The organism is Pseudomonas fluorescens (assembly GCF_001902145.1).
In the GTDB taxonomy this organism is placed as follows: domain Bacteria; phylum Pseudomonadota; class Gammaproteobacteria; order Pseudomonadales; family Pseudomonadaceae; genus Aquipseudomonas; species Aquipseudomonas fluorescens_BV.
Genome location: NZ_MRST01000025.1, coordinates 230,687 through 346,029 on the forward strand (window position 1 = coordinate 230,687; position 115,343 = coordinate 346,029).

The 115,343-nt window shown below is 61.4% G+C and carries 80 protein-coding genes (2 of these 80 running past the window's edge); 39 read left to right on the plus strand and 41 right to left on the minus strand.

The annotated features are described in order from the left end of the window. Positions 1–482 carry the 3' portion of a LysR family transcriptional regulator gene (locus BUE92_RS17615; protein WP_073525300.1) on the plus strand. It extends 7 nt beyond the left edge of the window, so 482 of the gene's 489 nt are visible here — the last part of the coding sequence; its start codon lies beyond the left edge, outside the window; its stop codon occupies positions 480–482. Between the two features lie 11 nt (positions 483–493). On the opposite strand, the gene BUE92_RS17620 is transcribed toward BUE92_RS17615, so the two are convergent. The 7 genes from BUE92_RS17620 to BUE92_RS17650 form a co-directional block, all read right to left on the minus strand. Beyond that, positions 494–1,075: an HAD-IA family hydrolase gene (locus BUE92_RS17620; RefSeq protein WP_073525302.1), complete on the minus strand. Its 582-nt coding sequence runs from the start codon at positions 1,073–1,075 to the stop codon at positions 494–496. Next, positions 1,075–1,497: an NUDIX hydrolase gene (locus BUE92_RS17625; protein WP_073525304.1), complete on the minus strand. Its 423-nt coding sequence runs from the start codon at positions 1,495–1,497 to the stop codon at positions 1,075–1,077. The genes BUE92_RS17620 and BUE92_RS17625 overlap by 1 nt, the downstream gene beginning before the upstream one ends. Before the next feature lie 16 nt (positions 1,498–1,513). Further along, positions 1,514–2,155 (minus strand): acyltransferase, encoded by a 642-nt coding sequence (locus tag BUE92_RS17630; RefSeq protein ID WP_073525306.1) that lies wholly within the window; start codon positions 2,153–2,155, stop codon positions 1,514–1,516. Then, positions 2,149–3,333 carry an acyl-CoA dehydrogenase family protein gene (locus tag BUE92_RS17635; protein WP_143169999.1) on the minus strand — a complete coding sequence of 395 codons (1,185 nt, stop codon included), beginning with the start codon at positions 3,331–3,333 and terminating at the stop codon, positions 2,149–2,151. Before BUE92_RS17635 ends, BUE92_RS17630 begins: the two co-directional genes overlap by 7 nt. A 125-nt stretch (positions 3,334–3,458) precedes the next feature. Then, positions 3,459–4,751: an NAD(P)/FAD-dependent oxidoreductase gene (locus BUE92_RS17640; protein WP_073525310.1), complete on the minus strand. Its 1,293-nt coding sequence runs from the start codon at positions 4,749–4,751 to the stop codon at positions 3,459–3,461. Beyond that, a complete protein-coding gene (locus BUE92_RS17645; RefSeq protein ID WP_073525312.1) occupies positions 4,748–5,836 on the minus strand; it encodes a polyamine ABC transporter substrate-binding protein in 1,089 nt (362 codons plus the stop codon). The genes BUE92_RS17640 and BUE92_RS17645 overlap by 4 nt, the downstream gene beginning before the upstream one ends. 25 nt (positions 5,837–5,861) lie before the next feature. Next, positions 5,862–7,220 carry a glutamine synthetase family protein gene (locus BUE92_RS17650; RefSeq protein ID WP_014718136.1) on the minus strand — a complete coding sequence of 453 codons (1,359 nt, stop codon included), beginning with the start codon at positions 7,218–7,220 and terminating at the stop codon, positions 5,862–5,864. A gap of 137 nt (positions 7,221–7,357) precedes the next feature. Here BUE92_RS17650 and BUE92_RS17655 point away from each other — a divergent pair, with 137 nt between their 5' ends. After that, entirely contained in the window at positions 7,358–8,254 is an 897-nt protein-coding gene (locus BUE92_RS17655) for a helix-turn-helix domain-containing protein (protein ID WP_073525315.1), read from the plus strand. Positions 8,255–8,313: 59 nt separating this feature from the next. On the opposite strand, the gene BUE92_RS17660 is transcribed toward BUE92_RS17655, so the two are convergent. Genes BUE92_RS17660 through BUE92_RS17670 form a run of 3 tightly spaced genes read right to left on the minus strand, consistent with a single transcriptional unit; the run spans position 8,314 to position 11,448 of the window. Continuing rightward, positions 8,314–9,417, minus strand: coding sequence for an acetoin dehydrogenase dihydrolipoyllysine-residue acetyltransferase subunit (locus BUE92_RS17660; RefSeq protein WP_073525317.1), 1,104 nt, complete (start codon positions 9,415–9,417; stop codon positions 8,314–8,316). Further along, on the minus strand, positions 9,414–10,433 hold the full coding sequence (locus BUE92_RS17665; RefSeq protein WP_073525319.1) for an alpha-ketoacid dehydrogenase subunit beta: 1,020 nt from the start codon (positions 10,431–10,433) through the stop codon (positions 9,414–9,416). The genes BUE92_RS17660 and BUE92_RS17665 overlap by 4 nt, the downstream gene beginning before the upstream one ends. 37 nt (positions 10,434–10,470) lie before the next feature. Continuing rightward, positions 10,471–11,448, minus strand: a complete 978-nt coding sequence (locus BUE92_RS17670) for a thiamine pyrophosphate-dependent dehydrogenase E1 component subunit alpha (RefSeq protein WP_073525321.1) — start codon at positions 11,446–11,448, stop codon at positions 10,471–10,473. A 307-nt stretch (positions 11,449–11,755) separates the two neighbouring features. Here BUE92_RS17670 and BUE92_RS17675 point away from each other — a divergent pair, with 307 nt between their 5' ends. After that, a complete protein-coding gene (locus BUE92_RS17675; RefSeq protein ID WP_073525323.1) occupies positions 11,756–13,618 on the plus strand; it encodes a sigma-54-dependent Fis family transcriptional regulator in 1,863 nt (620 codons plus the stop codon). Between the two features lie 42 nt (positions 13,619–13,660). Here the strand turns inward: BUE92_RS17675 and BUE92_RS17680 are convergent, their stop codons facing one another. Beyond that, positions 13,661–14,440 (minus strand): acetoin reductase, encoded by a 780-nt coding sequence (locus tag BUE92_RS17680; RefSeq protein ID WP_073525326.1) that lies wholly within the window; start codon positions 14,438–14,440, stop codon positions 13,661–13,663. 191 nt (positions 14,441–14,631) lie between these two features. Here BUE92_RS17680 and BUE92_RS17685 point away from each other — a divergent pair, with 191 nt between their 5' ends. Next, positions 14,632–16,794 (plus strand): TonB-dependent siderophore receptor, encoded by a 2,163-nt coding sequence (locus tag BUE92_RS17685; RefSeq protein WP_073525328.1) that lies wholly within the window; start codon positions 14,632–14,634, stop codon positions 16,792–16,794. Here the strand turns inward: BUE92_RS17685 and BUE92_RS17690 are convergent, their stop codons facing one another. From BUE92_RS17690 to BUE92_RS17705, 4 genes are all read right to left on the minus strand, one after another. Then, positions 16,795–17,232: a carboxymuconolactone decarboxylase family protein gene (locus BUE92_RS17690; protein ID WP_003190655.1), complete on the minus strand. Its 438-nt coding sequence runs from the start codon at positions 17,230–17,232 to the stop codon at positions 16,795–16,797. Positions 17,233–17,325: 93 nt separating this feature from the next. Beyond that, positions 17,326–18,771 (minus strand): mechanosensitive ion channel family protein, encoded by a 1,446-nt coding sequence (locus BUE92_RS17695; RefSeq protein ID WP_073525330.1) that lies wholly within the window; start codon positions 18,769–18,771, stop codon positions 17,326–17,328. A gap of 179 nt (positions 18,772–18,950) precedes the next feature. Next, entirely contained in the window at positions 18,951–19,817 is an 867-nt protein-coding gene (locus BUE92_RS17700) for a pirin family protein (RefSeq protein WP_073525333.1), read from the minus strand. Positions 19,818–19,893: 76 nt separating this feature from the next. Further along, positions 19,894–21,099: a multidrug effflux MFS transporter gene (locus BUE92_RS17705; RefSeq protein WP_073525335.1), complete on the minus strand. Its 1,206-nt coding sequence runs from the start codon at positions 21,097–21,099 to the stop codon at positions 19,894–19,896. 100 nt (positions 21,100–21,199) lie between these two features. Between BUE92_RS17705 and BUE92_RS17710 the strand changes: the two genes are divergently transcribed. From BUE92_RS17710 to BUE92_RS17725, 4 genes are all read left to right on the plus strand, one after another. Next, complete coding sequence (locus tag BUE92_RS17710) at positions 21,200–22,306, plus strand: efflux RND transporter periplasmic adaptor subunit (protein ID WP_073525338.1); 1,107 nt, start codon at positions 21,200–21,202, stop codon at positions 22,304–22,306. A gap of 2 nt (positions 22,307–22,308) precedes the next feature. Then, a complete protein-coding gene (locus BUE92_RS17715) occupies positions 22,309–25,383 on the plus strand; it encodes an efflux RND transporter permease subunit (RefSeq protein ID WP_073525340.1) in 3,075 nt (1,024 codons plus the stop codon). A 110-nt stretch (positions 25,384–25,493) separates the two neighbouring features. Continuing rightward, on the plus strand, positions 25,494–30,338 hold the full coding sequence (locus tag BUE92_RS17720; RefSeq protein ID WP_256673979.1) for an RHS repeat-associated core domain-containing protein: 4,845 nt from the start codon (positions 25,494–25,496) through the stop codon (positions 30,336–30,338). Between the two features lie 2 nt (positions 30,339–30,340). Next, on the plus strand, positions 30,341–30,760 hold the full coding sequence (locus BUE92_RS17725; RefSeq protein WP_073525341.1) for a hypothetical protein: 420 nt from the start codon (positions 30,341–30,343) through the stop codon (positions 30,758–30,760). Between the two features lie 203 nt (positions 30,761–30,963). Here the strand turns inward: BUE92_RS17725 and BUE92_RS17730 are convergent, their stop codons facing one another. The 5 genes from BUE92_RS17730 to BUE92_RS17750 form a co-directional block, all read right to left on the minus strand. Beyond that, entirely contained in the window at positions 30,964–32,193 is a 1,230-nt protein-coding gene (locus tag BUE92_RS17730) for a M20/M25/M40 family metallo-hydrolase (protein WP_073525342.1), read from the minus strand. Positions 32,194–32,241: 48 nt separating this feature from the next. Then, complete coding sequence (locus BUE92_RS17735; RefSeq protein WP_073525343.1) at positions 32,242–33,300, minus strand: diguanylate cyclase; 1,059 nt, start codon at positions 33,298–33,300, stop codon at positions 32,242–32,244. Between the two features lie 79 nt (positions 33,301–33,379). Further along, complete coding sequence (locus tag BUE92_RS17740) at positions 33,380–34,012, minus strand: LysE family translocator (RefSeq protein ID WP_073525344.1); 633 nt, start codon at positions 34,010–34,012, stop codon at positions 33,380–33,382. A gap of 69 nt (positions 34,013–34,081) precedes the next feature. Further along, a complete protein-coding gene (locus BUE92_RS17745) occupies positions 34,082–34,951 on the minus strand; it encodes a sugar phosphate isomerase/epimerase family protein (protein WP_073525345.1) in 870 nt (289 codons plus the stop codon). Positions 34,952–34,978: 27 nt separating this feature from the next. After that, a complete protein-coding gene (locus BUE92_RS17750) occupies positions 34,979–35,161 on the minus strand; it encodes a rubredoxin (protein WP_073525346.1) in 183 nt (60 codons plus the stop codon). Positions 35,162–35,319: 158 nt separating this feature from the next. On the opposite strand from BUE92_RS17750, the gene BUE92_RS17755 reads away from it, so the two are divergent. Both BUE92_RS17755 and BUE92_RS17765 read left to right on the plus strand, forming a co-directional pair. Next, positions 35,320–36,750, plus strand: a complete 1,431-nt coding sequence (locus BUE92_RS17755) for an aminotransferase-like domain-containing protein (protein WP_073525348.1) — start codon at positions 35,320–35,322, stop codon at positions 36,748–36,750. Between the two features lie 246 nt (positions 36,751–36,996). After that, positions 36,997–37,539 carry a thioesterase family protein gene (locus tag BUE92_RS17765; protein ID WP_073525351.1) on the plus strand — a complete coding sequence of 181 codons (543 nt, stop codon included), beginning with the start codon at positions 36,997–36,999 and terminating at the stop codon, positions 37,537–37,539. A 9-nt stretch (positions 37,540–37,548) separates the two neighbouring features. Here BUE92_RS17765 and pvdP read toward each other — a convergent pair whose 3' ends face one another. Beyond that, positions 37,549–39,177 carry a pyoverdine maturation tyrosinase PvdP gene (pvdP, locus tag BUE92_RS17770; RefSeq protein WP_073525352.1) on the minus strand — a complete coding sequence of 543 codons (1,629 nt, stop codon included), beginning with the start codon at positions 39,175–39,177 and terminating at the stop codon, positions 37,549–37,551. Positions 39,178–39,319: 142 nt separating this feature from the next. Between pvdP and pvdM the strand changes: the two genes are divergently transcribed. Genes pvdM through pvdO form a run of 3 tightly spaced genes read left to right on the plus strand, consistent with a single transcriptional unit; the run spans position 39,320 to position 42,858 of the window. Then, complete coding sequence (gene pvdM / locus BUE92_RS17775) at positions 39,320–40,669, plus strand: pyoverdine-tailoring dipeptidase-like protein PvdM (RefSeq protein WP_073525353.1); 1,350 nt, start codon at positions 39,320–39,322, stop codon at positions 40,667–40,669. Positions 40,670–40,687: 18 nt separating this feature from the next. Next, positions 40,688–41,956: a pyoverdine-tailoring periplasmic protein PvdN gene (gene pvdN, locus BUE92_RS17780; RefSeq protein ID WP_073525354.1), complete on the plus strand. Its 1,269-nt coding sequence runs from the start codon at positions 40,688–40,690 to the stop codon at positions 41,954–41,956. A 29-nt stretch (positions 41,957–41,985) separates the two neighbouring features. Beyond that, a complete protein-coding gene (gene pvdO, locus BUE92_RS17785) occupies positions 41,986–42,858 on the plus strand; it encodes a dihydropyoverdine dehydrogenase (protein ID WP_073525355.1) in 873 nt (290 codons plus the stop codon). A gap of 126 nt (positions 42,859–42,984) precedes the next feature. On the opposite strand, the gene BUE92_RS17790 is transcribed toward pvdO, so the two are convergent. After that, positions 42,985–43,812, minus strand: a complete 828-nt coding sequence (locus tag BUE92_RS17790; RefSeq protein WP_073525356.1) for a N(5)-hydroxyornithine transformylase PvdF — start codon at positions 43,810–43,812, stop codon at positions 42,985–42,987. A gap of 202 nt (positions 43,813–44,014) precedes the next feature. On the opposite strand from BUE92_RS17790, the gene BUE92_RS17795 reads away from it, so the two are divergent. Continuing rightward, positions 44,015–45,667, plus strand: coding sequence for a cyclic peptide export ABC transporter (locus tag BUE92_RS17795; protein WP_073525359.1), 1,653 nt, complete (start codon positions 44,015–44,017; stop codon positions 45,665–45,667). A gap of 117 nt (positions 45,668–45,784) precedes the next feature. Further along, positions 45,785–48,217, plus strand: coding sequence for a TonB-dependent siderophore receptor (locus BUE92_RS17800; protein WP_178380721.1), 2,433 nt, complete (start codon positions 45,785–45,787; stop codon positions 48,215–48,217). A gap of 129 nt (positions 48,218–48,346) precedes the next feature. On the opposite strand, the gene BUE92_RS17805 is transcribed toward BUE92_RS17800, so the two are convergent. Then, positions 48,347–58,834, minus strand: a complete 10,488-nt coding sequence (locus BUE92_RS17805; protein ID WP_073525361.1) for an amino acid adenylation domain-containing protein — start codon at positions 58,832–58,834, stop codon at positions 48,347–48,349. 3 nt (positions 58,835–58,837) lie between these two features. Continuing rightward, positions 58,838–72,868, minus strand: coding sequence for a non-ribosomal peptide synthase/polyketide synthase (locus BUE92_RS17810; protein WP_073525363.1), 14,031 nt, complete (start codon positions 72,866–72,868; stop codon positions 58,838–58,840). Positions 72,869–73,078: 210 nt separating this feature from the next. Between BUE92_RS17810 and BUE92_RS17815 the strand changes: the two genes are divergently transcribed. Both BUE92_RS17815 and BUE92_RS17820 read left to right on the plus strand, forming a co-directional pair. Then, positions 73,079–73,330, plus strand: a complete 252-nt coding sequence (locus BUE92_RS17815) for a type II toxin-antitoxin system HicA family toxin (protein WP_073525365.1) — start codon at positions 73,079–73,081, stop codon at positions 73,328–73,330. Then, the gene (locus tag BUE92_RS17820; protein ID WP_073525367.1) at positions 73,327–73,689 is read left to right on the plus strand and encodes a type II toxin-antitoxin system HicB family antitoxin; all 363 of its coding nucleotides are present in this window, start codon (positions 73,327–73,329) and stop codon (positions 73,687–73,689) included. Before BUE92_RS17815 ends, BUE92_RS17820 begins: the two co-directional genes overlap by 4 nt. 47 nt (positions 73,690–73,736) lie before the next feature. Here the strand turns inward: BUE92_RS17820 and BUE92_RS17825 are convergent, their stop codons facing one another. Further along, positions 73,737–74,909, minus strand: a complete 1,173-nt coding sequence (locus tag BUE92_RS17825; RefSeq protein WP_073525369.1) for an MFS transporter — start codon at positions 74,907–74,909, stop codon at positions 73,737–73,739. Between the two features lie 132 nt (positions 74,910–75,041). On the opposite strand from BUE92_RS17825, the gene BUE92_RS17830 reads away from it, so the two are divergent. Next, positions 75,042–75,629: a TetR/AcrR family transcriptional regulator gene (locus BUE92_RS17830; RefSeq protein WP_073525370.1), complete on the plus strand. Its 588-nt coding sequence runs from the start codon at positions 75,042–75,044 to the stop codon at positions 75,627–75,629. Here BUE92_RS17830 and BUE92_RS17835 read toward each other — a convergent pair. Together BUE92_RS17835 and BUE92_RS17840 are read right to left on the minus strand one after the other, a co-directional pair. After that, positions 75,613–76,968: an MATE family efflux transporter gene (locus tag BUE92_RS17835; protein ID WP_073525371.1), complete on the minus strand. Its 1,356-nt coding sequence runs from the start codon at positions 76,966–76,968 to the stop codon at positions 75,613–75,615. The two genes, BUE92_RS17830 and BUE92_RS17835, sit on opposite strands and share 17 nt — an antisense overlap. 80 nt (positions 76,969–77,048) lie before the next feature. Then, on the minus strand, positions 77,049–77,879 hold the full coding sequence (locus BUE92_RS17840; protein WP_073525372.1) for an IclR family transcriptional regulator: 831 nt from the start codon (positions 77,877–77,879) through the stop codon (positions 77,049–77,051). A gap of 243 nt (positions 77,880–78,122) precedes the next feature. On the opposite strand from BUE92_RS17840, the gene BUE92_RS17845 reads away from it, so the two are divergent. From BUE92_RS17845 to BUE92_RS17875, 7 genes are read left to right on the plus strand one after another with little or no spacing between them, the layout of a single operon-like run. After that, positions 78,123–79,151 carry an ABC transporter ATP-binding protein gene (locus tag BUE92_RS17845; protein WP_073525373.1) on the plus strand — a complete coding sequence of 343 codons (1,029 nt, stop codon included), beginning with the start codon at positions 78,123–78,125 and terminating at the stop codon, positions 79,149–79,151. Next, on the plus strand, positions 79,148–79,993 hold the full coding sequence (locus BUE92_RS17850; protein ID WP_073525374.1) for an ABC transporter permease: 846 nt from the start codon (positions 79,148–79,150) through the stop codon (positions 79,991–79,993). The genes BUE92_RS17845 and BUE92_RS17850 overlap by 4 nt, the downstream gene beginning before the upstream one ends. A 4-nt stretch (positions 79,994–79,997) precedes the next feature. Continuing rightward, on the plus strand, positions 79,998–80,792 hold the full coding sequence (locus BUE92_RS17855) for an ABC transporter permease (RefSeq protein ID WP_073525376.1): 795 nt from the start codon (positions 79,998–80,000) through the stop codon (positions 80,790–80,792). Next, positions 80,792–81,082, plus strand: a complete 291-nt coding sequence (locus tag BUE92_RS17860) for a (2Fe-2S)-binding protein (RefSeq protein WP_014718832.1) — start codon at positions 80,792–80,794, stop codon at positions 81,080–81,082. The genes BUE92_RS17855 and BUE92_RS17860 overlap by 1 nt, the downstream gene beginning before the upstream one ends. Next, positions 81,079–82,422 carry an NAD(P)/FAD-dependent oxidoreductase gene (locus BUE92_RS17865; RefSeq protein WP_073525378.1) on the plus strand — a complete coding sequence of 448 codons (1,344 nt, stop codon included), beginning with the start codon at positions 81,079–81,081 and terminating at the stop codon, positions 82,420–82,422. Before BUE92_RS17860 ends, BUE92_RS17865 begins: the two co-directional genes overlap by 4 nt. After that, positions 82,419–83,516 carry an NAD(P)/FAD-dependent oxidoreductase gene (locus tag BUE92_RS17870; RefSeq protein ID WP_073525379.1) on the plus strand — a complete coding sequence of 366 codons (1,098 nt, stop codon included), beginning with the start codon at positions 82,419–82,421 and terminating at the stop codon, positions 83,514–83,516. Before BUE92_RS17865 ends, BUE92_RS17870 begins: the two co-directional genes overlap by 4 nt. Before the next feature lie 14 nt (positions 83,517–83,530). Next, the gene (locus BUE92_RS17875) at positions 83,531–84,562 is read left to right on the plus strand and encodes an ABC transporter substrate-binding protein (protein ID WP_073525380.1); all 1,032 of its coding nucleotides are present in this window, start codon (positions 83,531–83,533) and stop codon (positions 84,560–84,562) included. 3 nt (positions 84,563–84,565) lie between these two features. On the opposite strand, the gene BUE92_RS17880 is transcribed toward BUE92_RS17875, so the two are convergent. Both BUE92_RS17880 and BUE92_RS17885 read right to left on the minus strand, forming a co-directional pair. Further along, positions 84,566–85,213, minus strand: coding sequence for a nicotinamidase (locus BUE92_RS17880; RefSeq protein WP_073525381.1), 648 nt, complete (start codon positions 85,211–85,213; stop codon positions 84,566–84,568). 222 nt (positions 85,214–85,435) lie between these two features. Beyond that, a complete protein-coding gene (locus BUE92_RS17885) occupies positions 85,436–86,209 on the minus strand; it encodes an L-iditol 2-dehydrogenase (RefSeq protein ID WP_073525382.1) in 774 nt (257 codons plus the stop codon). Positions 86,210–86,463: 254 nt separating this feature from the next. Between BUE92_RS17885 and BUE92_RS17890 the strand changes: the two genes are divergently transcribed. The 3 genes from BUE92_RS17890 to BUE92_RS17900 all read left to right on the plus strand — a co-directional run bounded on the left by BUE92_RS17890 (position 86,464) and on the right by BUE92_RS17900 (position 89,565). Next, complete coding sequence (locus BUE92_RS17890; RefSeq protein WP_073525383.1) at positions 86,464–87,390, plus strand: AraC family transcriptional regulator; 927 nt, start codon at positions 86,464–86,466, stop codon at positions 87,388–87,390. Positions 87,391–87,568: 178 nt separating this feature from the next. Next, positions 87,569–88,519: a nucleoside-specific channel-forming protein Tsx gene (locus tag BUE92_RS17895; protein WP_032872109.1), complete on the plus strand. Its 951-nt coding sequence runs from the start codon at positions 87,569–87,571 to the stop codon at positions 88,517–88,519. 14 nt (positions 88,520–88,533) lie between these two features. Next, on the plus strand, positions 88,534–89,565 hold the full coding sequence (locus tag BUE92_RS17900) for a purine-nucleoside phosphorylase (RefSeq protein WP_073525385.1): 1,032 nt from the start codon (positions 88,534–88,536) through the stop codon (positions 89,563–89,565). 106 nt (positions 89,566–89,671) lie between these two features. Here the strand turns inward: BUE92_RS17900 and BUE92_RS17905 are convergent, their stop codons facing one another. From BUE92_RS17905 to BUE92_RS17915, 3 genes are all read right to left on the minus strand, one after another. After that, positions 89,672–89,842: a metallothionein gene (locus tag BUE92_RS17905; protein WP_073525388.1), complete on the minus strand. Its 171-nt coding sequence runs from the start codon at positions 89,840–89,842 to the stop codon at positions 89,672–89,674. 88 nt (positions 89,843–89,930) lie between these two features. After that, positions 89,931–90,386, minus strand: coding sequence for a DMT family transporter (locus tag BUE92_RS17910; RefSeq protein ID WP_073525390.1), 456 nt, complete (start codon positions 90,384–90,386; stop codon positions 89,931–89,933). Positions 90,387–90,390: 4 nt separating this feature from the next. Continuing rightward, positions 90,391–90,879 carry a DMT family transporter gene (locus BUE92_RS17915; protein WP_073525393.1) on the minus strand — a complete coding sequence of 163 codons (489 nt, stop codon included), beginning with the start codon at positions 90,877–90,879 and terminating at the stop codon, positions 90,391–90,393. Between the two features lie 119 nt (positions 90,880–90,998). On the opposite strand from BUE92_RS17915, the gene BUE92_RS17920 reads away from it, so the two are divergent. The 3 genes from BUE92_RS17920 to BUE92_RS17930 all read left to right on the plus strand — a co-directional run bounded on the left by BUE92_RS17920 (position 90,999) and on the right by BUE92_RS17930 (position 92,664). Beyond that, positions 90,999–91,931 carry a LysR family transcriptional regulator gene (locus tag BUE92_RS17920; RefSeq protein WP_073525395.1) on the plus strand — a complete coding sequence of 311 codons (933 nt, stop codon included), beginning with the start codon at positions 90,999–91,001 and terminating at the stop codon, positions 91,929–91,931. Between the two features lie 140 nt (positions 91,932–92,071). Next, a complete protein-coding gene (locus tag BUE92_RS17925) occupies positions 92,072–92,428 on the plus strand; it encodes a type II toxin-antitoxin system Phd/YefM family antitoxin (RefSeq protein WP_256673980.1) in 357 nt (118 codons plus the stop codon). Beyond that, the gene (locus BUE92_RS17930; RefSeq protein WP_073525397.1) at positions 92,425–92,664 is read left to right on the plus strand and encodes a type II toxin-antitoxin system VapC family toxin; all 240 of its coding nucleotides are present in this window, start codon (positions 92,425–92,427) and stop codon (positions 92,662–92,664) included. The genes BUE92_RS17925 and BUE92_RS17930 overlap by 4 nt, the downstream gene beginning before the upstream one ends. 26 nt (positions 92,665–92,690) lie before the next feature. Here BUE92_RS17930 and BUE92_RS17935 read toward each other — a convergent pair whose 3' ends face one another. Next, positions 92,691–94,010, minus strand: coding sequence for an Nramp family divalent metal transporter (locus tag BUE92_RS17935; protein ID WP_054918680.1), 1,320 nt, complete (start codon positions 94,008–94,010; stop codon positions 92,691–92,693). 42 nt (positions 94,011–94,052) lie between these two features. Further along, positions 94,053–95,606, minus strand: a complete 1,554-nt coding sequence (locus BUE92_RS17940) for a DUF726 domain-containing protein (protein WP_073525398.1) — start codon at positions 95,604–95,606, stop codon at positions 94,053–94,055. Positions 95,607–95,984: 378 nt separating this feature from the next. Between BUE92_RS17940 and BUE92_RS17945 the strand changes: the two genes are divergently transcribed. Next, entirely contained in the window at positions 95,985–97,796 is a 1,812-nt protein-coding gene (locus BUE92_RS17945) for a monovalent cation:proton antiporter-2 (CPA2) family protein (protein WP_034127310.1), read from the plus strand. Between the two features lie 72 nt (positions 97,797–97,868). Beyond that, positions 97,869–98,423, plus strand: a complete 555-nt coding sequence (locus tag BUE92_RS17950; protein ID WP_073525399.1) for a hypothetical protein — start codon at positions 97,869–97,871, stop codon at positions 98,421–98,423. Between the two features lie 132 nt (positions 98,424–98,555). Here BUE92_RS17950 and BUE92_RS17955 read toward each other — a convergent pair whose 3' ends face one another. The 3 genes from BUE92_RS17955 to BUE92_RS17965 are packed head-to-tail and all read right to left on the minus strand — an operon-like array spanning position 98,556 to position 100,638. Further along, complete coding sequence (locus BUE92_RS17955) at positions 98,556–99,272, minus strand: alpha/beta hydrolase (RefSeq protein WP_073525400.1); 717 nt, start codon at positions 99,270–99,272, stop codon at positions 98,556–98,558. Between the two features lie 10 nt (positions 99,273–99,282). After that, positions 99,283–100,038, minus strand: coding sequence for a precorrin-6A synthase (deacetylating) (gene cobF, locus BUE92_RS17960; RefSeq protein ID WP_073525402.1), 756 nt, complete (start codon positions 100,036–100,038; stop codon positions 99,283–99,285). Positions 100,039–100,083: 45 nt separating this feature from the next. Beyond that, a complete protein-coding gene (locus BUE92_RS17965) occupies positions 100,084–100,638 on the minus strand; it encodes a histidine phosphatase family protein (protein WP_073525404.1) in 555 nt (184 codons plus the stop codon). Positions 100,639–100,854: 216 nt separating this feature from the next. Between BUE92_RS17965 and BUE92_RS17970 the strand changes: the two genes are divergently transcribed. Further along, positions 100,855–105,411 carry a DUF6543 domain-containing protein gene (locus BUE92_RS17970; RefSeq protein WP_143170000.1) on the plus strand — a complete coding sequence of 1,519 codons (4,557 nt, stop codon included), beginning with the start codon at positions 100,855–100,857 and terminating at the stop codon, positions 105,409–105,411. Positions 105,412–105,473: 62 nt separating this feature from the next. On the opposite strand, the gene BUE92_RS17975 is transcribed toward BUE92_RS17970, so the two are convergent. The 3 genes from BUE92_RS17975 to BUE92_RS17985 are packed head-to-tail and all read right to left on the minus strand — an operon-like array spanning position 105,474 to position 109,538. Next, on the minus strand, positions 105,474–106,793 hold the full coding sequence (locus BUE92_RS17975; protein ID WP_073525408.1) for an MFS transporter: 1,320 nt from the start codon (positions 106,791–106,793) through the stop codon (positions 105,474–105,476). Between the two features lie 33 nt (positions 106,794–106,826). Then, positions 106,827–108,356 carry a class I adenylate-forming enzyme family protein gene (locus tag BUE92_RS17980; protein ID WP_073525410.1) on the minus strand — a complete coding sequence of 510 codons (1,530 nt, stop codon included), beginning with the start codon at positions 108,354–108,356 and terminating at the stop codon, positions 106,827–106,829. A gap of 3 nt (positions 108,357–108,359) precedes the next feature. Next, positions 108,360–109,538 carry an acetyl-CoA acetyltransferase gene (locus BUE92_RS17985; RefSeq protein WP_073525413.1) on the minus strand — a complete coding sequence of 393 codons (1,179 nt, stop codon included), beginning with the start codon at positions 109,536–109,538 and terminating at the stop codon, positions 108,360–108,362. Positions 109,539–109,667: 129 nt separating this feature from the next. On the opposite strand from BUE92_RS17985, the gene BUE92_RS17990 reads away from it, so the two are divergent. The 4 genes from BUE92_RS17990 (at position 109,668) to BUE92_RS18010 (ending at position 113,842) form a co-directional block, all read left to right on the plus strand. Next, a complete protein-coding gene (locus tag BUE92_RS17990) occupies positions 109,668–110,240 on the plus strand; it encodes a LuxR C-terminal-related transcriptional regulator (RefSeq protein WP_073525414.1) in 573 nt (190 codons plus the stop codon). Positions 110,241–110,645: 405 nt separating this feature from the next. After that, a complete protein-coding gene (locus BUE92_RS18000; protein WP_073525415.1) occupies positions 110,646–111,542 on the plus strand; it encodes a VOC family protein in 897 nt (298 codons plus the stop codon). After that, positions 111,539–112,930 carry an alginate export family protein gene (locus BUE92_RS18005; RefSeq protein ID WP_073525418.1) on the plus strand — a complete coding sequence of 464 codons (1,392 nt, stop codon included), beginning with the start codon at positions 111,539–111,541 and terminating at the stop codon, positions 112,928–112,930. The genes BUE92_RS18000 and BUE92_RS18005 overlap by 4 nt, the downstream gene beginning before the upstream one ends. 93 nt (positions 112,931–113,023) lie before the next feature. Next, the gene (locus BUE92_RS18010; protein ID WP_014718098.1) at positions 113,024–113,842 is read left to right on the plus strand and encodes an alpha/beta fold hydrolase; all 819 of its coding nucleotides are present in this window, start codon (positions 113,024–113,026) and stop codon (positions 113,840–113,842) included. Between the two features lie 155 nt (positions 113,843–113,997). On the opposite strand, the gene BUE92_RS18015 is transcribed toward BUE92_RS18010, so the two are convergent. Further along, positions 113,998–114,384 (minus strand): DoxX family protein, encoded by a 387-nt coding sequence (locus BUE92_RS18015; protein WP_073525421.1) that lies wholly within the window; start codon positions 114,382–114,384, stop codon positions 113,998–114,000. Between the two features lie 183 nt (positions 114,385–114,567). On the opposite strand from BUE92_RS18015, the gene BUE92_RS18020 reads away from it, so the two are divergent. Then, on the plus strand, positions 114,568–115,343 hold the 5' portion of the coding sequence (locus tag BUE92_RS18020; RefSeq protein WP_073525422.1) for an NAD(P)H-quinone oxidoreductase. 223 nt of this gene lie beyond the right edge of the window; the window shows 776 of its 999 coding nt (coding positions 1–776); its start codon is at positions 114,568–114,570; its stop codon lies off the right edge, out of view.

The following is a 115,343-nucleotide window of genomic DNA, read 5'->3' on the forward strand; positions in this document are numbered from 1 at the left end:
TCAAGCATCTGCGTTACTTTCTTGCGGTCGCTGAAGAGCTTAATTTTTCTCGAGCCGCCAAGCGTGTACATGTCGAGCAATCGCCTTTGTCTCGCGCTATCAGGCGATTGGAGGCCGACCTGGGCGCCACGTTGTTCGATCGCAATTGTCGCCGTATGGAGCTCACCGCTGCTGGTCGTGTTTTTCAACAACAAAGCCAACTCGTACTGACGGCGTTGCAACAAGCAAGACGCGAAGTGACCCAGGCCACCCGGCCGTCGAATCAGCCATTGAGCACGCCGCAGACTGCGAAAGTAAGGCATGATCTCAGTGAAACCCTAAGTCGCTACTTGATAAAGGAGCACACACCCGAAAATCTGCATCAGGTTAATCTTGACCATGAAATATACAGTGCAGCACAAGCAGAAGCGGACCGCCTGTGTATAAGCATTCACGCATGGGTCAACTGCACATTAAAGGGCTATCTTTCAGCCAAGGGGTGATTAGCCAACGCTTACAGAACGCCGTGGCCTTGCAGAAACTTATAAATGTCATCTATCGCAGAGGGTGGGGCTACCTGGCGGGTGATCCAACCCAGACGATCAGCTGCCAGAGTGTTGACTTCAAGGTCGTCGAAAAAAATGATTTCTGCGCTGTTGAATCCAGTTAGCTCCTCCAAACGCCGATAAATTTCGATATCAGGCTTAGCGCATCGCTGCTCGAAAGAGAGAACGCTGATAAGACGCGGCTGGAATAATTCAAGGCTGCTCAAGTATGCCCAATGACTGGCATTCGTATTTGAAAGTAGAGAGACGGTTACTCCACTCTTGTGCAACTGAGCGAGCAATTTATCTGAACCGGGCTGGGGTCCTTCGATGCGATGATGAACAAACCATGATTCAATATCCGACAACTCACATCGCCACTCAAATAACGCCCTCAACGCATTCAAAAACTCCTGCCGTGCCAATCGGCCAACTCCGTACAACTGGGTGAGATGCGAATACTGCTCAACCTTCGTTTTGTCCACCGCATGGGTGAAGCTTTTCAACCTGACCAGTACGTTGCCTACGTCGAAACAAATAAGCTGAGCCATTACAGCTCCCCATGGTCGGATGAATTGAATGTCCGGGACACGCCTCGCGCCCCCGACGCCGCATCAAAAATACGTACCTGACTGTTCTTTCTCATAGGTGTTGGAAGCGCGTGGATAGCGAAGAATCCAATCTCAGCGATTTCACCATCAGCCAACCATGGGTCATTACCGACAATTGAGCATTCATAAGAGATCACCAGGTCTGACTTATGAGAGGCGTAGTAGATACCCACCAGGCGCTCAACAAGCACCTGATAGCCCGTCTCCTCATACACCTCGCGGGTTACCCCTTGCTCAGGCGTTTCATTATCCTCAAGCCGCCCCCCCGGAGTTGTCCAACCGTATGGAGGGTAATTGCGCCTGACACACAAGACCTCACCTGACTGATTAAAAACCGAAGCAAATACGCCAATGGTGGTCATGACCAATACCTCTTAATCAACCATTTGAACTGGCTCCGGCACGCCATTCGCCGGAGGGTGCCTCGCCTTGCACATAGGCCGGATTTCCATAGGCGAGATGATGGGCGGCAATGTCACGAGTCACCACCGAGCCCGCACCTATGAACGCTCCTTCCCCTATCGTCACGTGGCCTAACAGTGTGCACCCGCTGCCGATCTTCGATTTGCTGAGAATGCGCGGAGCACATAAGATTTCACCGTGTCTCCAGCGCATTTCATTGTCATTGATTGTCACCACGCGCGCGCCAATCTGTACTTCATTACCGATATGGCAACCGCCAGTGATATGGGTCAACGCTGAAATCCGGACGTGATCGCCAATCTGCGCATCTCGCTCAATGCATACCAAGTGCGAAATGACGCAGTCGTTGCCGATATTTACTCCAGCGCGAATCACGGATTGATGTCCGATAACCGTGTTCTGACCTATTTCAACACCCGAGCAAATAATAGCGCCGGCTCGAATATGGGCACCTTCACCTATCACCGTCATCCCGTAGCTTTGGCCATCGTCTTCGCAGGGAACGAACTGTGCCGACTCACAAATGCGAGCATCCTGCACGATACTAACCAACCCTATACGCTCAGCCTCATGCAAGGTCATTAATTTATTCACCATAGCTGGCGCTCCCTTGACCACTTTGGGGAGACTGCCTGGCGGCCTAGCGAAAGGCTATATAGTGTCTCCCCCAACAATCCACGCGCTACCTGACCGCGAAGCACATCAGGTGTCCCATCAGCGATTCTCAGCCCCAACAAATCGCGCAGGTTTTTTTCCAGGCCGGTACTCACGCAGCAACCCTCTGCCCCATGAATCAACATCGCCCACTGCGCGGCAGCGATCGCGATTTCTACGCTTTCAGCTTTCGCCATCGCCGCGTCGATGTAGCAATACGCTTGTTTATCCAATCGCAGTGCCGTGCTTTGCACCAGCAACCACGCCATATGTAAGCGCGCAGCGTGCTGGGCATACCCCTGTTGCAGGTGAGTGAAACGACCTATCGGGCCATCGAAAGCCTGACGGTGCTGCAACCGCTCTTTGCAGCGATCCAGAGTCGCCTGCGCAGCGCCTATTGCGGCCGCCGCCATTGCACAGCGCCAGTACGAAAAGTGCGTTGAAAAAAGGCTGAATCCCTGTCCCTCCCCGCCGACACGATGCTGCTTGGGAACAAATACTTGATTGAGTTCCAGTGCCCCCCACGAACGGCCTTGAAGACCCAGCGCGGGAATATCATGGACAACGATGCCGTCTGCGCTGGCCGGTACCAGAAAAACACTCAAGCTACGATCCAACCCTGCGACGTTGGCAAACACGACGTACAGATTGGCCTGCCGCAACCGAGCGACATAGTGCTTGCAGCCCGTTAGTGTGTATCCGCCCTCACATCTGACCGCAGTGGTTTGCAGTGAGTGAAGATCAGAACCACCGCTGGCCTCAGTAATGCAGATAGCCGCAAAACTTTCACCAGAGGCAACATCGCGTAGAAACGCTTCAAATGCTTGTCCTTTTGCCAAGCTCAAGAGGCGTCCATGACCGAGCCCGGGAACATCCCGAAGGTCCAAACTCAAGCCGCCAAAAAAACGAAAAAGATTAACCATTTGTGCTGCGCCATGAGCATCGATACCCCGACGAGTGCGAGCACAATCCAATCGGCACAACTCAGGAATTGTCGAGCGCCATACAATCGGCGAATGAAAGTCCGGCGTGCCATCAAGCGCGTTAAAACACTCAATAACTTTAGAAGCTGTTTTGTCGTCAAACAGGCGAACGAGCTCTGATTCGTTAAGCCGAGACATACCGCCCCCGGGCCTAAGCAGCGTGAACAAAGGAAGCTTTTTTCTACGCCTCTTGACGGTGACTGACAAACACCTCCTCGGTCTCGCGGCAGACCTTAATTGTCAGGTCATCCTATGAAGGTTGGCTAAACCATTTCCCGCAACCGATACCACAACATCCCCAACGCCAGCAGTGGCGAGCGCAGCGCCTTGCCACCGGGAAAGGTCATGTGCGGCACCTGGCTGAAGATATCCAGGCCCTGGCTTGCGCCCGCATGTATCCCTTCGGCCAGCAGCCGTGCGCACCAGTGCGTCACGTTCAAGCCGTGGCCGGAATAGCCTTGGGCATAGAACACATTCGGGTATTGCTTGAGCCGCCCGACCTGGGGAAAACGGTTGGCGGTGATGCCGATCTTGCCGCCCCACTGGAATTCGATAGCCGTGTTGGCCAACTGTGGGAACACCTTGAGCATTTTCGGGCGCATGTACGCGGCGATGTCCTGGGGATCGCGCCCCGAGTAGTGGCAGGCACCACCGAACAACAGGCGCCGGTCGGCGGTCAGCCGGTAGTAATCCAGGCCGACTTTCTGGTCGCACAGCGCCAGGTTCTGTGGGATCAACTGCTGGGCCACAGGCTCTGGCAGTGGCTCGGTGGCGATGATGTAGCTGCCTGCCGGCAGTACCTTGCCGCTCAAGCGTGGCTCCAGTTCCTCAAGATGGGCATTGCATGCCAGCACCAGGTTGGCTGCGCGCACGCTGCCGCCTGTGCAGCGCACCTGCACCGTCTCGCCATGGATCAGCTCCAGCACCGGGCTGTGCTCAAAGATACGCACCCCAAGGGCCTCGGCCGCCTGCGCTTCACCCAATACCAGGTTGAGCGGGTGCAGATGCCCGGAACCCATGTCGACCAGGCCGCCGGCATACACCGTCGAGCCCACCACCTGCGCCATATCTTGCGGGCCGACCAGCCGCGTTTCATGGGCATACCCCATGGCCGCCAGGTGCGCCTGTTCGCCCTTGAACGCGGCGAACTGCGCCGGAGTATTGGCGAGTTCGCAAAAGCCCCAGCGCAGGTCACAGTCGATGCCGTGCTCGGCAATGCGCTGGCCCACCAGGGCGACCGAGTCGATACCGGCCCGCTCCATATAGCGCACGCCCTCCTCGCCCACGTATTTGGCAAACCCGGAGACATCATGGCCGATGCCACGGATCAATTGCCCACCGTTGCGCCCGCTGGCGCCCCAACCGATGCGGCGCGCCTCCAGCAGGATCACCGAAAGCCCGCGCTGGGCCAGTTCAATGGCGGTGTTGACCCCGGTAAAGCCACCGCCGATCACACACACATCGGCGCTCAGGTCTGCCTCAAGTGCGGGCCGCTGCGCCATGGCATTCGCCGAAGCGCGGTAATAGGACGGGGCGTGTTCATTGGGCTGAATCATCGGTTGGACTTCACTTTGCTCCAGGCGCGGGTCATCACGCGCATGGTCGCCGGTGTTGGCGTGGTGGAAATATAGAGTTTGTCGAGTACGTCCTGGGGCGGGTACACCTCAGGATTGTTCACCAGCTGCGCAGGCATGAACGGCTTGGCGGCCGGATTGGCGTTGGCATAGCCCACCGAGGCGCTGACCTTGGCAATCACCTCAGGCTCAAGCAGGTAGTTGATGAACGCATGAGCTTGTTTGGGGTTGCTCGCGTCGGCCGGAATCGCCAGCAGGTCGAACCACAGGTTGGAGCCTTCCTTGGGGATCGAGTACGCAATGTTCACCCCGTTCTTGGCTTCCTTGGCGCGGTTGGCGGCCTGGAACACATCGCCGGAATAACCGAAGGCCACGCAGATATTGCCGTTGGCCAGGTCCGAGATGTACTTGGAGGAGTGGAAATAGGTGATGTACGGCCGCAGCGTCAGCAGCTTGGCTTCGGCCTGCTTGTAGTCCTCGGCATTCTCGCTGCGTGGGTCCTTGCCCATGTAGTTGAGAATCGCCGGGAACAGCTCATCCGCTGAATCGAGGAAGGCCACGCCGCATTCATGCAGCTTCTTGATATTTTCCGGTTCAAACAGCACCGCCCACGAATCAATGCGGTCGATACCCAGCACTTGCTTGACCTTGTCGACGTTGTAGCCAATGCCATTGGTACCCCACAGGTACGGCACCGAGTGCGCATTACCGGGGTCGTTCTGCTCCAGTAACTTGAGCAGCTTGGGGTCCAGGTTCTTGAAGTTGGGCAACTGCGCGCGGTCGAGCTTCAGGAAAGCGCCGGCCTTCACCTGGCGCGCCAGGAAATGGTTGGACGGCACCACCACGTCATACCCGGTGCGCCCGGCCAACAACTTGCCCTCCAGGGTTTCGTTGGAGTCGAACACATCATAGATCACCTTGATGCCGGTCTTGGCCTGGAAGTCCGCCAAGGTGGTCTCGCCAATGTAATCGGTCCAGTTGTAGACACTCACCGTCGGCGCCGCCTGGCCGGCACTGCTGAACGCCGCGACCAGGGCCAATGGAAGAAGCTTGTTCACAAGACGCATATCGTCACCCCTCTTATGCTTGTTTTCAGACGCTCAACAGCAGGAACTCACGTTCCCAGGAACTGATCACCCGCTTGAAATTTTCATGCTCGGCGCGCTTGACCGCGACATAGCCGCGCACGAATTTCTCGCCCAGGTACTGCTTGACCGTGTCGCAATCCTCCATGCGCGCCAGCGCATCTTCGAGGGTGAACGGCAGGCGCAGGTTGCGGCGTTCATAGGCGCGGCCTTCCACCGGGGCACTGGGTTCGATGTGCTCGATCATCCCCAGATAACCACACAACAGGCTCGCGGCAATGGCCAGGTACGGGTTGGCATCGGCCCCCGGCAGGCGGTTTTCCACGCGCATCGCCTCGGGGCTGGACGTGGGTACGCGCAGGCCGACGGTGCGGTTCTCTTCGCCCCATTCGACGTTGACCGGCGCCGAGGTGTCCGGCAGGAAGCGGCGGAACGAGTTCACGTTGGGGGCAAACATCGGCAGCAGCTTGGGGATGTACTTCTGCAGGCCGCCGATGTGATGCAGGAACAACGGGCTCATGTTGCCGTCGGCATCGACAAACACCGGTTTGCCGGTGGCAATCTCCACCACGCTCTGGTGCAAATGCATGGCGCTGCCCGGTTCATCGGCCACCGGCTTGGCCATGAAGGTGGCGGCGACGTTGTGCTTGAGGGCGGCCTCGCGCAAGGTGCGCTTGAACACCGTGATCTGGTCGGCCAGGTCCAGGGCGTCGCCGTGGCGGAAGTTGATTTCCATCTGCGCCGGGCCGTCTTCGTGGATCAGGGTGTCGAGGTCCAGGCCCTGGGCTTCGCACCAGTCATAGACATCTTCGAACAGCGGGTCGAATTCGTTGGCCGCATCGATAGAGAACGACTGACGGCCGGTTTCGGCACGGCCGGAACGGCCAATCGGGGTTTTCAATGGCAGGTCCGGGTCTTCGCAGCGCTGAGTCAGGTAGAACTCCATTTCCGGCGCGACAATCGGCTGCCAGCCTTGGTCGGTGTAGAGCTGCAGGACTTTCTTCAACACATTGCGCGGCGACAGTTCGATGGGGTTGCCCTGCTTGTCGAAGGTGTCGTGGATCACGATGGCGGTGGGTTCGATGGCCCACGGCACTACGTAAGTGGCGTTGGCGACCGGGCGGCAGATCATGTCGATATCGGCCGGGTCCAGCAGGTCGTAGTAGATGTCGTCGTCGACAAAGTCCCCGGTTACCGTTTGCAGCAACACACTTTCCGGCAGGCGCATGCCTCGCTCATGCAGGAACTTGTTGGTGGGCGCAATTTTGCCGCGTGCGATGCCAGTCAAGTCACTGATCACGCATTCGACTTCGGTAATCTTGTGTTCTTTCAGCCAAGTGGACAGCTGATCGAAGGGGGCGTTCATAAGGACCTCGTCTTGGGTGGGATGCGACGCCGGGTTGTACTCCCAGCGCATTGAGGTCTATCTTGGGCCAGCCTTGAAACGGCATCTATCCACTTTGCACGCAGCACAACGCACCAATAGAGTGCGCACGGATCACCATGACACAGGCAACCGCTTTGCGCGTACAGGCCTTCGCCACCGGCGATGTGGCCGCCCAATGCAGTGCGACACCCGGCTGGGTGCAGCAGTACCAGCAGATGTCCCCGGGGCATTTTGCCGGGCGGGTGCGCTACCTCGACCTGCAAGGCGTGCAGGTCTACGAAGAGTGCATGAACACCCGGGTGGAGCAGCATTTCAACGCACCTGCCGGCGCCCTGGCGTTTTGTTTCGACGCCAGTGACAACGCGCTGTACCTGCTCAATGGCGAAAGCCGCAACACCTGGATCACCCCGGTAAACTACCGCGAAGTAGCCGTAGTGTTCGGCCCGCAGTTTGTCCAGCGCCAGGGCCTGGATATGGCCAAGCTCGAAGGCCTGTTCATGGCACCGCTGACCTGTCGGCAAAATGCGCTGTTCACTCGCTGGCTGAGCGGCACCCTTACGCGCCTGTCGGCACTGACCGACCCCATCAGCCGCGATGCCCTCACCCAGCAACTGCTCGACGACTGCCTGTTTATCCTCGATAACGCCTGCGTGTGCCTGGACGGCAGTTCCTTGCAAAAGCGCAATGAAGAACGCCAATTGATGGCGCGCATCGGCGAATGGGCGGCGGATGCACCGGATGAAACCGCCAACCTGTTGGAACTGGCGCAGATTGCGGGTGTGCCGTTGCGCCAATTGCAGCAAGGGTTCAAGACCTACACAGGGATGAGCCCGGCGCAGTGGTTGCGGTTGCGCCGCTTGAACGGGGCGCGGCGGGAGTTGCTGAGCACGACCGACACCACGGTGGCCGAGGTCGCGATGAATTGGTCGTTCTGGCATTTGGGGCGATTTTCAAACAGCTACCGGGCGCTTTTTCAGGAGTTGCCCAGCGAAACCCTGAAACGCTCCAGCTGAAAAAACACGCTTGACCTTGTGGGAGGGACAGGCCAAACCGTCCCTCCCTTGAACCTCAATCAGGGCTGCGCTTTCAAAAAGGTGGAGATCAGTTGATTGACCTGCTCCGCCGCCTCAAGCTGCACCATATGCCCCTGCCCCGGCAGTACATGCACCTGAGCCTGCAGCCCTTGGGCGTGGCTTGCCGGGATGATCGCATCGTCACTGCCCCAGATCACCAGGCTCGGCTGGCGGCCCACCTCGCTGCGAAGATCCAGTATCTGCCGCCCGCCATCGAACAGCTTGTGATCGAGCTGGCGCAACGCTTGATCCACCCCTTCCAGGCGCTTGAACTTGAGCATGTCCTCCAGCATCTGCCGCGTCACCAGCGCAGGGTTACTGAACAGTTGAGTCAATGGCGGCTTGAGCGCGTTACGGTTGTTGGCCTCGACAAAACCTCGCAGGTAATCTCCGTTGATATCGGTACCCAGACCGGCGCTGGCGATCAGGATGATGGAGGCGATACGTGCAGGCGCCAGGCTGGCGACGGTGAGGGTCACCAGCCCACCCATGGAGTGGCCGGCCAAATGCACACGGTCGAGCGCCAGGTGGTCGAGCAATGCCAGTACGGCGTGACTGAGTTCGGCGGCGTCTCCCGTTTGCAGAGACTTGCCCGACTCCCCGTGCCCCGGCAGGTCCAGGGCAATCACCCGGCGTTCGGCGGCCAGGGCCGGTTGATTGAACAACCAGTTGTTCAGATCGCCCCCGAAGCCGTGCACCAATACCAGTGGCGTGCCGCCCTCACCGATGTCCAGATAACGCAGCAAGCGCCCGCCCACCTCGACTTTTTGTGCGCTGGGGCCGGCCTCTTCGGCTTCGGCGGCACTGGAAATGAACCCGGCGTTGAAGCGTTCGATCACGCTATCGATCTGAGCCTCCGTCGCCTCGCCCTCCACCACAATTCCCAGTAGAGCGCCCACCGGCAGGGTTTCATCACTGAGCGCCAGCACCCGACGCAGCACGCCGCTAAAAGGTGCCTCGACACTGCTGGAGATCTTGTCGGTCTCCACATCCAGCACTTCCTCGCCCTTCTCTACTCGGTCGCCGGGTTGTTTGAGCCAGACATCGATGCGGCCCTCGGTCATCGACAGTCCCCACTTGGGCATGGTCAGGGTATGAATCATGCGGCGGTCCTCTTGTCGGCGATCTTCATCACGGCTGCCTCGATCTTCGCGGCGTTGGGGATGTACAGGTCTTCCAGCGCATCGGAAAACGGCACCGGGGTGTGCGGCGCGGTGACCATCTCGATGGGGGCACGCAGGAACGCGAAGCCCTGCTGGGCCACCAGGGCACTGATGTCAGTGGCGACCGAGCAGCGCGGGTTGGATTCGTCGATCACCACCAGGCGCCCGGTTTTCTCGACGCTCTCAAGGATGCTGTCTTCATCCAGCGGGCTGGTGGTGCGCAGGTCCAGCACTTCACAATCAATGCCTTGACGCGCCAGGTTGGCCGCGGCCTCCAGGGCGATATGCAGCATGCGCCCGTAGGTCACCAGCGTCACATCCTTGCCCTCACGCACAAAGTTGGCTTCGCCAAACGGGACCGTGTACAGCTCTTGCGGCACGTCGCCTTGCATGCCGTAGAGCATTTTGTGCTCAAGGAAAATCACCGGGTCATTGTCGCGGATCGCCTGGATCAACATGCCCTTGGCGTCATAGGGCGTGGCCGGGCATACCACTTTGAGACCGGGGATATGCGTCCACATGGAGGTGAGCATTTGCGAATGCTGGGCGGCCGCCCGCAAACCGGCACCGTACATGGCACGGATCACCAGCGGTGTGGTGGTTTTGCCGCCGAACATATAGCGGAACTTGGCGGCCTGGTTGAGCAACTGGTCCAGGCAGCAGCCGATGAAGTCGACGAACATCAATTCGCACACTGGGCGCATGCCTCGGGTAGCCGCTCCCACCGCCATGCCTACGTAGCCGACCTCGGACAGAGGTGCGTCCAGCACGCGCCCGGGAAATTGCGGGTGCAAGCCCTTGGTCACGCCGAGCACGCCGCCCCATGCGTCCTGCTCCCCGGGGGAACCGGTGCCACCGGCCACATCCTGGCCGATGATGAATACGCTCTGGTCACGGCCCATCTCTTGGGCCAAGGCCTCATTGATCGCTTGCTGATAGCTGATTTTACGAGCCATTAGATTCTCTCCACGTCTTGTTTTTATAGGGTTGGTATCAGCGGTAAGCCACGTAAACGTCGCTTAGAAGGTCGGCGGCCTGGGGCTTGGGATCGGTTTTGGCAAGGCGTACGGCGTCTTCGATCAACTGCGCTACTTCACCATCGATGCGCTCGAACTGCGCTGCGTCCAGCCAGCCTTCGGCATTGCAGCGCTGACGGAACAAGGCCAGGCAATCGGCGTTTTCGCGCAGGTTTTTCACTTCGTCAGCGCCGCGATAGGTTTGCGCATCGCCCTCGAAGTGCCCGTAGAAACGGCTGAGCTTGACCTCGACCAGTGTCGGCCCGTCGCCTTGGCGCGCCCGCTCCACAGCAACGCCGAGCGCTTCATGCACAGCGAAAAAATCATTGCCGTCGACGATCACCCCCGGCATACCAAACCCGGCGGCGCGCTCGGCGATGTCTTTGCATGCCACCGACCAACCGGCGCCAGTGGCCTCGGCATAACCGTTGTTTTCGGCGACAAACAGACACGGCAGCTGCATGATCGACGCCAGGTTCATCGCTTCGAACACGGCTCCTTCGTTGGAGCCACCGTCGCCAAAAAACGCCACTGCCACGCCCTGGCTCCCCTTGAGCTTGGCAGCCAGCGCAGCCCCCGCGGCCAACGGTGCGCCGGCACCGACAATGCCGTTGGCGCCGAGCATGCCTTTCTCCTGGTCGGCGATGTGCATGGAGCCGCCCTTGCCGCCGCACACGCCGGTTTTCTTGCCATAGATTTCGGCCATCATGCCGAACACGTCGACGCCCTTGGCGATACAGTGTCCGTGGCCGCGGTGGTTGGACGCGATGCAATCATCGTCATTGAGATGCGCCATGACGCCAGCGGCGCAGGCTTCCTGACCGGCATACAGGTGAACGAAACCGGGGATCTCGCCGGTAGCGAACTCCACATGCAGGCGTTCTTCGAAATCGCGGATGGTGCGCATCACGGTGTAGGCATGCAGTAACTGATCGGTGCACAGGTGGGTGGACATCTTGTTGTTCTCCAGGTTGTCTCGACGCACAAAAGACTGGCTGCGGCCAGTGCCAAGCTGTTCAGCACAGCGTGTGCCAACCGTCGAGAAAACCTGGCAAAGCCTTGATCCAGAGCCGTGCCACGCAGCGATGCCCAGGCAACCGGCCGGCTGAATGTGAGACGCAACCACGCAGTTCGGCCCTTGAGTCTCAGCGGCATGAGACGCAGCGTCTCAAGACTGGCGTTGATCGGGGTGCTCTTGTCCGTTGGCGCACATGCGCGCTTAATGACGCGCATAACAACAAAGCTTGAGAACCGGAGGCTTTATGCTCGCCATGAACTCCAGGGAGCATGTCGACTGTGTCAGTCGTGTGGTCCGCAATGCCCTGCGCCTGCCACAGGCGCCCGTGCCGTCGCTGATCTTCGATTCGTGGCGGCGGTCCATGGAGCAACACCGCCTGGACCCCGGCTCCCTGCAAGGTCCACGCATCCTCAGCGAACCCTTGCTCAAGGAGTGCCGCGAGCGCGCCGAGCTGTTCATGCGCATCGCCGGCGAAGAAGTCGCGCAGTTGCACCACCGCGTGCGCCATGCCGACTACTGCGTGATGCTCACCGACGCCCAGGGCCAGACCATCGATCACCGTGTCGATGCGAGCATTCGCACCGACTGCCGCAAGGCCGGCCTTTACCTGGGCACCTGCTGGTCGGAAGCCGAGGAAGGTACCTGCGGCGTGGCCACGGTGCTGACCAGCAGAACGGCGGTGACGGTGCACAAGCGTGATCACTTTCGCGCAGCGTTTATCGGCCTGACGTGTTCCGCTGCGCCCATCTTCGACCCGCAGGGCCACCTGTTGGGCGTGCTGGATGTCTCGGCGCTCAAGTCGCCGGATGACCGCGGCAGCCAGCACCTGATACGGCAGATGGTGGCGCAGAGCGCCCAGGCCATCGAAAACGCTTTTTTCATGCACAGCGCCCGGCAGCACTGGGTGTTACAAGCCCATAGCACTCCAGGCTTTGTCGACAGCCAACCGGACCTGCTACTGGCCTGGGACCAGGACGGACGTCTGCACGCCTTGAACAGCAAGGCGCGTCAAGCCCTGCGCTTGCGCTTTGGCCAGCTGCCTGAGCATATCGGCGAAGTGTTCGATGTGGATGCATTGCGTGCAGCCACTGATCAGTCAACCCGGCAGTTGCACTGGCTGGGCAAGCCCGACGCGGTACACGTGAGGGTCAATGCACCCCGACGCCCCTCGGTTCGGGCGCTGCCAGAGACTCAAGTCGACCCGCGGATCCAGGAGCACCTGCGCTTGGCTGCGCGGGTCAAGGACCGCAACCTGCCCGTGCTGGTGCAAGGTGAAACCGGCGTCGGCAAAGAAGTCTTCGCCCGCCAGTTGCACGAGCACAGCGCGCGCCGGGACGGGCCGTTTGTGGCGGTGAACTGCGCGGCGATTCCGGAAAGCCTGATTGAAAGCGAGCTGTTCGGCTATTCGCCCGGCGCCTTCACCGGAGCGTCCAGCAAAGGCATGAGCGGGCTGCTACTGCAAGCCGACGGCGGTACGTTGTTCCTCGACGAAATCGGCGATATGCCGCTGGCGTTACAGACACGGTTGTTGCGCGTGCTGGCCGAGGGTGAAGTCGCGCCGTTGGGCGCAGCGAAAACCCGCGTGGTGAATATTCAGGTGATCTGCGCCAGCCACCGCGATCTGGCGGCGCTGGTCAGCGCGGGCCGATTCCGTGAAGACCTGTACTTTCGCCTGGGTTGTGCGCGCTTCTGCCTGCCACCGTTGCGCGAACGCACCGATAAGCTGGCCCTGATCAATCGGCTGTTGGAGCAAGAGGCGCGCAGCAGTGGCGTGTCGTTGGGCATCGGCCAGGCCGCGCTGCAATTGCTGCTGGGTTATGCGTGGCCGGGCAATGTGCGGCAACTGCGGCATGTGCTGGCGTACGCCTGTGCGGTGTGCGAAGGCACTACGCTGCAAGTGGCGGATTTGCCGATTGATATCCGGGGCGAGCAGCCTCAAGGGCTGGCCGAACAGAGCGCCAGCCCCGAGCGTCAAATGGTTCTGGATGCGTTGATTCGCCATCGTTGGAAACCCTCGCCTGCGGCACAGGCCCTGGGGATTTCAAGGGCAACCCTGTATCGACGGGTGAACCAGCTGGGTATTGACATGCCCGGCAAAACCCACTGATACAAGGAGTCGACTCCCACGCAGGCGAGTCGACCCACGCTGTCAGCGGTAGACCAGGCCACCGTCGATCAACGGCGCCTGTCCGGTCATATAGTCTGCGTCCGGGCCTGCCAGAAATGCGACAAACCCCGCCACATCCTCCGGCGTTTGCGCACGGCCCAAGGCAATCCCATCCACGTACTGCTTGTAGGTTGCGCCCAACTGCGCCCCGGTAATCTCGGCCATGCGCTTGTCGATCTCAACCCACATATCGGTGCCCACCACACCGGGGCAATAGGCGTTGACCGTGATCCCCGCGCTCGCCAGTTCCTTGGCCGCCGCCTGGGTCAAGGCGCGCACCGCGAACTTGCTCGCCGAGTAGACCCCTAACAGCGCAAAGCCTTCATGCCCTGCGATTGAACAAGCATTGATGATTTTGCCCTTCTGCTTGAGCGCCTTGAACATGTTGGCGGCCGCCTGGATCCCCCACAACACGCCCTTGACGTTGATATCCAGGGTGCGCTCGACCTGCTCTGGGCTGACGTCAAGCAACGAGTCGATCTGCGCCACTCCGGCGTTATTGATGATGATGTCGAAACCGCCCAGGCTCTGGTGGGCGTGCTCGACCGCCGCCGTCACCTGTTCACGCTTGGACACATCGGCGATGAACACAGAGGCTTTGCGGCCGGTGGCGACAATGTCGGCGGCCACTGCGTTGAGCTTGGCGCCGTCAATGTCCACCAACGCGATATCGGCGCCGTCCTGCGCCAGGCGCATGGCAATAGCCCGGCCTATGCCCTGCCCGGCGCCGGTGACCAGCGCGACTTTACCTGCGATACCCATGACAATCTCCTGAAACGATGAGGGGAGCCTTGTCTATCGCAAGCCGGCGCCTGGCTGTCGAGCCGCAACAGGATCGGCATCGGACCTGAGACGGGTTGTCTCGCCGCGCGAACCTTGCGCGAAAGCTTGTAAAAGCCCGCGCTTATGCCTAGCTTAGGCGCCCCCCGCCCAGCGCTTTAAGGCCTTGACCCATGGTTTTGCGTTTTCGCCCCGTCGTCACTTCACGTTTCGCCCTCGGCCTGTTGCTCAGTGGCGGCATCGGCAGCAGCCTGGCCGCCGAGATCGAGTTGCCGACGCTGAAGGTCCAGGGCCAGGATGAGTCGGGCTACCGCAATGAAACCGCGTCGGTGGGTGGCTTTGACGAAGCGCCACTGTTGGACACCCCCGCCTCGATCACCGTGATCAACGCCGCGCTGATCAAGGACCAGCAGGCACGCTTGCTCAGTGAAGTGCTGCGCAACGATGCCTCGGTAGGAGACAGTTACGCGCCCATCGGTTATTACGAGAATTTCGTGGTGCGTGGCTTTTCGCTGAACGCGGCCAGCAGCTACAAGATCAATGGGCGCACCATCACCGGCGAGCAGAACGTCGCCCTGGAAAACAAGCAGCAGGTGGAAGTGCTCAAGGGCCTGGCCGGGTTGCAGAGCGGCATTTCCGAGCCCAGCGGGGTGATCAACTACGTGACCAAGCGCCCGCAGGATGTGCGTTCGGTGACGGTGTCCACCGATGATCGTGGCAGTGGTTACATCGCCACCGATGTCGGCGGCTGGTTTGGCAGTGAGCAGCAGTTCGGCCTGCGCGCCAACGTGGCCCATGAAGACCTCAATTCCTATGTGGAACACGCCAACGGCCAGCGCGATTTTGTGTCCCTGGCCTTTGACTGGAACATCAGCCCCGACGCCGTGCTGCAACTGGATGCCGAATACCAGAACAAACAACAGCGCTCGGTGCCAGGTTATCAACTGCTGGGCGGCACCGAAGTGCCCCATGGCGCGTCGCCGAAGAAACTGCTGGGGCATCAGACGGGCGGCAAGCAGGTGGGGATTGATTCGCTGAACCTCAACGGCAAGTTCGAGTACCGTTTCAACGATCAGTGGAAAGGCAGTGTCAGCGCGGCGCGTAGCAAGGTGGTGATTGACGACTACAGCTCATTTGCCTGGGGTTGCTATGGTTCGAGCAGTTGCAGCGCTACAAGCGTGCCGAACTACTTCAGCCCCGAAGGCAACTACGACGTCTACGACTACCGCAGCCCGGACGACACTCGCCGCGACGACGAAATCCAGGCGGCCATGACCGGCCTCTTCGACACCGCCGGCATCGGCCATGAACTGACCTTTGGCAGCAGCGCGTTTCGCCGGGTGATCGACAAACGCAAGTCGGTCAACGAATTCATCGGCACCGCCAATATCGACGAAGAAGTGCCGAGCTTTACCCCTACCGACAAACCGCTGAACGATAGCCACCGCAACCTCGACAGCCGCCAGTACGGGCTGTTCGTCACCGACCGCATCCGCTTCAACGAGCAATGGCAAACCATCCTCGGCGGCCGTGAAGTGCGCCTGGACGAAAAAGCCTTCGACAGCGTCACTGGCAACCAGACACGCCACACCCAACAGTACGTGTTCCTGCCCCAGGCCTCGTTGATCTACAAGCCGGTGGACAACGTTTCGCTGTACACCAGCTACAGCAAGGGCCTGTCCCTGGGCGGCACCGCGCCGTGGTTCGCAAAAAACCCGGATGAAACACTCGCCCCCACCGTCTCGCGCCAGATCGAAGCCGGGGTGAAATACGACTGGCGCCGTATCAGCTTCGCCGCCGCCGTGTTCCAGACGCGCCAGGCTTACCAGTACGCCAAACCCGAAGGTGACACGTTCAACTACGTACAACAGGGCCAGCAAAAAAACACCGGGATTGAACTGTCCGCCAACGGCTGGGCCACCGACCGCCTACAGATCGCCACCAGCGTGGCCGCGATCCGAGCGCGGGTGAGCGGCAGCGGCACGCCGGCGTACGAAGGCCACCAGGCGATCAACGTGCCCAAGCTGCGCGCCAGTGTGTACGCCGACTACGCCCTGCCCTGGGTCAACGGCCTGGCGGTATTGGGCGGTGTGCAATACAGCGCCAAGAAGTCCGCCAATCGCACCGGTAATGTGGAAGTGGGCGACTACGCGGTGGTCAACGTCGGCAGCCGCTACACCACCAAGGTCGATGGCTACGAGACAGTGTTTCGCCTGAGCGTCGATAACCTGTTCGACAAGCGCTACTGGCGCGACGCGGGCGAATACATGGGTGATGACTACCTGTTCCAGGGCGCACCGTTGACGGCGCGCTTGAGTGCATCGGTGAATTTCTGATTATTTAGGCATCTTGCGAAAGCCCACCGCCAGGCGGTTCCAGCTGTTGATCGTGGCGATAGCGACGCTCAGGTCCACTTGTTCCTGGGGGCTGAATTGGGCAGCCAGTGCGTCGAAGTCTTCATCCGGGGCGTGGGTCTGGCTGAGCAGGGTCAGACTTTCGGCCCAGGCCAGGGCGGCGCGTTCACGCGGGGTGAAAAATGGCGTTTCGCGCCAGGCCGATACGGTGTAGAGGCGCCGTTCAGTTTCGCCGCCTTTGCGGGCATCGGCAGTGTGCATGTCCAGGCAGAACGCGCAGCCGTTGATCTGCGAGACGCGCAGGCGCACCAGTTCCAGCAGCGGCAGTTCGATGGAGAGTTTGCCCACCGCCGCTTCCAGGGCGAGCATAGCTTTCATGGCGTCTGGGGAAGCGGTGTAGAAATCGGTACGGGTTTGCATGGTGAAACTCCAGAACGTTGGGATAGGTGCGCAGAGTAGTCAGCGCAGCGTTCTGGAGAAATAGCCAATCCGGGCGAAGAACAGGTGACCAATCTACAGGCCGCGGTTCCTCAGCCACTGTATGAAGCCCTTCTTCACCGGCACCACGGGTGCGTCTTCGGTCAGGGCCTGGGCAGCATGGCGGCGGAAGTCCAGCAGCGCCTTCATGGCTTCGCCGATATCATGCCGGGCGTCCAGGCACGGCTTGAGGTATTCATTTTCGATTCGGTAAAGCGTGCAGTAGGTCTTGGCCGAGAAATCCGCCAGCGCCGCCTGGTCGGAGAGAATGCCGGACTCACCGATCACCTCCCCCGGGCCCATGCGCCCAGCTTCGAATTTGTGACCGTCCTTGATCAACAGCACCGAGACCACGCCGGACTCGATGATGAACAGGTGATCGCTGACGTCCCCCGCCGCCAGGATCATCTCACCGGCGCGGTAGGTGTGCAGGGTCATGTTCTGGCTGAAGGTGTCTTTTTCTTCCTGGCGCAAGGTGGAAAAGATCGTCGAGCGCTCAAGCAATGCCCGGGCGCCAGACACCGCAGGCGGCGTGCTGCCTTCGGTGGCGGACAACAGCCCCACGCCCGCCGCCTGCAAATGCCGGTAGGCCAGGTCGTAAAGCTGGTTGCGGGTTTCGCGCTTGAGGCCCATGGCCGGCACAAAGCCGCTGATCTCATATTCCACGCCACTGCCGGTGGACGCCTTGAACGCGACACTGGGCGCCGGCTGGGCCAGCAACGGCCGGCAGCCCTGCATCGCACGCTCCAGCGCTTCGATCACGGTTTGCGGGCGCGCATGGGGGCTGACTTGCAGGCTGACCGCCAGGCCGAACATGTCCGCCGGGCGCGAGAAGTTGATGATCTTGGCCTTGGCCGCCAGGGAGTTGGGGATCACCGCCAGGCTGCCCTGGGAGGTTTGCAGGCGCGTGGCGCGCCAGTCGATATCGGTGACACGGCCTTCGGTGCCGTCGATGGAGATCCAGTCATCGATCTGGTAAGGCTTGGTGGTATTGAGGACGATCCCGGAAAACACATCGCTCAGGGTGCTTTGCAAGGCCAGGCCGACGATGATCGCCACGGCGCCGGAGGTGGCCAGCACGCCCTTGACCGGCAGGTCGAGCACGTAGGCCATGGCGGCGATGATCGCAATGAGGAAAATCACTGCGCCCATCAGGTCCTGCAATAACCGTCCGGTATGGCCGACCCGCTGCATCATCACTGCGCCGAGCAATACCGTGAGGGTGCGCGCCGCAAACAGCCACCAGCCGATCTGCAACGCCGTGGCGGCGAGGTGCAAGGTGGTGTCATCGGCATAGGGCGCCGCTTGCATGGGGTTCATGCCGTCGTTGAACAACACGGCACTGAATACCGCAAAGATCACCAGCCGCGCCGCCAGTTTCCAGTTGGCCAGGTTGGCGGAAATAAGGCGCCACACGGCGATGTCGATCAGGATCAACGCCACGGCGCACAGCATCGGGTGATCAGCGATAAATGAGGGCATCCAGGCGACTCCAGGGCGAATGCCGAGAAGATCGCATGAAATCAGAACCCTGGAAACAAAATGTAGGAGCGAGCTTGCTCGCGAAAAACCACAACGATAACGCGTGCTGTCTGATTGAACGCGGTATGTTGAAGTTCTTCGCGAGCAAGCTCGCTCCTACAGGGAGCGGCGGTGAACCGTCAGGCGTGCATCTGCCCGAATTTGCCCGACTGGAAGTCGGCAAATGCCTGGTGAATCTCCTGCTCGGTGTTCATCACGAACGGACCTTGGCCGACGATGGGCTCGTCGATGGGTTCGCCGCTGAGCAGCAGCACCTTGGCGTCGTCGTTGGACTCCAGGGTCAGTTGCTTACCGTCGCGCTCGAACAGCGCCAATTGCCCCTGGCGTGCGACTTCGTCGCCATTGATCAACAACGTGCCGCTGAGCACCACCAAGGCGGTGTTACGCCCGGCGTGCAGGTCCAGCGTGACCGCTTTACCGGCGCTGAGGCGCAAGTCCCACACGTCAATCGGCGTGAAGGTGCGGGCCGGGCCTTGAGTACCGGCAAATTCCCCGGCGATCAGGCGCAGGTGGCCGGCGTCGTTCGCCAGTGGCAGCACCGGAATATCGCCATCGACGATGGTCTGGTAACCGGCATCCGCCATTTTGTCCTTGGCCGGCAGGTTGACCCACAGTTGCACCATTTCCAGCGCCCCGCCGCTACGGGCGAAGTCTTGGGAGTGAAACTCTTCGTGCAGGATACCCTTGGCTGCGGTCATCCATTGCACATCGCCCGGGCCGATTTTGCCGCCGGCACCGGTGGAATCGCGGTGCTCGACTTCGCCGTCGTAGACGATGGTCACGGTTTCAAAGCCGCGATGCGGATGCTGGCCGACGCCGCGACGTTGTTCAGTCGGGGTGAATTCGGCCGGGCCTGCGTGATCCAGCAACAGGAATGGGCTGATGTGCTTGCCCATGGTGTCGTAGGAAAACAGCGTGCGTACCGGGAAGCCGTCGCCGACCCAGTGGGCGCGGGGGCTGGTGTAGATACCAATCAGCTTTTTCATGGTGTACCTCCAAAGTGAGTACACCTTAAATCGCCTCACCCTTGAGCACTAGCTGGCAAAACCGGCCTTGATCGTTCTATATATAGGACAGTGTTTTGGCCTCGCGCTGGCGCAGCAGTTGAAAGGCAACCAACGCCGACAGCGCAAACCCGGCCTGGATAATGATCATCGGCGCGGCACTGCCATCGCCCAATTGGCTCAGCAGCAACCCGCTGCACGTGGCACCGAACATCTGCGCAAACCCCATCAACCCCGCGGCCAAACCCGCACGATGCGCATTGGGCATCACGGCCCCGGTAACGGAACCGGGCAGCACCAGGCCGCCGCCGAGCGTGGCCAGGGCAATGGGAATATCCAGTCCCACTGCCGACAGCCCGAACACTGCGTAGATCGCCAGGGCTGCAACCCCGCCCACCGCCACCATCGTCACACCCATCGCCACAATCCGCTGCGGCCCCAGGCGCTGAATGTTACGCCGGGTATAAGTGGAACCGACGATCAGCATCGACACAATCAGCCCGAAATTAAGACCGTACTCAAGGCTGCTGAACCCCAGCAGATCGATAAACACCGCCGATGAACCGGCGATCACCGCAAACATAGCGCCATAGGTGCAGGCCAGGGCCACGGCGTAAGCACGGTACTGGCGCCCCTTGAGCAGATCCAGATACTGCCCGCCTAGGGTGCGCCAGTGTGCGGCCCTGGGGTCAAGGTGATGGTTGCTCTCGCGAAAGAACAGCAGCGCCAGCAATAACACCAGGCTGCCGATCACCAACGCCAGGGCAATGGGCGCACGCCAACCCAGTAGTTTGATCAGCAAGCCCCCGGCTATGGGCGCAACGACAATGGCATACAACATGCCGATCATGGCCAGCGCCAGGGCCGGGCCTGCCTCGGCTTTCCACACATCGCGCACCACGGTGCGCGCCAATACCAACGCAGCGCACGCGCCAAGGCCTTGCAACACACGGGCGGCGATAAACTGCTGGATGTCGGTGACCAGCAGCATCGACAGCGTCGCCAGTACGTACAGCGCCAGGCCCGCGATCAAGACCGGCCGCCGGCCGATGCGGTCCGACAACGGCCCGAACAGTAATTGCCCCAGGCCAAACGCGGCCACGAACGCCGACAGCGCCATCAGTGCCGAGCCTTGCGGCGCCAGCAGCGCCTGCTCGATGGCACCCAGGCCGGGAATGATCAGTTGCGTCGAGACTTCACCCAATGCGGTGAGGGCAACCAGCAAGAACAACAAGCTGCGTGATGGCGCCGGGGCGTTTGCCATGGGGAATATCCGGGGGCTGGATTAATTTATATTTCGACCATAATATGGGCAAAAAATTATGTCCATAATTTTTTGCCCTATGGTCACTCTGGAGTTCGTCATGCCCCCTCTCCCCCTGCGCATTCTCACGCCCCTGGCCTTGTTGATGGTCCTCAGTGGCTGTAACAGCAAGGCCGACAACGCCGCCCAAGTGCCGGCCTCACGTCCGGTGCTGGCGACCAAAGTCGAAGCAGCCGGCACCCAGCAAAGCGCCTATACCGGCGTAGTGGCCGCGCGCACTGAAAGCGACCTGGGCTTCCGGGTCAGCGGCAAGGTGATCGAACGCAAGGTCGACCCCGGCCAGCACGTTTCCCGTGGCGACACCCTGCTGGTGCTGGACATCGGCGACTTCGAACTGGCGCTGCGCTCGGCCAAGAACCGCGTCAACGCCGCCCAGGCCCAGCTGCGCCAGCGCCGCGATGATGAAAACCGTTACCAGCGCCTGGCCAGTACCGGCGCGGTGTCGCGGCAGATCTTCGACCAGTCGGCCACCAACCTGCGCGTCGCCCAGGCCGAACTGGCCGCGGCGCAATCGGATGCCAGCCAGATCGAAAACCGTCGCACGTATTCGGTACTCAAGGCCGATGGCGACGGCATCATCACCGACGTGCTGGCCGATCGCGGCCAAGTGGTGGCAGAAGGGCAAGTCGTAGCACGCCTGGCCCATGACGGCGCCCGCGAAGCCATCGTCAACCTGCCGGAAAACCGGCGTGACCTGGCCGCGCAAAAAGCCCTGGCGTTTCCCTTTGGCGCAGCGGACCAGGCCGTGACCGCCACCCTGCGCGAACTGTCCGCCAGCGCCGACCCGGTCACCCGCACCTACCGCGCACGTTATGTGCTGCAGGGTCCAGTCGAGCGTTTCGCCCTCGGCTCCACCATCACCGTGCGCCTGCAAGGCAATGGCCAGCCCCTGCAAACCCGCGTGCCCATTGGCGCCTTGCAGGATGCGGGGCAAGGCACGGGTGTCTGGCTGATTGGCGATGACCAAAAGATCAGCTTCGCCCCGGTAAAAGTCGCCAGCCTCGGCCAGGAAGACGCCTTGCTCGACAGCGGCGTAACACCCGGCCAAACCATCGTCGCCCTCGGCGCTCATCTGTTGCACAGCGGCGATACGGTGCGCTTGCTGCCCGCCCAGGCGCTGGCCCTCAACCGTCAGCAGGATCAATGAGTATGCGCGGGATCAACCTCTCCGAACTGGCCGTCAAACACCGCGCCGTCACGTTGTTCTTGCTGATTGCGATCCTCGTCGCCGGGGTCTTCGCGTTCGGCAAGCTGGGTCGCGCCGAAGACCCTTCGTTTACCGTCAAGGTCATGACCATCACCGCCGCCTGGCCCGGCGCCACCGCCCAGGAGATGCAGGAACAAGTGGCCGACCGCCTGGAAAAGCGCCTGCAGGAACTGGACTACTACGACCGCGTGGAGACCATCGCCCAGCCGGGTTTCGTGTCGATGCGCATGACCTTCCTGGAGTCCACACGCCCAAGCGAAATTCAGGAACTGTTCTACCAGACCCGCAAAAAACTCAGCGATGAAGCCGCGCAACTGCCCAAGGGCGTGATCGGGCCGTTTTTCAACGATGAATATTCCGATGTGTATTTCGCCTTGTATGCCCTGGAGGCAGAACACCTGCCCCATCGCCAACAAGTGCAAATGGCCGAGGAACTGCGCCAGGGTTTGCTCAACCTGCCAGGGGTGAAGAAGGTCAATATTCTCGGCGAGCAGGCCCAGCGCGTGTTTGTGGAGTTTTCCTATGAGCGCCTGGCAACCCTGGGCATCAAGCCCGAACAGATCTTCGCCGCCCTCGCCGCGCAAAACGCTGTGGCACCCTCCGGCTTCGTCGAAACCGCCGGCGCCCGCGCCTATATCCGCATCGACGGCGCGTTCGATAGCCTGGCGTTGATCGAGAACGTGCCCCTGCAAGTCAATGGCCGCGTGCTGCGCATCGCCGATGTGGCCACCGTGAGCCGCGGTTATGAAGACCCGCCCAGCTACCGCATTCGCCATCAGGGCGACCCGGCGCTGATGCTCGGCGTGATCATGGAGAAGCACTGGAACGGCCTGGAACTGGACAAGAGCCTGCAGGCCCAGGAAGCCAAGATCCAGGCCGACCTGCCCTTGGGCGTGAACTTCGCCAAGGTGTCCGACCAGGCGAAAAACATCAGCCTGGCGGTCAATGAGTTCATGCTCAAATTCTTCGTCGCCCTGGCGGTGGTGATGCTGATCAGCTTGCTCGCGCTGGGCTTTCGGGTGGGGCTGGTGGTGGCGGCGGCCGTGCCGCTTACGCTGTCGATCGTGTTCGTGATCATGCTAGTCACGGGCCGGGAATTCGACCGTGTGACCCTCGGTGCATTGATCATCTCCCTGGGCCTGTTGGTGGACGACGCGATCATTGCCATCGAGATGATGGTGGTCAAACTCGAAGAAGGCTTTGACCGCATCCACGCGGCCACCTACGCCTGGAGCTCAACGGCGGCGCCGATGCTGACCGGGACTCTGGTGACCATTATCGGTTTCCTGCCGGTTGGCTTTGCGCGCTCCGGGGCGGGCGAATACGCCGGCAATATCTTCTGGATCGTGGGTTTCGCCCTGATTTCATCCTGGCTGGTAGCCGTGGTGTTTACGCCCTACCTGGGCGTGAAGTTGTTGCCGCAGATCAAGCCAGTGCCCGGCGGGCATGATGCGATTTATGCCGGGCGCTACTACCAGAAACTGCGCAGCCTGGTGGAGGCCTGCGTGCGCGGGCGCTGGCTGGTGACCGGGCTGGTGGTGGCCGCGTTCGTGGTGTGCGGCCTGGGTATGGCGGTGGTGAAGAAACAGTTCTTCCCAGACTCTGACCGCTCGGAGCTGATTCTGGAAGTGTATATGCCACCTGGCAGCGCCTTCAAAAGCACCGAAGCCGTGGCGGCGCAGGTGGAGAAGGCGCTGTTGCAAGAGCCGCAGACCAGCATGGTCGACACCTATGTGGGCGGCGGTGCACCGCGGTTTTTCTTGTCGCTGAACCCTGAAATGCCCGACCCGGCGTTCGCCAAGTTGATCGTGCAAACCCCGGATTCCCATGCCCGCGACGCACTGAAATTGCGGATGCGTGAACGTATTGCGGCAGGCGAATTTCCATCGGCGCGGGTGCGGGTCACGCAGCTGGTATTCGGCCCGCCGGTGCCGTTCCCGGTGGTGTTCCGCGTCTCCGGGCCGGACCTGAATGTGCTGCGGGGGCTGTCTGAAGACGTGCGCCAGGTCGTGGCCGGCAACAAGCTGACCCGAGACACCTTCCTGGAATGGGGCGAGCGTGCCAGCGGTTATCACCTGGTGCTGGACCAGGATCGCCTGCGCTTGCTGGGTTTTACCCCCGACGAGGTCAAGTCCCAGCTCAACGCCCTGCTCAGCGGCAACCCGATCACCGAAGTCCGCGAAGGCAACCGCACCGTCTCAGTGGTAGCCCGGGCCCAGGGCAGCCAACGCGAAGACCTGGCCAACCTCAACAACATGACGCTGACCAACAGCGCCGGCACGTCGGTGCCGCTGGCCCAGGTCGGGCATTTCCAGGCGGTGATGGAAGAACCGATCCTCAAGCGACGTGACCGCGCCACCACCGTGGAGGTACGCGCCGACATCATCGACGGCGTGCAACCGCCCGATGTGGAAATGGCCGTGTACAAAGACCTGCAACCGCTGATCGCCAAGCTGCCCAGCGGTTACAAAATCGACATCGGCGGCCCGGTAGAGGAAAGCGCCAAGGCCAACGTGGCCCTGGCGGCGCTGTTCCCGATCATGATCCTGCTGACCCTGACGGTGATCATGTTCCAGGTGCGCTCGTTCGGCGTGATGTTCATGGTGTTCGCTACCGCACCTTTGGGCCTGATTGGCGCAGTGCCGACCTTGTTGCTGTTCAACCAGCCGTTCGGTTTTAACGCGATCCTGGGCCTGATTGGCATCGGCGGCATCCTGATGCGCAACACGCTGATCTTCACCGACCAGATCCGCCAAAACCAGGATCACGGCATGGCGATTCGCGAGGCCATTATCGAAGCCACGGTGCGGCGTGCACGCCCGGTGATACTGACTGCACTGGCAGCGGCGCTAGCGTTTATTCCACTGACACTGTCGGTGTTCTGGTCGTCGCTGGCCTATGTGCTGATTGGCGGTGTGCTGGTGGGCACGGTGTTGACGCTGCTGTTTTTGCCAGCGCTGTGCAGCCTGGTGCTGCGCGACAAGGTTGCTGAAACTTCCCACGTAAGCGCCGGATAAGCTCTACTCCCCTCCTCTTTCAACCGCTGCAAAGTCCCTCGCCTGATCAAACAGTGCGAGGGATTGCAGATGGTGGTGTTCGTTAGAGCCCTGGTGAATGGGGCTGTCTCTTGATCTCGGTACTTGCCAACCTGGTGCTGGTGCCCATGGATCCCGCAGCGCCGAAGGTCGAGCGCATATTTGCGGATTTGCGTACCTGCCTGAACACCTTTGATAAGTGGGCCGACAGCTTTTCAAGTGGTTCGGCACTTAGCGTAGAGCAGGTGTTCAAGGTGGGAGAAGAGGTCGCGCTGGTAGCGCCGGTTTCTTCGAAAAAACCCAGTCGCACGGTCGCTCAATGCAAAGCCCAGGGCGGGCTGACCCTGGTGCATCTGTTCGAAAGCACGCAGTTCGTGCCTATCGGCAACACGCCCGTGATGCTGCAAGCCGTTGCACAGGACGGCAGCCCGGTAGGTGCGCCACTGCATCGGACCATTGGCCCCAGCGGCATTCTTGAAGTCAGCGACTGCAGCCGCGACCTGCTCTACCAAATCACCTTTTACCCCAGTGTTTCCAAGGCTCACGTCCAGGCGCTGTATGCGTCCTATGAGACTGTGATTGCCGGGCTGGAAACGGATTTGCGCACGGCATGGGCCGAGCACTTCAAACCTCGATGGGCAGACTTTGCCAAAGCGCCTGCTTACAAGCGCAGTGCGATGCAGGGCATGGCCTTTGCTACCGGGCTCGGCAAGGCGCTCTACAACCTGTGGGACAACATCACCGAGCTGTACAACCTGCTCGCGAACCTCAAATCCAACAGCGAAACGTTGCTGAAGTACCTGTCCCAGGCCGAACTGGATGCACTGCTTGCACTGGGCAAAGACACGCTGGCCAAGGGGTTGCTGGTGCTCAGTGATGAACCGCTGTTGTTTATCTACCTGTCGGCGCTGGTGGCCTGGATACGCATGCTGCCGCCACCCGACCGGTATGAACTGCTGGGTGAAATCACCGGCGAAGTGTTGATCAATCTGTTGCTGATCTGGGCCACGCGGGGCATTGGGGTACAGCTGCGCCTGGGTGCTCAGATGCTTAGTGGCGTCAAATCCGGGCGGGCGCGGGCGTTGTTGGAGCTGCTGGCCAAGCAGGTGGCGGGGCCTCGGCTGGAAACCCATGTCGAGGCCGCCAAGCCGGTGTTGCTAAGCAGTGCGGCGACGCCGGTCAAGGCGGTGCCGGTGGTGCCGTTGAAGGCGGGCGACACGCTAGTTTCGAACCCGGTGCCGATGGTGCGCGACAAGACCCAGCGCACGACGTTGGTCCGTCAGGAACCTGTCGATGATGTGCCGGCCGTGGCGTCGAACCCGAAGGGGGATGCGGCGGCGCCTGCGGACAAGACGGCCACCAACGGTTGTCCGGTGTCGATGGTCACCGGGGAGGAATTGCTCACCCTCACCGATGGCGTGCTGGATGGGATCTTGCCGTTTGAGTGGACGCGGCTGTACCGCACCAGTGCGGTGGAAGTCGATTGTGGGTTGGGGTTTGGCTGGAGCCATGCGCTGGCCCATCGGCTGGTGGTGTCGGGCGATTGGGTGGTGTGGACCGATCATGAGAACCGCTCGACCACCCTGCCCTTGCCCACAGTTGCTCGACCGGCGATCACCAATAGCCTGGCGGAAGCGGCGATCTACTTGGGTTCGGCGCCTGATGAACTGGTGCTGGCCCAAGCCTCGCGGTTCTATCACTTTCGCGACGGTATGTTGGTTTCGATCAGCGATGCGTATGACAACCGCCTGCGCCTTTGCCGTGATCATTATGGGCGAATTGAACGGCTGGATAACGGCGCGGGTCGTTCGTTGCTGTTGCGCTATGAGCTGGATCGCATCGTGGCGGTGGACTACCAGGTGCATCGTGCCAAAGGACGCGAGCCCTACGTCTGGGAAACCGAGCAGAACCTTGTTTCCTACGCCTATGACGAAGACGGACAACTGGTTTGCGCGACCAACGCCGTCGGGGAAAGCGAGCGTTATCGGTACGACGATCAGCACGTCATTCTTGAACGCCAACTGGCCGGTGGCGCGAGTTTCTTTTGGGAATGGGAACACGCTGGCAAGGCGGCGCGTTGCGTCCGGCATTGGGCAAGTTTTTCGCAGATGGACACGCGTTATGCCTGGGGCGATGACGGGCGTGTCACCGTGCATAACGCCGATGATAGCCAGGAGGTGTACGTCCATGACCAGCGGGCGCGGCTGGTGCAGAGGATTGATCCGGACGGCGCCACGCACTTTAAATCCTACGACGACCAGGGGCGGCTGACCGTCGAGCAAGACCCGATGGGCGCGGTGACGGCCTATCAATATGACGACGCCGGACGCTTGGTGGCGTTGTTTCCGGGGGATGACGAGCCAACTTCCTACGAACATGACAACGGTTTTGTACGAGTTGTACGGCGTGGGGAGGCGGTCTGGAAATATGAGCGTAATGACCAGGGCGATGTTACACGTAGGACCGATCCCGATGGTGAGGTTACTGACTACAGCTACAACAAACACGGGCAACTGACTGGGGTTTGGTACCCCGACAGCAGTTGTCATCGGTTGGTGTGGAACGAGCGGGGGCAGTTGCTTGAGGAGCAGTTGCCCAATGGTGGGATCAAGCGCTATCGCTATGACGACCTGGGGCGGCAAGTTGCCCGTGAGAATGAACACGGCGCGCAGACCGTTTATGAATGGGACAGCGTCGGTAGGTTGATTCGCCTCGTCTTGCCAGGCGGCGCCATTCGCGAATTCAGCTACAACCCCTACGGCAAAATCATCGCCGAACGCGACGAACTCGGCCACGTCACCCGCTACGAATACGCCGATGGCCTGCACCTGATCAGCCGCCGCCTCAACGCCGACGGTACCCAGGTCAAATACCGCTACGACAACACGCGCCTGCTGCTCACCGAGATCGAAAACGAAGTCGGCGAAACCTACCAACTCGACTACCACCCCAATGGCCTGATCCGCCAGGAAACCGGCTTCGACGGCCAGCGCACTGCCTACGCCTACGACCTCAACGGCAACCTGCTGGAGAAGACCGAATACGGCGACGATAACAGTCAGCTCATCACCCGCTACGAGCGCGACCACGCCGGGCGCCTCGTACGAAAAACCCTGCCCGATGACAGCGTTGTCGACTATACCTACGACCGCCAAGGCAACCTCCTCAGCGTCGAAGACGGCCACTGGGCCCTGGCCTACGAGTACGACCGCCAAAACCGCCTCACCGCCGAACACCAAGGCTGGGGCACCCTGCGCTACGGCTACGACGCCTGCGGCCAGGTGAAAACCCTGTGCCTGCCCGACAACAACCGCGTCACCTTCAACCACGACAAAGGCGGCCACCTCGCCACGGTCGAGCTCAACGGTGAAGTACTCACCTCACATCTGTTCAAGAGCGGCCGCGAACACCAGCGCCAGCAAGGCCAACTGCTCAGCCACTACCACTACGACGACCAACACCGCCTGCACGCCCACGCGGTAACCCAGCAACAAAGCCACCTCTACCAACGCCAATACGACTACGACAGAACCGGCAACCTCACCCGCCTGCTCGACACCCGCAAAGGCGAACACCTTTACCGCTACGACCCCCTCGCCCGTCTGACCCGCGCCGATCACTCCCAGGACGTACAGGAACGCTTCGCCCACAACCCGGCCGGCAACCTGCTGATGCAAGACCGCCCCGGCCCGGACATCGTCGCGGCCAACCGCCTGATGATCCAAGGCGACCGCCATTACGACCACGACGCCTTCGGCAACCTCATCCGCGAACGGCGCGGCAAAGGCCAGCAACTCGTTACTGAGTACCGCTACGACTGCCAGCATCGGCTGATCAGCGTGACGAAGCCGAACGGCGAAACCGCCAGTTATCGCTATGACCCGTTTGGGCGGCGCATCAGCAAGACCGTGGACGAAAAAACCACCGAGTTTTTCTGGCAAGGCGACAAGCTGATTGCCGAACACCATGCAGAGCGCCATCGCAGCTACCTCTACGAACCCGACAGCTTCCGCCCATTGGCACTATTGGAAGGCTTCGGCCCACAAGCCACAACGCCCTACCACTACCAACTCGACCACCTCGGCACACCGCAGGAGCTAACCACACCTGAAGGCGAAATCGTCTGGTCCGCCCACTACCGCGCCTACGGCCAGATCGCCCGGCTCGACGTAGGCAAAATCGATAATCCGCTGCGTTTTCAAGGGCAGTATTTCGATCCGGAAAGCGGGCTGCACTACAACCGCCATCGCTACTACAATCCGGATATTGGTCGCTACCTGACGCCGGACCCGGTGAAACTGGCGGGTGGGATCAATGGGTACCGGTATGTGCCCAATCCCACAGGGTGGGTGGATCCGCTAGGCCTAAATACATGCCCCGGTAGCAATGGATGTAAACCAACAACCTCACAAGATAATCCAATTGAGCAGGCACGAGTTGATGAGGGACAACCGTCAGCACCTCAGACGGCTGGTGAGCAAAGACGGGCTAAGATAGAGGAGCTAAGTGAGGCGAATGCGAAGCGTCGAATTTTGGAATATGAAGAAAAGTACGACATGCATATGGTTGGCAAGCATGGACCAGAAGTTGAGTCATCTAAAGTGAGCCAGCGCTCAATAGATGGGAAAGATCCAATAACGGGAAAATTACCGCCTAAGAAAAAAGGGACTCCCAGCTCACAATTCAACAGTTGGAAGCTTCAACTTCAAGCATGGACTAAAGCAACATCAAGGGTTGAACGAGGACTTTCGCGCTATACCGGAATAGATGGCAACAAGAATGATATTGTCCAACTAGAACTGCCAGGTGCTGGACGTGGTTACAGACCAAACAAGACGGATCCGAACCATCCACATTTCAACCCTTCAATGAATGGTGCCGAAATGAAGTTTCGTAAAGACGGCACGCCTTTTACCCTGTTCCCGATTAAGGAGTAAAAATGCTATTTCATCCATCCTCCGAGCACATCCCTTTCGACGCAAGCCTGCGCTATTTCGTAGGAATTTTTGACATTTACGACAGAGAAGACACAAAGGGAGAGGAACTGCACGCCTACAACCCTAACAACCAAAAAGATCGAGAAACTTTGATCCTAAGATACTGCTTGGACCCTTACAATGAATTCTCCCACCGCCACAAATATAAGCTGATGGAAAACTTGTCCTTCGCTCTAAATACTGAAAATTTTGATTTTAGCTCTTTCTTTGAAGACGACCCCGATGAGTGTTCAACAATGGCCTGGGACGAAACAGAAATAGCCGACCCCCGGGGCTTCTTTGCAGACATTTATCGACTGGCCAACGAGGTCTGGAAAGACGACCTCCAAAAAGCCAGCCTCGAAGACCCTTCTACATGGTGACTCAGTCAAGCAAACGCAACGCTCAAAGCCACAAAGATCAAATGTGGGAGCTGGCTTGCCTGCGAAAGCGATAGTGCAGTGATAGATTCTGCGACTGACACACCGCCTTCGCGGGCAAGCCCGCTCCCACAGGGATCTGCGTTTGCCTGACGGGCATTCCTCCCACATTCAAATCTGCTTCGTTCGATCATCCAGTGTTCTGATCAGTGCTTGGACAACTCCATGATCATCCGACTCAACAAATAAACCCGAGGCACCACACTCTCCACCTCGGCATATTCCTCCGCCGTATGAATATTGCCCCCCACTATCCCAAACCCATCCAACGTCGGCGTGCCTACACCGGCGGACAAGCTGGCATCCGCCGCGCCGCCGCTGCCTTCGATGGTCAACTTACGTCCCAGTTCGCCATAAATCCCTTGGGCAATCGCTACCAACTTATCCGACTCGGCGGTCTGCGGCATCGGTGGCAGGCCGCGCTGCAGGCTGGTTTTAACTTCGGTTTCCGGGATCAATTTGTTGGCTGAAACCCGGGCCAGGTCTTTCTCGATCCGGTCGAATTCTTCCGGCAAGGCCGCGCGTACATCGGCCTTGGCGGTAGCCTGGTCAGGGATGACGTTGGTGCGGTCACCGGCCTTGAGCACGGTGAAGTTGATGGTGGTTTTCTTGTCTTCATCGCCCAGCTTGCCCAGTTGCAGGATCTGGTGCGCGGCTTCCATGGCGGCGTTGCGTCCCAGTTCCGGGGCGACGCCGGCGTGGGCGGCCTTGCCTTTGACTTCGACCACGGCGGTGGCGCTGCCTTTGCGCCACACCACCAGGCCGTCGGCGGGGCGGCCGGGTTCCAGGTTCAGGGTCACGTCGTGGCCCTTGGCAGTGTTGCGGATCAGTTCGGAGGCGGCGTCGGAGCCGGTTTCTTCGCTGGCGTCGAGCAGGAAGGTGATCTGCGCGTAGTCCTTGAAGCCCTGGCTTTTGAGGACTTTGAGCGCATAGATGCCCGCGACGATGCCGCCCTTGTCATCCATCACGCCGGGGCCGTAGGCGCGGCCGTCCTTGATGTGGAAGGGGCGCTCGGCAGCCGAGCCTTCCTTGAATACGGTGTCCATATGGGCCATCAGCAGGATCTTGGCCTTGCCGGTGCCTTTGAGGGTGGCGACCACATGGCTATTGTTGGCGGCCTTATCCGGCACAAGCTCGATGGTGAAACCCAACTGTTTCAACTCATCCACGGCGATATCGCGCACTTGGGTCAGGCCCGGCTCGTAGCCTGAGCCTGAGTCGATATTCACCAGGCGCTCCAGCAGTTTCAGGGCCTCAGCCTTATACTGTTCAGCCTGTTGCTGGATCTGTTTATGAGTCTCGGCGCTGTAGGCCGGCAGGCTGAAAGACAAGGCCAGGGTGGCGGCCAACAGGGTACGCGGGAAGGAGAAGAACATGGACCGATCCTTGTTTTTTGTTGGAGGGTGCCCCGTCACCCTACCCCACTAAACTGACCGCAACCAACTGCCCTGTACCGAACTGACCCGGTTGCGCCCGCTGCTCTTGGCCTCGTACAGCGCCTGGTCGGCGTCGTTGAGCCAACTGATGGAGTCGGCGTGGCTCGGCTGGTACGGCGCCAGGCCGATGCTCAAGCTCACTCGCAGTGTCGGGTCCTGGGCGTAGGCCAAGGCGTTGAAGCGACCGCGCAAGGCCTCCATCACCTCGGTGGCACGGTTGAGGGGCATGCCTGGCAGGATCACGCAGAACTCATCGCCGCCATAACGGCCGGCCAGGTCGGTAGTGCGCAGGTTCTGGCGCAGCACCTTGCTCAGTTGGCGCAGGACGATATCGCCGGTCACATGGCCGTAGGTGTCGTTGATGGTCTTGAAGTGGTCGATGTCGATCAGCGCGATGGCGGCACCGGCCGGGCCCCGGCGGCAACGTTGAAACTCGATGTCCAGATGGTCCTTCCAGGCGCCGTGGTTGAGCAGGCCCGACAGGCTGTCGGTGCGGCTCAAGGCCAGCAGTTCACGTTTGTGGCGGGCCAAGGTGACGGCCTGGCGGTAGCAGATCCAGCCCAGGGCCAGGGGATACAGCATCAGAATCGGCAGACAGGCATACAGCTGGGCCTGGGTGGTCACGGCGATAAACCCAGGCGTGAACAGCAGCAACGCGGTGCCCAGCCCCAGCGCCTGCGCCACCCAACCCGCGAACAGGAAGCGCGGCCCGCCGATGGCGACGTTGTTCATGCTCATCATCGACAGGGTGGTGACGCTGGGCAGCGGGTTGAAGTGCATCGCGCCAACCCAGAACCCACCGCAAAAGGAATCGAACAGCAGGCTGCGGCGTTCGCTGCGCAGTGTATTGGCCGAGCGCAACGAGCATTGAAAGGCCAGGTGCGGCCACGCAAAGGCGTTGATCAGCATCCAGGCCCACACCCACAGGGAGGGGTTCAACGGATACATGCCGAACGCCACGCAAACAAAGCCGAGCGCCAGCCCCAGGAGGCGAGATTTGTACAAGCGCAAAGCGAGCGGAAGTCCTTTTCCTCCGACGGCTGGCATGGCGGGGGCGATCCTGGGTGATTGCCTGGAGTCTAACAGGGCGACGTCAAATCGCCACTACCGCTTATTGGCTAATACTTCAGTGTGAAAACCCACGCGCCAGCATCAAGGCGACGCCCAACAGCAACACGGCCGTGACCCGCTGCAACAACACCCGGCGCTTGGGGTTTTCCAGTACATGCTTGATGCGCTGGCCGAAATAGCAATACAGGCAGCCGCTGGCAAATTGCAGCAGCAGGAAGGTCAGGCCAAGGATGGCGATGTCCGCCGCCGAACTGTGTTCACCGGCGCCGGCAAACTGCGGGAACACGGCACTGAACATGATGATGGTCTTGGGGTTGGAGAACCCGGTCAACAGCCCTTTGCCGAACAGGCTGCGCGCGCCCTCCACGGTGCCGGCGTTGTTGATCGACACGCCGCTGCTGGTCCACTGCTTGTAGGCCAGGTAGAGAATATAGGCCACCCCGACAAACTGGATGGTCTGGGTGATGGCGAGGTTGCCCTTGATCAACTCCGAGAAGCCGACGGCAAAGATCAGGATCGAAATCAGGTACGACACACTGGCACCGACCTGCGCCGGGATCGAACTGCGCAGGCCGTCCTTCAAGCCCAGGCTCAACAACAACAGGGTCATGGGGCCGGGGCTGAAGGTCATGGTGGCGCAGAACAGCAAGAAGTAGAGAAACGACGACAGGGTTAACGCACTTGTCATGGCCAAGGACCTTGAATTAAGAGAACAACAGCAACGGGGCGAGCGCCTCAAGGGCCCGCCCCAGGCCGGTCAGGCGACGGCGATTTCGGTGGTCAGGGACTCGCGATACATCAATGCCAGGTCCGCCAGGGCGGCCTTGGCGGTCTGGTTACGGGTTTCGAACGCCACCAGGCCCTTCCAGTTGGTCTCGACAATAGCCTGCACCACATCGGCGTAATCACAGTTGCCGTCATGGATGCCGAAGTGCTGGTCTTGCACGCCGTTGTTATTGCTGAAGGAAATACCCTTGATCAGGTGGTGGTACTTGCGCACCACTTCTGCCGGCAGGCCGTTCTCGATGTTGGCGTGGCCGGCATCGAGGAAGAAGTACACATTGCTGTGGGCTTGCAGGCGCTCGAACACAAAGGCGTATTCTGCTTCATGGGTAAAGATGTAGTGGAACGGCCGATAGTTGACGTAGTTGGACAGGTTCTCCAGGTAGATATCCGTGCCCTTGGTCTCGGCGTAGCGCGCCAGTTCCTGCACCGACTTGAGGTAATGCTCCAGGGCAACCTTCTTGGCCATCAGCACCATTTTCGGCTCGACGATGCAACCTCCGTGAATGATCAACGGCGCGCCCAGGCGGCTGGCGATGTCGATTTCTTTCTTCACGTACTCCACGGCAGCGCTACGAAATGCTTCGACATCACTGCCCAACGGCGCCTTGAAGTTGCCGTGAAAAATCGGCTGGGCACCTGTGGCCGCGATTTGCGCCTGCAGGCTTTCGATACGCGCCTCGGTCCAGTCATCGACCATTTCGCCGAACAGGCTGCCGTCGATGTACCAGTGGGTGCAGTCACCTTCGATGGCGGTTTGCAGGCCCTTTTCGGCGCCCAGGTATTTCTGGTGGGCCACACCGGTGCAGAACGGGACGGTGGCGTTGATCAGTTTGCTGTCCATGGGGCGATTCCTTTCGTTGATGGCGTGTCAGGCTTCTTGAGGTTCAGGGAGGTTGATGGCCATGAAATCGGCCTTGGTCACGCCGCAATCCGGGCATGTCCAGTCTTCAGGCACCTCTTCCCAAGGGGTGCCGGCGGGAATTCCGTCCTCCGGAATACCCAGTTCTTCTACGTACATAAAACCGCAGGGTGCGCACATATAAGTCTTCATGGAAATGCAAAATCCATTGCTCGGGTGTAGGAAATTTCGCCAACTCCTGGCGAGATGGCCCGCAGTCTAGGGCAGCGGCATTGCGCAAGGCAGGTAAAGTGATGCCTAATCCGGCCTAACTTCACCGGTAAAATCACCGGCAAACCCAAGGACGCGTCATGTTTGTATCCGCCATCGCTTTTGTAGAAGGCACACCCAAGGTCCAGCAGATCGTCGAGGCGTTCAGCCACGCCATCGAAAATGGCGAATGGGCACCGGGCAGCAAACTGCCATCCGTGCGCGAACTGACCCAGATCCTCGGCGTCAGCAAGTTCACCCTCAATGAGGCGCTGGATCGCCTGCGCGGTCGCCACCTGCTCACTTCGAGCCAGGGCCGCGGCTACTTCGTGGCAATGGACAGCACCCGCCCTGCCTCGGCGACCTGGGTGGACCTATTGCCCCAAGACCTGCTCAGCGTATTGCGCCGGCCGTTGGCCACCGCCAGTGGCGAACTGCGCCCCGGAGGCGGGCACTTGCCGGAAGAATGGCTCAATGGCGAAGCGATCCGCCAGGCCATGCGCAGCGTAGTACGTGCGCCGTCACTGCGCATCGCCGGGCTGGGCACGCCGGCGGGGCTGTTGCCGTTGCGCCAGGCGCTGCAACAGAAACTGCATGGCGAAGGCTTGTCGGTGCCGGTGGAACAAATCATCACCACCCCCAATACCGTGCAGGGCCTGGACATGCTCATGCGCCTGCTCGCACGCCCCGGCGACACGGTGCTACTCGACGCGCCGTGCTACTTCAACTTCCACGCCAACCTGGCGCTGCACGGCGTCAAGGTCATCACCATTGCACGCCGCCCCGACGGCTTTGACTTCGGCGCCCTCGAACAGCTGCTGGCCGAACACCGCCCCAGCCTGTATCTGACCACCAGCGTGTTGCACAACCCCACCGGCCACTCCTTCAGCCCCAGCCAAGCGTTTCGCCTGTTGCAACTGACCCAGCAGTACCACTGCCACATCGTCGAGGACGACCTCTACGGCGACCTGCACCCCAATCCACCTCCACGCCTGGCCGCCGTCGCCGGGCTGGACCAGGTCACCTACCTGTCGGGTTTCTCGAAGATCCTGAGCGCCAACACCCGCGTCAGCTATGTGGTGGCCGCCCCGCAACTGGCCGCCAACCTGACCAACATGAAATTGATGAGCGGCGGCGTCACCTCGGAACTGTTCGAACAGATCGTCTACCGCATGCTCAGCGAAGGCAGTTACGCCAAGCACCGCAAACGCATGGTGCAGCGCCTGATGGAAGCCGGTGGGCGCGTCGAACAATGGCTCAAGCGCTGCGGGTGCGAACTGCCCATGGCGTATGAAGGCGGGATGTTCATCTGGGCACGCCTGCCGCCTGGTGTGAACGGCGAACTCCTGGCCCAGGAAGCGCTGAAACGCAGCATGGTATTGGCACCTGGCGCGCTCTTCGGCTACGACCCCGACCACCGCGACTCGATGCGCTTCAATGTGGCCCACAGCGACGAACCACGGGTACAGCGGGTGTTCGAAGCGCTATTGCTGCATGGTGTTGCACAGAGCAATCCCCGCGCAAAAAAATGATACCCGGCCACAGTACAGCGCGCCTTCTTGCCTGACCGGCATCAAGGCAAGTCAGGACCTCGCATGAAGGCCGCCGTGCACATCGACGCCAACACCGCGCCTTGCCCATGTTGCTCACGCAACCAGGGGCCGTGCATGTTAAAACTCCGGCTTGCACTTTTCGCATGTAATAAGTCATTTACGCATCTACCTTGGCCGATTGCGCCCCCGTACAGTGCGGCCATTGATCAACTGTCTGGCGTCTTTATGAATCTCTGGTTTCGATTACTGCACATGCTGTTGCGCCGCCCCTGGCGCAAACCGGTTCACGGCCTGGCCACCACGGTGGTGCGCATGCGGGTCTGGCCGCTGGACCTGGACCTGAACCGGCATGTCACCAATGGCCGGTATTTCACCCTGGCCGATGTGGCTCGCATGGATTTTGTGCTGCGCACGGGCGCCTTTCGCGTGGCGCTGCGCAATAAGGCGATGCCGATAGTCGGCGATACCTGGGGCAAGTTCCGTCGGGAGTTGAAGCTGTTCGAGGTATTCGAGGTGCATACCCGCATTCTCGGCTGGGACCACAAGTGGAACCTGATGGAGCACCGCTTCGTCAGCAATGGGCGAGTGGTCGGCGTGGTGGTGATGCGGGGGCTGTTTCGATCCGCCAAGGGCACCCTGCCCCCGGCCGAATTCATCCGCGAGTTGGGCTTGGACGACACCTCACCGCCGATGCCGCAATGGTTGAGCGACTGGGCACGCAGTTGCGATGAGATGAGTGCGCAATTGCGCGAGGAAGAGCAGGTTTGAAAACCCCTGCTAAGTCTCGCGTTTGAGCTTCAAATGCCGCGCATACCATGGCCGCTGCGGTACACGTTTGAACAGCCCCTTGAGCAGCTCTTCATCGGCACCGAAGGTAATGCGCAGGGCCAGCTTCATGATCTCCGGGTCCATTTCCATCGAGCGCCCCTGTTGCAACCCCGGCGTGGTGCTGCAGCCGTGGGTGTCCGGGCCCAGCCACGGGTCACCTATTTCCACCCAGCGGCCTGGCGCGAACCAGGCCACGCCGTTGACTTCCAGTCGGCTCACCTCGCCTGGATTGAAGCGCTCGTGGGCCCGAAACCAGTCTTCGATGCGGTCATCGATCCAGCCGTGGAAATGCCAGAACACCGGGTTCACATGGGATGAAAACGGGTCGCCCAGAAAGTCGTTCTCCGGCGCATACCAACGTGCGGCAAAGTCTGCAGGGTCACGGGCGAAGGGTACCGGGGCGCCGTTGGACGGGTCGCGGGGCACTGAGGCCCAGCGCATATGTAGCCAATCGTGCAGGCCCAGCTCCATTTCCGAGCCCAGTTGGCCCAGGGTCAACTTGGCCAGGTAACGCGGGTCGCGGTATTGGGATTCCCACACCTGGAAGTTGCTGTGGTAGGTCTCGGCCGCCTTGATATCGCTGACCCACTGGGTGTAGTCGGCGTCATCTGGCGCTGACCAACAGGGCGGCAACGCGAAACCGTCGTGGTTGTCGAAGTAGCGCACAAAGCCCAGGCGATCGCGCTCCAACGGCGGTTGCGGCTCGGGGAATTGCGGCCAGGAGGGCAAGTCCTGCATGGAACGTGCGGTGCCGAGCATATGGCGGTGCATGAAAAAGAAGTCGATGCCCGAACCATTGCGGTCCTTGCGCTTGCCGCGGGCGTCGCGTTCCTGGCCACGGGGCCCCGGCTGCCAGCCGATGCCGCGCAGGGCCTCGCGTTTTTCTTCGGAGAGCTTGTGCCATTGGTCACGGGTGGCGTGCCACAGTTGGTGAAACAGGCGGTGCTCGGGAGAAATCAGCCAGGCCAGCAAGGGCGGGTTGAGGCCGATGCGCTGGCGGGCTTCGGGGAACAGTTGTTTATGGGCGATAAAACGGTTATCGCGTTCGGTCAGCGCCAGGGACCGGTCCAGGTCGAGGATGTGCCCGCTGAGGGTGGCGCTGCCGGCATTGCCGAAATCGGCCCAGACTTGATCCAGGGTCATCTTGAATTCATAGGCCGGCACGCCGCCGGCTGAATCGCGGTCGATCAAGCGCCAATAGAGCACGGCGCCCTCGCCCGTCAGCACATCACCCAAGACGCGGTAGCGCGGCTCGCCTTCAGCGCGCAGCTGCTCGGCGGTATCCAGGTAACCGCGCAGGCCACGCCCACGCGGGGCGATGTCGAGCAGCAACTCCAGGCCATGCAACGGCAGGCCCGCAAGGCCCGCATCGCGGCCTTCCAGGCGCAGGCTCCAGACGCCCCGCAGGGTGTTCGCCAGGTGCTGGCCCTGGGTGTCAGCGAGGTCGACCGTGGCTTCGCCGGGGGTGATAGGAAACTCTTCTTCCCGTGTCAACTCGCGATGGGCATAAAAGGCCGCGGGCACGGCTGCACCGGTCAGCGCCAGGCCTGCGATGAACCCACGTCGAGAGATTGTCATTGGCTACCTTAGGAAACGGCTTGATCAGAGCTAGAACGTTTGCAACCCGATGAAATTTACCGCCCTCCCCCCGCCACCTAAATTTCCCCCGTCATCGCTCGTTCTTCCCTGATAGCAAAGGCCTCAACTGACTGAGATGGCAATGACAAAATCACGTTCGAAAAAGGCGCTGTATATCGGCCTGCCGCTGGCCCTCGCTATCGGCGCCGGGGCTGGTTTCCTGGTCTGGGATCAGTGGTTCAAGGGCAACGCCGGCTACCCGCTGGAGGTGATCAAGCAGGCCAATGAAATGCAGGATCGCCTGTTGTCGTTCGACAGCCACATCACCCTGCCCCTGGATTTCGGCACGGCGGGCAACGAGGCCGACAAGGATGGCAGCGGCCAGTTCGACCTGGCCAAGGCCGCCCGCGGCCGATTGTCGGGCGCCGCGCTGACGATCTTCGGCTGGCCGGAAATCTGGAATGGCGCCAACGCCCCGCACAAGCCCACCGACGGTTTTGTCGAAGAGGCCCGGCACGAGCAGGAAGTGCGCTACAAGATCATCTCCGGCATGGTGCGTGACTTTCCCAACCAGGTGGGCATTGCCTACACCCCGGACGATATGCGCCGCCTGCACGGCGAAGGCAAGTTCGCGATTTTTATCAGCATGCTCAACGCCTACCCCCTCGGCAACGACCTGAACCAGCTGGACCTGTGGGCCGCACGCGGCATGCGCATGTTCGGGTTCAGCTACATCGGCAATAACGCCTGGTCCGACTCGTCGCGCCCGCTGCCGTTCTTCAATGACTCCCCTGATGCCCTCGAGGGCCTGTCGCCTATCGGCCAGCAAGCGGTGCATCGCCTCAATGACCTGGGGGTGATCATCGACGTGTCGCAGATGTCGACCAAGGCCCTGGAGCAAGTCGCGCAGTTGAGCCGCACGCCGATGGTGGCGTCGCACTCGGCGCCACGGGCATCGGTGGACATCCCGCGCAACCTCAGCGACAAGGAGCTGCAACTGATCAAGAACAGCGGCGGCGTGGTGCAAGTGGTGGGTTTCCCCGCCTACCTGCGCCCCTTGAGCCAGCCGACCCAGGACAAGCTCAATACCTTGCGCGCACGCTTCGACCTGCCGCCACTGCCCAACCTGGCCATGGCCTTGATGCCTGGCGATGCAATCATTGCCGCCTGGCCCGAGCAACGCTTCGGCCAGTACGCCAGCGCGCTGTACGCCATTCTCGAGGAAGAACCCAAGGCCACCCTCAAGGACCTGGGCGACGCCATCGACTACACCGTGCGCAAGATCGGCATCGATCATGTCGGTATTGCCTCGGACTTCAACGACGGCGGCGGCCTCCAGGGCTGGGAGAACGTCGGCGAGGTGCGCAACGTCACTGCCGAACTGATCCAGCGCGGCTACTCCGAAGCCGATATCGCCAAGCTGTGGGGAGGCAACTTCCTGCGGGTGTGGGACCAGGTACAAAAAGCCGCCAAGCCATTGGCCAATCGCTAACCACCACGAAGTAAGTCCATGACCGACCGCCGTACATTTCTCAAGCAGGCCGGCGTCTTTGCCGCGAGCCTGCCGCTGGGCACCGCGTTGCTGCCTCAGGCAGTGGCCGCCGCTACGAACGACCCATGGACGGGATTGAAGCAACTGTTCAACCAGGACCCGGATTACCTGCATTTTTCCAACTTCCTGGTGGCCTCGCACCCCAGGCCCGTGCGCGAGGCCATCGAACGCTACCGCCAACAGATCGACCGCAACCCTGGCCTGGCCATGGACTGGGGCCTGCAGGAAACCTGGAAGCGTGAGGGCCAGGTACGCGAGTGGGCCGGCCACTACCTGAACGCCACGCCAGCGCAGATCGCCCTCACCGGCAGCACGTCCGAAGGGCTGGCGATGATTTATGGCGGGATCAAGGTGCGCACCGACCAGGAAATCCTCACCACGGTGCATGAGCATTACGCCACCGCGTTCAGCCTGGACTTCAGGGTGCGCAAGGAGCAAACCCAGGTGCGTAAAATACGCCTGTTCAAAAACCCCAATCAGGTCTCGGCCGATGAAGTGCTGGGCAATATCCAGCGCAACATTCGCCCCAACACCCGCGTGCTGGGCATGACCTGGGTGCAATCCGGCAGCGGCGTGAAACTGCCCATCGGTGAGATCGGCAAGCTGGTGGACGAACACAACCGCAACCGCGACGAGCCGGACCGCCTGCTTTATATCGTCGATGGTGTGCACGGCTTCGGCGTGGAAGACCTCGACTTCCCCGCTATGCACTGTGACTTCTTCATCGCCGGCACTCACAAATGGATGTTCGGCCCGCGTGGCACCGGCCTGGTGTGCGCCCGCGAGACCGAAAACAAATACGTCACACCGATGATTCCGACCTTCTCCGAAGACAAAAACTTCGCCACGACCATGACGCCCGGCGGCTACCACGCCTTCGAACATCGCTGGGCCGCCGACGAAGCCTTCAAGTTGCACCTGCAACTGGGCAAGGCGCCGGTGCAGGCACGTATCCATGCCCTGAACACCGAACTCAAGGACCAACTGCTGGCCCACCCGCAGATCGAACTGGTGACACCGCGCATCCCCGAGCTGTCAGCGGGTTTCACCTTCTTTCGGGTCAAGGATCAGGACAGCGATGCCGTCGCGGCCTACCTGATGAAAAACCGCGTGGTGGTGGACGCGGTGGACCGTGACGTTGGCCCGGTGATTCGCACCTCGCCAGGCCTGCTTAACAACTCCGATGAGATCCAGCGCTTCATGACCCTGCTGAGCCAGCGGTTATGACCCCTTTTTCCTTTGAACGAGACGCCTCCATGACGCCATCCCGACTCAAACCGCTCACCGCATTGGCACTCACCGCCCTGTGCGGCGCCCTGCTGCCCGGCCTGGCCCAGGCCGCCGCCCCACAACCAGGCAAGGTCTTCAAAGACTGCAAGGACTGCCCGGAAATGGTGGTACTGCCCGCCGGCACCTTCACCATGGGTACGCCGGACGACGAAGTGGGCCGCGAGCCCGACGAAGGCCCGATGCACGAGGTGACCTTCGCCAAGCCGTTCGCCATGAGCCGCTTCCATATCACCGCCGGCGAATGGGACAGCTACGTGCGCCAGACCGGGGTCAAGATCGCCAATGGCGACGACCGCCCCGGCCGCGAATGCATCGCCAGCAAGCCGCGCTACCCCCAGGGGCCACGTCAGCCGGCAGTGTGCATGGACATGGACGACATCAAGCAGTACGTGAGCTGGCTGTCGAAGAAGACCGGGCACAGGTACCAGATGGTCAGCGAAGCCCAACGCGAATACGCCGCCCGCGCCGGCACCACCGGCCCGTTCCCCTTCCCGTTCGATGAAGGCAAGGGCTACAGCATCGCCCAGCACGCCAACACCTACGGCCCGGCGGACGGCTACAGCTATTCGTCGCCCGTGGGCAGCTACCCACCCAATGCCTTTGGCATGTATGACATGCACGGCAATGTGTATGAGCGGGTGGCTGATTGCGAGCACGCCAACTACGTCGGCGCGCCAACTGATGGCAGTGCCTGGGTGGAGCCCAACTGCGAGGCCTACCAGATTCGCGGCAATGACTGGGGCGAGGCGCCGGTATTTTCACGCTCGGGCAATCGCAACAACATCTACCCGCAGACGCGCGGGGACTGGATTGGGTTTCGGGTCGTGCGCGAGCTCTAACACCTTGTAGGAGCGAGCTTGCTCGCGAAAAACGTTAACGATGACGCGTGTTCTCTGAATAAACAACGCGGCGTCTGTGAGTTTTTCGCGAGCAAGCTCGCTCCTACAGGGTTCGTGCCCGCATGTTCAGCCTTGTCTGGCCAACAGCTCCAAGCCTTCATGCAGCGCCGGGAACAGGCTGTTGTTGAAGTTGTTCCAGCGCAACTCGAGGATGGTGTCCTCGGGCGAGATCTCGGTCTTGAGCACGTCGTGGAACACCTCTCCCGAGTCGATGCCGTTATCCACGTAGTGGAATGACGCACCGGTCCAATACAACGGCTCGCACGCCTGAGTCGCTTTGGTCGCCCAGTCGGTAATCGCCTGCCCACGCGCGCCGTACAGCGCATTCCAGGTGGCGTACGCCCCACGGCGTTCGTAAGGCGATTCGAGGCGGGTGATGCCCGGATGAATGTTCATGATGCGCCGCGCAAACGGCGCACCCGGGCGCACCAGCTCGTCGAGGATCACCAGCAAACCGTCCAGCACCACGATGTCAGCCTTCAACTCCACCAGGGTGTCATGCAGGCGACGCTCGAAATCCTGCTTGCCGGCGACATGCTCGGCGCTGCCCCGTGGCAGGCGACGATAGGTCGACGGCACGCTGAGCAGCAGGTCATTGACCAACGTGCCTTGCACACGCAAATCCGCCGGGTACAACCACTGGCGACCCGGCTGGTAGGCGAAACCATAGTCCGCCACCAGCTGCTGGTCCCGCGAGTTTTGCTCATCGTCGTCATACACCACGCCTACCAGGTTGTAAGCCTCGCCCAGCGACGTGTCGTTGAGCGAGCCCACCAGAAACTCCAGCACCGATTTCATATAGCGCTCGTGGTCTTTATAGGCCACCGGCTGCCCCGCCTTGTCGGCGGCGGCATTTCTCAGGGACCAGACATACACCAGGTTCTTTTTCGTCATGTGTTTCGCTCTCGCTCAAAGGGCCACGCACGGCATTGATACACGTGCGCCTACAGAACAAGAACGAACCAGGCCCCGGGCAATTTATCGCTCACTGCCACCGCCCGGCACGCCGCGCTAAATAGTCACGCCACAGCTTCGTTTGTCATGGGTAAGGGTCTGTGTGCCCAGCCCCCTCTTTTTCACTTTCCGGGAAGTACTTATGACCGACCCCAAGCGCGGCGCCTTCAAAGGTTTGCTCGCATTGCTCAGGCCCTTTCGCACCATCGTGACGGTCTCCGTCGCCCTTGGCATGGCGGGCGGCCTGGCCATTACCTTGCTGTTGGCGACGATTAACAATGCCCTGCATTCGGCGGGGGGGATGACTCAGGGTGTGGTGTTGACCTTCGCCGCGTTGTGCGTGGTGGCGCTGGTCAGCTCGATTATTTCCGACATCGGCACCAACTACGTCGGACAACGGATCATTGCCGCCCTGCGCAAGGATCTGGGTGAAAAGGTGCTGTCAGCGCCCATCGGGCAGATCGAGCAATATCGCTCTCACCGCCTGATCCCGGTGCTGACCCACGACGTGGACACCATCAGCGATTTTTCCTTTGCCTTCACGCCCCTGGCCATCGCCGCCACCGTTACCCTGGGATGCCTGGGTTACCTGGCTTACCTGTCCGTGCCGATGTTCCTGATGATGGTGGTCGCAATCATCATCGGCAGCGCCGTGCAATTCATCGCGGGCGGCAAAGGCATCCAGGGCTTCGATCTGGCCCGCAGCCACGAAGATGAATTGCAGCGTTACTACAATGCGATTGCTTCGGGCGCCAAGGAGCTGCGCATGCACCGCCCGCGGCGGTTTCGCATGAACACCCATCGCATCCAGGAAACCGCAGACCGTATCAGCGATATCCAGGTGCGTTCGGTCAACATCTATATCCTGGCCAAGACCTTTGGCTCGATGCTGTTCTTCGTGGTCATCGGCCTGGCCCTGGCGATGCAGGCCTACAACCCCAACCCCGACCCCACCGTGATTACCGGCTTCGTGCTGGTACTGCTGTATATGAAAGGCCCGCTGGAACACCTGCTGGGTTACTTGCCTGTCGTTGGCAAGGCGAAGATCGCCTTTGGCCGCATCAGCGAACTGTCGGAGCGCTTTTCTTCGCCCGAGCCCCACTTGTTGATGAACGACAGTGAAGCGCCGAAACCTGTAGTCGACAGCCTTGAACTGCGCGGCGTCAGCTACAGCCCGCCGGCAGTTGAAGGCAGCCAACCGTTCCACCTGGGGCCGATCAACCTGAGCATCAAGCAAGGCGATATCGTGTTTGTCGTCGGCGAGAACGGCAGCGGCAAGACCACCCTGATCAAATTGCTGCTGGGCCTGTATCCGCCTCAAGCGGGTGAGATCCTGCTCAACGGTACAGCGGTGACCGACCCAGAGCGCGATGATTATCGCCAGTTGTTCACCACGGTGTTTTCCGACTATTACCTGTTCGATGACCTGGTACAAGGCAGCGCCACCCAGTCCCTGGACAGCGCCACCCAATACCTTGAGCGCCTGGAAATCGCGCACAAGGTCAGCGTCAAGGACGGCGTGTTCAGCACCACTGACCTGTCCACCGGCCAACGCAAGCGCCTGGCCCTGGTCAATGCCTGGCTGGAAGAGCGCCCGGTACTGGTGTTCGACGAGTGGGCCGCCGACCAGGACCCGGCCTTCCGCCGCATCTTCTACACCGAGCTGCTGCCGGACCTCAAACGCCTGGGCAAGACCATCATCGTGATCAGCCACGATGATCGTTATTTCGACATCGCCGATCATCTGGTGCGCCTGCGCGCCGGCCAGGTGGTGCACGAGATGGAGCCAGCATGAGACACCGTACTATTTTTTCCGGTTTTTCGAAGTAGGAACGTCTCACTAGTGGTAATGAGAACTAACCTCAATAAACACTTAGAATTGCCCACTTAAAACATAGAAGAGAAAGCATCCATGCCAGCACGACTCGGTCTCAGCCCCCTGAGCAAAGCGCTATCCATACGCCGGGCCCTGAACATCAACCTCTTGCCCAGTGCCCTGGCGTTGGCTGTGTCGATGCCGATTGCAGGCTATGTGCAGGCCCAGGAGGTCGAGTTGAATATTCCTGCGCAGTCGCTGGGGAGCGCACTGCAGGAATTTGGCCGCCAGACCAATGTGCAAGTGCTCTACAGCCCGGGCGATGTACAGGGCAAGAACAGCCCCGCCGTCAAGGGCAAGATGCAGCCGCAGCAGGCCATAGCTGCATTGCTGGCCGGTAGCCAGACTACCTATAACCTCAATGGCAATACCTTGACCGTCACCGCGGCTGGCAGCGGTGGTGGGCTGGAGCTGAGCCCGACGCAAGTCACTGGCAACATGCTGGGTAACGTCACCGAGAATACCGGCTCCTATACGCCAGGCTCGATTGCCACGGCAACGCGCCTGGTCCTGACGCCCAAGGAAACCCCGCAATCGGTGACCGTCGTCACGCGTCAGCACATGGACGACTTTGGCCTGAACAATGTCGATGACGTGATGCGCCACACGCCGGGCATTACCGTTTCAGCCTTCGATACCGAGCGCAGCAACTACTATGCTCGTGGTTTCTCCATCAACAACTTCCAATATGACGGCATTCCTTCCACCGCGCGCAACGTTGCTTACTCGGCGGGGAACACGCTGAGCGACATGGCGATCTACGACCGTGTTGAAGTACTCAAGGGCGCGACTGGCCTGCTGACCGGTGCTGGTTCACTGGGGGCCACCATCAACCTGGTACGCAAAAAGCCGACCTCTGAGTTCCAAGGTCATGCCACGCTGGGTGCCGGTTCCTGGGACAACTACCGCAGCGAGTTGGACGTGAGTGGCCCGCTGACCGAGACCGGCAATATCCGTGGCCGGGCCGTCGCCGCCTATCAGGACAAACACTCGTTCATGGACCGCTACGAGCGCAAAAGCCCGACTTACTACGGCATCATGGAGTTCGACCTGTCTCCCGACACTCTGCTGACAGTCGGCGGCGATTATCAGGACAGCCTGCCGAAAGGCTCATCCTGGTCGGGCAGTTTCCCATTGATCGACGCCCAGGGTAATCGCAACGACGTCAAGCGCTCGTTCAACAACGCGGCCGACTGGAGCAGTTGGGAGCAATACACCCGCACCGTCTTCGCCATGTTGGAGCACGACCTGGGGGATGGCTGGATAACCAAACTGCAACTGGATCACAAGATCAACGGCTACCACGCACTCATGGGTTCCATTCAGGGTGACACCCCGGGATTGGATGGTAAGTCACAGCTGACTTCGGGCAAATACACCGGTGAAACCGTCAGTGACTCCGCCGATCTGTATGTGAGCGGCCCCTTCAGCCTGGGAGGCAGGGAGCATGAACTGGTATTCGGCGGTTCCATCAGCTCTTCGCAATGGAATGGCAACGGTTACTGGAACCTCGCCCCCAACCTGGTGGACTTCAATAACTGGCACGGCAACGCCCCGCAACCGGATTGGGGCAAACCACAATCGAAAATCGACGACACCGTCCGCCAGACCGGCATGTACATGACAACACGGCTGAACCTTGCTGACGACCTGAAGCTGCTGCTCGGTGGCCGGGTAGTCAACTACACGGTGACCGGCTACAACCCTACCTATCGCGAGTCAGGGCGCTTCGTACCTTATGTCGGTGCGGTGTACGACCTGAATGACACCTACTCGGTTTACGCCAGCTACACCGATATTTTCATGCCCCAGGAAAGCTATAACCGCGACAGGGACAACAAGCTGCTTGAGCCGGACGAAGGCCAGAATTGGGAGTTGGGTGTAAAGGCAGACTTCCTGGATGGTCGTGTAAACGCCAGTGCGGCCTACTTCGAGATCCATGAAGACAACCGTTCCGTTTCGGACGATGACTACAACAACTTGAAACCTACCCCCTCGAACTACGCGTTCAAAGGCACCCAGGCCGTGACGAAGGGGTACGAGCTGGAGATGTCCGGCGAACTGGCTCCGGGCTGGCAGCTCCAGGCTGGCTATACGCATAAGATCGTGCGTGACGACAAAGACGTCAAGATTTCCACTTTCGAACCCGAAGACCAAGTCAGCCTGTACACCACTTACAAGCTCAAGGGTAATCTTGACAAGTTGACCGTTGGCGGTGGCGCTCGCTGGCAGAGCGTTGGCTGGCAGAATATCTATAACTCTCCCCGTGGCGGCTACGAGGAGTTCTCTCAAGAGGCGTACTGGTTGGTGGACCTGATGACCCGTTATCAATTCACTAAAAACGTGTCGGCGACGCTGAACATCAACAACGTTTTCGACAAGTCCTATTACACCAACATCGGCTTCTACAATTCTGCCGCTTATGGTGAACCCCGTAACTTCATGCTCAGCACTCGCTGGGACTTCTAAAGCATGAGATCAGACGCCCCGAGGCACTGACTGCCCGGGGCGTTCTGTTTGTCCGAATACTATAGATAGCGCCATAAAAAAGCCCCCAGTCGCTCAAGGTGACTGGGGGCTTTTCATATTGGCCTCTGGTCAGCTCATCGCGGCGGCGAAGCTACGGACGAACTCTGCGTTATCGATTAATCGGTCATGGCTCGTCTCGATCAACACTGAGCGCTCGATCGTTGATTGCACTGCTACTTCCAGCATGCTCGCCTCAATCAATTGATGATGTACCCCAGTACGACTCAAGGTCGCCCACCAGCAACTTATCGGTGCCTTGATCGCCTTGAAGTCGGCATCGTGCAGGCGCTGCCCGAGAATGCGGTCAATCTCCCAGGAAATCTGCGCTTCGTGGCCACTGAGCAACTCATCCTTGAGCTCGCCAAAACGCGAGCCCAGGGTTTCCTCGGCCCAGTGGCTGAATGCAGTCCATTGCTCGCCTTCTGCAGCCTCTAAGCATTGCAGCCCGGACCAGTGGGCATGAATCTGCTCGGAGAACTCAGGGAACATCACCTCCAACAGTTCCACACGCCGTTCATTGGCAGAAATATCTCTTTCGTCAACCATCACCGCCGCATCCCAAAACGGCTTGACCCACTGCGGCGGGGATGCGTCGATCCAGCCAACACACTCGACCTGTCGGCCCGCCTGCTCCAGGCCATAGGCGACTTCCATCGCCAGGTTGCCCCCCAGAGACCAACCTGCCAAACGAAACGGCCCTTCGGGCTGGGCCTTCAATAATTGCGCCGTGTAGTCCTCGACCATTGCAGCCCAGGCTGGCACCTCGCTGCCCTCCTCGGCCAAGGCGCGACATATCACCCCCATCACCGGCCTGTGCTCACGCAACGCAAGGGCAATCGCCTTGTAACAATGCACCGAGCCATAGCTGGGATGAAACAGGTACAACGGTGTTCCACGGCTTTGACTGTTGAGCCTTACGATCAACGAACTGCCAGCGCTTCCCTCAAGGCAAGCCGCCTGCCCTGCGACGGTCGGATTGAGCATCAACTGACTCACCGACAGCTCCACGCCAACAGCTTTGCGGATGCGCTCCTTGAGCATCAGGACCAGCAACGAATGCCCGCCCGACTCGAAGAAGTTATCTTCGACACTCACCTGCTCAAGCTCCAGGACTTCGCGCCAAATGGCTACAAGTGTTTGCTCCAGCGTATTGCGCGCTGCGACGAAGTGCCGTTCTTGCAAGTTTGAATCCGGCGCAGGCAAAGCCTTGCGATCCAGTTTGCCGTTGGGGCTCAGTGGCATATGGTCCAGCAGTACCCACTGCGCAGGCACCATGTAGTCCGGCACATGTGCCAATAAGTGAGTGCTCAGTGCATCACGCCAGGCGAATGTCGAATCCTGCAGCACCAGATAGCCAACGAGATACTTGCCTTCATGCACTTGCACCGAGGCTTCGCGCACCAGTGGATGCTCCAGCAAGCGCGCCTCGATCTCACCCAGCTCTATGCGCAAACCGCGTAGTTTTACTTGATGATCCAGGCGCCCGATGTATTCGATCACGCCATCCCTGCGCTGTCGCACCCGGTCGCCGGTACGATACAACCGCGTGCCAGGCTGGAACGGGCACGGTACAAACCGCTCTGCGGTCAGGCTGGGACGTCGATGGTAACTGCGTGCCAGCCCGACTCCACCCAGGTACAACTCGCCCGCAACGCCCACCGCGACTGGCTGCAACTGCGCATCCAGCACGTACGTGCGCAGATTGGAAATGGGTCTGCCAATCGGCACGCTGTCACGATGCTCATCGACGCACGTCCAGTGAGTCACATCAATCGCAGCCTCGGTCGGTCCGTACAGGTTGAACAAGCCCGTATTCGGCAGCTTGGCGAATACATGTTGCTGCACCCCCACTGGCAAGGCTTCGCCACTACAGATGATGCGGCGCAACCCCTGACAGCTGGCCACCTGTGAATCCTGCAGGAATGCGTGCAGCATGGAAGGCACGAAATGCAGGGTGGTCACTGGGTGACGATTGATCAACTCCACCAACTTTGATGGGTCCCGATGATCCCCAGGTGCCGCTACCGCCAGCCGTGCACCTGTCATCAAGGGCCAGAAAAACTCCCATACCGATACGTCAAAACTGAACGGTGTCTTTTGCAACACCGTATCTTCGGCGCCGAGCATGTAAGCCTGTTGCATCCATAGCAACCGATTGGTCAACGCACAGTGGCGGTTACCCGCCCCTTTCGGCTGGCCGGTGGAACCGGAGGTGTAAATGACGTAAGCGAGATTGTCCGCGTCTACGGCCACATCAGGATCGGTATCGGCATACCCGCTCAACCAGTGATCGTCGGGCTCGACCACCAGACAATGCGAGGGCTCGCTGACCGGTAAGGCCTGTAACAGATGCGCCTGCGTCAACAGCAGTTGTACCTTACTGTCTTGCAGCATGTAGGCCAGGCGTTCGCGCGGGTAGTCCGGATCCAGCGGCACATAGGCGCCACCTGCCTTGAGCACAGCCAGAAGCGCTACCACCATTTCAATGGAGCGTTCCATCGCTACACCTACCAACACATCCGGCTCGACACCGGCCTGGATCAGGCGGTGCGCCAAGCGATTGGCTCGTGCATTCAACTGCGTATAACTAAGTGTCTGAGCGCCAAACACCAACGCCTGGGCATTCGGTGTGCGCCGCACTTGCGCTTCGATCAGCCTCTGCACGGTGTCTTCCAACCGATAATCCTGCGCCGTGTCGTTCCACTGTTCGACTATTACCTGATGCTCAAGAGGTTCCAACAGCGGTAGCTGAGCGACACGTTGATGAGGGTCACCCGACATGGCCTGCAACAGGTTCTGCCAATGGCGCGCCATGCGATTGGGCGTGGCGGCATCGAACAGGTCGGTCGCATAAGTCAGGGTTGCCCATAGCCCATCGACGGTTTCCTGTGTATCCAGGCTCAAATCGAACTGCGCAGTCTGCGTGCCCCACTCCAAGCCTTCAATCCTCAGGTCGGGTAGTTGCTGGCCTGTACTGGCTAGGCGCGCTTCACTCTGATGATTGAACATCACCTGGAACAACGGGTTGCGGCTCAAGCTGCGTTCAGGTTGCAGGGCTTCGACCAATTGCTCGAACGGCAAGTCCTGATGGCTTTGGGCGTCCAGCGCCCGGTGCCTGGCCTGCTGCAACAACTGGGTGACCGTCAGCTGCGCGTCGAAATCCCCCTTGAGCACCTGGGTGTTGACGAAAAAACCTACCAGACGTTCGGTTTCGACCCGGTTACGATTCGCAATAGGCACACCCACGCGAATATCCTGCTGCCCGCTGTAGCGGTGCAGTAGAGCCTGGAACGACGCCAACAAAACAATGAACAGCGTGACATTCTCACGCTGCGCCAGTGCCTTGAGCCCCGCCACTAATGCCGGTGCAAGCTTGATTTCCAAGCTTGCACCACGAAAGCTCTGCACCGAAGGTCGCGGCCGATCAAGGGGTAGCTCCAACACTGACGGCTCACCGCCAAGCAGGGCCTGCCAGTAACCCATTTGCCGATCACGTTCACCACCCGTCATCCAGTCACGCTGCCACTGGGCATAGTCAGCATATTGAATCGGCAATGCCGGCAGTTGCAGATCCTGGCCCTGGCTGTAGGCGGCATAAAGTTGCACCAACTCATCCACCATCACCTGCATTGACCAGCCATCGGAAACGATGTGGTGCTGCACGAGCACCAATACATGATCGTCTTCGGCCAGGCGCAACAAGGTTACGCGCAGCAGCGGCCCTTGCTGCAGATCGAAAGGTTGCGCGATCTCGGTCTCTACCCGACGCTGCAGGTCCGCCTCATTGACCTGCGCATGAAGGATGTCCACAGTGCCGTTTTCACGGATTACCTGGAAGGCCTGCCCTTCGTCCTGATGTACCTGAGTTCGCAGGCTTTCATGACGGGCTACCAGACTGTCGAAACTACGTTGCAATGCCGCATGATCCAGCCAGCCACGCAAGCGCAAGGTGCTAGGTACATGGTAGGCCGCACTGTGCGGATCCAATTGCCAGAGAAACCACTGGCGCTCCTGGGCATAAGACAGCGCCAACGGCTGTTGACGGCTGACCGGCAGGATTTGCAACACGCTTACCTGTGATTCATGGGAATTGCACAGGGTCTCGACAAACCCCTGCAGTCGCGGTTGTTCAAACACTGTTCTGAGGGGTACTTCCCGACCCAACAGCTGACGCAAGCGCGAAATCACCTGCATCGCCAATAATGAATGGCCCCCCGATTCAAAGAAATGATCGGCCAGACCGACACGCTCCACGCCCAGGATCTCGGCCCAGATGGCCGCCACCTGTTGCTCCAACTCGCTCTGTGGCGCCACATACACCTGCTGCATCTGGCTCACATCCGGCAGCGGCAAGCCCTTGCGGTCGAGCTTGCCGTTAGGGGTCAGTGGCATACGCTCAAGGAACATCAAGTGCGTCGGCACCATGTAGTCCGGCAAGCGGGTTTTCAAGGCGCGACGCAAGGTTTCGCGACCGTTTGATTGAGCGACAGCATCATCCAGGAGCGTCGGGTCCAGTGGTACGACATAGGCCACCAGTTGTTTGCCGGTCGGCCCCTCCTGCGCGACCACCACGGTTTCACCGACACTGGCTTGCTCACGCAAGCGCGCTTCGATTTCCCCCAGTTCGATACGGAAACCGCGGATCTTCACCTGATGGTCGACACGCCCCAGGTAATCCACCACACCGTCCGGACGCCCACGGGTCAGGTCGCCGCTGCGATACACGCGACTGCCGGGCTTGCCGAACGGGTCCGGCACGAAGCGTTCGGCGGTTAACGCCGGGCGCTCCAGGTAGCCCCGGGCCACGCCCTCGCCGCCCAGGTACAACTCGCCGGCCACGCCGATGGGTTGCAGGTTCAGTTGCGCATCCAACACGTAGCCACTGCGGTTGCCCAGCAAGGTACCGATGGGCGCGTAGACGGCGCCACATGGGTCGCCCTTGCGTGCCTTCCACAGCAGCGGCGTAACCACGGTTTCGGTCGGGCCGTAGCCGTTGAACAGGTATTCAGGCTTCAGCGCGCGCCACGCCAGGTCATAGCTGGCCTGGGCCACCGCATCACCGCCAAAGCAGTACACCCGCACCGCAGGTGGGTTGCCGTCGCGTTCGGCATGTTCGGCCAACTGTTGCAGGTACACCGGTGGGAACACCGCCATGGTCACATTGTGGCGATGCATCTGCTCATAGGTGTATTCCGGCAGCCACAGGCTGTCATCACGGATCAACACGCTGGCGCCGTTGATCAGCGGGTGCATCCAGCCTTCGTGGGAGCCGTCGAAGGCGAACGACATGAAGTGCAGTTCGCAATCGGCCGGCGAGGTTTCATAGCGCTCGCCAGTGGCGATGATATGCGCCACCAACGGCCCGTGTGACACCGCCACGCCCTTGGGCAAACCGGTGGAGCCGGAGGTATAGATCACGTAGGCAAGGTTGTCGCCGTCCAGCGCCACAGTCGGGGCCGTATCGCTGTAATCCGACCAGGCTTGCACCTGATCCACTGCCAAGGCGTCGAGGCCGTCCGGGATCGGCAACCGGTGTTGCACGGCCGAATGGGTCAACAGCAATTTCGAGCGGCTGTCTTGCATCATGTACAGCAGGCGATCACGTGGGTATTCGATATCCAGCGGCACATACACACCGCCGGCTTTCATCACCGCCAGGAACGCCACCATGATCTCGGCACTGCGCGGCATGGCGATGGCCACGCGCACTTCCGGGCCGACGCCACGGGCGATCAGGGCATGGGCCAGGCGGTTGGCCTGGCGATCCAGCTCGCCGTAGCTCAGGGTCTGCGCGTCGAATTTCACCGCCACCGCCGTCGGGTTTTCCCGGGCGCGATCGGCAAACAATTCGTGCACCAGGCGCTCGGCCGAGAAGCCAGAGTCAGTGCAATTGCACAGTTGCAGGATCTGTTGTTGTTCGGTCGCGTCCAGCAAGCTCAATTGGCTGAGCTGCTGTCGCGGGTTGGCGACCATACCTTGCAGCAGGTTCTGCCAGTGACGCGCCATGCGTTGCACGGTGCTGGCTTCGAACAGGTCCTGGGCATAACCCAAGGCTGCCCATATACCTTCGGTGGACTCCTGAATATCCAGGTCCAGGTCGAAATGTGCGGTCTTGCTGTCCCAGTCCAGCCCTTCTACCCGCAGCCCTGGCAATTGGTGCTGAACCTGAGCCTGGCCGACGTCAGTCTGGTGGTTGAACATGACCTGGAACAACGGGTTGTGGCTCAGGCTACGCTCAGGTTGCAGGGCTTCCACCAGCTGTTCGAACGGCAAATCCTGGTGGGCCTGGGCTTCCAACGCGCGTTGCCGAACGTGCGCCAGCAACTGCTCGACACTCATCTGCCCATGCACATCGGCCTTGAGCACCTGGGTGTTGACGAAGAAGCCAATCAGTCGCTCGGTCTCGCTGCGATTGCGGTTGGCAATCGGCACGCCGACGCGTATTTCTTCCTGGCCGCTGTAGCGGTGCAACAAGGTCTGGAACGATGCCAGCAACAACATGAACAGGGTCACGCCCTGCTGTTGGGCCAAAGCCTTGAGCCCCTGAGTGAGTTCGGGCGCCAGCTCGAACGCCAGGCGCGCGCCACGGTGGCTCTGCACAGCCGGGCGCTGGTGATCGAACGGCAACTCCAGCACGCTCTGCTCACCCCCCAACAGTTCACGCCAGTAGGCCAGTTGACGTTGCTTCTCACCGGCGTCCATCCAGCTGCGCTGCCATACGGCATAGTCGGCATACTGGATCGGCAGCGCCGGCAACTGCACGTCCTGGCCTTGGCTGTAACCGGCATACAACTGCACCAGTTCTTCAACGGCCAATTGCATCGACCAGCCATCGGAGACGATGTGATGCTGCACCAGCACCAGCACATGCTCGTCGGCGGCCAGGCGCAACAGCGTGACGCGCAGCAACGGGCCTTGTTGCAGATCGAATGGCTGGGCGATCAGCGCTTGCACCCTGGCTTTGAGCTGGGCTTCATCGGCATCGGCCTGAGTGATCGGCAAGGACATCGGCGGCTCAATCACCTGCACCGCGCCATCGTGATCCTGGCGGATATGGGTGCGCAGGCTTTCATGACGCGCCAGCAAGCTATCGAAACTGCGTTGCAACGCAGCCAGGTCCAATTGCCCTTTCAGGCGCAGCGCGCTGGGAATGTGATACGCCGCGCTGTGGGGTTCCAGTTGCCAGAGAAACCATTGGCGCTCCTGGGCGTAAGACAGCGGCAATGGCTGCACGCGCCCGGCCGGCAGCAAGGCCGGCGCCGTTGGCAGTGGGCTCTCCTGGGCTTGCAAGGCCGCGACAAACGCCTCCAGCCGCGGGTGTTCGAACACGGCTTTGAGCGGCACTTCCAGGCTCAGGGTCTGGCGGATGCGTGACACCACCTGCATTGCCAACAGGGAATGCCCTCCCAGTTCGAAGAAGTGCTGGTTCAAGCCCACCCGTTCGGCCCCCAGAATAGCCGCCCAGATCGCCGCCACCTGTTGTTGCAACGGGGTGACCGGCGCTCGCCAATCCTGTTGTTCCACGCTGGCATCTGGCTTGGGCAGGGCCTGGCGATCCAGCTTGCCGTTGGGGTTGAGCGGCATGCGGTCGAGGAAGATCAGGTGCGCCGGCACCATGTAGTCCGGCAGGTGGTCGCGCAAGGTGGACATCAACTGTTCACCAACCTCGGCGTGCTCGGTTTCAGACAGCGTCTGCGCAGGCACCAGGTAGGCCAGCAGTTGGTTGTCGGCAGCCAGCAACAGCGCTTCACGCACGCTATCCTGGGCCAGCAGCACAGTTTCGATCTCACCCAGTTCTATGCGAAAACCACGGACCTTGACCTGATGATCGACCCGCCCGACATATTCCACCACGCCATCGGCGCGATAGCGCGCCAGGTCGCCAGTGCGGTACAGGCGCTCGCCGGATGGGCTGAACGGATCAGCGACAAAGCGCTCGGCGGTCAGGCCTGGCCGCTGCAAATACGCACGGGCCAAGCCACTGGCGCTGGCGATATAGAGCTCGCCTATGGCGCCCAGTGGCAGCAGGTTCAGGTCGCGGTCCAGCACATACAGGCCACGCCCTGGCAGCGCCCGGCCAATGGGGCTGGCACCGGCGGCGCTGGCAGCGCTCGGGTCAGTGCAGTCCAGCACGCTGGAAACCACGGTGGCCTCGGTAGGCCCGTAGGTGTTGAGCAAGCGCACATGGCCGAGCCCGGCGCGCTGCCACAACAGCGGGCCGTCCAACGGCATGGCTTCGCCGCCGATATGGATCTGGCGCAAGGCACCATAGGTCCTTGGGCCCGCTGCCAGGCAATCTTGCAGGAACAGCTTCCAGTAGGCGGTGGGCAAGTCGGCCAGGGTAATGCCCTGGGCGATGATCTGCCGATACAGTTCGGCACCGTCCCACAACTGCGGGCCACGCAGTACCACGGTGGCGCCGAGGGTCAGGGCCGGGTACAGCTGCTCGACGAAACCGTCGAAGTTCAAGGTGGCAAACTGCAGCACTCGGTCCTGGGCAACCAGCTGCGAGTAATCCGCCGCGATGCCAGCAAACTCACTCAGTGCAGCCTGGCTGATGGCAACCCCCTTGGGCTTGCCTGTGGAGCCGGAGGTGTAGATCACATACGCCAGGCTCTGGGGCTCGACATCAACCGGTAAATTATCGTCGGCACACAACGCCAACTGCGCCTGGACCAGGTCGATGTCCACCGCCAGCACCTGGGCCGGCAACGGCAGGCGCCCATGCAGGTGGGATTGGGTCAACACCAGGCCGACGCCGCTGTCGTCGAGCATGTGCACCAGGCGCTCGCGAGGGTATTCAGGGTCCAGCGGCACATAGGCCGCTCCTGTCTTGAGCACCGCGAGCAAGCTGACCACCATGGCAAAGGAGCGCTCCACGGCGATCCCCACCAGCCCTTGGGGGCCGACGCCCTGGGCCAGCAGGTAATGCGCCAGGCGGTTGGCCTGACGGTTCAGTTCCCCATAGCTGAGGGCCTGGTCATCCAGGGCCAGGGCCTGACGTTCCGGCTGCTGATCAGCCTGGGCTTCAAACAGCCGGTGCACAGCCTCAAACGGGGTGACACCAACCGGGGTGTTCCAGTCCTGGAGCATCCTGTGTTGCTCAGCGGCGCTCACCATCGGCAGTTCGCAGAGGCGGCTGCGGGGTGCGCTCACCACCGCCTGCAGCAGGTGCTGCCAGTGTTGCGCCAAGCGCTCGATGGTGGCGGCATCGAACAGGTCGGTGGCGTAGGTCAGCGCAGCCCAAAGCCCGTCGGCGGATTCATGGGTGTCCAGGCTCAGGTCAAAATGGGTGGTCTGGCTGTCCCAGTCCAGTTCCACCACACGCAGGCCCGGCAACTGTTGGCCTTCGCGGCCGCCCTGGGCCTCGGTCTGGTGGTTGAACATCACCTGGAACAACGGGTTATGGCTCAAGCTGCGTTCAGGCTGCAATGCCACCACCAGCTGCTCGAACGGCAGGTCCTGATGAGCCTGGGCCTCCAAGGCGCGGCGTTTGGTTTGTTGCAGCAGCTCGGCAAAGCTCATCTGCCCGTCAAGGTCAGCCTTGAGTACCTGGGTGTTGACGAAGAAGCCGATCAGCCGCTCGGTTTCGACGCGGTTACGGTTGGCGTTCGGCACGCCAATGCGGATATCCGACTGCCCGCTGTAGCGATACAACAGGGCTTGGAACGACGCCAGCAGTAGCATGAACGCGGTCACGCCCTCTTGCTGCGCCAGGCGCTTGAGACCCGCCACCAGCGTCGGTTGCAGATGCACCTGCAGGCTTGCACCGCGATGGCTTTGCTGCGCCGGGCGCGGGCGGTCCAATGGCAGTTCCAGCACCGGTTGCTCGCCGCCCAGCAGGGCCTGCCAATACGCGAGTTGACGCGCCTGCTCCCCGGCTTCCATCCAGCCGCGTTGCCACAGGGCGTAGTCGGCGTACTGGATCGGCAGCTCCGGGAGTTGCAGGTCATGACCCTGGCTATGGGCGGCGTAGAGCTGCACCAGTTCCTCGACCATCACCTGCATCGACCAGCCATCGGAGACGATGTGGTGCTGCACCATCACCAGCACATGTTCATCCTCGGCCAGTTGCAACAGCGTCACACGCAACAACGGCGCCTGATGCAAATCGAACGGCCGCGCCACCTCCTCTTCCACCCGCGCCATCAACTGCGCTTGGTCGACGTGCGCCTGCTGGATCTGCACCCGCGCCTGCGGCATCACTGCCTGCCACAGGCGTTCATCGTCCTCGACCAGTTGGGTGCGCAAGCTTTCATGCCGGGCCAGCAGGCTGTCGAAACTGCGTTGCAACGCTGCCAGGTCCAAGTGCCCGTGCAAACGCAGGGCGCCAGGGATGTGATAGGCGGTGCTGTCCTTGTCCAGTTGCCAGAGGAACCACTGGCGTTCCTGGGCGTAAGACAACGCCGGCGTGTCGCTGTCGTGACGGGTGGGAGCAATCGGCAGTTGAGCGAAACTCATGCCCCGGCTTTGCAGGCGCTGGTAAAACTGCTGGCGCTGCTCCAGAGGCAAGCGAAGAAAGCGCGACACCAGGTCAATATTAGGGTTGGAAAGCATGGTTCAAATCGCCTCTAGTTCGCTCAAAAAGTCACGAAGGTCATCAAAATCTTCCACGCTGCCGGCGCGGAAAGTGGCTGCAGCCTGCACGTAGGCGCGCAGCGATTCGGTCTGGAACAGTTCCATCAACGGTACGTCCAGGCCGAGCTCGGCCTGCACCCGCGAGGTAATCTGGATAGCCAGCAAGGAGTGGCCACCGACATCAAAGAAGTTGTCGTTCAGGCCCACTTGCGGCAGGTGCAGGATGTCGGCCCAGATCGTGGCGATCTGCTGCTCAAGCTCGGTTTGTGGAGCCACGTACTGCTGCATCTGGCTCGCATCCGGCAGCGGCAGGCCTTTGCGGTCGAGCTTGCCGTTGGGGGTCAGCGGCATCTGCGCCAGGAATACGAAGTGGCTGGGCACCATGTAGTCCGGCAGGTCGGCTTTCAGGGCACGACGCAGGGCGTCACGGAACTCAACCTGGTCGGCCAGGCTGGCGTCGGCCGGTACCACATAGGCCACCAGTTGTTTGCCGGTCGGCCCCTCCTGGGCGACCACCACGGTTTCACCGACACTGGCTTGCTCACGCAAACGCGCTTCGATTTCCCCCAGCTCGATACGGAAACCGCGGATCTTCACCTGATGGTCCACACGCCCCAGGTAATCCACCACGCCGTCCGGACGCCCGCGGGTCAGGTCGCCGCTGCGATACACGCGACTGCCGGGCTTGCCGAACGGGTCCGGCACGAAGCGTTCGGCGGTTAACGCCGGACGCTCCAGATAGCCTCGGGCCACACCCTCGCCGCCAAGGTACAACTCGCCGGCTACGCCGATGGGTTGCAGGTTCAGTTGCGCATCCAACACGTAGCCACTGCGGTTGCCCAGCAAGGTACCGATGGGCGCGTAGACGGCGCCACATGGGTCGCCCTTGCGTGCCTTCCACAGCAGCGGCGTAACCACGGTTTCGGTCGGGCCGTAGCCGTTGAACAGGTATTTAGGCTTCAGCGCGCGCCACGCCAGGTCGTAGCTGGCTTGAGCAACGGCATCACCACCGAAGCAGTACACCCGCACTGGCGGTGGGTTGCCATCGCGCTCGGCATGTTCGGCCAACTGTTGCAGGTACACCGGTGGGAACACCGCCATGGTCACGTTGTGGCGATGCATCTGCTCGTAGGTGTATTCCGGCAGCCACAGGCTGTCGTCACGGATCAACACGCTGGCGCCGTTGATCAGCGGGTGCATCCAGCCTTCGTGGGAGCCGTCGAAAGCAAACGACATGAAGTGCAGTTCGCAATCGGCCGGCGAGGTTTCATAGCGCTCGCCAGTGGCGATGATATGCGCCACCAACGGCCCGTGGGACACCGCCACGCCCTTGGGCAAACCGGTGGAGCCGGAGGTGTAGATCACGTAGGCAAGGTTGTCGCCGTCCAGCGCCACATTCGGTGCCGTATCGCTGTAACCGGACCACTCTTCGGTGAGATCAATCGCCAGGGTACCCAGGCCCTCGGGGACTGGCAATTGCTGCAGCGCCCGGCTGTGAGTCAGCAGCAGTTGCGCACGGCTGTCCTGCATCATGTACAGCAGGCGATCACGTGGGTATTCGATATCCAGCGGCACATACACGCCACCGGCTTTCATCACCGCCAGGAACGCCACCATGATCTCGGCACTGCGCGGCATGGCGATGGCCACGCGCACTTCCGGGCCGACGCCACGGGCGATCAGGGCATGGGCCAGGCGGTTGGCCTGGCGATCCAGCTCGCCGTAGCTCAGGGTCTGCGCGTCGAATTTCACCGCCACCGCCGTCGGGTTTTCCCGGGCGCGATCGCCGACCAATTCATGCACCAGGCGCTCGGCTGAGAAGCCGGCGTCGGTCTGGTTCCACAGCTCAAGAATCTGCTGTTGCTCATCCTCGCCCAGCAAGCTCAATTGGCTGATGGGTTGCTGTGGGTCGATCACCATTGCCCGCAACAGGTTCTGCCAATGCCCGGCCATGCGCTCGATGGTCGCCACGGCGAACAGATCGGTGGCATAACTCAGGGAGGCACGCAGGGCCGTCTGGCTTTCTTCCACATCCAGCGCCAGGTCGAACTGGGCCACGCCTTCGTCCAGATCCAGGACTTCGACGTGCAGGTCGGCCAGGTGATGCAGATGGCTGTCGGCAGCGCTCACACGGTGGTTGAACAACACTTGGAACAACGGGCTCAGGCTCAGGCTGCGCTCCGGTTGCAATGCCTGCACAAGCTGTTCGAACGGCAGGTCCTGGTGAGCCTGGGCCTCCAGGGAACGCTGACGCACCTGGTGCAGCAATTGCTCGCTGCTCATTTGCCCGTGAATATCGGCCTTGAGCACTTGGGTGTTGACGAAGAAGCCGATCAACCCCTCGGTTTCCAGGCGATTGCGGTTGGCAATCGGCACGCCGACGCGCACATCTTCCTGGCCGCTGTAGCGATGCAGCAACACCTGGTAAGACGCCAGCAGCAGCATCGGCAGCGTGACGCCAGCGTGCTGCGCCAGTGCGCGCAAACCGCCCAACAACTCAGGATGCAACTCGATACCCAAGCGTGCGCCGCGATGGCTTGGCTGTGCCGGGCGCGGATGGTCGAACGGCAACTCCAGCACCGGTTGCTCGCCGCTCAACTGCTCGCGCCAGTAGGCCAGTTGACGCACCTGCTCACCCGCCTCCATCCAACCGCGCTGCCACACGGCATAATCGGCGTACTGGATCGGCAGCGCCGGCAATTGCACGTCCTGGCCTTGGCTGGTAGCGGCATACGCCTGCACCAGCTCCTCGACCATCAACTGCATCGACCAGCCGTCAGAGACGATGTGATGCTGCACCAGCACCAGCACGTGGTCGTCCTCGGCCAGGCGCAGCAAGGTGACCCGCAGCAGCGGCCCACGCAGCAGGTCGAAAGGCTGGGCGACCACCTGCGCGACCCGCGCCTTGAGGCCGGCATAGTCGCTGTCGACCTGCTCGATATCGACCCGGCCCTGGGCATCAATGACTTGAACCGCGCCGGTGGCGTCCTGACGGAAATACGTGCGCAGGCTTTCATGGCGAACCAGCAAGCTATCGAAGCTCTCTTGCAGTGCGGTCAGATCCAACGGCCCCTGCAAACGCAGCGCGCTGGGGATGTGATAGGCGGCGCCGGCCGGGTCCAGTTGCCAGAGGAACCACTGGCGCTCCTGGGCATAAGACAGCGGCAGAGGCTGCGTGCGGTCGGCCTTGATCAGCGCCGGCGCGGTGACGCCCTCCTCGCCCAAGGCCCGCACGAAATCACCCAGCAGCGGCTGTTCGAACAGGGCCTTGAGTGGGACCTCCAGCGCCAGGGCCTGACGCACCCGTGACACCACCCGCGTGGCCAGCAATGAATGCCCGCCCAACTCGAAGAAATGATCGTCGAGGCCCACCCGGGGCAACTCCAGTACCTCGGCCCAGATCGCCGCCACCTGCTGCTCGCGCGGGGTGACGGGCGCTACATGGCCCTTGAGCGACAGGCTGGCATCCGGTTTGGGCAGTGCCTTGCGGTCGAGCTTGCCGTTGGGGGTCAGCGGCAGGCTGTCGAGGAACAGCCACTGCGCAGGCACCATGTAGTCCGGCAAGCGCTCGCGCAGCGCGGTTTTATAGACCTGCGACGCGTGCGGCGCGGCGCTGACCAGGTAAGCGATCAGCCGGTCGTTATCGGCCAGCACCACGGCTTCGCGTACGCCGTCGAACTCACGCAGGCAGGCTTCGATTTCACCCAGCTCGATACGGAAACCCCGGACCTTGACCTGATGGTCGACGCGGCCGATGTATTCCACCACGCCGTCGGCCCGATAGCGTGCCAGGTCGCCGGTACGGTACAGGCGTTCGCCCGGAGCCCCAAACGGGTTGGGCACGAAGCGTTCGGCGGTCAGCGCCGGCTGCCGGTGGTAACCGCGCGCCAGGCCGACACCGCCGATCAGCAGCTCACCGGACACACCTTGGGGGCATGGCGTGAGACCGGCATTGAGGATGAACAAGCCGGTATTGGCGATGGGTCGTCCAACGAACGGCAATGCCTGGTGCAAACGATGAGCCGACGACCAGATAGTGGTTTCCGTCGGACCATAGAGGTTCCACAACGGGCCTTGCAGGTCGAGCATGCGCTGGGCCAAATCGACGGGCAGCGCTTCGCCACCGCACAGGCAGGCGATGCCACGCAGTGAATGAGCCCGTGGGCTGTCGAGCAACATGCGCCAGGTCGAGGGCGTGGCTTGCAGCACATTCGCCGCCTGACGCTGGGCCAGATCGAGGATCGCCTCCGGGTCGAGGGCCATTGCCTGGGCGCTCAGCAACACGGTGCCGCCCACACTCAGCGGCACATACAGCTCCAGGGCGAAGATATCGAACGAGAAGGTGGTCAGCGACAACAGCCGCGCATCCTGGCCGATACTCAACGTGCCGGCCATGCCGCTGGTGAAGCTGCACAGCGCCTGGTGACGAACCATCACCCCTTTGGGCTTGCCAGTGGAGCCTGAGGTGTAGATCACGTAGGCCAGATGCTCCGGTGTCACAGCAACCTGGGGGTTGTGCTGCGCTGTGCCGGCATCCTCCACCATCAGCACCTGCACGCCGTGCGGCTGAGCCAGGTGCCCCAGCAGGTGCGGTTGCGTCAGCAGTACTTGGGCACGGCTGTCTTCAAGCATGTAGGCCAGGCGCTCTGCCGGGAATTGCGGGTCGAGCGGCACATAGGCGCCACCGGCCTTGAGGGTCGCGAGCAAGCCAACCACCATGTCCAGGGAACGCTCCACGTGCACCGCCACCAGCACGTCCGGGCCGACGCCCATGTCGATCAGACGATGGGCGAGCCGATTGGCGCGGCGGTTGAGTTCGCCGTAGCTCAGGCGCTCGTCATTGAAGTGCAGCGCGATGGCGTCGGGTTGCGCCGCGGCCTGGGCCTCAAATAACTGGTGTACGCAGCGTTCGCGTGGGTAGTCGGTGTCGCTGCGGTTCCAGTCGTGCACCATGTGCTGCCATTGCGACGGGCTGAGCATCGCCAGGTCGTCCAAGGCCACCGAGGCATCCTGCAGGACCGCGCGCAGCAGGTTTTGCCAATGCTCGGCCAGGCGTTCCACGGTCGCCCCGTCAAACAGATCCGTGGCGTAAGTCAGCGAGGCCCAGAGACCATCCACCGATTCCTCGGTTTCCAGGTTCAGGTCGAACTGCGTACTGTGACCGGCCCAATCCACTGGCTGCAAAGCCAGGCCGGGCAATTGCACCGGGGCTGAACGCAGGCTGTCCTGATGGTTGAACATCACTTGGAACAGCGGGTTATGGCTCAGGCTGCGCTCCGGCTGCAACACTTGCACGAGCTGCTCGAATGGCAAGTCCTGATGCGCCTGCGCCTCCAGGGCACGCTGCTTGACCTGGGCCAGCAACTGGTCGAACGGCATCTGCCCGTGCACCTCAGCTTGCAGCACCTGGGTGTTGACGAAAAAGCCCAGCAGTCGCTCGGTTTCGAAGCGATTACGGTTGGCGACCGGTACGCCGACACGCACCTGCGCCTGGCCGCTGTAGCGGTGCAGCAAGGTCTGGAACGTGGCCAGCAACAGCATGAACAGCGTCACGTCCTGACGCTGGGCCAGGGCCTTGAGTTCAGTCAGCAGCGCACGCTCCAGATGAATCTGGCGGCGCGCGCCACGATGGCTCTGCACTGCGGGGCGTGGATGGTCCAGGGGCAGGTCCAGCAGCGAATGTTCGTGCCCCAGGCGAGCGCACCAGTAATCGAGCTGGCGTTGTTGTTCCCCAGCCGCCATCCAGTCGCGCTGCCACTGGGCGTAGTCGGCGTACTGGATCGGCAAGGCCGGTAACCCTGCGTTGCCTTGGTACAGCGCCACCCACTCGTCGATCATCACTTGCATCGACCAGCCGTCAGAGATGATGTGGTGCTGGGTGATGACCAGCACATGGTGATCAGGCGCGACGATCAGCAACTTGACGCGCATCAGCGGGCCGTTGCGCAGGTCGAACGGGCGCTGGATCTCTTCGGTGACAGCCTGCTCGATAGCGCCGGCGTCGACCTTTTGTTGTTCAACCGGCACTGCCAGGCTTGGGTGGATGACTTGCACAGTGTGCTCGCCCGACTCCACAAAGGTGGTGCGCAGCGGTTCATGGCGTTGCACCAGGGCCTCGACGGCGCGCTCCAGCGCCGCGATGTCGAGTTCACCGCGCAGGTGCAAGGCGCTGGGCACATGATAGGCCGCGCTGGTGGGATCCAATTGCCAGAGAAACCACTGCCGCTCCTGGGCAAAGGACAACGCCAGCGGCTGCTCACGGCCAACCGCCTGCATCACGGGCGCGGTATCGGCCTGCACGTCTGCGCACGCCGCTGCGAAAGCCGCCAGCGTCGGCTGTTCGAACAGGGCCCGCAACGGCACTTCCAGCTTGAGGTCGTGACGCACCCGGGAGATCACCTGGGTGGCGAGCAAGGAGTGGCCGCCGCGTTCGAAGAAGTGATCGTCCAGGCCAACCTGTTCGACCTGCAGCACCGCTTGCCAGATCGCCGCCAACTGGATTTGCAATGGACTCTGCGGCGCCACGTAGGCGGCGCTGGCCTGGTTCAGGTCGGGTGTGGGCAGCGCACGGCGGTCGAGCTTGCCGTTGTGGTTCAACGGCAAGGCATCGAGGACCACCCAATGGCCCGGCACCATGTAGTCCGGCAACGTCTGGCGCAAGCGCGCCGCCAGTGCCTGGGTCTTTAGCGCTTGGCCTTCGGCTGGCACCACGTACGCCACCAACTGCACGCCGGTCGCGCTCGGCTGCGCAAGCACGGCGGCTTCTCGCACGTTGGGCAAGGCTTGCAGACTGGCTTCGATTTCGCCCATTTCGATACGCAGGCCACGAATCTTCACTTGATGGTCGATACGCCCGACGTACTCCAGCGCACCTGCCGGGTTATACCGGGCCAGGTCGCCACTGCGATAAAGCCGCGCACCGGGCATGGCGGAAAACGGGTCCGGCAAGAAGCGCTCGGCGGTCAGCGCCGGGCGGTCGAAGTAGCGTTGCGCCAAGCCAACCTCGGCTCCAATGCACAGCTCGCCCACGCCATCGGTGGCCAGCAGTTCGAAACCGCTGTCGAGTACATACAGGCCGCGCCCGGCAATCGCCTGCCCGATTGGCACGCCGTAGACGTCGCTGGCATCGGCCAATTGGCACTCATGCACGCTGGAGACCACCGTGGCTTCGGTGGGCCCGTAGGTGTTGACCAGGCGCACATTGCCCAAGCCCGCGGCGTACCACGCACGCACGCCCTCCACTGACATGGCTTCGCCCCCCACATGTACCTGGCGCAGCTTGCCCAGGGAGCGACGGTGCTCGGCGCACTCCTGCGCCAACAGGTACCAGTAGGCGGCGGGCAAATCGGCCAGGGTCACGCCCTGATCGATAATCTCTTGCGCCAGTTGCCCGGCGTCCCAGAGTTCATCGCCACGCATGATCAACGCCGCGCCTGCACACAGGGGCGGGAAGCACTGTTCGACAAAACCATCGAAACTGAAGGTCGCAAACTGCAACACGCGGTCTTCGGCGCTCAGTCGGCTGTACAGCGTGGCGCTGTCACAGAACTGGCCGAGGGCGGCATGGTCGATGGCCACGCCCTTGGGCTGGCCGGTGGAGCCAGAGGTGTAGATCACATAGGCCAGGTCAGCCGCCGCCGCGTGATTAGGCGGATTGGTCGTCGGGTAGCCGGTCAGTTCGTCGCCACTGGCGCTGAAATCCATGCGGGTCAGGCCGTGGGGCAAAGGCAAGTCGGCGAGTAAGCCGGTTTCGCTGAGCAGCACGTCCAGGCGGCTGTCGGCGAGCATGTAGCCCAAACGTTCCGCCGGGTATTTGGGGTCCAACGGTACGTAGGCCGCCCCGCTTTTGAGCACTGCCAGCAGGCTGACGATCAACTGCGGGCCACGCCGCGAAGCCAGGCCCACCCGTTGGCCGGGGCCGACACCAAGCGCCAACAGGCGATGGGCCAGGCGGTTGGCACGCTGGTTCAACTGGGCGTAGCTCAAGCTGGCGTCACCGGCCTGTACAGCCAGGGCGTCTGGCGTCGCCTCGGCCTGGGCTGCAATACGCTGGTGCACGCGTTCGTTGGCCTGGGGCGCTGCGGCTGAGCGGCTCAGAGCGAGCATCTGCCGTTGCACAGGGGCGTCGAGAAGGCGCAGGTTGCCCAGCGGCATGTGAGCGTCTGTGAGCAATTGCGCCAGCAGGTGTTGCAGGTTGGCGCTCAACTGCGCCACGTGCGCCTCACTGAACTGGGCACGGTCATAACTGAATTCCAGGCGCAGGCTGGCGCCCAGTTCGATGCCCAGGGTCAATGGATAGTGCGTTCGCTCATGGTTGTGCAGGCGACCGAAGGTCAGGCCGGCCGGCGCGCCTTGCTTGAGCGCCTCGGCGACCGGGAAGTTCTCGAACACCAGCAAGGTGTCGAACAGCGCGCCCTGCTGGCCAGCCCAGCCCTGGATGTCGTAGAGCGGCACATGTTCATGGTCGCGCAGGCTGAGGTTGAGCGCTTGCAGTTCGCTGAGCCACGTCGCGGCCGACTGGGCTGGCGAGGCTGCGCTGATGATCGGCAAGGTGTTGATGAACAGGCCCAGTTGCTGCTCGATCCCCGGCAGCGGTGCGGAACGCCCGGCCACGGTGGCACCGAAGGCGACGCAGTCCTGGCCGGTGTAGCGTTGCAGCAACAGGCTCCAAGCCCCTTGCAACAGGGTATTGAGGGTGACTTTGTGCTGGCGTGCGAACTCGCCGAGGCGTCGGGTAAAGTCGCTCTCCAGTGCCACCTGATGGTCAGCCATGCCCAGCCCGTCTACCGGCGTGCGCAGCGCTTGCGCCAGCAGAGTCGGCGCGGGCAATGCTGCCAGGGCGGTTGTCCAGAACGCTTCGCCCGAGGATTGTTGTTGCAGCCAGGCGAGGTAATCGCGGAACTGCCCGAGCGGCTCCGGCACAGCCTGCCCCGCATAATGCGCGATGACCTCGGCGAGCAACTGCGCGTTACTCCAACCGTCCATGAGGATGTGGTGGCTGGTGAAAATAAAGTGCCAGGCCGCACCGGTACCGCGCACCAGCGTCAGGCGAAACAGCGGCGCGGCATTCAGGGCAAAACCGCGTTCGCGTTCGGCCTGGGCCAGGGTGTCGAAATCGGCGTCGGGGTCTTCGATCACTTGCAGTTGCAGGTCGACCTGGCGCGGGATCAGCTGATGAGCACTGTCCAGGCCCAGCCAATGGAAGCTGCTGCGCAGGATGTCGTGACGATCCAGTGCAGCCTGCCAGGCACGCCCGAAGGCGAGCAAATCAAGGCCCTCGATGTCGAGGCGCAACTGGTTGATGTAGGCTTGGGCCTCGGGTTCCAACAGGGTGTGGAACAGCATGCCTTGCTGCATCGGCGACAGCGGATAAAGGTCGGCAATCGCCGGCCCGGCCACGGGCAAGGCATCCAGTTGCTGCTGCGTGAGGCGCGCCAGCGGGAAATCCGACGGGCTCACCTGGCCTGCCGGCGTGGCACAACAATGCTCGATCAGCGCCCTGAGTTCGGCTGCGTATTCATCCGCCAGACCTTGAACAGTCGCCGCCTCGAACATCTCCCGGCTGAACCCCCATTGCAACGACAGCTCGCCGCCATACACCTGGCCTTCCAGCGTCAGCCAGTTGGCCAGCGGTGCCTCTGGATCCTGGGCCTGGCCACTGCCCTGACTGGCCGGCACCAACAGTGCCGACTCGTTGAACTGACGGTCGAACTGGCCCAGGTAGTTGAAGGTGATGCGCGGCGCGGTAAGGTTCGCCAGGCGTTCCTGCGCGTGTGGCGCGCCCAGGTAGCGCAGCAGGCCGTAGCCCAGGCCTTTGTCGGGCACGGCGCGCAGCTGTTCCTTGACCGCCTTGATCGCCCCGGGCAACTCGCCTTCGGCGTGCAGGCGCACCGGGTATAGGCTGGTGAACCAGCCGACGGTGCGGCTCAGGTCGATGTCGTCAAACAGGTCTTCACGACCGTGGCCTTCCAATTGAATAAGCGCAGCAGGTTGCTCGCTCCAGCGGCTGATTACCCGCGCCAGGGCGGTCAACAGCAGGTCGTTGACTTGGGTGCGATAGGCCACTGGCGCGTCTTGCAGCAGTCGGCGGGTGTGCTCGGCGTCGAGGCGTGTTTCCAGCTTGGCACCCAGGCGGTTTTGCAGGCCGCCTTCGGGGTGATCACACGGCAGTTCGGCGTCGATGGATTGGGCTTGCCAGTACGACAATTGCTCGTCGAGGGTTTGCGCGTGGCTATACAACTGCTGCGCCCAGTGCTGATAGGCACTGGTTTTCGCCGGCAGCGCCTGTTCGCGGTAGGCCTGTTGCAAGTCCTCAAGCAGGATGCGCCAGGACACGCCATCCACCACCAAGTGATGGATCACCAGCAGCACACGCTGGCTGCCATCGACCATGCTCACCAACGCGGCGCGTAGCAGTGGGCCTTGCGCAAGGTCAAGGCTGCGCTGGGCTTCATCACACAGCGCCGCCAACTCGGCTTCGGTGCTGGCCTGGCATTGCCACAACAGCGGTTCGCTGACATAGACGGCATGGCTCTGCTGCCAGCCGTCAGCCTGCTGCACGAAGCGCAGGCGCAAGGCGTCATGATGCTGGATCAACCGCGCCAGCGCTGCCTCCAACCGTGCAGGCTCAAGCACCTCACCGGGCACCAGCAACAAGGACTGATTCCAGTGATGCCGCGCCGGGATCGGCTGGTCGAAGAAACTGTGTTGCACGGGCGTCAGCATGACCTCGCCACTGACCGGGCCCAGGTCTATCACGCTGACCTGCTCGAGGCGCGCCACCAGAGCCAGGCTGCGGATGCTCTGGTACTGGAACAGGTCACGCGGGCTCAGGCGAATGCCGGCCTGACGGGCGCGGCTGACCACCTGGATGGAGATGATCGAATCGCCACCCAGTTCGAAGAAGTTATCGTCCTGGCCGACCTGCTCAACGCCCAGCACGTCGCTCCAGATGGCAGCCAGGTCTGTTTGCAGGTCACCTTGAGGGGCGACAAATGCCTGTTGCAGTGCCGCGTCCGGCACTGGCAACGCCTTGCGGTCGAGCTTGCCGTTGGCGGTCACCGGCAGCTTGGGCAGCGCAATGAAATGCGTTGGCACCATGTATTCCGGCAAGCTGCTGAGCAACCAGGCCTTGAGGTCCGTTGGCGCCTCGCCTGCATGCACCAGATAGGCGACCAACTGCTTGCCGCCGTGTACCAGCACCACGGCTTCGCGCACGCGTGGATGCTGTATCAGGCGCGCTTCGATTTCGCCCAGTTCGATACGCAAGCCACGCAACTTGACCTGATGATCGAGACGGCCGAGGTATTCGATCACCCCATCGGCACGTTGGCGCACGCGGTCACCGGTGCGATACAGGCGTTCGCCCGTCACGAACGGGCTGGGCACAAAACGTTCGGCGGTCAACGCCGGGCGCCGATGGTAACTGCGCGCCAGGCCAACGCCGCCCAGGTAGAGTTCGCCACTGACGCCGGCCGGCACCGGGTTGAGTTGTGCGTCCAGCACGTAGGTGCCGAGGTTGGCGATGGGGCGGCCGATGGGCACGCTGTCGGCGCCTTCGTCGATGCAGGTCCAGTGCGTGACGTCGATGGCCGCCTCGGTCGGGCCATAGAGGTTGTACAGCGCCGCAGCGGGCAACTTGGCGAACACTTGCTGTTGCGCATCCAGGGGCAAGGCCTCGCCGCTACAGACGATACGCGTGAGGCTCGCGCACGCCTGTACGCCCGGCTCATGGATAAACGCCTGCAACATCGACGGCACGAAGTGCAAGGTGGTGATGGCGTGCCGGCCAATGGTGTCGATCAGGCGCGCCGGTTCACGGTGTTCGCCAGGCGCCGCTACCACCAGGCGTGCGCCGGTCATCAGCGGCCAGAAGAACTCCCACACCGACACGTCGAAGCTGAACGGGGTTTTCTGCAAGACCGCGTCATTGGCACCCAGGCCATACGCCTGCTGCATCCAGCTCAAGCGGTTGACCAAGGCGCGATGGCTATTGCCAGCGCCTTTGGGCTTGCCGGTGGAGCCCGAGGTGTAGATCACGTAGGCCAGGTTCAGGGCATGCAGGGCCACCGCCGGCGATTCGCTGCTGTAGCTGTCGAGCCAAAGCACCGGCTGGTCCAGGGCAATTACCTGGATACCGGCGACGGGCAGCGACGCCAGCAGGCTCTGCTGGCTGAGCAGCAACTGAATGCCACTGTCTTCGATCATGTAGGCCAGGCGTTCCTGGGGGTACTCAGGGTCGAGGGGCACGTAGGCGCCACCGGCCTTGAGAATGGCCAACAGGCCAACCACCATTTCGATGGAGCGCTCGATGCAGATACCTACCAGCACGTCGGGCCCTACGCCCTGCTCGCCCAGGGCATGGGCCAACTGGTTGGCGCGTGCGTCGAGCTGGGCGTAGGTCAAGGTGGCGGTACCGAACACCAGCGCCGGTGCATCGGGGCTGCGCCGCGCCTGGTCTTCGATCAAGTGATGAATCCCGCGCTCGGTCGGGTACGCCTCGGCGGTCTGGTTCCAGATGTGAACCAGCCGTTGCTGTTCAGCCGCGTCAAGCATGGGCAATTCGCCGATGCGCTGTTCGCCATCGAGCACCATGGCCTGCAGCAGGCGTGTCCAGTGCCGGGCCATGCGCTCGATGGTGGGCGTATCGAACAAGTCATTGGCGTAGGTCAGTGCGGCATGCAGGGTGCCGGACTTTTCATAGGTGTCCAGGGTCAGGTCGAACTGGGTGGTGCGGCCTTGCCATTCCACCAGGGCCAATTCCAGCCCCGATGCAGTACTGACCGAGGCGATGTCGGCGACTACCGGCTGATGGTTATACATCACCTGGAACAGCGGCGTGTGGCTCAGGCTGCGCTCGATTTTCAGCGCCTCCACCAGCCGCTCGAAGGGCAACTCCTGATGGGCCTGGGCGCCCAGGGCATGCTCCTTGATACCTTGCAGCAACTCGGCAACCCGTGTTTGCCCGGTCAGTTCGGTGCGCAACACCTGGGTGTTGACGAAGAAACCGATCAGGCCCTCGACTTCGGTGCGATTGCGATTGGCAATCGGCACACCGACACGGATATCGCCCTGGCCGGTATAGCGGTGCAGCAGCACATTGAAGGCACCGAGCAGCAGCATGAACAGGGTGACGTTATGTTTTTGCGCGCAACTGCGCAGTTGCGCGGCCAGCGCTGACTCAATCGCAAAGTTATGCCGTGTGCCTTGGTAGCTGGGCATGGCCGGGCGCGGGTGGTCGGTGGGCAGCTCCAGGACCGGATGCTCATCGCCCAGGCGAGCCTGCCAGTATTCCAACTGGCGCGCCTGCTCACCCGCCTCCAGCCAACGTCGTTGCCACAGGGCGTAGTCGCTGTACTGGATGGGCAGCGCCGGCAGTTGGGGCGCCTCGTTGCGCTCATGGGCGTCATAGCAACGGATGAACTCGTCGATCAGCACATTCATCGACCAACCGTCGGAGACGATATGGTGCAGGGTCAGCAGCAGCACGTGTTCCTGCTCGGCAAGCTTGAGCAGTTGCACGCGCAGCAGTGGCCCGTGTTCCAGGTCGAACGGCAACAGCGATTGACGGGTGGCGGCGGCGTTGACGGCCTGCTCCCGTGCATCAAAGGCCAAGGCCGTGAAGTCCAGGTGCTCGACTGTCACCGACGGCTCCACCGCCACCTGCTCCAGGCGCTCATCGGCCTGACGCTGGAACAGCGTGCGCAGGGTTTCGTGACGCGCCACCAGGCTGGCGAACGCTTGCTCCAGCGCTGGCAGGCTCAGCGCCCCCCTCAGGCGCACTGCGCCGGGCAAATTGTAGGCGCCGCTGGCCGGGTCCAATTGCCATAGAAACCACATGCGCTGCTGCGCGTAGGACAGCGCCTGGCGATCCTCAACCTCCACCCCTGCTGGAATCGGAAACCTTGAAAAATCCACGCCTTCTTTCTGCAAGGCTTGCAGGAACAGTTGGCGTTTTTCCAGGGGCAGCCCGATAAACCGGCGAGCAAGTTTCAAGGAGTCTTCAGCATTCATTTCTTGGAATCCGGGGCAATAGGCGGGAAGCACAAAGGCACGTCGTCCCTATAAAACGAACCGGGCGGGGAAAAATTAGCGAGGGGATGGGTGGCGCCGAGTGAGCTGTCATCAGGGGTTACATCAATCCCCGGGAGGCGACGCGAACCTGAGCTAGGATTGACGAACACCACTTTTTGCAACTACATTTAGTTACACGCAGGGAACGCCGTGTCCAAAAATGAAAAGCTGCTCGCCAAACTGCTCAATGAGCACGTGGCATTTACCTGGTCTGAGCTCGTCACGTTATTACGCCGATTGGGATACACACAGATTGAAGGGGCCGGAAGCCGGGTCAAGTTCGACATTGGCGACCCCAGTGCAATGATCACCCTGCACAGGCCTCACCCCGGCAACGAACTGAAACACTACATTCGGCGCCAGATCATCGAACAATTGAAATCAGGAGAACTGATTCAGTGAACAACCAACTGAAACACAAAGGCTACATCGGCTCCATCGAAGCCAGCCTCGAAGACAACTGCCTGTTCGGCAAGATCCTCTTCATCAAGGCGCTGGTGAGCTACGAAGGCAAGACCGTCGCAGAGTTGGACGCCGCTTTCAAAGAGGCTGTGGAGGATTACCTCACCACGTGCCAGGCCCTGGGACAGACACCCGAAAAACCCTGCAAGGGCTCATTCAACGTGCGTGTCGGCCATGACCTGCATTTGGCGGCCGCCCTTGCGGCGACTCGAAAAAAAGTGACGTTGAACGACCTTACGCGCCAGGCGCTCAACGAGTTCCTGCAGCAACATGGATCAGAGGGGCTTGCCACCGTTTGAGTGCAATCGACACAGCGCTCGCTATCAGGTATGGACCGTCCCCACACTCAGCCCAACCGTCGATACCCCAGCACGGCTGAGCCCATGACGACACCCCCCGCCGCCAGCGCCACCCAAAACCCGCTGGTGGCGCCAAAGTGGTCGATCATCCACCCCGAACTGGCGGCGCCAATGGCCACGCCGATGCTCAGGCCGGTGATCAGCCAAGTCATGCCTTCGGTAAGGCGGCTGGCCGGGACGATCTGCTCCACCATGGCCATCGACACAATCAAGGTGGGCGCGAAGAACAGCCCGGAGATGAAGATCGCAGCGGCCAAGCCGGGAATATTGCTCACCAGCAGCAAGGGCAAGGTGGTCAACGCCGTGGCTACGCCGCAGTACAGGAACTGACGTGGCAACGGTGCCTTGAGTTTGAGGGCACCGAAGGCCAACCCGGCCAGGCACGAACCAATGGCATACACCGACAGCACGATACTCGCCGCCGCCGGTTGGCCCTGATGCTGGGCGAAGGCCACGCTCACCACATCCACCACGCCGACGATCACGCCCATGGCCAGCAGCAAAATCATCAGGATCAATACCGACGGCGACGCAATCAGCCAACGTCCGTGCGCCCCCTGATGCGCGTGTACCGGTGGCTCGGTTTGCCGTTGCAACACAAAGGTGGTGACGCCCACCGCCAGCAACAACGCCGCCACCAGGGGCCCGGCTTCTGGGAACACCGCCACGCTCAACCCCACCGAAATGGGCGGGCCGATGATGAAGCACACCTCATCGAGTACCGACTCCAAGGCAAACGCGGTTTGCAGCCTGGGCTGGCCACGGTACACCTCGGTCCAGCGCGCTCGCACCATGGCCGACATATTGGGCATGCAGCCCGCCAGCGCGGCGAACAGAAACAGCGTCCAATTCGGCGCCTGCAACCGCGTACACAACAGCAGCATCAATAGCGCCCCGCCGCCGATCAGCGCGGCAATCGGCAGCACCCTGCCCTGGCCGTAGCGGTCCACCCAACGTGACACTTGCGGCGCGCAAAGCGCCGTGGCCAGGGCAAACACCGCCGCCACCGAACCGGCCAGGCCATAGCCGCCATGCACCTGGGACAGCATGGTGATCAGGCCGATGCCGGTCATGGATATCGGCATGCGTGCCAGCATGCCAGCGAGCACAAAGGCCCGGGCACCGGGCACCTGGAATAATTCAGCGTAGGGGTTTGCCATCCTGCTTGACCTCTTGCTCGACGCCCTGGGCTTGCTATCTGAAGCCATCAGGGCAGAATACATACGGCGCGTATGTGGCAGATCATGCTTCGCATACGCGGCGTATGTCAATCACTTAGCCAAGAGACGCCCATGAGCCGAGCCCGAGCTGAAATGATCGAAGACACCCGCTCCCGCCTGATAGCGAGCGCGCGCCGGGCCTTCGCCACCCAAGGCTATGCCAATACCTCGATGGATGACTTCACTGCCCGCGCCGGCCTGACGCGCGGTGCGCTGTATCACCACTTTGGTGACAAAAAAGGGTTGCTGGCGGCGGTGGTAGCTCAACTCGACAGCGAGATGGACGCGCGCTTGCAACGCATCTCGGAGCAGGCCGTAGAGCCTTGGAGTGGTTTTTGCGAGCGCTGCCGGGCCTATCTGCGCATGGCCCAGGACCCGGAAATCCAGCGCATTGTATTGCAGGATGCACCGGCGGTACTGGGCGACACCGGCTCCCAACAACACTGCGTGGAGTCCTTGCGCCAATTGCTGGAGGCCCTGATGCAAGCGGGCCTGATGCCTACGGCACCCAGCCACGCACTGGCGCAGTTGATCAACGGCAGCCTGGTCAATACCGCATTGTGGATTGCCCGGGATGAACACCCGGGCACACGGCTGGAGGAAGGCTTGCAAGGCCTGGAGCTGCTCCTGCAGGGGCTCGGCCTCACACCAACCGTTTGATCTGCTTATGCCGCCACACCAGGCGGTAATAGGCGATCTGCAACACCAGCATCGCCAGGTAGGTCACTGGAAATGCCATCCACACCCCTTCCAATCCGAAGTGGGCGTTGAACAGATAGGCCATCGGCAGTTCCACGCCAAGCACGCAGAAGATCGAGATCGCCACCGGCATCAGCACCACGCCGCTGGCGCGCATGATGCCGCCGATCACCGCCTGGAAGCCGAATATCAGGATGCTCCAGAGCATGATGTGCAGCAGATGTTCGGCCCTGATGCGGGCGCTGTCGTCGGTGATGAACAGGCCCAGCAACCAGTGGGACAGCCCGTAGCCGAGCACGATCAAGCCACCGGTGAGGCACAGGTTGATCACAAGCCCGGTGCGCAGGATCGGCCCGATGCGCTCCTGGCGCCCGGCGCCAATCGCCTGGGCGCCGAGGATCGAGGCGGTGATGGCGATCGACAGCGCCGGGAACTGCACATAGTTGACGATCTGCGTCACCGCGCCATAGGCCGCCGTGGCCTGGGAACCGTGGCCGTTGACCAAGGCCAGGATGACCAGCTCCGACAGCGATAGCACCACCATCTGCAAGCCCGTCGGCAGGCCGATGCGCAGGACTTTGCCGAGGATCACGCGGTCCAGGCGCAAGGCTGCAAGCAGCGCGCGGTCCGGCGCCATCACATGGTTTTTATGCCGCAGGCGCAGGATCAAAAACAGCATCGCCAGGGCGTTACCCACCAGCCCGGCATACACCGCACTCTGGATGCCCATGGGCGGCAGGCCGATCCAGCCGCGAATCAGCGCAGGCGTCAGCAGCAAGCCCACCAGGGTGGAGACCATCAATGCCAGCAACGGCGAAATCGTGTCGCTGACGCCACGCAGCAGTTGGGTATAGAGGATGAACACCAGCAGTAACGGCATGATCAACATCATCATCTGGGCGTAGCCCACCGCATCGTCGAGCACATCCACCGGCGTGCCCAACGCCTGCAATGCCGGGCGCGCAAACAGGCTGCCCAGCACAGCGGCAACCAGGCCCACCAACGCGCCCAGGGTCAGGGTGGCACCAGTAATCGCCTTGACCATTCCGGTCTCCTGGGCGCCCCATGCCTGGCCGATCAACACCGAGGCCCCCGCCCCCAGGCCGATCACCAGGGCGATAAAGAAAAACACGATGGGAAACATCCCCGACACCGCCGCCAATGCCTGGGTGCCAAGCATTTGCCCAACGTAAATGCCGTTGAGGGTGCCGGAAAAGCTCTGCAGGAAATTGGACAGCACCATCGGTGCCAGGAACATCAGGTAGATCTGCCACAGCGGGCGTTGCAAAGGGTTTTGCATGAAAAACGGGGCCTCGAATCACGAAAGCGTCTCAGGGTTATACCGTAACAGGATCCAATATGCTGTTGTGAAGGCCCGGGTTAACCCCCAAAGGTCTGCGACGGCCTGCGCAACGTCGGGTCAAACGGATTTAGCCGCGGCCCGATGGCCGCCGCCTCGCGTTTGAGCAACTCCACCACCATCGGCAAGCGGCTCGGCCCCAGGCGGTCGCTGATGGTCGCCACGCTCAACGCCGCGACCGCATACCCGTCGCGGTTGAGGATGGGCACCGCCAGCCCTGCCATGCCTTCCAGCACACCGGTGTTGCGTGCCGCATAACCCAGGTGGCGCACGTTCTCCACTTCAGAGCGCAGCAACACTTCGTCGTACAGGTGGAAGTCCTTGAGCCGTGGCAGGTTGTAGCGGATCACCGTCTCGCGCTCCTCTTCCGGCAGAAACGCCAGGATCGCCAGGCTGCCCTGCCCCACACCCAAGGCCACGCGCCCACCGATATCGCCGGTGAAGGTACGGATCGGGTACGGGCCCTCGCTGCGGTCCAGGCAAATGGCGTCGAAGCCGCTGCGCGCCAGCAGGAACAGCGAGTCCCCCAGCGACGCGCTCAGGCGCAACAGGCTGGGGCGCACCAGGTCGCGCAGGTTGCCGGTCTTGCCCGCGTTGGCCGCCAACGCGAAAAACTCCAGGCTCAGGCGATAGCGTTTGCTGCGTGCATCCTGCTCGACCATGCCTTCGTCCATCAGGCTACGCAGCAGGCGATGGGTGGTGGGTTGGGACAAGCCCACCTGTTGGGCGAGCTGGGTGACCCGCTCGCCGCCCTCGGGTACCTCCCCCAGGGCGCGCAGCACAGCAAACAACCGGGAGACGCTGCCCGCACCGACTTCCTTGCCGCCGTCATTCCGCTCAGTGGAATTCATAACACTTAATCTCGTTAATAATTCTGACGAATGAATAAATCGTAAAATAGTAGTCCGTTGAGTGAAATTCTACCTTCCGCCCATCCTAGTCTTCGTCCTAATCTGCGTCCACAGGGGCGAAATGAACAACAACCGGCAGCCGACTTGAGATCGAGCGCCAACGCACCGGCACCGCACTTTTCGCATCTGCCCAAAACAAGAAAGCGCGTTTTTGACGCGACTGAATAAAGGTGGAACGCAGACATGGCATTTCTCCAACTTAAAGCCTTGAGCAAACGCTATGGCGCCGTCGATGCGGTGGTCGCCACTGACCTGGCGGTGGAACAAGGTGAGTTCGTTTCCCTGCTCGGCCCTTCAGGCTGTGGCAAGACCACCACCCTGCAAATGATCGCCGGTTTTGTCGACGTCAGCGGTGGCCAGATCCTGCTCGATGGTCGCGACATCACCCACGCCAAACCCGCCAGCCGAGGCCTGGGCGTGGTGTTCCAGAGCTATGCGCTGTTCCCGCACATGAACGTGCGCGACAACGTCGCCTTCGGCCTGAAGATGCGCAAGGTGCCGGCCGCCGACATCGCCACCCGCGTCAACACCGTGCTGGAGCTGGTACGCCTGGCCCAACATGCCGAGCGCTACCCCCGTGAGCTGTCCGGCGGCCAGCGCCAGCGCGTGGCCCTGGCCCGTGCGTTGGTGATCGAGCCGCCGGTGTTGTTGCTCGATGAGCCGCTGTCCAACCTCGACGCCAACCTGCGCGAAGAGATGCAGTTTGAAATCCGCCGTATCCAGTGCGCGGTCGGCATTACCACCCTGATGGTCACCCATGACCAGGCCGAAGCCCTATCCATCAGCGACCGCGTGGTGGTGATGCAGGCCGGGCGTGTGACCCAGATCGACGCGCCGTACAAACTCTATGAACACCCGCGCACGCGCTTTATCTCGGACTTCGTCGGCAAGGCCAACCTGCTGGCCGGCGACTACGATGCGCTCGGCATCCCCCAAGTGCGTCACCACGGCGGCACAGGCGAACTGACCCTGAGCCTGCGCCCGGAAAAAATCCAGCTGGTGGCCCCCGGCACCGGGCGCATGCAAGGCACAGTGCTCGACCGCTACTTTTTCGGCAGCCAGTGGCTGTACCGCGTCCACACCGCCCTGGGCGAAATCACCGTGGTGCGCAGTAACGACGGCAGCGCGCCCTTGGCTAGCGGCGCAGCGGTGGGCCTGCAATGGCAAGCCGATTTGCTGCGAGTACTGGCGGCCGATGAGGTGCACCCATGAGTCGTGGTTACCTGCTCTCGCTGCCGGCGCTGGTGCTGTTTGCCGGGCTGCTGATCATGCCGCTGGGCCTGACCCTGATGCTGTCGTTCAATGTGTTCGATTACCAAGTGGGCGTAAAGGCCGATGAGTGGACCCTGGCCCACTACTGGGCGCTGGTGAGTGACGCCTACTTCTACGAGATTTTCTGGCGCACGTTCTGGATCAGTGCCCTGGTGACGCTGCTGTGCGTGGTGATCGGCGTGCCGGAGGCCTACATCCTCAGCCGCATGGGCACACCGTGGCGCTCGATCTTTTTGATAGTGATCCTCACGCCGCTGCTGATTTCGGTGGTGGTGCGCGCGTTTGGCTGGAGCCTGCTGCTCGGCGCCGACGGCCTGGTCAACCAGGTGATCCAGGCGCTGGGCGGGCGCCCTATGAAGCTGCTGTATACGCCGTTCGCCGTGATCATCGCATTGGTACACGTGATGCTGCCGTTCATGATCATCCCGGTGTGGACCTCCCTGCAAAAGCTCGACCCGTCGGCGGAACAGGCGGCGTTGTCCCTGGGCGCCAGCCAAGCCACGGTGATGCGCAAGATCGTATTGCCCCAAGTGATGCCCGGTGTGCTGTCCGGCACCCTGATCGTGTTCGGCTTGGCTGCCAGCTCCTTTGCGATCCCCGGCCTGCTGGGTGGGCGGCGCTTGAAGATGGTCGCCACCGTGGTGTACGACCAGTACCTCTCGGAACTCAACTGGCCCATGGGCGCGACCCTCGCGGTGGCGCTGCTGTTGGTCAATCTGCTGATCATGCTGAGCTGGAACCGTATGGTCGAAGGCCGCTACAAAAAGTCCCTGGGGGTTTAAGCGCATGTCCAGAAACGGTCCTTTGGCCCTCGGTTTCCATGCAATGGTGGTGCTGTTCATGATGGCGCCGCTGGTGGTGGTGTGCCTGGTGGCATTCACGCCAGAGAACACCTTGAGCCTGCCCACATCGGACTTCTCCCTGCGCTGGTTTCACGCCGTGTTCGAACGCGCCGACTTTATCCAGGCGTTCTACAACAGCCTGATCCTGGCCTTCACCGCCGCCACCCTGGCGACCCTGATTGCGGTGCCGGCGGCCCTGGCGATCAGTCGCTATTCGTTCCCAGGGCGCAATTTCTTCAGCGCGCTGTTCCTGTCGCCCATCATCATTCCGCACCTGGTGCTGGGGGTGGCAATGCTGCGCCTGTTTGCGCTGATGGGCGTGAATGGCAGCTTCACCTGGCTGATGCTCGCCCACGTAGTGATCATCACCCCCTACGTGTTGCGCCTGGTATTGGCGGCGGCCATCGGCATTGATCGCAGCGCCGAGCAGGCCGCCGAATCCCTCGGCGCCGGGCGCTTTACGCTGTTCCGGCGGATCACCCTGCCGATGATTTTGCCCGGTGTGGCCGGTGGGTGGTTGCTGGCGTTCATCAACAGTTTCGATGAAGTGACCCTGTCGATTTTCGTCAGCTCGCCCGCCACGCAAACCCTGCCGGTGCGCATGTACGTGTACGCCACCGAGTCCATCGACCCCATGATGGCGGCCGTGTCGGCGCTGGTGATCGCACTGACGGCAGCGACCATGATCCTGCTGGACCGGGTCTACGGCCTGGACCGCGTGCTGGTGGGGAAACACTGATGGCTTTGTTCAAGCGCCTGAGCGAAACCCAGCGCCCTGCCCTGGCCTTCACCCTCGACGGCCAACCCGCCACGGGGTTGCTCGGCGACACCCTGCTGACCGCCATGCTGACCTGTGCCGAGCACCTGCGCGGCAGCGATTTCAGCGCCGAGCGCCGCGCCGGGTTCTGCCTGATGGGCGCGTGCCAGGATTGTTGGGTACGGCTGGCCGATGGGCGGCGGGTGCGCGCCTGTTCGACCCTGCTGGAAGACGGCCAGGCGATCAGCCGTGATCCGGGGCGCCAGCCATGAAGCCGGTGGTGATTGTGGGTGCAGGCCCGGCGGGGATCAGCGCGGCGCGCACCTTGCTCGACCATGGCATCACACCTTGCCTGGTGGATGAGAGCCCACGCGGTGGCGGGCAGATTTATCGGCGCCAACCCCAAGGGTTCCAACGCACCGCCCAGCAGATCTACGGGTTTGAAGCGCGCAAGGCCCAAGCCGTGCACCGCACCATGGATGAATTGGCAGCCTTGATCGACTATCGGCCCGATACCTTGGTGTGGAATGCCGAGGACGGCCGCCTGGACATGCTCAATAACGGGCGCGCCGACAGCCTCGAATACGCGCAGGTGATAGTCGCCACCGGCGCCACCGACCGCATCCTGCCGGTGCCGGGCTGGACATTGCCTGGTGTCTACAGCCTGGGCGCGGCGCAAATCGCCTTGAAGTACCAAGGCTGCGCGATTGGCGAACGCGTGGTGTTTTGTGGCTCCGGGCCGTTGCTTTATTTAGTCGCTTACCAATACGCAAAGGCCGGTGCCAAGGTGCTGGCGGTGCTCGACAGTGCACCGCTGAGCGCCCAATGCCGTGCCTTACCGGCGCTGCTCAGGCAACCGGCGACCCTGGTCAAGGGCATGTATTACCGCGCCTGGCTGACCGCCCACGGGGTTCCCGTGCATCAGGGCGCAACGCTCAAGCAGATCGACGGCGACCAACGGGTGCGTGGCATTCGCTGGGGCGAACAGACTCTGCCATGCGATGCGGTGGCCTTCGCCCATGCCCTGCGCAGCGAAACGCAATTGGCCGATCTGCTCGGCTGTGAGTTTGCCTGGAACCGCCTCAACCGCGCCTGGCTACCGCAACGCGACAGCGCCGGGCGCAGCAGTGTCGACACGGTGTACCTGGCGGGCGACGGCGCCGGCATCATGGGCGCCGATGCCGCGCACATGGCCGGCGAATGCGCCGCGCTGGCGTTGCTGGAAGATACCGGCGTCGCGGTCGACCCGCACCGCCGGGCCACACTGGAGCGGCAGCTGGCGCGTATCCAGCGTTTTCGCCAGGGCCTGGAAACCGCGTTCCCCTTCCCCGAACACTGGGCCGCGCAAGCGCCGGACGAACTGATCCTGTGCCGCTGCGAAGAGGTCAGCGTCGGCGAGGTGCGCGCTGTGGTGGATGAAGGCCACTGGGAAATCAATCGGGTCAAAGCCCATTGCCGCGTCGGCATGGGCCGTTGCCAAGGGCGGATGTGCGGGTTGGCAGCGGCGGAAATAGTGGCAGAGCGCAGCGGCCGCGACCTCCCACAGATCGGGCGCTTGCGTGGCCAGGCGCCGATCAAGCCGCTGCCGTTTGGCGTGCAGGTACAGTCATGATCGACGTCATCGTTTTGGGCGGCGGCATCGTCGGGGCTTCAGCGGCCTTGATGCTCGCGCAGAAAGGTCAGCGGGTGGCCCTGATAGAACGGGATTTTTGTGGCTCGCACGCAAGCGGCGTCAATTACGGCGGCGTGCGACGCCAGGGGCGGCCCTTGCATCAGTTACCGCTGTCGCAGCGCGCCCATCAACTGTGGGCCGACCTGCCTGGATTGATTGGTATCGACGGTGAATACGTGCGCTCCGGGCATTTGAAGCTGGCGCGCAGCCCTGGGGATTTTGCCGCACTGCAAGCCTACGCCGAGCAGACCCGTGGTTTTGGCCTGGGCTTGCAGCTGTTGGACCGTACCGAGTTGCGCAGGCGCTTTCCCTGGGTGGGCGACGTGGCAGTGGGCGCCTCCTTGTGCCCGGATGACGGGCATGCCAACCCGCGCCTGGTGGCCCCGGCCTTTGCCCGTGCCGCCCAGCGCCACGGTGCTGCGGTGTACGAGCAAGCCGACGTTATCGGCATCGAGCACGACAGCCGGTTGTTCCAGGTGCGCTGCGCCAACGGCCTGCATCTGCAAGCGCCGTGGCTGCTCAACTGCGCTGGCGCCTGGGCCGGCAAGGTCGCCGCGCAATTGGGCGAGCCGGTGCCGATCACCTCGGCGCACCCGGCGATGCTGGTCACCGAGCCGCTGCCGGGGGTGATGACGGTCAGCACCGGCGTCGAGGGCGGCGGCATCTATGCCCGGCAAGTCGCCCGCGGTAATTGCATCCTCGGCGGCGGACGCGGCTTTGCCCTCGGCCCGCAGCAGGCCAGGCCGGGCCAGGCGGCGGTGCTGGAGATCCTGCGCAATGCCGGCGAGCTCTACCCGTTTCTCCAGGGTGCCCAGGCCATTCGCACCTGGAGCGGCACCGAAGGTTACCTGCCCGACCACGAACCGGTGATCGGCCCCAGCAGTACCCAACCCGGCCTGCTCCACGGTTTCGGCTTTGCCGGCGCCGGGTTCCAGCTCGGCCCCGCCGTCGGTGAAGCCTTGGCAGAGATCGTCTGCGACGGCGCCAGCCGCCAACCCATCGAAGCGTTTTCCATCCGTCGTTTCCAAGCCTGAGAGGAAAAACCCCCATGCAATCACGTCTCGCGTTGTCCTGCTTGTCCCTCGCCTTGCTGACCGGCACGGCCCATGCCGCCCCCACGCTGTACCTGGGCATGAACGGCGGCACCATGGAACGGGTGTACGCCGACAAGGTGCTGCCCGCGTTCGAAAAGGCCAATAACGTCAAGGTCGTGATCGTACCCGGTACCTCCTCGGACATCCTCGCCAAAGTCCAGGCCAACAAGGCCAACCCGCAGATGCATGTAATGTTCCTCGACGACGGCATCATGTACCGCGCCATCTCCATGGGCCTGTGCGACAAGCTCGCGCCGAGCCCGCCGCTGGAACAGATCCCGGTCAAGGCCCGTATCAAGGATGAAGCCGTGGCCGTGACCCTGGGCGTCACTGGCCTGGGCTATAACGCCAAGATGTTCAAGGACAACGGCTGGGCCGCGCCCACCTCATGGATGGACCTGGCCGACCCGCGCTTCAAGGACAAAGTGGTGTTCCAGTCCCTGGCCTCCTCCACCTTCGGCCTGCATGGTTTCCTGATGTTCAACCGCATCCAGGGTGGCGATGAAACCAATGTGGAACCGGGCTTCAAGGCCTGGCCTACGACCGTGGGGCCCAACGTGCTGGAATATATCGCCAGCTCCGCGAAGATCTCCGAGATGGTGCAGACCGACGAGGCCGCGATTTTCCCCCTGACCCCGACCCAGGTCGCCACGCAAAAGCTGCTCGGCATACCGATGGAGTACGCGCAGCCCAAAGAAGGTGCGGTGGTGCTCAACGTCGCCGAATGCGTGATCGCCCGCAATGACCAGCCGGAACTGGCACAGAAGCTCGCAGCGTTCTTGCTGACCGCCGAGGCCCAGGCGCCGGCGTTGGAAGAAGGTGACCAGATCCCGTCGAACCCGACCACCCCCACCACCGACAAAACCCGTGCGCGGGTGGAAGCCATGCAGGGTTATCTGCAAACGGCCATTTCGATTGATTGGGACCAGGTCAACCAGGCACGGCCAGAGTGGAATGCGCGGTGGAGTCGGTCGATTGAGCGCTGAGGCTTAGCCCTGCGCAATCAGGGCCAGTTCTTCGCGGGTGCGACTGATGTATGCACCGGCCTTGAGCAATTCGTCGACAGCCTGTACACCGCCCTCCTCGCTGATGCCTCGGCACGCCGGCAAATGCAGGATCACTTGCAAGCCGGCCTTGAGCAATTGCAGCGCGGTGGTCTTGACGCAGTAGTCCAGGGCCAGGCCGCCGACGATCACGCGGGCCACGCCTTGGGCCTTGAGGTACTCGATGACGCCGGTGGACAGTTTGTCGTGCAGGTCGTGGTAACAGGCGCCGTAGGGGTGCAGGTCGGGCTCGACACCTTTCCAGATGAAGTAGTCGTAGTCATAGGGCGTGGGTAGCTCGTCGAGCAAGGTGAAACCCTCGGTACCCGGCACGCAGTGGCTGACCCAGGTCACATCGGCATGGGCCAGGCCGGTGGGTTGCAGCATCTCGCTGTGCTGCGCGACGACCCAGGGTGCGTGGGGGGTGTGGGCGTCCTTGCTGCCGATGCGGTGGCCGGCGAGACTGGCCATGTAATTGAGTTCAGCACCGATGCCGTCGCCACCGGCCACCGGCAATTCGTTGGGACACAAAGGCGTGAAGCTCTTCTGGGCGTCGACGTCAAATGAAGCGATGGCGGCTTTCGAAAGGCTCATGATCGTTCTCCGGAGCTCTGGCAATACGACCGCTCCCGGGCGACCGTAAAAAACGTGAAGTGTGAGGCAGTTTACTGTGGGGTTCGATGCGTTGCTGACTCACCCTATTCTCAAGCACGCTGAAGTTCAAAGGTAGGAGCTGGCTTGCCTGCGATGACTGGAGTGAATCCACCAACGCTATCGCAGGCAAGCCAGTTCCCACAGTTGGATCAGCGTCAACCGCTAGTTCATCCAATTGCCGCCATCGACATTATAGGTCTGGGCCACCACATAGTCGGCCTCCGTCGACGCCAGGAAGATCGCCATGCCGGTCAGGTCTTGCGCCGTGCCCATCCGCCCAAACGGCACCTCATCGCCTACGCGCTTTTTCTTTTCGCCAGGCGCCAGCCCTTCATGCCTGGCGAACAACGCATCCACCCCATCCCAATGCTCGCCGTCCACCACACCAGGGGCGATGGCGTTGACGTTGATGCCTTGCTTGATCAGGTTCAACCCTGCCGATTGCGTCAGGCTGATCACCGCCGCCTTGGTCGCGCAATACACCGCCACCAACGGTTCGCCCCGCCGCCCGGCCTGGCTGGCCATGTTGATGATCTTGCCGCCATGCCCCTGGCTGATCATCTGCCGGGCCGCGGCCTGCAGGGTGAACAGGGTGCCGGCGACGTTGATCGAGAACAGCCGTTCAAAGCTGTCGCGGGTGATGTCGACGATGGGGGCCAGGTCGAACAGGGCGGCGTTGTTGATCAGGATATCGAGCTTGCCGGCATGGCCCACCACGGTGGCGATGGCCGTGTCGATGGAGGCTTGGTCGGTGACGTCCATGGCCACGGCGTAAGCCTGAGGGCCCAGCTCGGCGGCGGTGGCTTGGGCCCGTTGCAGGTTGATGTCGGCGATGGCCACGGTGGCGCCTTCAGCGATGTAGGCCTGGGCAAACGCACGGCCAATACCCCGCGCCGATCCGGTGATCAGCGCGCTTTTACCTTCGAGTCGTTTCATGGGGGGTCCTGTAAAGGTTATTGCCGGTAGCCGGTGAGCGTCGCCGAGAACAGCTTGCCGACCTTTGTTGTTGAGCCTCGATTACAGCAGCTTGGCCTGCCGCCTCACAAACGGCTGGCGAATGCGAGGCTGATACTTTTTTAACCTGAGGCACAGGAGCAAAAAAGTATCAGTCTCAGGCGAAACCTGGGCTAGCGCACCGATTGCCAGTGCGGGTATTTTGGGAAAATTGCACCACCACAAGAGGCAGCACCATGCCCTTCAGCCCCGCCACCCTGTTCGAGCATCGCCCTGCGGAGCTTGAGGTGATCCTGCCCGAACCGGAACATGGTTTTCGCTGGTTCGAACATGACTATCCCTATGAACTGGCACGCTGGAACCATCACCCTGAATTCGAAATCCACCTGATCCGCCAAGGCAGCGGCAAGCTGGTGGCGGGCGACTATATCGGTGCGTTCAGCGCCGGGCATGTCGCACTGATCGGCCCTGGCCTGCCCCACGACTGGATCGGTGACCTGGCCCCCGGGGAATACCTGCACGGTCGCGATGTGGTGCTGCAATTCGACGGCGCCGCCCTCCTCGCTCTGCACACCACCCTGCCTGAGCTCGGTGACTTACAGTCATTGTTTGCACGGGCGCGACGGGGCATCGAATTTACCGGCGAGACCGCAACGAGCGCGGCACGGCTGATGGAGGCCATCGGCTGCGCCCAGGGGCTGCAACGCCTGACCCTGTTCCTGCAACTGCTCGACACCCTGAAGAACGCACCGCCTGCACAGGCCAATACCCTGGCCAGCCCGTGCTACGCACCGACCCTGGATGCACGCAGCGCCGAACGCATCAACCAGGCGCTTGACTACCTGATGCGGGAGCTGACCGGCGATGTACGCCTATCGGACATTGCCCGGCAGTTGGACATGAGCGAACCCGGCTTTTCGCGGTTTTTCAAGTGCAACACCGGCCACGGCTTTATCGACCTGATGCGCAAGTTCCGCGTGCAGCGTGCCTGCCGCTTGCTGTTGCACAGCCAGATGTCAGTGGCGGACATCTGCTTTGAGGTGGGCTACGCCAACCTGTCGAATTTCAATCGCCACTTTCGTATCGAAATGCACCAGACGCCGAGTGAGTACCGGCGGCAGGCCGCACTGCCGATGTTCAGCCCCATCGTCTCTGCGCGATGACATCAATCCCACGGCTTTCCTGACCAAAGCGTCGGCTAATTGCTCTTTTTTCTAAACAGTTCAAGCCATTGCCTCAAGTTGGTACAACCTGTGCAAACGTTTGCGGAACGAACTTGACCGCCAAGTTCACTCCTCCCCGTCGAATCGGGTTTAAACCGCGTAAGAATAAGGACTTTCAATGCACCCCACCTCAAAGCCTCGTGCTGGTCTTGGCGTTTCGTTGCTACTGGCCGCCGTTACGGGAGTACTCAGTGCACCCATTTTGGCGCAGGAAAAGCCCGTGGATGACTCAGCACAGGGCGAAACCCTCAGCCCTGAAGCCAACCCCCCGGCGAAAAAAGGTGTCTATCTGTCCGAGTGGTTTAACCAGGACCTTACGCTGATTGGCAGCAAAGACATCAGTTTCGGCCCCAAGCCTCAAGATGACGTCTATCTGGAATACGAGTACTTCGGGCGCAAGGGCCCCTTCGAGTTGTACGGCTATATCGATGTGCCGAAGATCCTCACCATCGGTAACAGTAATGACAAAGGCGTGTGGGACCATGGCTCGCCGGTGTTCATGGAGCATGAACCACGGATCTCCATCGACTACCTCGCAGGACGCAGCCTGGCGATCGGCCCGTTCAAGGAATGGTATGTGGCTTTTGACTGGATCTACGACCACGGCAGCCGCAAGGAAAACCGCGCCAACACCCTGTACAGCGGCCTGGGCACCGATATCGACACCCACTCGCGGGTCAACCTGTCGGCCAACTTCTACGGGCGCTACCAGTGGGAAAACTACGGCGCCAGCAATGAATATTCCTGGGACGGCTATCGGGCGCAGATGAAGTACATCGTGCCCATCGGCAAGTTCGACAACGGCGCCTCGCTGACCTACATCGGCTTTACCAACTACGATTTCGGCTCGGACCTGCACAAGGACAACCCGGCGCGCACCGCCAATTCCCTGGTGGCCACCAACGTGTTGCTGTACTCGTTTACCCACCTTCGCTTTACCCTGGTCGGCCGTTACTTTCACAACGGCGGCAACTGGGAGGATGGCAGCGAGTTGAATTTCGGCGAAGGCAACTTCCGCGCACGCTCAGACGGCTGGGGTTACTACGCCGGCGTGGGCTATCAATTCTGATCAAGGAGCTGTAGATGAACGCATTGACCCGTGTCTCGCTGGCCGTCGGCCTGGCCCTATTGCCTCACGTGGTGCTGGCGGATAACCCGCCGCCGATCAAACCCAAGGTGATGCTGATCACCATGTTCGCCCCCGAGGCGCAAACCTGGATCGACCGCCTCGAACTTAAACAAGAAGTACGCGTTCCAGGCTTGTCTGCCGAATATCCAGTGATTCGCTGCAACACCCAGGACGTGTGCCTGCTGGTGACCGGCATGGGCCAGACCAACGCTGCCGCGTCTACCCTGGCCCTGGCCTTGTCGCCCAAGTTCGACCTGCGCCAGAGCTACTTCCTGATCGCCGGAATCGCCGGTATCAGCCCCAAGCACGGCACCATCGGTACCGCCGCGTGGGCTCATTACCTGGTGGAGTTCGGCACGCAGTGGGAGCTGGATTCACGGGATGCACCCAAGGACTGGCCGACGGGCTATATCGGGATCAACACCAAGGGGCCCAACGAAAAACCACCGCTGGACTACAAGACCGAGGTGTTTGAGCTCAACCCCAAGCTGCAAGCCAAGGCGTTTGCCTTGTCGCACAAGGTGGAGCTGACAGAAAGCACAGAGTCCGCCGCCTGGCGCAAACACTACCCTGCCGCCCCGGCCAACCAGCCGCCGCAAGTCACCCGCTGCGACACCCTGGCGGGCAACACCTGGTTTTCCGGTACCCGGTTGAGCGAACGTGCCGAAGTCTGGACCAAGTTGCTCACCGACAACAAAGGCGAATACTGCACCACCCAACAGGAAGACAACTCCACCTACGAAGCGCTGCTGCGCGCCAGCCGCGAAGGTTTGGTGGATATCCAGCGCCTGGCCGTGGTGCGCGCAGGTTCCGACTTCGACCGGCCTTACCCTGGCTACAGCGAAGTGGACAACCTGCTCAAGTATGCGGACCAGGGTGGTTTTGTACCGGCGCTGGAAAACCTGTACCGCACGGGCAACCCGTTGGTCCAGGCGATTGTAAAGAACTGGTCGGCGTGGAAAAAAGGTGTTCCCGAAACCGAATAAAGATTTACATGTGGGAGCGGGCTTGCTCGCAAAGGCGGTCTGACAGCCGACAAAGCTTTACTCACCCTGCAGGCACCGGGTTGCCCGGGCCTGCAGGTCAACCCTGTCAAACGTGGGCCGATTTGGCGCATTCGCAATTGGTCGACGCCGTGCAGGGCTCGCCGTGAGCATGGTGCTCGGCACAGCCCTGGCAGCAATAGCCCTTGCCGTCTTTCATTATTGCGTCAACGCCCAATACACATTTGCAGTGAGGGCAAGCACAGGTTTGATCTGGCATGGTCAGACTCCTTTTTCATGGTCGTCCGGTGCGGCGAACGCCGCACCCTAAGCAGTGACCCAGAGCAAGCAAGCATGGTTCAGCGCCGTCAGTCGGCCCGGCGGCTATTACTGCGGTACATGAATACCAACGCCAGGGCGAGCAATAGCATGGCGAGGATACGGCTGCCCGACAGCTCGATCGCCGGGTTGCCCAGCCAGCCAAAGTTGTCGATCAACATGCCCATGCCCAGTTGCCCGACAATCACCGCCACCGTGGCGACGGCCGTGCCGACCACAGGCACCGCGCCGACCATCACCATCATGTACACCACGCCAAACAGGGCCCCGGTCAATTGCCACTTTGGCACCTCCAGCAGGCTGACGGCCTGGGTCGGCTCGAAGAAAAATATCAACAGCGCCGTGGTCAGCGCGCCCACCGCAAAGGTCAACAGACTGCTGCGCAATACCCCCACAGTCTGGCCCAGACGCCCATTGATAGCGGCCTGCACACTCAGCACCGCCCCCGCTGCAATCACCACCACCAACAACATAAACAGATTCATCGCCTTAACCTCGTGCAATCAGAACCAGTGCCGCCACAATCAACGCCAACGCGATCCAACGATCGCCATTGACCCGTTTGCGCGCCGTGCCGAACCAGCCGAAGTGGTCGATCAACACACTCTTGCCCACCTGGCCCGAGAGGATCGCGATCATGGTCATCGCGATGCCAATGTGCGGTGTGGCCAGGGTCAACACCACCACGTACATCGGCCCCAGAAACCCGCCGATCAACTGCCAGCGCGGCAGTTGCGTGAATGCCGGGCCCTTTTGCGGGCCGCTGAACAGCAGCAGTAAAAACAGAATCGCCGTGCCAACGCCAAAAATGCTCAACGTCGCCCACAAATGCCCGACCTGCGTGCCCAATGGCCCGAGCAAACCGGCCTCCACCGACAGGCCCATGCCTGCCAGAATCACCAACGGCAACAGCAGCAGCCGTAAAAGGTTGTTGCTCGGCCTGGCCTGCGCCAGGCCTTCGGTAGAACGTGCCTGCATACATCACCTGTGTATCAAGAAAGGAAAAACATGGCGCGCATTATCCGGTGGCCGTGCTGTGCGATAAATGGGAGTATGCGGACAACACCTTTGCGTAAAACGCACAGCCTGGAGAGACGATGCAGGGCTTGAATGAACTGAGTTTCAAGGCGCTACGCCTGTTTGTGGCCGTGCTGGACCAGGGCAGCTTTTCCGAAGTGGCCCGCCGCGAAAGCCTGGCACCCTCCTCCATTTCGCGGCAGATTCAACTGATGGAACAGGCCTTCGGCCAGCAATTGCTCTACCGCCATACGCGCGCCGTCAGCCCCACCGAAGCCGGCCGCCTGCTGGGCCGCCACGCGCGCTTGCTACTCGAGCAACTGGAGACCGCGAACCAGGCCCTGCAGGAGCAAGACAGCGAGCCCAGCGGCCTGGTGCGCATCAACGCGCCCATGGTGTTCGGCCAGCGCCACCTTTCACCCTGGTTGGGAGCACTGTGCCGGCGTTACCCGAAGCTGCAACTGGATATCCAGCAGACCGACACCTTCGTCGACCCGCTGCAAGATGGTACCGACCTGCTGTTTCGCATCGGCGTGCTCAATGACTCGGGCATGCAGGCGCGCATCTTCGCGCCGCAACGCTTTCGCATCGCAGCCAGCCCCGCCTACCTGGCCCAACATGGCACGCCGCGCCACCCCGACGAACTGGCCCGGCATCAATGCCTGGCCTACAAAGGCATCACCGGCCAGCAGCGCTGGTTCTTCCGCCGCGGCCAGGGCGATTGGACCCCCTACAGCGTCAGCGGCCCCATCACCGGCAACCACGCCGACACCCTCACCCACGCCGCCGAACAAGGCCTGGGCCTGGTGGTGTTTCCGTCCTGGCTGATTGGCGAAAGCCTGCGCGCCGGCACCTTGCAGGCAGTGCTCGGCGAATACGAAGTTGCGACCACCCTGGAGCCCCAACAGATCGCCGCGTTGTGGCCGGGTAGCCGCAGGCTGTCGTTGAAGGTGCGCACGGTGATCGACTATTTCGTGGAGTGTTTTGGGACGGTGCCGTATTGGGATCGGTGAGTGATGTTGCCGCTGCTGAACGGCGTTAGTGAAGGAAGATTCCTAGTAGAAAACGTAGGTCCGTTCTGATTTTGGGGGCCAGTATTCCTGGTCACGGTGCGCTGGGGCAGACTTTAGCCAAATCTATTTGGAGAGACGCCATGGTCACCATGTACCGCACACCATCCCGCGCTGAACGAGCGGCCTCAACCAGTGGTCGAGCCATCTTTGATAGCGGTCGTAGTTTTGGCTATTTGGCCAAACACGGAGAAGACCCCATGATTACCGTTGCTCTGGGTGAGGCAAAAAACAACCTGTCCAAACTGGTCGATGAAGCCGCCACGGGCAAAATCATCACTATCGCCAAACATGGTCGTGCAATGGCACAGCTTGTCCCGCTTGGTAAATCCAAGGGTCGGCGAATTGGCGCAATGAAGGGCGAGTTGACCATTCCTGAAGACTTCGACGCACCACTACCCAGCTACCTCTTGGATGCCTTTGAGGGCAGTCATTCATGAGGCTACTGTTGGATACTCATATCCTGCTATGGGCACTCAACGATGACTCCAAGCTATCCGGCAATGCCCGCAAGCTGATAGAAAACGCCGCCGAAATTTACGTCAGGGATCTTGAATATCATCACAAGGATCCCTTCGATCGACTGATCATTGCAACAGCCATGACTGAGCCAATGAAGCTATTGACCGCTGACCCAGAAGTTGCTCAGTACACATCCTTGGCCATCTTGGTATAGGCACTGCCTCGGCAATGCACCTCAAGTCAGAACACCCACTGCCCAATCAACCACGCATTCGCCCCACTGATCACCGCGAACAGAAACCACGCCAGCAGCCGCGTGGGCAGCCGGTTGACGAACGGCCCCATCAATTGCTTGTCGCCGGTCATACGGATCAACGGGTACAACGCAAAGGGCAACTGCAGGCTCAGGACCACCTGGCTGAGAATCAGCAGCTTGCCGATCGCATCATCACCCATCAGCCATACGCCTAGAAACGCCGGGATCAGCGCCAGCCCACGGGTAATCAGGCGGCGCTGCCAGCAGGGTATGCGCAGGTTGAGGTAACCCTCCATGATCACTTGGCCGGCAATGGTGCCGGTAAAGGTCGAACTCTGGCCTGAAGCCAGCAAGGCGATACCGAACAGGATGCTGGCGAAAGCACCGCCGACCAAGGGGTCGAGCAGGTGATAGGCGTCCTGGATTTCCACCACGTCGGTATGACCGGTCTTGTAGAAGGCCGCTGCCGCCAGCACCAGGATCGCGGCGTTGACCAACAGTGCCAACGCCAGGGAGCCGATGGTGTCGATACGCGCCAGCTTGACCGCGTCCTGTTTGCTCGCCAGGTCCTTGCCGATCAGGCGGGTCTGCACGATGGAGGTGTGCAGGTAGAGGTTATGGGGCATGACCGTGGCGCCGAGGATACCGATGGCCAAGTACAACGGCGCCGCATCGCTGATAGCCGACAGTGACGGGGTGAACCCGCTGAGCACGTCGGGCCAGTAGGGTTTGATCAGCACCAGTTCGATGAAAAAGCACACGCCGATGGTGGCGACCAGCGCCAGCATGATCGCTTCCAGGCGGCGAAAACCACGATTTTGCAGGGCCAGGATCAACAGCGTATCGAAGGCAGTGATGACAATGCCGGTGGTCAACGACACGCCCAGCAACAGGTGAAACGCCAGGGCGCAGCCGAGCACTTCGGCAAGGTCTGTGGCGATGATGGAGATTTCCGCCAACACCCACTGGGTACGAGCAGAGCGCTGGCTGTAGCGCTCACGACACAGTTGCGCCAGGTCCTTGCCGGTGGCGATACCCAGCCGTGAACACAGGCACTGCACCGCCATCCCCGCCAGGCTGGCCAGCAGCACCACAAACAACAGGCTGTAGCCGTAGCGTGAACCGGCTTCAATGGCCGTTGCCCAGTTGCCGGGGTCCATGTAGCCGATGGAGATCAACAGGCCGGGGCCAGCAAACATCAGCACCCGTTTAAAAAACGAGGCCTTGGGATCAACAGCGACAGAGCCGGCCACTTCCGGCGGGCAGAACGGGGCGGTAGCGATTTTCGGCAGGCTGAATTTCACGCAGTATTCCAGGTAAATACACAAGACTTGGGCAGCAGCTTATCAGTCGGTGGCGACCGTGCGCATCACCGTGTCTCGCGGCAGGTCAAACGCTTCCACCACTTGTACCACCAGCTCCAGTTCCTGGTTAAGCGCCTCGCGCTCCATGCGCTGGCGAATCACTCCGATCACCAGTACCGCCAAGGTGGTGATCGAATATGCCGGGCCGGAAAACGCTCGCACGCCGCTGACCAGCAACATCGCCGCAGCCAGCGCCTGGCCCACCACCGGAATCGCCGTGGCCGCACCGCGCCGCAGGATAAACCCGGTCAGCCCGGCCAACGCCGTACCGCTCAAGGCGGTGGTGGCCGAACGGCCCAGATCGAACCGGTTGAACAGCCCCTGCTCTTTTTGTGCCGCCGCCTTGAGCTCGGCCTCGAACGCCTGGCGATCAGCGCGACTGAGTTTGTCCTTGTACTGCTCGATCAGTGTTTCTGCGACCTGCCCTTCGATCTCTGCCAGCGCCAAGTGCTCAAGTGGTTGGTCGAATTTGATACCCAGGCGTTGCGCCACATCTTCGGCAATCTGGCGATAGCCCACGCCATGGCCACGGGCCAGGTTCATAAAGCTATCACCGCCCATGCGCTGCAATTCAATGGCCAGTTTCAACGGCTCGCGCACACTGGCATCAATCGCGGCACTGCGCTTTTGCGCCATCAGTTCGGCAAGAAACTTCAGCTCCTCCGGCCGCGCTTGCACCAATGCCGGGTACAGGTCCACGTCCGCTTCGGCAAAACGCACTTCACTGCGGCGCGAGTCCACACGGATCATGCCGCGCCGCTCCTGCAGCAGATCGGTGTACTGCACCACCGTCTTCAACTGCGGCCAATAGGCAGCATGATCGAAGCTGGCCAGGTGCACATTGGTGACCTTGGCCTTGAGCGCGGGCGTTACGTCAATCGCATAGCGGCCAATGCAACGCTCGGTATCGGGTTTCATGGCCAGCGCCCAGTCCTTGCTGGAGTGGCAGTTGATCAACCGCCCCTTGAGCGGCGCCGACACATCCTCCCAGGGGCTCGATGTACAAATCGCCCCGCCCATCAACAACAGGTTATTGAGCGGCAGTTCGCGAGCAATCTCGGGGCTGGCCAGCAAGCTCTTGACCAGGATACGCGCGCCCAGGGAGTGGCCGATCAGGTTGATGCGCCGTACCGGCAGCGATTGGTCGTGCAGGTAGCCGGCCAGCTCTGGCAATAACGTCTTGGCCACTTCATCGACCCGTGCCTCGACACTTTTGTAATGGTCGAGAAAATAGGCAATGGCCTTGCCCACGCCCACCGTCGCCGCGCCCAGGCCACCACCGCCAAGCAGCGAGGTGAGCACGTCCTTGAATGGTGCGAACAGGTTTTCCAGAAAATGCCCCGCCGGCCAGAACAACATCAGGTTGGTCGACCCTTCGATACCGGCCAGTTGCTCCTTGAAACTGCCCAGTTGCTGACGGTTGAAGAATGCCGAGTAACCATGCACATAGAGATTGAGCACATCCCCCTGGGGCTCGCCACACAAGACGAACGTGGGTTTGCGGGTGCGGTGCATTTCATCCCACTGGTGTTGCATGGGGCGGTGACTCCTGCTGGCAAGGGATGGCGATAGTAACAAACAGAGCCGACAAGGAAGGTGAATCCTGACCGACGTTCGCCGCTCTCAAGACAATGGGAATAACCTGAATCGAGCACGCCAGTGTTCAATCAGAGCAGACACTGAATGTCGAAGGAGCGTGTGTAGCGACAAAAATACAAGTTTCCACATGTGAAAAAGCGCTCTAATAGCACCCTGTTTCCCCTGCTGTGGAACACTTTTGTGGCGAGGGAGCGTGCTCCCGCTGGGCTGCGAAGCGGCCCCAAAAAACTGCGGGCGCTGCGCACCCAAGCGGGAGCAAGCTCCCTCGCCACAATGGCCCCCCCGAGTTGATCTACGTAAACGATGGAGTTCGTAATGCCCCATGAAGGCAACCTGTTACAAGCAGCCGTGGTGTTCCTGTTCGCCGCCGTGCTGGCCGTGCCCCTGGCCAAGCGCCTGCAATTGGGCGCGGTGCTGGGCTATCTGTTTGCCGGTGTCATCATCGGCCCGTCGGTGCTCGGCCTGATCGGCAACCCGCAAAGCGTGGCGCAGTTCTCTGAACTGGGCGTGGTGCTGTTGCTGTTCATCATCGGCCTGGAGCTGTCGCCCAAACGCTTGTGGGTGATGCGCAAGGCGGTGTTCGGCGTCGGCCTGGCCCAGGTCCTGCTCACCGGTGTGGTGATGGGCGCGGTCGCGCTATGGCTGTTTGGCCAGTCGTGGAACAGCGCCATCGTGCTGGGCCTGGGCCTGGCGCTGTCGTCTACGGCGTTTGGCCTGCAAAGCCTGGCCGAACGCAAGGAGCTCAACCAACCCCACGGGCGTCTGGCCTTTGCCATCCTGTTGTTCCAGGACATCGCCGCCATCCCGCTGATCGCCATGGTGCCGTTGCTGGCCGGCAGCGATCATCCGACCACCGAAGCCCAGGGCCTGCAACATGTGTTGCAGATCCTCGGCAGCATCGCGGTGGTGATCATCGGCGGGCGCTACCTGTTGCGCCCGGTGTTTCGCATTGTCGCCAAGACCGGCCTGCGCGAAGTGTCCACCGCCACCGCGCTGCTGGTGGTGATCGGCACCGCCTGGCTGATGGAGTTGGTGGGCGTGTCCATGGCCCTGGGGGCCTTCCTCGCCGGCCTGCTGCTGGCGGATTCGGAATACCGCCACGAACTGGAATCCCAGATCGAGCCGTTCAAGGGCCTGCTGCTGGGGCTGTTTTTCATCAGCGTGGGCATGGGCGCCAACCTCAGTTTGCTGCTCAGCACGCCACTGGTGGTGATCGGCCTGACCCTGCTGCTGATCGGCTTGAAACTGCCGCTGCTGTACGCCGTCGGGCGGATGGTGGGCGACCTCAATCGCGAAAGTGCCCTGCGCCTGGGCGTGGTGCTGGCGGCGGGGGGTGAGTTCGCCTTTGTGGTGTTCAAGATCGGTCGCGACCAGGGCCTGTTCGAACCGCAGCTGTACGACGTGCTGGTGCTGACCATCACCCTGTCCATGGCCGTGACTCCGCTGCTGTTGCTGGTGTGCCCGAAGCTGTTCAAACCCAAGGCCAAGCCGGTGGAAGTGCCCGAGGAATACCGCGCCATCGAAAGCGATGCGCCTCGCGTGGTCATCGCCGGCATGGGCCGGATGGGCCAGATCGTGGCGCGAATCCTGCGCGCGCAGAACATCTCGTTCATCGCCCTCGACACCTCGGTGGAAACCATCGAGCTGACCCGCAGTTTCGGCGGCATGCCGGTGTTCTACGGCGACCCCCAACGCCCGGAAATCCTCCACGCTGCCAAAGTCGATCAAGCGGAATTCTTCGTGATCGCCATGGACGACCCGGAGATCAACATCAAGACCGCCGAGCTGGTGCGCAATCTCTACCCGCACATGAAGATCATCGCCCGTGCGCGTAACCGCCAGCACGTACACCGCCTGGTGGACCTGGACGCTTCACCGGTGCGCGAAACCTTCTACTCCAGCCTGGAAATGAGCCGCCGTACTCTGGTCGGCCTCGGCTTGAGCCAGGCCCAGGCCGATGCGCGCATCAACCGCTTCAAGACCCACGACCAGCAGGTACTCGCCGCCCAACACGCGGTATACGACGACGCGGCCAAGGTCATGCAAACTGCCCAGGAAGCCCGTGCGGAACTGGCGCGTTTGTTTGAAATGGACAGGCTTGACGAGGAATCCTCCGACAAGCTGTGATGGGCTGGGTGAACGAAATTGCGAATTTTCTGACAGAATACGCCGCAATTTCGTTCATCCCCGGAGTGCTTCATGGCCACGTTCACCAAAACCGCAATGCTGCTCGCCCTAGCGCTTACCGCCGGCAGCGTGTTCGCTGCCGCCAAGCCCGCCACACAGACAATCTCCACCTTGGGTGGCAAGTTCACCTTCAAACTGCCCAAAGCCTACAGCGCCGACACCCTGCCCTCCGGCACGGCGCAAGACGGCACCGCTGACACCCAAGGTACCCTGTACGCCAACTCGACGACGAAAAGTGTGGTGATCGTCGCCGAAACCGTGCGCAACGATGGGGCAACTATCCAGGATAACGACCCGAAGTTCCTCGACGGCGCCGTGGCTGATTTCGTCAAAGACCAGAGCGCCGCCATGCCCGACTTCAAGAAACTGGGGGAGAAGAAACTCACCTACAAGAGCCTGGGCCTGCGCCAGGTGGACAGCAGCGCTACCCAAGGCGGTGGCAAGACCTTGAACTCCACGTTCCTGGGTGGTTCGGGCAACCATTTGCTGGTGATCCAGGCGATTTCCCGGGCCGATGATGTGAAGGGGCATGCGCAGTTGGTGAAGCAGATTACGGGCGGCAAGTAACCCCCCTCTACCAGCGAACACAAAACCATTGTGGGAGCGGGCTTGCTCGCGAATGCGGAGTGTCAGGCACTGACTTGCTGACTGATATGCCGCATTCGCGAGCAAGCCCGCTCCCACATTTTCAAGCGCATTTCACTTCAGGCTTTTCTCAAGCCAGGCTTTCAAGTCCTGGATTTCCGCCGCGCTGATGGTGTGATTCATCCCCGGGTATTCATGAAACTCCGGCTTGAGTCCCACCCCCGCCAGCACCTTGTTTGCCTGCGTGGCCGAGCTAAAGGGCAGCGCCTGGTCCAAGGTGCCATGGCCGATAAAGATCGCCAGCTTGCCCATGGACGCATCAGGTTTCAGCGCAGACCTGAGCACCGGTAGCACGCTGCCACTGAGCGCAGCGATACCACGTACCAAGTCAGGTTCACGCAAGGCCACTTCATAGGACATGATCGCACCCTGGCTGAACCCCACCAGGAATACCCGATCACTTTGGGTGTGGTACTTGGCGGTGGCCTTGACCACGAAGTCCTTGATCAGCCGGGCGCTGCTGAACAGTTCATCGGTCTCGCCGTTGTACTCAGGCTCATCGGTCTTGGTAAACCAGCGATAACCTTGCGGCTCTACCGGCAGCGGCGCGCGCACCGACAGGTAGGTCCAGGTGGACGGCAACGCGTTCTGGATGCCAAACAGATCTTCCTCGTTGCTGCCAAACCCATGCAAGAAGATCACCAGCGGCTGGTTGCGCGCATCGCCCTGGGTCTGTTCCAGGTAGGACAACGGCAAGTCAGTGTGCAAGCCGGTGTCGGCATGAGCGGCGCCGGCCAGCAGGGGCAAGACGAGGGCAAGCTGTTTGAGCATCGGGTTTACCTCAGGGTTTGCGCAACAAATAGGTGTCCATGATCCAGCCGTTTTTCAGGCGCGCCGCCTTGCGTACCCGTTCGATCTCTTCTGCCACGTGCGCCACTTTACCGCTGATCAGGATCTCGTCCGGCGTGCCCAGGTAGGCGCCCCAGTAAATATCCAGGTCCTGATCCGCCACACTGCGGTAGGAATCTTCGGCGTCGAGCATGACCACCAAAGTATCGGCATCACTCGCCTGCCCCGCCGCCAACCGGCGCCCAGTGGTGATTTCGATGGACTTGCCAATCCGGTTGAGCGCCACCTTATGCTGCGCCGCCAGGGCTTGCACGCTGGTAATGCCGGGAATCACTTCAAACTCGAAGACACAGCGACCACTGGCAAGAATCGCCTGCAAGATGCGGATGGTGCTGTCGTACAGCGCCGGGTCGCCCCAGGCCAGGAACGCCCCCACCTCACCGTCAGCCATTTCTTCGTTGATCATGCGTTCGAAGGTCTGCTGCTTATCGCGGTTGAGGTCTTGCACAGCGGTGGTGTAGTCGATTTCACCGCGCACACGCTCCGGGCAGTCGGCCTCGACAAAACGGTAGCCGGGCTCGGTGATGTAGGTGTCGCAGATTTCCCGGCGCAGGTCGATCAGCTTGTCCTTGCTCTGGCCCTTGTCCATCAGGAAGAACACGTCGGTACGGTTCAGCGCCTTCACGGCCTGCATCGTGATGTAGTCGGGGTTGCCGGCGCCAATGCCGATGATCAGGATGCGTTTCATGGGTTGCTCTCAGTACGGGCCGTGGATTTTGCCATGATCAACGCATCAGGCGTGAGTTTCCAGGCGCAGGCGCCAGACTGCATTGAAACGCAGCTCGGTGCGCGACAGCGGTTCGACATCGATCAGGTAGAACATCGATACTGGAAATTGCATGACGTACAGCATTGCAGCGCGGATGACAAAGGGATGTGTAACGGCCACCACATGGCCGGGTTGGCACTCCAGTGACCTCATCCATTCGCCCACGCGCGTGCAAATGTGGTCCACCGACTCGCCGCCATGGGGGGCGCTGGCGCTGTCGGTGAGCCAAGTCATCAATTCATCGCGATCAAGCTGGGCAGTGTCCTGCCCCTTCCAATGACCAAAATCGCCATCACGTAACGCGGCCTCAACCACGGCGTGGTCACCGAACAACGTCGCCGTCTGGCGAGTCCGCGCTTCGGGCCCGCATATCAGGCGCACACTTTTGCGGAACCGATCCGCCAGTGACAGCCGCGCATTCTGCCAATCCATCAGCAACGATTCGTCATCGGGAAACCGCCCCTGCTTTTGCGAGGGTGTCACGGCATGACACACGAGAGTCAATCGGGTTACTTGCATAGGCACTCACTCTGTTCGGGGACGCGGCGGGGAAAAAACGGCGCCGTATTTCAACCTGTCACAACGAACAGGCAAAGGACTGTGACACATGACGGCTCCCCGCATCGGCGGCTGTAACCCTTCGTATTAAGTGGATACGGAACACCTTCGTACAGAAAAGCCACGAAAATTCGCCACAGAAGGCGCGCTTTTTCATAACGATAGACGGAGACTTCCATGACGATCCCGGCAGCCGCGAAGCATGTTCCACCTTCATCTTCGCAACAAACGCCAACAGACACCTTTGCGTGGCCGATCAATCCGGATGAAAGGCTGCAGTATGACGTTGCTCAGCAGCCGGAAAATCCTGGTCGATCCGAGCCCGTTTCAAGACGCGCCCCAAGTTCGCCTCAATTTCTGCTCACTCAAGGACAAGTCAGCACGTTGGTGGAAAAGAGTGACGCCGAGCTGGCACAGCAGCTTAGCGCGGCATTGATGGGCCAGGTCGCCGAGGAACTCACAACCAACAGACAGTCACTCACCGCTCCGACCCTCACCCAGGTTCCGCCTTTTTCCAGCTTCGGCCAAGCGTGGGCACGTTTTAACCAGGCGCTCAGGGCAGAGCCGTTTGCAACCTTTGCCAAAGCCCATCACATCGACCTGTCCAATTTCAGCTGGAACCCCCAAGAGGGAACCATGACGTGCATGATCAATGGCTCCCCCAACAGCTTCACGGAGTTCACCCCTGGCTGGTCACAGGCATCGGCGGACGTCGCCGCAGCGGCCAGAGAGCTGGGCGCCCCGTCGACGACCTGGTTGCGCTACACCGGCGAAAACACGCCTCCCAGTTACCTGGTGGGAGACTTCTACGCTATCGCTAGAACCGAGCTTACGCGTAATCCGCGTGCCGTGATCGCGGCACTCCAGCACGCCGATACATTCCCCTCCCTGGTCGTCCCCGACGCCCCCCTGCCCCTGGACATCTCGCAACAGACCTTGCGTGCCAGGCAAGCACAACGCAGCGCGAAGGAGACGATCACCGAAGCCACCTTTGAACGCAGCGGCACACTTGCCGACTCCAGTCGCACACCGACGCCCGCCGAACGCGTCGAGGCGGCTGATCGGGAAGTGGCACGGGAGTGTGCCAGAATCCTCACGAGGATCGGCTATCAAAGGCGCATCGATGATCAGTCGCTAACCTTTTTCCCCTTCTTGAATGTGCCTGACGACTCTACCTACGCACACACACGCGAGGCGTTCGGCAAATGCTTCTCCAGCCCCGCTTTCCTGGCGTTTGCGAAAGAACATAATCTCGAGGTGTCATCCTTGTTTATCCACTTGCCGACAGGCCAGTTGGAAGGCTACGTACGAAACCCTGACGGCAGCCGTAAATCGATTGTTTTTCGCAAGTCGACCTCCCCCCAATGGGCAGCCCTCGAACCCGAAATTTCAAGCGCGGCCCGTAAATATGGGAGAAGCGGCTCGGTCTACGAAGGGCCCGTTCGTACCCAGCAAGCGCTGGATCTCTCTATGATGCTGGACTTTTACGGCGTGACTCGGGAAACCGGCTCAGAGCAGAAGTGGCTCGAACAAGTCGCAGGGCTCATCCGCGATGGCTTCCCCTCCTTGAAAAAAAACAACCCTTCTGCTGACACCTTGCGTGGGATTCGCGAACTGCAGCAGGCAACCCTACAAACACTTGCAGGCATCAAAACCACCCCAACGCCTAATGTCGTTCAAGCGACTGCGCCGATATCCACCAACAAGCCGCCCGTCGCCAGCCCTGTGAGCGACATCGCCCACCGTCTGTTTAACGCAGAGCCCGGGGTGCAGTCGGTCGTATCGGGATTACTCAAGGACGCCATCGATTCCTCATTGAACATTGATGTAGAGCAGTTGGCGTTCGCCGTTCCCGATCCGGACAATCCAGGTCAATACATTGAAACACCGCTGATGGAAATGATCATCGACCATGTTGCTGGAGGCGCCGCGCCGGTTTTCGACAGCGCTGGCAAATTCGTCGATACGCGCGCGGACGTCCTCGCCCGTACCGGCAAACCTGCGGGTACTGCACTTCCCATCGATAGATCAGCCCTGCAGACGGCTCTGAGCGAGTTGCCCGGCAAGCTGAACGAAACGCTTCGAGCGGCAAAGATCAAGTATTGGAATGAACCGCCTTTCAATGAGCCGGCCCCTGGCCTGAGTGCCGACACAGCGCTCAGTGTCACCCCGATTTACGCTGGAAGTCGGCGGTCAATGCTCGGCCAGCTGCTGCACAGCAACCTGCGCCTGGCCAGTTTGAAATCTCCAGGTCTCAACGACATACAACGCGAAACACTGGACACGGTGGCAAGGTTTCCCCACGGGCACCTCAACCCCACAGACAACTCCAAGACCACCGTTCACTTCATGGTCCGCACTGACCCGGCCAACCCAGACAGCCCGAACTTTCAAACCCCTAACCTGTTCATCGAACGCAAGGCTGGGGATCGCACCCTCGCAGTGCTGATGTGCGAACCCAGCGCAAAGGTTACCCCTTATGCTTCCCTGGATGCTGCCCAGCAGGCCTGGGAACAGCAAAACCCCGAGGCGCAACAACCGACCCGCACTGACAAGCCCAGCCTGAAAGCCTTCGACGCTGATGCGTTCTACCTGCAAGCGAACGTCATGATTAACAACGGGGACGTCAACGCCGACACTGATCCCGCGCTGATCGTGGCGCGACAATCCCAAGAGTCCGGGCTCAAGCGTCCCGAATGGTCGAAAACCGCCTCCGATGCCAATCGCTTTATTTACCATGACCTGCTTCTGGAGATGGCGGGCTTCGAGCGCCGCCACAAGGGCAAGAGCTTTGGCAGTGATATCCCCGACATTAGCACTTATATCCAGGATCAGATCAAAGCCCTCGACCCTCCACCTTTTCACTATGACATCAAGGATCTGGAAGTAATCTTTCACACTCCCTATGGCGCCCCGGCCAGCGGATTCGGATCAACCCAAACCACCACCCTGTCCTTCACCGAAACCTTTGTACGCAACCTTTCAGGATTACCAAAAGGCCGGGTAGAGGTGCGTCACAAACCGACGGGCATTCATCTAGCCAAGCTCGGAAAAGAGGGCGAACTGGGTAAGCTGATTCAGCAAATCGATGCCGGCAAGAACTACCCCGAATTAGTCAGGCGCGAGCTGCTCGACGATCCTGAAAAAAAAACCAGGCGCCAAGCGCTGTTCGCCGAGCAAGTCCCGATTGAACTGAAGATGAGGGCCCTGGAACTGACGGCCAAAGGCGAGGCTGGTTTCGATAATGCCATGGGTTTTCGTTACCTCCAGGCAATACTGGATCCAACGCCAGGGAAGAAGTTTGTCAATGGCAACGAAATCACCGTGCGCCCGTTGGCGCTCATGCGCCTGCCCGGCGCGGTGCCCGATGTGGTCGAAAACATGTTCCTGATCGAACCCAAGGACACCACAGTCGGCCCGCACATTCTTTATCGCCCATTGAATTCCAGCGCTCCCCTGCTGCAGTTTCCTTCGCGCCAGGCGCTAATGGAGGCTGTCCAGACACAGAAGGAGCTACAAAAAGACATTCTTGCCTGGCTGCCTGATGAGACAACCCGCGCCGTCTACAGGCACGATGGCTTTCGCGAACCGCATATGCCGACATATACGCCCGTGTTCACGCCTGCGCCGCCCACACTGGCGACTCACGACCTGTCTTCCGAGCTGCAAACCGGGCAACTGATGAGCTACTTGTATGAAGCCAACTCAAGGGCGCTGACATCGCTGGCCGAACACCAGGCCGTATCCAACGGGGAAAGTCGCTGGGCAAGGATTAAAGAAGGGGCAGGCCTATTACTCAATACGGCATTTCTGTTCATGCCAGAGAGTGCCTTTTTAATCGGTATGCCGTTTCAGGCAGACAGTATCATCGGTGATATCGAGACGCTTGACGGGAGCAGGGAAGGAAACAAAGAAGCAGCAGCAACAGACTTATTTATCAACACGGCGATGTTATTGCTTCACCTCACAAGAGCACGCCCGACTCAAACCTCCACACGTACTGAAGTCGCGGCCATTCATACGGTACCGCAGGAAACACGCGTAGGTGATTTACCGGCGGCGCCTTCGCCTGAGTCAGCGTTACGTGAAGTGGTTCGGTTGGGCGGTCCATGGAGGGGGTTCAAGGCGATCGATGGCGACATACAAACCTTCGAGGATACTTACAAAGGCGCCCCACGACTCAATATATTCGGACATGGGACTGAACCGGGCCCCGGAGAGCCCGCGAGAGTCGCAGGAGCAAACGGCAAGTTCTATTCGGCGCAAGACATCGTCAATAAACTTCGCGCGGAAAAAATTGACTTCAGCAAATATAAAAACATTGTGCTTCGCGTCTGCTATTCCGGCGCAAACGGCCCGAACTCGCTGGGCGATGAAATCTCCAACCTGACCCAAATACCCACCAAGTCATTCGCAGGTCCTGTGCACATGGATTATTTTTTGGGCAAAGACCCGATGGGCCTGTTCAAAACGTTCTATCGGGAATTCAAAGCGAAATACCCCACGCTTTCTCCACGCGACATAAAGTTGCTTGCTGACTCGAAAGTGAGGTTGGATTTTGCCAAGAACAACCATCTTAATACGGTGGAAAAGACATCAGGAACGCTGGTGCGATTCAATATTGGCACCCAGAAAGAACCTGAGATAGTTGAAGAGCTTGTCGACTACCGGCCACATTACTCCAACCCTGCCATGGACGCGGCCCACGTGTTGCCAGCCAATTCAGCCCGGTAACGTGTTGAGGCAGGGTTGCCAACACAACCCTGCCGTCTGATTACCAAGACGCAAACACGGCGTCAGGCCAGCGCCCCTCTCGCAGACGCCACCACCGGCGTGCCACCGGTCACGAAGTCCTCCTTGCGCAACACCACCAACGCCACTAACGACACCACCCCGGTCGCCACATAGAAATACCACGGAGAGGTAATGTCCCCCGTTACCTTGATCAACCAAGTGGAGATCAACGGCGCACTGCCACCGAACACCGCCACCGGCACGTTATAGGCCACCGCAATCCCGGTGGAACGAATCCGCGTCGGCAGCAGTTCGCTCATCAGCGCATAGGTCGACGACGCGTACAGCCCGAACAAAATCGCCACCGCCATCAACGGCGCGAAGAAGGTCGCCGGGGTGGCGGTCGGGGCGGATTTGAACAGCCAGAACATCGCCAGGGTCGCCAACGTGCCGATCACCATCAGGAACGGCTTGCGCCCGTACTTATCGGTAAAGGCCCCGCCAAACGGCATCACGAAGGCCGCCGAGAAGCTGGCGACGAACACGTAGAGCAAGGTGGTGCCGCTGTCGAACTTGAGGATCTTGGCCATGTAGGTCGAGGCGAAGGTCAGTACCAGGTAGAAGATCGAGCTGTGCAAGGTGATGATAAAGAACACCAGCGCAATCGCCCGTTTCCACTGCCAGACCTCGCGCAGCGGCGCGCGGGAGGTTTGCCCGGCACGTTGCAGGGCGAGGAACTCGGGGCTGTCTTCGAGCTTGAGGCGGATGTACATGGAGATAAAGCCCAGGGGCGCGGCGATCAGGAACGGTACGCGCCAGGCCCATTCCTGCATGACCTCGGCGCCCAGCAGCCAAGTCATGCCATTGGCCACGGCGCCACCGAGCAGCAGGCCGAGCACGGCGGTGACCATCAGCCAGCAGGTGGCAAAGCCGCGGCGACCGGGGCCGGCGTATTCGGAGATAAAGCTGGTGACCGTGCCAATTTCACCGCCCGCCGAGAAGCCTTGCACGCAGCGCACCAGGATCAACAGGATCGGTGCGGCGATGCCCAGGCTGGCGTAGGTCGGCAACAGGCCCAGCATCACCGTGGAGCCGGTCATCATCACCAGCGCCATGATCAGGGTTTTGCGCCGGCCGATCTTGTCTGCCAGCGGGCCAAAGAACAGCCCACCCAGAGGGCGGATAAAGAAGCTCAGTGCAAACGCGGCAAAGCTGGCCAACAGGCTGGTAGTGGGGTCGTCGGAGACGAAGAACGCCTGGCCGATATAGACCGCGAGAAAGCCATACACGCCGTAGTCGTACCACTCGATCAAGTGGCCGGAGGTGGCGCCCAGAAACGCACGGCGGCGCTTGCGGACGGTGTCTTGTGCGGGATTGCCCATCGTGGGGACTCCTTGTCTGATTATCGATCCGTGTTAAAGCGCGGCGATACTCGCGGTTTGCAGCCAATGCCGCAAGTCGGTCTTGAGAATCTTGCCGTAGCTGTTCTTCGGCAAGTCGCTGCGCCACACATATTTTTTCGGTTTTTTGAACGAGGCCATGCGCGCCAGGAACCATGCCGTCAGCTCGCCTTCGTCCAGCGGCTGACCGCTGCGGGTCACCACGAAGGCCACCACCGACTCACCCCATTGCGCGTCCGGCTCGCCCACCACGCACACTTCGAACACCTCGGGATGCTGGGCCAGCACTTCCTCGACTTCACGGGGGTACACGTTGCTGCCGCCACTGATGATCACGTCCTTGGAGCGATCCGTCAGGGTCAGGTAGCCGGCCGGGTCGAGGTAGCCGATGTCGCCGGTCAGCAGCCAACCGTCCACCAGTGTCTGGCGCGTGGCCTGCGGGTTGCGCCAGTAGCCTTGCATCACCGTGGCGCCACGCACCGCGATTTCGCCGCGCTCGCCGGTGGGCAGTGGCTGGTGCTCGGCATTGAGAATGCGGATCTCGACACATGCTTGCGCGTGGCCCACCGAGGCGGCCAGGGTGGCCCAGTCGGGACGCTGGCGCTCGGCGATCAAGGTGCGGGGCAAGACACTGATGGTCATCGGGCTCTCGCCCTGGCCGTAGATCTGCACCAGGCGCGGGCCGAAGGTGTCGACCGCTTCGCGCAGGTCGGCCAAGTACATGGGGCCGCCGCCGTAGACGATGGTCTTGATGCCGGCGCCGTGATAATCCTGGCGCCGCGCCTGTTCGACCATGCGCTTGACCATGGTTGGCGCGGCAAACAACGACACATCGCCCATGTGCTCGGCCAGCCCGAACAGCTCGGCGGCATCGAAGCCATGGGAAGCCGGCACCACATGCCGGGCGCCGCAGCGCACATGAATGAAGTTGTACAGGCCGGCGCCGTGGGACATGGGCGCGGCATACAGCGCCGCATCGTCGGCGCTCACTTGATCGACATCCATGGCGTAGCACAGCGACATGGCGATCAGGTTGCCGTGGGACAGCATTACGCCCTTGGAGCGCCCGGTGGTGCCAGAGGTGTAGAACAGCCAGGCGAGGTCATGATCCTGGCGGGGCACCGGCTGTTCCAGGCTGGGCCAGCCATGGCTGGGCGGCAGCGGGTGGCCGTCCAATTCCGTGCAATGCACGGGCAAATCCCGCGATGAAAACACCTGGCCGCCTTCGGTGAAGATCAACCGCGCCTCGGCGTTATCGGCAATCCATGCCGCTTCGCTGGGGTGCAGCTTGGCGTTGATCGGCACCGCCACCCCGCCCATCCACCAGATGGCGTAGAGCAGTTCCAGGTAGTCGCAGCTGTTTTTCATCAGCAGCGCCACGGCGTCTCCCGGCACCAGGCCATGCTGCTCCACCAGGTGCGCGGCGCGTTGGCGCACGTGGGCGGCGAAGGTGGCGTAGTCGGCCACTTGCACGCTGCCGTCGAACAGCGCCGGGCGTTGCGGGGCCCGACGCTGGGTGTCGTGCAGCCAGTTGGCGATGTTCATGGCTCAGCTCCGGCGTGCCTGCAGGACCGAGGCGTAGTTGGCCACCGCCATGCCGCCCATGTTGAACACCAGGCCGAACTCCGGGTTGGGCACCGCCAGGCCAATCGGCTCGCCGGTCAATTGCCGGAACGCCAAGGCATGCATGGACACCCCCGTGGCGCCGACGGGATGCCCCTTGGCCTTGAGCCCGCCGGAAAGGTTCACCGGCAAGCGCCCGCCGGCGCGCACCACGCCGCTGTCGAGCACGCGATGGCCTTCGCCCTTGGGCGCCAGGCCCATGGCTTCGTAGATCAGCAACTCGGCAATGGTGAAGCAGTCGTGCACTTCGGCGAAACTCAGGTCCGCCAGGGTCACATTCGCCCCGCGCAGCGCTGCATGGATCGCGCGTTGCGGGCCTTCAAAGGCCAGGATGTCGCGCTGGGCGATGGGCAAGGTGTCGTTGACCTGGGTCATCGCCCGGATTTGCACCTCGCGACGAAACGCCCGCGCACGTTTGGGCGAGGCGAGGATGATCGCGGCGGCGCCGTCGCTGATCAGCGAGCAATCGGTCAGGCGCAGGGAGTCAGCCACGAACGGGTTGCTTTGGGACACATTGTTGCAGTGTTCGAAATTCATCTCCCGATGCATCTGCGCCAGCGGGTTGGCCATGGCATTGGAGTGGTTTTTGGTAGCGATGGCCGCCATCGAGCCCAGCGGGCAGTGGTAACGCTCGGCGTATTGGCGGGCGGCGCGGCCGAACAACTGGGGGAAACTCAGGCCGGCTTCGGCCGGGTCGTTCTGGTAGCCGGCCCCGGCCAAGGCTTGGGTGACCGCGGCGGTGCTGGTGTGGGTCATCTTCTCGGCGCCCACCACCAGCACCAGTTCAGCACTGCCGGAGAGGATCGCATTGACCCCCGCCTGGATCGCTGCCGAGCCGGACGCACAGGCGTTTTCACAGCGGGTAGCCGGTTTGAAGCGCAGCCCGGGGTCGGCTTGCAATAGCAATGAGGCGGCAAACCCGTCGGGCACCAGCCCCGAGTTGAAATGGCCGAGAAACAACGCATCGATCTGCGACGCTTCAATCTCGGCATCGCTCAAGGCTTCCCGGGTAACCTGGACGATCAGGTCTTCCAGCGTCGTGCCTTCCAGGCGACCAAAGCGGGAGTGACCAGCGGCAACAATGGAGACGCAATCAGCAGGCATAATCAATTTCTTCTGTTCTTGATTCGGACTTTACTTACAATGACCCACCCCTGATCGTGCGCCAATTCGTGTAACTACTTACACGGGTAAGTAGCGCCCCAGGGCATTGAACAACGAGGCAGGATGCCCATGACCGCGCTAGCCCAGCAATTTCCCGACCTAGAACGCCTGGCGTTCAAGCTGTCCCCTGCCCCGCAGATCGTCACCAGCGACCGCGTGATACTGGACTGCAACGACGCTTTCCTGAAGCTGTTCGGCTATAGACGCGACGCGCTGGTCAACCAGCTGACCCTGCTGATCTACCCGTCCCAGGCCGACTACCACGCCATCGGCAAGCGCAGCCATGACTGGCTGCTCGACAGCGACAACGGCTTTTATTCCGATGAACGCTTCATGCAGCACCACAACGGCGAAGTGTTCTGGGCCAAGTCCCACGGCTATACCCTCACCCCCAAAGACCCGTTCAAGCTGATGATCTGGCACTTCGAACGCCTGGACCGCATGCACCAGGGCACCGGCGACCTCACGCCCCGGGAGCGTGAAATCGCCATGCACATCGTCAACGGGTTCAAATCCAAGGAAATCGCCCTACGCCTGGCGATCTCCCACCGCACCGTCGAGGTGCACCGGGCGCGGTTGATGAAGAAGCTGCAGGCCAAGACGGTGGTGGAGTTGGTGTCGAAGATCATTATGGTGGCGTGACAGATAACGGCTGTTTAACCGATGCCCCGCTCCCACAGAGGTTTGCATCTGGCGCTGACTCTGTGGGCAGTACATAACCCCTGTGGGAGCTGGCTTGCCTGCGAAAGCGGTCGTGCAGTAACAGATGCAGTCACTGACACGCCGCCTTCGCGAGCAAGCCCGCTCCCACAGTTTGATCGCGGGGTGTCAGGTAGATAAGCGTCGGCTGGCAGGCCGTCATCGCAGCGATGCGGCGACCCGACAAGCCAGCTCCCACATTTAGATTGAGGGGTGTCAGGTAGATAGGCGTCGGCTGTCTGGGCCGCGTAGCTGAAACGTTCAACCGAGCACGTCCATACAATTCCCCACCGCCCTGCCCCCCTAACCTCACGGCTTTCGAACCCTCAGAAGCGCTGGAGAACGGGCATGGGTAACACAGCAACCAAGGTATCGCTGGCATTGACGCTGCTGGCAAGTGCGATGATGAACAGCGCGTTTGCCGCCACCCCGAACGTGGCCGTGGCGCCGCAGTACGACACCAGCCATGTGTATGTGGCACCGGCCGATGTGGACCGTTTTGCCCAGAGTTTCCTCGCCACCTTCGGCGGCAAAAGCACGCCCCAGGTCGTGGTCAACGTGCTGCCGGTGCCGAGCAGCACCACCTCGCAATTGCTCCAGACCCCGGCGGGCACCGTGTCCTTGTTCGGCTTTACCACCCCCGTGCCTCACCCGTTCGGCCAGGAACGCAACGGCTATCTGGTCAAGGACATGGACGTGGCCCTCAAGGCGGCGCGGGACAATGGCGCCGACGTAATCGTCAGCGATTTCCCCGACCCCATCGGTCGTGATGCCGTGGTGCAATGGCCGGGTGGTGTGAACATGCAGCTCTACTGGCACACCAAGACCCCGGATTACACCGCCTTCGAAACCGTGCCGGAAAACCGTGTGTATGTGTCCAACGACAGCGCCGAGCGGTTTATCAAGGCGTTCCTGGGGTTCTCCCACGGCAAGGTAGTGAGCGACGATAAGCACGCCCCAGGCGTTGATGTCGGCCAGGCCGGCGGCCACTACCGCCGCGTTGATATCGAATCGCCGTTCGGGCGCATGGCGGTGCTGGTCACCAATGGCCAACTGCCCTACCCGTTCGGCCACGACACCACCGGTTATCAGGTCAACGACCTCGCCGCTACCCTAGGCAAGGCCAGCGGCTCTGGCGCCAAAGTGCTGGTACCGGCATTCGACAGCAAAGGTCGGCGCAGTGCGTTGGTGGAGTTCCCGGGCGGTTATGTCGCAGAAATCCACCAACTCAGCGCGGCAAAATGATTCGTCACGCAGGCTGGAGCCTGGCTGTGCTGTGGCCGTTGCTTGCTGGCAGCGTGCAGGCCGACGACCAGCCGGTACGCCCGGCGATCAAGGCCAACCGCTGGCAGGAAGACTGGTCTGTGCTCAAGGACAGCGCATTGCGCACGCAACCGCTGGACAACCTCAAGTACATCCCACTGTCCGCCGCCAACCCGTTCACCTACTTGTCGTTGGGCGCAACCTTGCGTGAGCGCTTCGAGATGAACGACGCCAGCGGGTTCGGCGTGCGGGATGTACCGCGTGACCGCTACCTGATCCAGCGCTTTCAGGTGCACGCCGACTTGCACCTGAACGAACACTGGCGGCTGTTCACCCAGTTGGAAGATGTGCGGGCCTATGACAAGACCGCCATTGGCGGTGCCGACCAGAACCGCGTCGACCTGCGCCTGGCCTTTGCCGAATACGTGAAGACCTTCAACGCAGGCACCTTCAAGGCACGGGCTGGCCGCCAGGATTTCGCCTTCGACTTGCAGCGTTTCATCTCGTCACGGGACGGCCCGAATGTGCGGCAGTCCTTCGATGCGTTGTGGGCGGACTGGGAAACGCCGCAATGGCGCTTTATCGGGATCGCCAGCCAACCGGTGCAGTACCAGGATGGCCGGCATTTCGACGATAAGTCCAACAGCGACGCGCGCTTCCACATGCTGCGGGTCGAGCGGCTGGTGGGCGGCACCAATGAGTTGTCGGCCTATTACGGCGTGTACGAGCGCAGTGCCGCCCATTACCTGGACGCCAACGGCGAAGAGACGCGCCAGTTGCTGGACGCCCGCCTCGGTGGCGCAGCCCAGGGTTTCGACTGGGACGTCGAAGCCATGCTGCAACGCGGCTCGGTGGGCAGCCAGACGATTCGCGCCTGGGCCGGTGGCAGCCGCACCGGCTACACCTTTGACACGCAGGCCTGGAAGCCGCGTATCGGCCTGCAACTGGATATCGCTTCCGGTGACCGCCAGGCAGGTGACGGCAGGGTCGGCACCTTCAACCCGCTGTTCCCCAATGGCTACTACTTTTCTCTGGCGGGCTATACGGGCTACAGCAACCTGATCCACGTCAAGCCGTCGATTACCGTCAAGCCCATCGCCAAGCTCAGCGTGCAAACCGCTGTCGGCCTGCTGTGGCGGCAGACCACCGCAGACGCCGTCTACACCCAGCCCAACCTGGCCGTGGCTGGCACGGCGGGCCAAGGTGAGCGCTGGACCGGCGCCTACGGTCAACTGCGCACCGACTACGCCTTTACGCCCAACCTCAGTGGTGCGGTCGAGGCGGTGCACTACGCGGTCGGCCAGACCCTGCGTGGTGCCGGTGGGCACGACAGCAATTACCTGGGCATGGAGCTCAAATTCAGTTGGTGAGACAAGCACACCCATACAAGCCTGGGCTCAGGTTTACGGCAATAGTGATGCGGTTTTTTCACCGCCCTTTTTCAGCCCTGCAAGGAGTTTCAGATGAGCACATTCGTTGCCAAAGACGGTACCCAGATCTACTTCAAGGACTGGGGCAGCGGTAAGCCCGTGCTGTTCAGCCACGGCTGGCCGCTGGATGCGGACATGTGGGAATACCAGATGGAATACCTGAGCAGCCGTGGCTTTCGCACCATTGCCTTTGACCGTCGTGGTTTTGGCCGCTCGGACCAGCCCTGGACCGGTAACGACTACGACACCTTCGCTGACGATATCGCCCAGTTGATCGAACACCTGGACCTGCAGGACGTGACCCTGGTGGGCTTCTCCATGGGTGGCGGTGACGTGGCGCGCTACATCGCCCGCCACGGCAGTGCCCGTGTCGCCGGCCTGGTGTTGTTGGGCGCGGTCACGCCGATATTCGGCCAGCAAGCCGACTACCCCCAAGGCGTGCCTGGCGAGGTGTTCGATGGCATCAAGGCCGGCCTGTTGAAGGATCGTGCGCAGTTCATCAGCGACTTCAACACGCCGTTCTTCGGTCTCAATAAAGGCCAGCACGTTTCAGAGGGTGTGCTCAGCCAGACCCTGCAGATCGCCATGCTCGCGTCGCTCAAATCCACCGTGGATTGCGTCACCGCGTTTTCGCAAACCGACTTCCGCCCGGACATGGCCAAGATCGACGTACCGACCCTGGTGATCCATGGGGACGGCGACCAGATCGTGCCGTTCGACACCACCGGCAAAGTCGCGGCCCAGATGATCGAGGGCGCACAACTGAAGGTGTACAAGGATGCGCCTCACGGGTTTGCAGTGACCCACGCTCAACAGCTCAATGAAGACCTGTTGGGGTTCCTGAACCGCTGATGCATCCCTTGATGCCCCTGTAGGAGCGAGCTTGCTCGCGAAGAACGTCAACGATAACGCGTGCTTGCTGAATGAAAGCGGCGCCTATGCGTTTTTCGCGAGCAAGCTCGCTCCTACAGAAGGCAGAAGGCCGGGCTCGCCCGGCCTTTTTTTGTTCAGGCAAAGCGCTGAGCCAATACCAGCCGGCCCGGCCCGGCAATGAGGATGCTGGTAAAGATGATCAACAGCAGCCAGCCGAACTGCCCTTCCAACAGCGTCCACTCCGGGTGCACCACCAGCAAAGCGATGACCAGCACCGCCAGGACCGGCAGGCACGCCAGGCGCACCAGTACGCCCGCGATGATCAGCAGCGGGCACAGCACCTCGGCAAAGATCGCCAGCAGCAACGTGACATGGGCGCCCAGGTGAAACGGGTCCTCGATCAGCTTCAATTGGTCGCTGTAGTGGAGCAACTTGGGCAACCCATGCACCCACAGCAGGAACAACGCCCCGCTGACCCGCAGGAACAACAGCCCGATATCCTGATTTCTCGCTTCGTTCATACGCCACCTGTGTCCGTCAAAAATGAGCGGCAGCCAGTGTGTCCGAAGCCACACCGACGCACTTGCAGGCTTGTGCTGAAATCCTGCGGTTGCATTGCCCAGAGAACCCGGCATGCTCTTGCTGAACTGCCGACCCCGCGCTACGGTCCCAACCCATACGCTCATCGCTACAGGAACTTTTCCATGACGCTCCCCCAAGAAATGACCCTGATCGAAATCACCACCCCTGGCGGGCCCGAGGTCTTGCAGCCGCGCAGCGCCGATGTGCCAGTGGCCGGGCCAGGCGAGATTCTGATTCGCGTGCACGCCGCCGGGGTCAACCGCCCCGACGCCTTGCAACGCGCGGGTAAATACCCGATGAAGCCCGGCATGAGCCCGATTCCGGGGTTGGAAGTGGCCGGTGAAGTGGTGGCGCTGGGCACTGGCGTGAACGAATACAGCCTGGGCGACAAGGTCTGTGCGCTGACCAATGGCGGTGGCTACGCGCAGTATTGCGCGGTGCCGGCCAGCCAGGCGCTGCCGATCCCTGCGGGCATGGACTGGATTCAGGCCGCTGCCGTGCCGGAAACGTTCTTTACGGTCTGGGCCAACCTGTTCGGCCTCGGCGGAGCCCGCAAAGGTCAGCGCGCCTTGATCCACGGCGGCACCAGCGGCATCGGCACCACCGCGTTGATGCTCTGCCAGGAGTTCGGTATCCAGGCATTCGCCACGGCTGGCAGTGCCGACAAATGTGCGGCGATTGCCAAGCTCGGTGCCGAGCCGATCAACTACCGCGAACAGGCATTTGCCGAGGTCATCGCCAAACAGACCGATGGCAAAGGCGTCAACGTGATCCTCGACATCATGGGCGCCTCGTACCTGAACAATAACCTCAAGGCCCTGGGCATGGACGGCCACCTGGTTATCCTCGGTTTCCTCGGTGGCGCCAAGGCCAACGACGTCGACCTGCTGACCATCCT

Bases quoted from the DNA above. Each gene is read 5' to 3' on its own strand.
- BUE92_RS17620 (WP_073525302.1), bottom strand. From the start codon at position 1,075: ATGGCTCAGCTTATTTGTTTCGACGTAGGCAACGTACTGGTCAGGTTG.
- BUE92_RS17625 (WP_073525304.1), bottom strand. From the start codon at position 1,497: ATGACCACCATTGGCGTATTTGCTTCGGTTTTTAATCAGTCAGGTGAG.
- BUE92_RS17630 (WP_073525306.1), bottom strand. From the start codon at position 2,155: ATGGTGAATAAATTAATGACCTTGCATGAGGCTGAGCGTATAGGGTTG.
- BUE92_RS17635 (WP_143169999.1), bottom strand. From the start codon at position 3,333: ATGTCTCGGCTTAACGAATCAGAGCTCGTTCGCCTGTTTGACGACAAA.
- BUE92_RS17640 (WP_073525310.1), bottom strand. From the start codon at position 4,751: ATGATTCAGCCCAATGAACACGCCCCGTCCTATTACCGCGCTTCGGCG.
- BUE92_RS17645 (WP_073525312.1), bottom strand. From the start codon at position 5,836: ATGCGTCTTGTGAACAAGCTTCTTCCATTGGCCCTGGTCGCGGCGTTC.
- BUE92_RS17650 (WP_014718136.1), bottom strand. From the start codon at position 7,220: ATGAACGCCCCCTTCGATCAGCTGTCCACTTGGCTGAAAGAACACAAG.
- BUE92_RS17655 (WP_073525315.1), top strand. From the start codon at position 7,358: ATGACACAGGCAACCGCTTTGCGCGTACAGGCCTTCGCCACCGGCGAT.
- BUE92_RS17660 (WP_073525317.1), bottom strand. From the start codon at position 9,417: ATGATTCATACCCTGACCATGCCCAAGTGGGGACTGTCGATGACCGAG.
- BUE92_RS17665 (WP_073525319.1), bottom strand. From the start codon at position 10,433: ATGGCTCGTAAAATCAGCTATCAGCAAGCGATCAATGAGGCCTTGGCC.
- BUE92_RS17670 (WP_073525321.1), bottom strand. From the start codon at position 11,448: ATGTCCACCCACCTGTGCACCGATCAGTTACTGCATGCCTACACCGTG.
- BUE92_RS17675 (WP_073525323.1), top strand. From the start codon at position 11,756: ATGCTCGCCATGAACTCCAGGGAGCATGTCGACTGTGTCAGTCGTGTG.
- BUE92_RS17680 (WP_073525326.1), bottom strand. From the start codon at position 14,440: ATGGGTATCGCAGGTAAAGTCGCGCTGGTCACCGGCGCCGGGCAGGGC.
- BUE92_RS17685 (WP_073525328.1), top strand. From the start codon at position 14,632: ATGGTTTTGCGTTTTCGCCCCGTCGTCACTTCACGTTTCGCCCTCGGC.
- BUE92_RS17690 (WP_003190655.1), bottom strand. From the start codon at position 17,232: ATGCAAACCCGTACCGATTTCTACACCGCTTCCCCAGACGCCATGAAA.
- BUE92_RS17695 (WP_073525330.1), bottom strand. From the start codon at position 18,771: ATGCCCTCATTTATCGCTGATCACCCGATGCTGTGCGCCGTGGCGTTG.
- BUE92_RS17700 (WP_073525333.1), bottom strand. From the start codon at position 19,817: ATGAAAAAGCTGATTGGTATCTACACCAGCCCCCGCGCCCACTGGGTC.
- BUE92_RS17705 (WP_073525335.1), bottom strand. From the start codon at position 21,099: ATGGCAAACGCCCCGGCGCCATCACGCAGCTTGTTGTTCTTGCTGGTT.
- BUE92_RS17710 (WP_073525338.1), top strand. From the start codon at position 21,200: ATGCCCCCTCTCCCCCTGCGCATTCTCACGCCCCTGGCCTTGTTGATG.
- BUE92_RS17715 (WP_073525340.1), top strand. From the start codon at position 22,309: ATGCGCGGGATCAACCTCTCCGAACTGGCCGTCAAACACCGCGCCGTC.
- BUE92_RS17725 (WP_073525341.1), top strand. From the start codon at position 30,341: ATGCTATTTCATCCATCCTCCGAGCACATCCCTTTCGACGCAAGCCTG.
- BUE92_RS17730 (WP_073525342.1), bottom strand. From the start codon at position 32,193: ATGTTCTTCTCCTTCCCGCGTACCCTGTTGGCCGCCACCCTGGCCTTG.
- BUE92_RS17735 (WP_073525343.1), bottom strand. From the start codon at position 33,300: ATGCCAGCCGTCGGAGGAAAAGGACTTCCGCTCGCTTTGCGCTTGTAC.
- BUE92_RS17740 (WP_073525344.1), bottom strand. From the start codon at position 34,012: ATGACAAGTGCGTTAACCCTGTCGTCGTTTCTCTACTTCTTGCTGTTC.
- BUE92_RS17745 (WP_073525345.1), bottom strand. From the start codon at position 34,951: ATGGACAGCAAACTGATCAACGCCACCGTCCCGTTCTGCACCGGTGTG.
- BUE92_RS17750 (WP_073525346.1), bottom strand. From the start codon at position 35,161: ATGAAGACTTATATGTGCGCACCCTGCGGTTTTATGTACGTAGAAGAA.
- BUE92_RS17755 (WP_073525348.1), top strand. From the start codon at position 35,320: ATGTTTGTATCCGCCATCGCTTTTGTAGAAGGCACACCCAAGGTCCAG.
- BUE92_RS17765 (WP_073525351.1), top strand. From the start codon at position 36,997: ATGAATCTCTGGTTTCGATTACTGCACATGCTGTTGCGCCGCCCCTGG.
- pvdP (WP_073525352.1), bottom strand. From the start codon at position 39,177: ATGACAATCTCTCGACGTGGGTTCATCGCAGGCCTGGCGCTGACCGGT.
- pvdM (WP_073525353.1), top strand. From the start codon at position 39,320: ATGACAAAATCACGTTCGAAAAAGGCGCTGTATATCGGCCTGCCGCTG.
- pvdN (WP_073525354.1), top strand. From the start codon at position 40,688: ATGACCGACCGCCGTACATTTCTCAAGCAGGCCGGCGTCTTTGCCGCG.
- pvdO (WP_073525355.1), top strand. From the start codon at position 41,986: ATGACGCCATCCCGACTCAAACCGCTCACCGCATTGGCACTCACCGCC.
- BUE92_RS17790 (WP_073525356.1), bottom strand. From the start codon at position 43,812: ATGACGAAAAAGAACCTGGTGTATGTCTGGTCCCTGAGAAATGCCGCC.
- BUE92_RS17795 (WP_073525359.1), top strand. From the start codon at position 44,015: ATGACCGACCCCAAGCGCGGCGCCTTCAAAGGTTTGCTCGCATTGCTC.
- BUE92_RS17800 (WP_178380721.1), top strand. From the start codon at position 45,785: ATGCCAGCACGACTCGGTCTCAGCCCCCTGAGCAAAGCGCTATCCATA.
- BUE92_RS17805 (WP_073525361.1), bottom strand. From the start codon at position 58,834: ATGCTTTCCAACCCTAATATTGACCTGGTGTCGCGCTTTCTTCGCTTG.
- BUE92_RS17810 (WP_073525363.1), bottom strand. From the start codon at position 72,868: ATGAATGCTGAAGACTCCTTGAAACTTGCTCGCCGGTTTATCGGGCTG.
- BUE92_RS17825 (WP_073525369.1), bottom strand. From the start codon at position 74,909: ATGGCAAACCCCTACGCTGAATTATTCCAGGTGCCCGGTGCCCGGGCC.
- BUE92_RS17830 (WP_073525370.1), top strand. From the start codon at position 75,042: ATGAGCCGAGCCCGAGCTGAAATGATCGAAGACACCCGCTCCCGCCTG.
- BUE92_RS17835 (WP_073525371.1), bottom strand. From the start codon at position 76,968: ATGCAAAACCCTTTGCAACGCCCGCTGTGGCAGATCTACCTGATGTTC.
- BUE92_RS17840 (WP_073525372.1), bottom strand. From the start codon at position 77,879: ATGAATTCCACTGAGCGGAATGACGGCGGCAAGGAAGTCGGTGCGGGC.
- BUE92_RS17845 (WP_073525373.1), top strand. From the start codon at position 78,123: ATGGCATTTCTCCAACTTAAAGCCTTGAGCAAACGCTATGGCGCCGTC.
- BUE92_RS17850 (WP_073525374.1), top strand. From the start codon at position 79,148: ATGAGTCGTGGTTACCTGCTCTCGCTGCCGGCGCTGGTGCTGTTTGCC.
- BUE92_RS17855 (WP_073525376.1), top strand. From the start codon at position 79,998: ATGTCCAGAAACGGTCCTTTGGCCCTCGGTTTCCATGCAATGGTGGTG.
- BUE92_RS17860 (WP_014718832.1), top strand. From the start codon at position 80,792: ATGGCTTTGTTCAAGCGCCTGAGCGAAACCCAGCGCCCTGCCCTGGCC.
- BUE92_RS17865 (WP_073525378.1), top strand. From the start codon at position 81,079: ATGAAGCCGGTGGTGATTGTGGGTGCAGGCCCGGCGGGGATCAGCGCG.
- BUE92_RS17870 (WP_073525379.1), top strand. From the start codon at position 82,419: ATGATCGACGTCATCGTTTTGGGCGGCGGCATCGTCGGGGCTTCAGCG.
- BUE92_RS17875 (WP_073525380.1), top strand. From the start codon at position 83,531: ATGCAATCACGTCTCGCGTTGTCCTGCTTGTCCCTCGCCTTGCTGACC.
- BUE92_RS17880 (WP_073525381.1), bottom strand. From the start codon at position 85,213: ATGAGCCTTTCGAAAGCCGCCATCGCTTCATTTGACGTCGACGCCCAG.
- BUE92_RS17885 (WP_073525382.1), bottom strand. From the start codon at position 86,209: ATGAAACGACTCGAAGGTAAAAGCGCGCTGATCACCGGATCGGCGCGG.
- BUE92_RS17890 (WP_073525383.1), top strand. From the start codon at position 86,464: ATGCCCTTCAGCCCCGCCACCCTGTTCGAGCATCGCCCTGCGGAGCTT.
- BUE92_RS17895 (WP_032872109.1), top strand. From the start codon at position 87,569: ATGCACCCCACCTCAAAGCCTCGTGCTGGTCTTGGCGTTTCGTTGCTA.
- BUE92_RS17900 (WP_073525385.1), top strand. From the start codon at position 88,534: ATGAACGCATTGACCCGTGTCTCGCTGGCCGTCGGCCTGGCCCTATTG.
- BUE92_RS17905 (WP_073525388.1), bottom strand. From the start codon at position 89,842: ATGCCAGATCAAACCTGTGCTTGCCCTCACTGCAAATGTGTATTGGGC.
- BUE92_RS17910 (WP_073525390.1), bottom strand. From the start codon at position 90,386: ATGAATCTGTTTATGTTGTTGGTGGTGGTGATTGCAGCGGGGGCGGTG.
- BUE92_RS17915 (WP_073525393.1), bottom strand. From the start codon at position 90,879: ATGCAGGCACGTTCTACCGAAGGCCTGGCGCAGGCCAGGCCGAGCAAC.
- BUE92_RS17920 (WP_073525395.1), top strand. From the start codon at position 90,999: ATGCAGGGCTTGAATGAACTGAGTTTCAAGGCGCTACGCCTGTTTGTG.
- BUE92_RS17925 (WP_256673980.1), top strand. From the start codon at position 92,072: ATGGTCACCATGTACCGCACACCATCCCGCGCTGAACGAGCGGCCTCA.
- BUE92_RS17930 (WP_073525397.1), top strand. From the start codon at position 92,425: ATGAGGCTACTGTTGGATACTCATATCCTGCTATGGGCACTCAACGAT.
- BUE92_RS17940 (WP_073525398.1), bottom strand. From the start codon at position 95,606: ATGCAACACCAGTGGGATGAAATGCACCGCACCCGCAAACCCACGTTC.
- BUE92_RS17945 (WP_034127310.1), top strand. From the start codon at position 95,985: ATGCCCCATGAAGGCAACCTGTTACAAGCAGCCGTGGTGTTCCTGTTC.
- BUE92_RS17950 (WP_073525399.1), top strand. From the start codon at position 97,869: ATGGCCACGTTCACCAAAACCGCAATGCTGCTCGCCCTAGCGCTTACC.
- BUE92_RS17955 (WP_073525400.1), bottom strand. From the start codon at position 99,272: ATGCTCAAACAGCTTGCCCTCGTCTTGCCCCTGCTGGCCGGCGCCGCT.
- cobF (WP_073525402.1), bottom strand. From the start codon at position 100,038: ATGAAACGCATCCTGATCATCGGCATTGGCGCCGGCAACCCCGACTAC.
- BUE92_RS17965 (WP_073525404.1), bottom strand. From the start codon at position 100,638: ATGCAAGTAACCCGATTGACTCTCGTGTGTCATGCCGTGACACCCTCG.
- BUE92_RS17970 (WP_143170000.1), top strand. From the start codon at position 100,855: ATGACGATCCCGGCAGCCGCGAAGCATGTTCCACCTTCATCTTCGCAA.
- BUE92_RS17975 (WP_073525408.1), bottom strand. From the start codon at position 106,793: ATGGGCAATCCCGCACAAGACACCGTCCGCAAGCGCCGCCGTGCGTTT.
- BUE92_RS17980 (WP_073525410.1), bottom strand. From the start codon at position 108,356: ATGAACATCGCCAACTGGCTGCACGACACCCAGCGTCGGGCCCCGCAA.
- BUE92_RS17985 (WP_073525413.1), bottom strand. From the start codon at position 109,538: ATGCCTGCTGATTGCGTCTCCATTGTTGCCGCTGGTCACTCCCGCTTT.
- BUE92_RS17990 (WP_073525414.1), top strand. From the start codon at position 109,668: ATGACCGCGCTAGCCCAGCAATTTCCCGACCTAGAACGCCTGGCGTTC.
- BUE92_RS18000 (WP_073525415.1), top strand. From the start codon at position 110,646: ATGGGTAACACAGCAACCAAGGTATCGCTGGCATTGACGCTGCTGGCA.
- BUE92_RS18005 (WP_073525418.1), top strand. From the start codon at position 111,539: ATGATTCGTCACGCAGGCTGGAGCCTGGCTGTGCTGTGGCCGTTGCTT.
- BUE92_RS18010 (WP_014718098.1), top strand. From the start codon at position 113,024: ATGAGCACATTCGTTGCCAAAGACGGTACCCAGATCTACTTCAAGGAC.
- BUE92_RS18015 (WP_073525421.1), bottom strand. From the start codon at position 114,384: ATGAACGAAGCGAGAAATCAGGATATCGGGCTGTTGTTCCTGCGGGTC.